Raw genomic sequence first — 101,795 nt, 5'->3', positions numbered from 1 at the left:
TCGTCGTCGACGCATCCGCTCCGTTCACCTCTACCGAACTGCGCTTCCTCACGACGATGGCCGACCGGGTGGAGACGGTCGTGTTCGCGCTCTCGAAGATCGACCAGTTCCGTGGCTGGCGGCAGGTACTCGACCTCGACCGGCAACTGCTGGCTGAGCACGCGCCCCGGTTCGCGGAGGCGCCCATCTACCCCGTCTCGGCCCGCATGTTCGAGCTGGCGGCAGGCGCGCCGAGCGAGCAGGCCGCCGCGATGCTGCGGGAGAAGTCAGGGGTGGCGCAGTTACAGGCAGCGGTGCAGGAACTGCTCGTCGGCCGCGCCGCGATGCTCGGCGAGGCCAACACGTTGCGCGCGCTTTCCAGTGCGCTTGGTGAGCGACAGGCCAGGCTCAACGCCGAACGCAGGGCGCTGTCGGCCGGGGAATCGGAGGCACAGCGGCTGCGGGAGCGCAGGGACCGGCTGACTGTCGAGCGCCGCTCCTCCACTCGCGGTTGGCAACTCAAACTGCGCGGAGAGGTACAGCGCACGCGCGTGGAGTTGGGACACGAGGCCAGCAGGCAGATGCGGGATGCGCAGGCCTACTTCCGGCAGCGCATAGACGCCGCGAGCCGCGAGGAGCTGGCGAATCTCCCGCAACAGGTGGACGCGGCGTTGCAGGCCATCTCGCAGCGCATCTCCGGCACGCTTGCTCAGCGGCTGAACCAGGTGACCGAGGTGGCACTCGCAGAGCTGTTCTCCACCGAGGAGCTGGCCATCATCCGTTCGCAGTTCGCGCGCGCGGGAGGCCCACCCGTCGTGTTGCGCCCTCCGGACAAGCGCCCGCCGACGGCCGAGGACAAGCTGCTCGTGTTCATGGGGGTTTCCGGTGGAGCGGGTGCCGCCAAACTCGCTGCCGCACCGCTCGCGGGCTTCGCGCTGTTCAACCCCCTCGTGCTGCCGGCGACGATCGTGATCGGGCTCGGGGCGGGCTGGTGGATGTCGCGTACCCGCAGGCACGCCGCCGACAAGCAGCACACCAAGCAGTGGCTCGTCGAGTCCATCGCCGACGCCCGCTCCACACTCGACCAGTTGGTCGCCGAGCAACTCATCGAGGCGGAGCAGCAGCTTTCTCTTGCTCTTGACGACGCGCTGAGCAGGCGGATCGAAGCGATCGAGGCGGAGCTGAAGGAGCTCGACAAGACCATCAAGATGGACGCGCAGGAGCGGTCGAAGAAGCTCGCGCTGGTGACAAGGCGGCTGAAGGACACATCGGAGGGCAGGCAGAAGGCCGAGAAGTTCCTCGTGCGCATCCGTGCGCTGCGGGACCGGCCTCGCGAAAGCTAGCGGTGCGCACGTGCTGGTGTACGGAACCGAACCGGAATAACGTGAGTCCTAACTACCGAACAAGCCGCGAATCCCCGACAAGAGGAGTTCCCAGTGTGGGTCGACGAGAGTGGTGCCACCGACGCCACTGACGCCACAGGCACCTCGGAAGAGTTGACCGTCACCGTCGAAGGCGAGGAGTACTCGGCCGACATCAACTTCGACATCGACGACGACGGGGTCAACGACACCGCCGTCATCGAGCACGCTGACGGCAGCGGGCAGGCCTTCGTCGACAACGATGGGGACGGCGCCGCGGACGAGTACATCGCGCTGGACGCCAATGGAGATCTCGTCGCGCACGCGACGTATGACGAGGCGAGCGGTGACTGGGTCTCGGTGGAACCTGGCGGCTCCGGTGACAGCGGCGAGTCGCAGACCGGCGCGGGTGGCACCATCACCGCCGACCTGCCGGAGGGCGACGTCGAGGTCGGCCCGGCGACCGTGGACACCGACCACGACGGCGTCAACGACACCGCCGTCGTTGAGGACTCCGACGGCACCACGATGGCGTTCACCGACGAGGACGGCGACGGGCAGGCCGACATCGCGGTCATGATCGACGCAGACGGCGGGTCAACGGTCTACGAGCACACCGGTGACGGCGAGTGGACCGAAACGGACGGCAGCGCCCCAGGCAGCGATGAGGCCTGGGGTGGGTTCGACACCGTCGAGGGCGTCGCCAAGATCGACTCCGGCACCGGTCAGTGGATCAGCCAGAACTGAGCGCCTCGGCCAGCGGTCGGCGCGGCCGAAACTCGGTCGGCGAGAACTGATACCCGCACTCGGACAATAACGACGTTTGGTGAAGACCCGGCACGGCGACCGTGCCGGGTCTTTGCATCGCGACAGGAAAGTCTTTGCCGCTTCCCCGCCTCGGCGAAAGCTGAATCGATTCCCTTATCGTTCTTGTGAGAGAACCGACAGGTCAGGGCTCGGTGAGGGGTGTGTCGGGCCGCTACTCTCAGGGAATCCCAAATTTCAGCACACCGCTCGGCGGTGCGCGCGAGCCATTCGGTCGCCGGCAACGGAGCCCGCATCCGGACGTCGCGGTCCGGGGTGTGGGCTCTTGTCGTCGAAGACAGGAGACGAGAGATGACTGCAGTAGCCATCCCCGGTCTGGACAAAGCGCCAACGACACACAGCGGCGTGCTGTCTTGGGTGCGGGAGGTCGCTGAGCTGACCACACCTGACCGAGTGGTGTGGGTGGACGGTTCCGACGAAGAGGCAGAGCGCATCAACAACGAACTCGTCGAGGCTGGCACCTTCGTGCCGCTGAAGGCCAAGCCGGACTCCTTCTGGGCGGCCTCCGACCCCAGCGACGTGGCACGTGTCGAGGAGCGCACGTTCATCTGCTCGGAGCGGGAGGAGGATGCCGGGCCCACCAACAACTGGGTGCATCCCGACGAGATGAAGGCGACCATGACGGAGCTCTACCGGGGCTGCATGCGTGGTCGCACGATGTACGTCATCCCGTTCTGCATGGGTCCGCTCGCCGACGAGAACCCCAAGCTCGGCGTCGAGATCACCGACTTCGCCTACGTGGTCGCGTCGATGCGGGTGATGACCCGGATGGGCAAGGCCGCGCTGGACAAGTTCGTCACCGAGGACGGCACCGAGCGCGAGTTCGTGCCAGCGCTGCACTCGGTGGGTGCTCCGCTCGAACCCGGGCAGCAGGACGTGCCGTGGCCGTGCAACGACACCAAGTACATCAGCCACTTCCCCGAGACCAGGACCATCTGGAGCTACGGTTCCGGGTACGGCGGAAACTCGCTGCTCGGCAAGAAGTGCTACTCGCTGCGCATCGCTTCGGTGATGGCGCGCGACGAGGGCTGGCTCGCCGAGCACATGCTGATCCTCAAGCTCATCTCCCCGGAGAACAAGGCGTACTACGTGGCGGCGGCGTTCCCCAGCGCCTGCGGCAAGACCAACCTCGCGATGCTGCAACCCACCATCTCCGGTTGGCGTGCCGAGACGCTCGGCGACGACATCGCCTGGATGCGCTTCGGTGAGGACGGCAGGTTGTACGCGATCAACCCCGAGTTCGGGTTCTTCGGCGTCGCGCCCGGCACCGACTACCACACCAACCCCAACGCCATGCGGACCATCGAGAAGGGCAACACGGTGTTCACCAACGTTGCCCTCACCGATGACGGCGACGTGTGGTGGGAAGGGATGGCGGATACGCCGCAGCACCTGACCTCCTGGAAGAAGCAGGACTGGACACCCGATTCGGACGAGCCCGCCGCCCACCCCAACTCCCGGTACTGCACGCCGATGTCGCAGTGCCCGACCCTGGCGCCGGAGTGGGACGACCCCAGGGGTGTGCCGATCTCGGCAATCCTGTTCGGCGGTCGCAGGGCGACCACGATCCCGCTGGTGTCGGAGTCGCGTGACTGGCAGCACGGCGTCTTCATGGGCGCCACGATGTCGTCGGAGAAAACGGCCGCCGCCGCGGGCAAGGTCGGCGAGGTTCGCCGCGACCCGATGGCGATGCTGCCCTTCCTCGGGTACCACGCCGGTGACTACTTCCAGCACTGGCTGGAGGTCGGCAAGGGCGCCGACGAGCTGAAGCTGCCGAAGATCTTCTACGTGAACTGGTTCCGCCGCGGCGACGACCGCCGGTTCCTGTGGCCCGGGTTCGGTGAGAACTCGCGGGTGTTGAAGTGGATCGTCGAGCGGATCGAGGGCAGGGCCTCTGCGGTGGAGACTCCCGCGGGATTCGTACCTCGCGCCGAGGACCTCGATCTGGACGGCCTCACGGAGCCGATCGAGGACATCAACGCCGCGCTCGACGTCGACCCCGACGAGTGGCGCCAGGAGATCCCGCTGATCGAGGAGTGGTTCGCCAAGATCGGCACTGACAAGATCCCCTCCGCGCTGCGCGACGAGCTGGAGGCACTGAAGCAGCGCCTCGGCTAGTCGACAGGGCCCGTGAAGGCCCCCGGGGCATCCGGTTCGCCCACCGCGAACCGGACCCGCTCCGGGGGCCCTTTCGATACCGTCGAACGGTGGATCTTGCGGCGAGGAAGCCCTTTCGGTTCGGCGTCAACCTGACCGCTCCCGCTGGGCGCCGGGAGTGGGTCGACAAGAGTCGCAAGGCCGAGGAGTTGGGCTACGACGTGGTGTGCGTGCCGGATCACCTCGGCGCGCCCGCGCCGTTTCCCGCGCTCGTGCTCGCCGCGGAGGCGACCAGCAGCGTGCGGCTGTGCCCGTTCGTGCTCAACACCAGCTTCTACAACCCCGCGTTGCTCGCCCGCGATGTCGCCTGCACCGACCAGTACGTCGAAGGCAGGCTGGAACTGGGTCTGGGCACCGGCTATGTCAAGGCGGAGTTCGACGCCGCCGGACTGCCGTTTCCCGGCCCCGGTGCCAGGATCGACCACCTGGAGCACACCGTGCGGCGGTTGCGCGTGCTGTTCGCCGAGGAAGAGCCCCGCCCGGCCCAGCACCCCGGCCCGCCACTGCTCATGGCGGGGCACCGAGACCGGATGCTCCGGCTCGCCGCCCGCGAGGCGGACATCGTGGGCTTCTCCGGCGCCACCTTCGACCACGCGGGCACCTCGGCCTCCGTGGCGACGGCCGAACAGCTCGGTGAGCGGGTGGATTTCGTGCGCAGGGAGGCGGGTGAGCGAGCCGACCGGATCGAACTGAACCTGCTGATCCAGAAGGTGGTGCTCACCGGTGACCGCGAGAGTGCCCTCCAGTCACTGCGGCGCTACGCTCCCGAACTGACCGACGAGCAGTTCAGTGACGTACCGATCCTGCTGGTGGGGACGGCGCGGCAGGTCGCGGACCAGCTGCGCGCCCAGCGTGAGCGGTTCGGGTTCACCTACCTCACCGTGCTGGCGCCGGATATGGAGACCTTCGCCGAAGTGATCGAGTTGCTGCGCTGATGTCCCCGCGCGGTAGCCCGAATCAGCCGAAGAACCCGATGATCTCGTCGATCGCGAGGTAGGTGAACAGCGCGAGGCACAGCGTGAGCAGGCCGTTGGACAGCCAGCGGGAGCGGCCCTCGCTCGGTACGCGACCGGAGTTGAGCATGATCAACAGCGTCGCGGCGAGGAACGGCATGAAAAGCGCACCGAGTACGCCATATGTGATGGTGAGCTGGAACGGCTTGTCGAGGAACAGCAGTGCCATCGGCGGGAACGTCAACCACAGCACGTAGCCGCGGAAGGGCGTGCTGCGCACGCCTGCCTTGCTTTCGTAGTCCTCGCCGGTGTCCTCGACGCCTGCGGGGATTCGCCAGGTGCGCCACCAGTCGGCGAACAGCAGACTCACGCCGTTCCACACGCCGACGAGCGAGCTGAACGAGACGGCGAAGAAGCCGATGAGGAACGGGATGCGGGCCCACTGTCCGTAGTCGGCGGCCAACGTGTCACCGAGCAGGAGCAGGCCTTCATCTCCGGAAACGATGTCGGTGTTCAGCAGCAGTTCCGAGCCGACGATGAGCATGGCGACGACGAAGATGCCAGTGGTGACGTATCCGGTGGTGTTGTCCAGCCGCATCATCGAAAGCCAGCGGGAGGACCGCCAACCCTTGGCCATCGTCCAGTAGCCGTAGGCGGCCATTGTGATGGTGCCGCCGACACCGCCGATAAGGCCGAGTACGTAGACGAGCGAGCCGCTCGGCAGCCTCGGCACGAACCCGTTCACCGCGTCAAGCAGGTTCGGCGTCACGAGAATCGCCGTGCCGACGACGGTGACGAACATGATGCCGACGAAGGCTGTCATGACCTTTTCGATCAACCGGTACCGGCCGAACCACACGAGCAGGAAGCCAAGCAGCCCACACGCGATCGCCCAGTAGCGCAGCGAAAGCCACGGGAACAGCGCGTTCAACGGCAGGCCGGATGCCGACATCGCCGTGGCACCGTAGACGAACCCCCACACCACGGCGTAGGCGCCGAAGTACACGAGCACCCACTTGCCGAGGTCGCGCCATCCCGCCAGCAGCGTCTGTCCGGAGGTCAGGTGCCAGCGGCCGACGGCCTCGGCGAGCGCGATCTTGAAGACGGTGCCGACGATCACCGCCCACAGCAAGGTATAGCCGAACTTCGACCCGGCGACCATCGTGGCGACCAGGTCACCGGCCCCCACTCCGGTCGCGGCGGCCATCATTCCTGGGCCGATCTGACGCAAGCGTGCTCGCCAACCGACCGGGACGTTGTCTGTCACCTCACTGTGACGGACCTCATTCGCCATGGCAGGAAAGGTTAATCGTTCACCGGATCGAGCGAAAGGACGAGATTTCCCAGGGCGTTCCCGGTGTGCGTCAGGAGACGTTCGGCAACGTCGCTGTGGATGTCGCTGTGGATGTTTCGGCAGTGACCGCGTCGCGCAACGAGTCGAGCGAGACGCCGACCGCGTCGGCCACGGCCACCACGGTGAAGAACGCGGGGGTGGGGATGCGGCCGGTCTCGATCTTGCGAAGGGTCTCGACAGAGATCCCTGCTTCCGCCGCGATCTGCACCATACTGCGGCTGCCTCGTGCATCTCGTAGCAGTGAACCGAGTCGTTCGCCGCGGGCGCGCTGGGATTTCGTGAGGGGCACTCGGACCACGGGTCGATAGTAGTACCCGAACCAGTTACACACAGCCTGTGGACAACTCTGTGCACAGGCTGTGGACGGTACGGATCGTGATCGGGGTGTGACTGAAACGCGAAACGCCTGACCGACTCCCCGCGTCAGAACTTCGATGGAGTCCATCCGAAACGACCGAGCGTGAGGGAGGTAGCCATGGTTTCGGCAGGTTTGGCGATGCTCGTGGTCGCGCTCGGCGCCTTGTGTTTCGCCGTGCTCAGCGGGGCGTTCGATTCCGGCTCCGACAACGATTCCGGCTCCGACAACGACTCCGACAACGACTCCGACGACTCGCGGAACCACCGCAGGGATGGTTCCGCGAGCCACCTTTGGGTTGGTCAGCCGCCTTCGGGAACCGGCAGCGGCTGTCCGGGGCACGTGCGGTCGCTCGGCACGATGCCGTCGACGAGGAAGTCCTCCACGACGTCGTCGGCACACGAGTTGCCGCCCGCGTAGATACCGTGGTCGCCCTCGTCGGTGATCGTCAGCATCCGCGAGCCCTCGAACGCCCGGTGTGCCCGCCTCGCTCCTTCGATCGGAGTGGCGGGGTCGTGTTCGGACTGCACGATCAACACCGGCGGAACACCCTGCCCGTCGAGCACCGGGAGGTCCCTCGGCTTGGTCTTCCAGAAGATGCACGGCTGCACCAGCCAGCCCCAGCCAAGCAGCGGGTACTGCCTTCCGAGTCGCTCCGACTGCCAGATGGCGGTGCCCCTTCCGCCGAACCACGGGCCCTCGTTGCACGGAATGGTCCAGAAGCTGGCGTCGTACGCGTCGTCGTACTCCACCGGCACCACCAGCGGCTGTGGCCCGATGGCCTTGGCCTCGCTCAGCCGTGCCTGCAGGCGTCGCAGTGCGGAAGCCTGCTCGTTCGCCGACTTGTCAGGTGTGGCCAGCGTGCGCACGCTCACCAGGAACTCGGCGAGTCCGGGGAAGGAACGCTTGCTGTACAGGTTCATTCCGATTGCGCTGTCGAACTCGTTGGGGCCGACGTGCTGCCCGTCGAGTTCGATGGGTTGTGTGGCGAGGCTTGCCCGCACCTGTTCGTAGGTCTGCCTGGCCCGCTCGGCGGTGGTGCCGAAGTGGTAAAGCGAGTCGTACCGCGCCAGCCACGGCAGGAAGTCCTGTCGCCACCTGCGCTCGAACCCGAGCGGTTGCCAGTCGAACGAGCGCTGCCAGGTGGTGGTGAACTCGGTCGCGGAGTCCAGCACGAACCGGCCGGTGTGCTCGGGGAACTGCTGCGCGTAGTGCGCGCCGAGCCAGGTGCCCGCCGAATAGCCGACCCAGTTGATCTTGTCGCGGCCGAGCAAGGTCCTGAGCAGGTCGATGTCGTGGACGGTCTGGAAGGTGTTGATGAGCGGGCCCAGCTCTCCCGACTTGAACTGGCAGGAGTCCGCGGCGTACTCGGTGGCGTCCAGGATCAGATTCAGGTTCTTCCTGTCCCGGTCCCGAGGATCAAGTGAGCCACCCGTGCCGATCGCGCCGCCACACGTGATGTTGGTGCTCTTGCCCGTGCCCCTGGGGTCGAAGCCGATGATCTCCTGCTGCCGCCGTACCCGGTCCTGGTCGCGCAGCCGGGCAGGGAATGCCCGCCCCGGCGCTCCGGGGCCTCCGGGGTTGGTCAGCACGCTCGCGGTCGCCTCGCCGCCGGTGGCTTTCAGCCTGCTGACCGCGATCGTCAGGTCCTCGCCGTGTCCCGGTTGTTCCCAGTCCCTCGGTGTGCGGAAGGTGGCGCACTCGATGTCCTCGGCGCCCTCGGGCGGGGTGGAAGGGAGTTCGTCGGCCTCGCAGCGGTGCCAGTTGAGCACCTGCCCGGTGTACCGATCGGGGATTTTGTCCGAATTGGACGTTTGTGCTGCCTGCGCGGTGGTCTGTACCGGGATCAGGAGTGTCCCCACCAGCGCGGGAACCAGCGCGGACAGGCGAAGTTTCCTCATGTGGTCTGTGCCCCTCGGTTGCGTTGTCCGGCCACATTGAACCGATACCTGACTCGCCGGACAACCCTGACCCCGGGGTCAGCTCGGCAGCGGCGCCGTGCCGATGCCTCGCAGTGTGGCGGTTACGGGCTGTTTCGTTTCCGCGTAGCAGGTCAGGTTGTTGAAACCATGGCGCCAGTTCAGCTTGTCGGGGCGATGCCACGCGACGGTGACGTCGTCGCGCGCGGCGCCGAGATAGCGGCGCAGCGCGTCACCGCACTCCGCACGCGCGGTGCGGTCGAACTTCTCGTCAGCGGGCAGCGGTTGTCTCGGATCTCCCATCGGGATGACCGCGACGGCTTCGCTGCGATGTGGTTGGTCGCACGCCACCGGGGCGGGCAGCGGCTGAGACGGCGGTTCCTTCGTGCAGAGCCGGAACTTGTTGCTGCCGTTGCCTGCGAGGGCGTCCTTCATCGACCCGGTGTGCGAAACGGCCCGGCCGTCCGGACCGAGCCGCGCGACCCCACAGCGGTACCAGCGGGCGCCTTCTCGCCAGTCGTCCGTGCCCGCCCACAGCAGCCAGGCCGCCAACGTAGTCATGTCGTAGCGCTCGTCACCGAGGTACTTGGCGGCCTCGGCACGGCAGGTGGGGAAGACCGCTTCGAATACGGCGTCACGGCTGGGAGGCTCGTCCGGCATGGCGCCGCCGAACGTGCCCGCCACCGTGATCTCGACCGTGTGTGGCTTCGCGCAGTCCACCGGAGCCGGATCGTTGCCCGCGACACACTCGCCACGCTGGGCGATCTGCTGATCGGGTGGGCCGCTCGCCGCGGGTTCGGTGGTGGTTGTGGCCGCGGCCTCGGTGTTCGCACCGGCAGCCGGCGTGCCCGTGACCTCGCTGGCGCATGCCGTCAGCGTCATGGCGGCCACCATCGTGGCCGCGGTAAGCACTAGCCCGTATCTCGACATCGCGCATGACCCTACCGAGCGACCCGCCGAACACTTAAGGTCAACGCCGCGTGACATCGTCGTTACGCGGAAGGGAGGCCAGGCGCATGTCGGCGCACAGGGTTGGCAAGGGTTCGGGGTTGCGGTTCAGCCCCTGGAATTTGCTGCTGCTCATCCCGTTCTGGGTCCTGTTCACTCCGCTGTTCAACCGGGAGACCCCCGAGTTGTTCGGGATGCCGTTCTTCTACTGGTTCCAGTTCGTCGGCATCGCCGTCGGGGTGCTGTGCACCTCGATCGTCTACCTCGCCACCCGAGGCAGAGGAGGCGACCGGTGAGCCAGGTGCAATGGACCGAACTGGTCGTCTTCACCGCGTTCTTCCTGCTGGTAACCGTGCTCGGGTTTCTGGCGGCACGCTGGCGGGCAGGCGACACGCTCGACCACCTCGACGAGTGGGGGCTGGGTGGCCGCAGGTTCGGTTCCTGGATCACCTGGTTCCTGATCGGCGGAGACCTCTACACCGCGTACACCTTCGTCGCGGTCCCCGCGCTGCTCTTCGGCGCCGGTGCGATGGGCTTCTTCGCGCTCCCCTACTCGGTCATCGCCTACCCGCTGGTGTTCCTGCCGCTGCTGCGGTTGTGGTCGGTGTCTCGGGCGCGCGGGTACGTCACGCCCGCCGACTTCGTGCGCGGCCGCTACGGCTCAACCACGCTGGCGACACTCGTGGCGATCACCGGGATCGTGGCGACCATGCCCTACATCGCGCTCCAGCTTGTCGGTCTGGAGTCGGTGCTGAGAACGATGGGTCTCAACGCGGGTGGGTTGCTCGGCCACCTGCCGCTGCTCATCGCGTTCGTCATCCTCGCCCTGTACACCTACCAGTCCGGTCTGCGGGCGCCCGCGCTGATCGCCTTCGTCAAGGACTTCCTGATCTACGTGGTCATCTTCGTCGCCGTGTTGTATCTACCCGCCAAACTCGGTGGCTGGGACACCATCTTCTCGGCGGCCGAGGCGAAGTTCGCGCAGACACCGTCCCCCAACGACGGCATCGTGCTGGGTGCGAACAACCAGTTGCAGTACGCCACGCTCGCGCTGGGCTCGGCGCTCGCGCTCTTTCTGTACCCGCATGCGGCCACGGGCGTGCTGGCATCCCGTAGCCGCGATGTGCTCAAGCGCAACATGTCGGCGTTGCCGGCGTACTCGGTGCTGCTAGGACTGCTGGCGCTGCTCGGCTTCGCCGCCGTGGCGGCGGGGACGCAGGCGCTGACCAACGAGGCCACCGGACGGGCCGACAGCAACACGATCGTGCCGAAGCTGTTCCTCGACCAGTTCCCGTCCTGGTTCACCGGCGTGGCATTCGCGGCCATCGGTATCGGCGCGCTCGTCCCGGCGGCGATCATGTCGATCGCGGCGGCGAACCTGTGGACGCGCAACATCTACCGGGAGTTCTTCAACCGTGCCGCCACCCCGGCACAGGAGGCACGGCAGGCGAGGATCACCTCGTTGGTCGTGAAGTTCGGTGCTGTCGCGTTCATCCTGTTCATCGACCCGCAGTTCTCCATCGACCTGCAACTGATCGGCGGAGTCATCATCCTGCAAACCCTGCCCGCGGTCGCGATCTCGCTGTACACGCGATGGTTCCATCGGTTCGGGCTGATCGCGGGCTGGTGCGTTGGCATGTTCTGGGGCTTGTTGCTGCTGTACGGCATCCCGAATCCGGCCACCGGCAAGGCCCACTTCGGCGGATCGGCGCTGCCGTTGGACAAGCTCAACCTGTTCGGTTGGCAGCCGTTCGCGGGCTCGCAGGTGCAGATCTACGTCGGCATCGTCGCGCTCGCGGCCAACCTGCTGGTCGCGGTTGTCGTCACCATGCTCGCCAGGTGGCTTCGCGCCTTCAACGGCATCGACTCCACCAACCCGGCCGACTACCACGTCGACGACGGTGACAAGGATCTGCGCCCGATCGCGGCACCGCATTGACAGGCGACAGGTGGGGCGGGCAGGGCTAGCGTGGCAGCCATGAGCGAGCAGGTGAGCAGGTTCGGCACGGTGGAGCCCGACGAGTTGCCGGAGGATCTGCGCGAGCGGATCGGGCAGATCGCGGAGAAGTCTGGGTTCGTTCCCAACATCTTCCGAGCGCTTGGGCGTCGGCCCGACGAGTTGCGGGCGTTCCTCGACTACCACGACGCGCTCATGAACTCCTCGGTCGGGCTGAGCAAGGCGGAACGCGAACTGGTGGTCGTGGCGACGTCCGGTGCGAACCACTGCACCTACTGCGTGGTCGCGCACGGCGCGATTCTGCGGATCAGGTCGAAGGACTCCGAGCTTGCCGACCAGGTTGCGAGTAACCCGTGGCAGGCGGAGCTTGACCAGCGGCAGCGGGCGATCGTCGATCTCGCGCTCGCGCTCGCGCACGACTCGGCGAAGTTCGGGGAACGGCATCTGGCGGCGGCACGCGAGGCCGGGCTGACCGAGGACGAGATCTGGGACGTCGGCTCGATCACCGCGCTGTTCGCCATGTCGAACCGGCTGGCTCACCTGACCGCGTTGCGTCCGAATCCGGAGTTCTACCGGATGGGACGCGACTGACGCGGGATGGGTCCATACAACTGGAAGCCCCGTGATGCTGCCAGGTCGGGGGTCCGCCAGCATCACGGGGTCATTCGGGGTATCGACACTGCCCTCCGCAGCGTTACACCCCGCGAGGAGTGTAACCTAGATCACAGATGTGCGCCCGAGTTGTTCCACTGGCGTGTCTGCAACTCTCTTCCGTTTTATAGGTTCAGCCCTATATATGGGAATAGACCTCAATCGTCGGATCGACCCAGCAGGTAGTTGCCGAAGTGGGGCACGGTGAAGGCGATGTGGCCTCGCTCGGCCGAGTACACCAGCCCCTTCTTCATCAGGCTGTCCCTCGCAGGTGACAGCGACGACGGCTTGCGGCCGAGATACACCGCCACGTCGGAGGTGCCCGCGCTCTCGTCGCGGCCTTGGGTCAACTCGGCGATCGCGCGCAGATACTCCCGTTCGGCAGGGGTCGCCCGCTCGTAGCGGGCCCCGAAGAAGCCGACAGCCAACTCGCTCTGCGCCTCCGGCGCGGCCAGGTTCACGTCGTCCTCCGTGATGGGGTTCGAGGGTGCGGCGTCCCACGCCGCCTTGCCGTACGCCTGGATGAAGTAGGGATATCCGCCGGAGGCCGCGAACAGCGCGTCTAGGGCGTTCGGGCTGATCTCGGCGTCCTCGCGCTCGACGGGTGTCACCACCGCACGGTCGGCGTCGGCCCGGTCGAGCCGGTCGATCCTGGTGTAGCGGAAGAGCCGCTCCGAGTACGACTTCGACGCCGACAGCACGGTCGGTACGTGTGGCAGACCCGCCCCGACGACGACGAGTGGTGCGCCGGACTGCGACAGTTCGTGGCACGCGGCGCACAGTGCCGACACGTCGGCGGGCATCAGGTCCTGGATCTCGTCGATCAGCACCGCCACGCCCGTGCCCACGTCGGCCGCCAGCTCCGCGACGTCGGTGAACAGCTCGACCAGGTCGATCTCGATGTCCCCGGAGTCGGCGCGGCCGGAGGCAGCTGGAACGTCGATACCCGGTTGCCAGCGATCGCGGAGTTTGGCGTCGGAGTGGTTGGCCTTGAGCGCGAACGCCTTGAGCACGGCGAGCACCTCGTCCACCCGGTCGGGCGCGCGGTGCTTGACCGCGAGATCACGGATCGCCCTGTGCAGGGCGGCGGACAACGGTCTGCGCAGCGCGGCGTCGGGGCGTGCCTCCACCTTGCCCGCGCCCCAACCGCGCCGCACCGCCATCGAACGCAACTCTCCCAGCAGCACGGTCTTGCCGACCCCGCGCAAGCCGGTGAGCACGAGGCTGCGCTCCGGCCTGCCACGGGCGACCCGCTCCAGCACCACCTCGAAGGCCTGCAACTCACGCTCCCGGCCTGCGAGTTCGGGAGGGCGCTGACCGGCGCCGGGGGCGAACGGGTTCCGAACGGGGTCCATCGCTAGAACACTATTGGCTTTTCTAGCTCCAAGCCGATATTGCCCCAGAAACCGCTACCGGCGTGTCCCGCCCGCTGCCGTTCGACCGTGGTTCGCCTTCCGGCCATCCTCCCGTGTCAGGGTCGGCCGGGAGGTTGATGATGACTGTGAAACGAGCATTCGGCTCCATCGCCGCCGTCCTGGTGGCCGTCCTTTTCGTGAACGGAACGGCGGCGGCGAAGCCGAACCACCGGGACTTCGACATCCAGGCTCACCGTGGTGGTATCGGGCTGACCGTCGAGGGCACCCTCGCCGCGTTCTCCCGTGCCATGGAGCTCGGCGTGACCACCCTGGAACTGGACATTCAGATCACCCGTGACGGTCGCGAGGTGATCACGCACGACCGCAAAATCAACCCGGCCAAGTGCGCGGATACCGCCCCGGCGTGGCCGCAAGACCCGCAGTACCCCTACGCGGGCAAGTACATCAAGGACCTGACGTTTGCCCAGGTGCGCACCCTTGACTGCGGCTCGCAACGGTTGCCGAACTACCCCGACCAGCAGCTCTCGCCCGGCGCGAGGATGCCCACCCTCGCGGAGTTGTTCGACCTCGCCAGGCAGCACAGGGCGTGGCGGCTGCGGTTCAACATCGAAACGAAGGTCGAGGCGGCCGCGCCGGAGGAAACCGCTCCCCGCGAGCAGTTCGTCGATCGGGTCATTCAAGAGGTCGCGAGGTCGGGTTTCGCGCGCAACGTCACCATCCAGAGCTTCGACTGGGGCGCGCTGATGCTTGTCCGCGAGCGCGCACCCTGGCTGCCCGTGGTCGCACTGACTCAGCCGGAGTTCCTCCAGGTAGGCCAGCCGGGTAAGTCGCCGTGGCTCGGTGGGCTCGACATCGACGACTTCGGCGGCAGTCCGGTGCGGGCGGTGCGCTCGTTCGGGGCAAGCGCACTGTCGCCGGTGCACGGCAACCCGCAGGGCGGAACCGTCAGCGACCCGGACTACGTGCCGTTCACCACGAAGCAACTGGTGGACGAGGCGCACCAGGCAGGCATCGCGGTGGTCCCGTGGACGATCAACGACGAGGCGACGATGCACAAGCTGATCGACGACGGTGTGGACGGCATCATCACCGACTACCCCGACAGGTTGCGCCGGGTGGCGGCGGAGCGCGGCTTCAAGCTGCCCAAGGCCTACCCGAACCGGTCGCCTTTCGCTAGCGGTCGCTAGCGCTTTATAGATCTGGCCCTAGAAACCAATAGACGAGTGAAGACGGGCGGGAGTGGGTAGCTTCCGGTGCGGAATACCAATCCACACAGAATGCCAATCCACACAGCAGGGAGGACACATGATTCTCCGCAGGGTGGCGCGCCCACTCCTCGCTTCGATCTTCATCTCGGGCGGCATCAACGCCCTGCGCATGAAGGAGCAGCACGCCGAGGTGGCCAAGCCACTGGTCGACCGCACCGTGCGCGAGAAGGCGGAGCAACTGCCTTCCTCAGTACCGACGGACCCTGAGACCCTGGTGCAGGTTGACGCGGCCGCCAAGATTCTGGGCGGGTCGCTGCTCGCCCTCGGTATCTTCCCGCGTGTGTCGGCGATGATCCTGCTCGGCAGTCTCGTGCCAACCACCGTTGCCGCGCACCCGTTCTGGGAGGAGAAGGACGAGCAGGCCAAGCAGCAGCAGCTGACCCAGTTCATCAAGAACGCGGGCCTGGCGGGTGGCCTGCTGCTGGCCGTGGCCGACACCGGGGGCAAGCCGTCGCTGGGGTGGCGCGCCAAGCACGCCGCTGCCGAGGTGAATCAGCAGGTGCAGGACAAGGCGACCACGGTGCAGCGCGGTGCGGGCAAGGTCGGCAAGAAGGCGGGCAAGGCCACCGGCATGGCGAAGCGGACAAAGGCCGGTAAGGGCCCAAAGGCCGCGAAGGCGGCAGCCAAGGTGGCCAAGCGCAACGCCAAGCGCAAGGCACCCGGCGCTGTCCGAGGTGTGCTGCGCTGAGGGTGCTCCGAGCTACCGGCTGGCAACCCGCCCGTAGCGCCATGCGGCCAGCGGCGCGAACACACCGATGATGACCACGCAACTGACTATCGCGTAGAGGGCGGCGTTCTCGGCGGGCCAACCGGACGGTTCCGGCCAGCCGGGAGGGCTCGGGTTGCCGAAGAGATCCCTCGTCGCGTTCACCGCCGCCGTGAACGGGTTCCAGTCGGCGATCGTGCCCAGCACACCCGGCAGGCTCTCCTGCGGGACGAACGCCGACGAGATGAACGTCAGCGGGAACATCCAGATCAACCCGGCGCTGTTGGCGACCTCCACGCTGCGGGAGATCAGTCCGATGTAGGCGCCCACCCAGGACATCGCCAGGGCGAAGAGCAGGATCAACAGGTAGCCGAGCACGGCGTCGCCGACGTTGGTGTTGATTCGCCAGCCGATGAGCAGCCCGGCCACCGTCATGATCACGAGCACCACGATGCTGAGCACCTGGTCGGCCGTGGTCCGGCCGACGATGACGGCCAGCCGGGACATCGGCAGCGACCGGAACCGGTCGATGATGCCCTTCTGCAGGTCGTTGGCGAAGCCGATGACCGTGTATGAGGAGTTGAACGCCACCGTCTGTGCGAAGATGCCCGCGATCAGGAACTCCCGGTAGGCGGCGCTGTCGCCACCGGGTCCGCCGATGGCTCCGCCGAACACGTAAGCGAACATCAGCACGAACATCAGCGGAAACGCCGTGGCGCCGAGCAGCCACTCCGGATTGCGGCGGACGTTCATCACGTTGCGCCAGGTGATGACCCCGCTGTCGGAGAAGATCTTCGCGACGCCGTTCACGCGGAATCTCCTTCCTTCTCGCCCGCTCCGTGCCCGGTCAGCGACAGGAACACGTCGTCGAGCGTTGGGCGGTGCAGTGCGACGTCGTGGACCGGGATGCTCTCGGCGTCGAGCCTGCGCAGCGCCTCCATGAGGGCCTTCGCCCCGGTGTTGACAACCACCCCGACCCTTCTTGCTTGTTCGTGCACCACGGGTTCACCCGCGCCGACCTCGCGAAGTGCCCGCACCGCGGTGTCGAGGTCGGAGGCCGATGCCACCACGAGTTCCACCCGCTCGCCGCCGACCTGCTCCTTGAGCTGGTCGGCGGTGCCGCGGGCGATCACCCTTCCCCTGTCGATCACCACGATGGAGTCGGCCAACCTGTCGGCCTCCTCCAGGTACTGCGTGGTGAGCAGCACCGTGGCGCCGGTGGCCCTCAGTTGCTCGATGACCTCCCACATCTCGAGGCGTCCGCGGGGGTCGAGTCCGGTGGTGGGCTCGTCGAGCACCACCACCCTCGGTTCGGCGACGAGGGCGCCCGCAAGGTCGAGCCTGCGTCGCATACCGCCGGAGTAGCCCTTGGCAGGGCGGTCGGCCGCCTCCTCGAGCTGGAACCGGCTCAGCAGCTCCCGTGCCCGTCCGCGCGCCTTCGCCTTTCCGCTGCCGTAGAGCCTGCCGACGAGGTAGAGGTTCTCGAAGCCGGTCAGGTTCTCGTCGACGGCGGCGTACTGCCCGGAAAGCCCGATGGAGCGGCGAACCGCGTCCGGTTCGGTGAGCACGTCGTGACCCGCGACCCACGCCTGACCGGAGTCGGGCCTGAGCAACGTGGTGAGAATCCGCACGGTGGTGGTCTTGCCCGCACCGTTGGGTCCGAGGAGCCCGAGGACCTGGCCTGCGGTGATGTCGAGGTCAACCCCGTCCAGCGCACGGGTAGTGCCGTAGGTCTTGACGAGACCGCGGGCACGCACCGCGATCGTTGGCTCGGCCTGTCTGTCGGATTCGGCCATGTCGCCAGCCTAGGACGGGCCACCGACAGAAGTCGTGCGGTTTTGCGACGAACCGGCGGCGGTTGCCCTGCCCGTGTGCCACTATCGAGAGCGCATGTAGCACGCTCGTCATCTGGGGGCATGATGTCGGTCGGCGATGTTGCCGCTTAGCTTGAGCGCGTGCTGGCGCTGTGGCCGCTGCCCGCCCTGCTTGACGCGAGCACGAAGCTCGACGATGCCCGTGCGACGCTCGGCTCGATCGCATACGGCACCACCGATGCCGATCTGCTGGCCGCGCTGGAAGGACTGGGGGCAGCGCGAGCGGACCTACGCTCTTGTTCGGACCGTTGACAGCGGAACGCGTCGACGAGCTGCTGCGTGTGCTATCCGATTGAAAAATTGGTGGCGCCTACTGGACTGGGCCGACCCGCGAATCCCAGCGGATAGGTCGGTGAAGGATAGGCGCCTTTCGTGCTGCCGCCGCTACTTCTCCAGGATCGCGGTCACACCCTGGCCGCCTGCCGCGCAGATGGAGATCAGGCCACGGCCGGAGCCCTTCTCGTTGAGCAGCTTCGCCAGCGTGCCCACGATGCGCCCGCCGGTTGCCGCGAACGGGTGGCCCGCCGCGAGCGAGGAGCCGTTGACGTTGAGCTTCTCGCGGTCGATGGAGCCGACCGGTTCGTCGAGGCCGAGCCGTTCCTTGGCGAACGTCGGGTCCTCCCACGCCTTCAGTGTCGCGAGCACCTGCGAGGCGAACGCCTCGTGGATCTCGTAGAAGTCGAAGTCGCCGAGTGACATGCCCGCCCTGGCCAGCATCCGGGGCACCGCGTAGGCGGGTGCCATCAGCAGGCCCTCCTCGCCGTGCACGTAGTCGACGGCGGCGGTCTGCGAGAACGGCGTCAGGTACGCGAGCACCGGCAGGTTGCGCTCCTTGGCCCACTGCTCGGTGGCCAGCAGCACGGTGGAGGCGCCGTCGGAGAGCGGGGTCGAGTTGCCCGCCGTCATCGTGCCCTCGGGCCCGCCGAACACGGGCTTCAGCTTCCCCAGCTTCTCGGGTGAGGAGTCGGCGCGCAGGTTCTGGTCGCGGGTGAGCCCGAGGTAGGACGTGAGCAGGTCGTCGAAGAACCCTCGGTCGTACGCGGCGGCGAGCTTGCGGTGACTGGCCGCGGCCAGTTCGTCCTGTTCGGCGCGCCCGATGTCCCACGCTTTCGCCGTCAGCGAGGCGTGCTCGCCCATGGAGAGCCCGGTCCTCGGCTCCGCGTTGCGCGGGATCTCGGGGACGATGTGCCCGGGGCGCAGCCGACCGAGCAGCCGCATGCGCTCGCCCATGGTCTTGGCGGCGTTAGACCGGACGAGCAGCCTTCGGAGGCTGTCGTTGACCGCGAGCGGCGCGTCGCTGGTGGTGTCGACGCCGCCAGCGATGGCAGAGTCGAGTTGCCCCAGCGCGATCTTGTTCGCCACGTTGATGATGGCCTGCAGCCCGGTGCCGCAGGCCATCTGCACGTCGGCGGCCGGTGTGGTCGGCGCCAGCTTGCTGCCGAGCACGCTCTCCCGTGCCAGGTTGAAGTCGCGTGCGTGTTTGAGTACCGCGCCCGCTGCCACCTCGCCGAGTTGCTCGCCTTGCAGTGAGAAGCGGCTGATCAGACCATCGATGGCAGCGGTGAGCATGTCCTGGTTGGAGGCGTCGGCGTAGGGACCGTTCGATCGGGCGAACGGGATCCGGTTGCCGCCGATAATCGCGACCCTGCGGACACTCGCGGCCTTGCTCCGGCTCGACCGGGTCCTGCGGGCGCCTGGCTTCTGCGCTGAGGTCATGGTTCCTCCTGATCAGCGTTCTCGCACCGTAGGAAGTGTAACCTACTGGCCAGTAAGTTATGCTGGCCACCGCACCACCGCCGACGGGAGGCATCCGATGGCTGACAAGTATCAGCAGTTCACCAAGACACCGCTCGGCAAGTTCCTCGTGCCGAAGCTCGGCCTGCCGAACCCGCCGACGCTGCGACGCTACCGCCCCGGGCAGCCTGCCCTCGATGGTCCCGCACTTGTGGGTGCCGCACCGGGTGGGCGAATGGAAAAGGTGCTCACCGCGCAGCTCGGCGCGGCAGGCATCGAGGTACTGCACACGCCCGAGGACGACACCCGCTACGGCGCGCTCGTCTTCGACGCCACCGGCGTCACCGAACCATCCCAGTTGCGTGAGCTGTATCGCTTCTACCACCCCGTCATACGCAAGGCCGCGAGTTGCGGCCGCGTCGTGGTCGTCGGCACGCCGCCGGAACGCGTCGAGGGCCGCGAGCGCATCGCCCAGCGCGCGCTGGAGGGGTTCACCCGCTCCGTCGGCAAGGAGCTCAAGCGCGGAGCCACCGCACAGCTGGTGTACGTGGCACAGGGCGCGGAGGAGGCCGCTGAATCGACCATACGGTTCCTGCTTTCGGCCAAGTCGGCGTTCGTTGACGGCCAGGTCATCCGCGTCGGCACGGCGGGGGCCACCACGGCCCAGCCGCCGCAGAGCTGGGAGCAGCCGCTGCGCGACAGGGTCGCCGTGGTCACCGGCGCGTCGAGGGGCATCGGCGCCGCCATCGCCGAGGTGCTGGCCCGCGACGGCGCCCACGTGGTCGCCCTTGACATTCCGGCACAGGGTGGGGAGCTGTCCGAGGTGGCCAACCGGATCGGTGGTTCGGCGCTGCAACTCGACATCACCGCGGCCGACGCGCCGGAGCGGCTCGCGGGCTACCTGACACAGCGCCACGGCGGCGTCGACGTTGTCGTGCACAACGCGGGTATCACCAGGGACAAGACGCTCGGCAACCTCAGTGACAGCGCGTGGGACTCGGTGTTGAGCGTCAACCTCGGCGCGGCGTTGGAGATCAACGACCGGCTGCTGTCCGGCCGGGTGTTGCGGGATAACGGTCGGATCATAGGCGTGTCGTCCATCGCGGGAATCGCGGGGAACGTCGGCCAGACCAACTACGCCACCAGCAAGGCAGGTGTCATCGGCATGGTGAACGAGGCCGCACCGAGGCTGGCCGAGCACGGGGGCACGATCAACGCCGTGGCGCCAGGGTTCATCGAAACGAAGATGACAGCCGCGGTTCCAGTGGTGATCAGGGAGTTCGGCAGGCGGCTTTCCAGCCTCGCGCAGGGCGGGCTTCCCGTCGACGTGGCAGAGACCATCGCCTGGTACGCCAACCCCGCCTCGTCCGCCGTCAACGGCAACTTCGTCCGCGTGTGCGGCCAGGCGTTCCTGGGAGCCTGAGATGACCGTCAAGGAACTGTCGGCAGCGCCGAGCCTGTCAACGCTGTACCCGAAGGCCGTGCTCGGCGGACTGCGCAAGCGTGGGGCCGCCGAGGTACTGCCGGATTCGGAGTACATGCGCCCCGGTGTCGTGGCCGACCCCGCGCACGTCGCCGAGTACAACCGGGTGTGCGGCTTCCGGCTCGGCGACGAACTGCCCGCCACCTACCCGCACGTGCTCGCCTTCCCGTTGCAGGTCGCGCTGATGACCGAGCCGGAGTTCCCGTTCCCGTTGCTGGGGATGGTGCACGTGGCAAACCGGATCACCCAGCGGCGCCCGGTTCGGGTCGGTGAGGAGTTCACCCTGCGGGTACGGGCCGAGAACCTGCGCCCGCACGAGAAGGGCACCCAGTTCGACATGGTGAGTGAGCTGGTAACCGGCGAGGGTGACGCGGGCTCGGCCGTGTGGACCGACGTGAGCACCTACCTGCGTCGTGGCGGCGGTTCTGGCGGCGAGCAGGGTGAGCGGCGACGGTCGACGGGCCTGGCCAAGCCGTCCGCGAGCGCGGTGTGGCAAGTGCCTTCCGACATCGGGCGGCGCTACGCCGAGGTGTCAGGGGACCGCAACCCCATCCACCTGTACTCGCTGACCGCGCGGTTGTTCGGCTTCCGCTCGGCCATCGCGCACGGGATGTGGACCAAGGCTCGCTGCCTCGCGGCGTTCGAGGGCAGGCTGCCGCAGGCCTACACGGTGGACGTGCGGTTCAAGCTGCCGGTGTTGCTGCCCGCCAAGGTGGCATTCACCTCGTGGTCCACCGAGCAGGGCTGGGCCTTCGAACTGTGGCACGCGCGCAAACCGAAGCCGCACCTGGAGGGGACCGTGGTGCGGGTAGATTCGCCGTCTTAGCAGCTTCGGCGCGCCGTCACGCCTGGTCGGCGCCGTGCTCGCCGTCGTGTTCCCTGGGCCGCCACAGCTGGCCCTCGACGAGGTCGTTGAAGCCGAGCCAAGCCAGGTTCATCAGCCACGAGGCGAGCACGCCGTCGGGAACGTCGGTGTGGTCGAGCCACCAGTCCGCGAGTGACTCCGCTGCGCCGACCAGTGCGGCGGCGAGGCCTTCGCCGGAGAACTCCACCTGTTCGGCAAGGCCCTTGCGGGCACCCGCGCTGACCACCAGCCCGCCGACCAGCTTGATCGCCTTGCCGCGCAGGTCGGTGATCTCGTCGGCGAACGGCCCGCCGACGGTGATCGCGTGCCGATGCAGCACCACCCACGACTCACGGTGCGAGGCGACGAATCCGTAGAAGGCACGCAGCCCGTGCCAGAGTTGCATGTCGGGGGGAACGTCGGGCCTTATCCCCGCCTGCACGGCTTCCAACATCCGGTTGGCCTCGCGGCGGATGCAGTGCAGGAACAGGTCCTCCTTCGCGCCAAGATAGCTGTAGATCATCGGCTTGGACACGCCCGCGACATCGGAGATCTCGTCCATCGAAGCCGAGTGGTAGCCATGGAGCGAGAACACCCGCACCGCGGCGTCAAGGATCTGCTTCTCGCGGACCGCCCTCGGCAATCGTTTGGCTCGTTCCGCCGGTCGCTGTGCGTCCTGCGCCACCTGATACCTCCTCCTACAGCGCAAACGCTACCCGTCGGTGTTGTGTCGCCCGCGGATTGCCGCGCTGTCTACCGCTGGGTAACCTTACGCCGGTGTCCGAATTCGGAGGCGCGCTGGACGAGTTCGCCGACGGACTCGACGTCGGCGCCCTGACACCTGAGCAGTTCTTACGGCTGCTCGACACCCTGCACATGCTGGAGGACAGCGGTGCGGGTGCCTCGTTGAGCGCGCTGTCCACCGAAGTGCTCGCCAGGGTGGTCGGCAGGACCTCGAAGCAACAGTTGCGCGTTGCCTGCGAGCATCCGAGGCTGCGTCCGGTGTTGTTGCGCGAGGTGTTCCGCCGGATGTCGGAGCAGCTGGTTCCGGAGCGAGTCAAGTACGTCACCCTCGTCGTGGCGTGGCGCTTTCCCGACGGTGAAGGCGACTACGAGCGCTTCTACACGCTCATCGAGGACGGCCGTTGCAGCTGGAGCACGCGGCCGTACGAGCACGTCGACACGACGATCACGGTGGAAGCCGACGATTTCCTTCGCATGGCCACCGGCAACGTCGGCGTGCCAGCCATGTTCATCACCGGCAAGATCAAGGTGAGGGGTGACTACACCCCCGCTCTGCGGCTGGTCGGCTACTTCGACCTGCCAAAACCGGCCTGACCCCTGCCGCCGGGTTCACTCGGAGTCAATCACCGGCCGCCTCGGCTGCGCCTGCGGCTCGCCTGGTTCCCGCACCACCTCACTGTCCACGACGATCACCCCGCCGTAGTGCCGGTGTGAGACCGGCACCTTGCGCTCGATTCGCCGTAGCCAAGCGCGCCGCGCGAAGCCACGGGTCGGCGGAAGCAGCAAGAGCAACCCGGCGAAGTCGGTCACGAAGCCTGGCAGCAGGATCAGCAGGCCGCCGAGCCCGACCAGCATGCCGTCGGTGACCTCGGCGTGCGGCGAGCGACCCGACCTGGCGGTGGCCATGAACGCCCGCGCTGCCTTGCCTCCCTCGCGGCGCGCGAGCCACGAGCCGACGATGGCGCCTGCCAGCAGCAGGCCCAGTGTGGGCAGCAGGCCGATGGCGGACGCGACCGCCCAGACGGCGGCCACCTCGGCAACCACGTAGAGCAGGAACACGACAGCCATACCCTTTCCAACGCGCGCGTGCCGGAATTTGCTCCCGCGGTGCTACCACCGCGACCCGCCGCACCTGGTGATCGTGACGGCGGGTCGCGGCGGGTGTCAGTACGTGATAGCCGTGGCCGGGTCGGACAGCAGCGCCCCGACATCGGCGAGGAACTGTGAACCCTGCTGGCCGTCCACCACCCTGTGGTCGAAGCTCAGCGACAGTTGCAGCACCTTGCGCACGGCCAGCTCACCTTCGACCACCCACGGCATGTCCTTGATCGCACCCAGCGCGAGGATCGCCGACTCACCAGGGTTGATGATCGGCGTACCGGTGTCCACACCGAACACGCCCACATTGGTGATGGTGAACGTGCCGCCGAGCATGTCCTCCGGTGGCGTCTTGCCCTCCTTCGCGGTGCTGGTCAGCCGCTCGATCGCGGCCGCGAGCTCGGCCAGTGACATCGCGTCGGCGTCGCGCACCTTGGGCACCACCAGGCCCCGTGGAGTCGCCGCCGCGATGCCGAGGTGGACGTATTCCTTGTAGACGATCTCGCCTGCCTGCTCGTCCCACACGGCGTTGACGTCCGGGGTTCGCCGCACCGCCAAGCAGACCGCCTTAGCCGCGAAGGCCAGCGGGGTCAGCTTGACGGCGGAGAACTCGGGTGTGGCCTTCAGCTTCTCCCGCAGCGTCATCATCGGGGTGACGTCGACGGTGAGGAACTCCGTCACGTGCGGGGCTGAGAACGCGCTGTCCACCATCGCCTGCGCGGTGGCCTTGCGGACACCCCTGATCGGCACCCGGCGTTCCCGAGCCCCCGCTGGTGCGGCGGCGGGCGTGGTCAGCGGTTGTGCTGCCCTTCGCACGTCCTCCCTCGTGATGACGCCGCCATCGGCGGAACCGGGGACGGTACGCAGGTCGACGCCCAACTCCTTGGCGAGCTTGCGCACCGGCGGCTTGGCCAGTGGCACATGTGTGTTCGCCGACGTGACGGTCGCGTCAGCCAGCCGTCCGGTGGCGACGTCCGCACCCTGCGAGGCAGCCGCCTTGCGAGGGCGGCGCTTCGCCGACACCGCCTTGGAGCCGTAGCCGACCAGCGGCTTCATCTCCTCGTCGGCGGGTGGAGCAGATGAAGCAGGCTCGGCGGGCGCGATGGCTTCGACGGATTCGACCTTCGCCGAGCCGTTGTTCGCCGGGTGGGCGCCGGGCGAACCGCCGCCGGGATCGACATCGACGGTCATGATCGGCGTGCCGACCTCCACCGTCTGTCCCGGTTCGACGAGCAACTCGGTGACTACGCCCGACCACGGGATCGGCAACTCCACCGCCGCCTTGGCCGTCTCGATCTCCACGACGATCTGGTTGACCCGCACCTCGTCGCCCGGCTTCACACGCCAGTTCAGGATCTCGGCCTCGGTGAGCCCTTCGGCGGTGTCGGCGAGTGGGAACTGCTTGTACTCAGGCATGTTCCTCCCCCTCACCAGGCCAGCGCTCGGTCGACGGCGTGCAGCACCCGATCGAGATCGGGAAGGAAATGCTCCTCCAGCTTCGCAGGCGGATACGGCGTGTCGAAACCCGTGACGCGCAGCACGGGGGCCTCCAGCGAGAAGAAGCACTCCTGCTGCACCCTGGCGGCGATCTCGGAGGTGATGGACGACTCCGGTTGCGCTTCCGAGACGGTGATCAGCCGTCCGGTTCGGCGCACGGACTCGAACACCGGCTCGAGGTCCAGCGGCGACAGCGTGCGCAGATCGATGACCTCGAGTGAGGTGCCCTCCTCCCGTGCCGCCGCCGCGGCATCAAGGCACACCTTCACCGAAGGCCCGTAGGCCACCAACGTGGCGGCCGAGCCTTCGCGAACGACGCGGGAGGCGAACAGCGGATCCGGGCTGGCCGCCGTGTCGACGTCGGCCTTGGCAGCCGCCGAGTGGTAGAGCCGTTTCGGCTCGAACAGCAGCACCGGGTCGTCGCACCGGATGGCCTGCTGGATCATCCAGTAGGCGTCAACGGCGTTGGAACACGAGACCACGCGAAGCCCCGCGATGTGCGCGAACAGCGACTCCGGCGACTCCGAGTGGTGCTCGACCGCGCCGATACCGCCGCCGAACGGCACCCGGATCACCACGGGCACCTTGATCTCGCCCTGCGTGCGGTAGTGCAGTTTCGCCAACTGGCTGGAGATCTGGTCGAAGCCGGGGAAGATGAACCCCTCGAACTGGATCTCGCACACCGGGCGGAAGCCGCGAACGGCGAGCCCCACCGCTGTGCCGATGATCCCGGACTCGGCCAGCGGCGTGTCCAGCACCCGCTGTTCACCGAAGTCCTTCTGCAATCCGTCGGTGATGCGGAAGACACCGCCGAGCTTGCCGACGTCCTCTCCCATGACGATGACCTTGTCGTCGGCCTCCATCGCGGCACGCAACCCGAGGTTGAGTGCCTTGCCGATGGTCAGGTTACGGACGGTCGAGGTTGGGTTGTCCACGGTGGTCTTGACGGGTGCGGCCATCACTGCTCACCTCCGTCGGCGAACCCGGAGAGGTAGGCCAGGTACTCCTCACGCTGGGCGTCGAGCGCCGAGGACGGTTCGGCGTACACCGCCGAGAAGATCCGCTCAGGCGGCGGGTCCGGCATGTTGAAGCAGTAGTCGCGCAACTCGGCCGCGAAGGCGTCGGCGTCCGCCTGCACCTGGTCGAAGAACTCCTGGTCGGCGGCGCCGGTGCGGGCCAGTTGCACGCGGACTCGCTCGATCGGGTCCTTGTGCTTCCAGACCTCGATCTCGTCGGACAGCCGGTACCGCGTCGGGTCGTCCGTGGTCGTGTGCGCGTCCATGCGGTAGGTGAACGCCTCGATCAGCACGGGGCCGTTACCGTGCCTGCACTCGTCAAGCGCCCACCTGGTCACGGCGAGGCAGGCGAGCACGTCGTTGCCGTCGACCCGGATGCCGGGGAAGCCGTAGCCGCGGGCCCGCTGGTAGAGCGGCAGCCGTGACTGCCGTTCGGTGGGTTCGGAGATGGCCCACTGATTGTTCTGGCAGAAGAACACCACCGGCGCGTCGTAGACCGCGGCCCACACGAAGCCCTCGTGTACGTCGCCCTGGCTGGTGGCGCCGTCGCCGAAGTAGACGATGGTGGCCTCGTCAGTGTCGGAGGGCTTGCCATCGGGATCGGTGTTGCCGACCTTGCCCTCGAACTTCTGCCCCATGGCGTAGCCGGTGGCGTTGAGCACCTGGTTGCCGATGACGATCGTGTACGGGTGGAAGCCGTGCTCGCGGAAATCCCACGCGCTGTGATCGGTGCAGCGGAAGATCCCGAGCAGTTCGCGGAAGTCGACACCGCGCGTGTAGGCGACGCCGTGCTCGCGGTAGCTGGGAAAAGCCATGTCCTGCGGTTTCAGAGCTCTGCCTGAACCGACCTGCGCGGCCTCCTGGCCGAGCAGCGGCACCCAGATGCCCAGCTGACCCTGCCGCTGCATCGCGTTGCATTCCCGGTCGGCGCGGCGCACCAGGACCATGTCCCGGTAAAGCCCGCGCAGTGCGGCGTCGTCGATGTCGGCAAGGTAGGGGTCGAATCGCGACGGTTGCCGCTCGCCTTCGGGCGTGAGCAGTTGGGTGAGCTCTGCCCCGCCCTCTGCTGTTGCTCGCAAGCCCGCTATCACCTGTTCTGGGGACGGTTGTGCCGCTGTCGCGGCCGGTCCGGCGCCAGGTTCTGGGCGCGTCCACTGTTCGGGGGACGACATGCGCTTCTCCTTGATGTCGTGCCACGAGGCCGCTTGTGGCGACCTCCGTGGCGCACCGGCGGTCACCTGGCGTGCATCGGTCCGAGCGCCCGGGTGCCCGTCGGCGGTGACGGTTCACGCGGTAATCCTGGCATGAACACCCGCACGCCGGTGAGTCCTCGAGTCCGATTCGTTGCTCGCATCGTGTCGCTGAGCAGCGGAAACGTTAGGACGGCCGAACGTGCGCCCGCCGAAAGTCGTACCTGCGAGCGCCGAGTTGACCAGTGCACGCGGGGGTTTCGCCCGGCAGGCAACGATGTTGCGGATCGCCGCTCTCCCGACCTGCTGCCCCTCAAGTGTGACATGCGACACGTCGATGTCGTGCCACGATCACGGCATGGACCTCCAAGCGGTGCGCGAGACGGTTGAAGCGTTGTGGGCGAGGGACGCGCTGGCAGGGCTGTCGGAGTTCGTGCGGATCCCCGCACTGTCCCCTGCGTTCGACTCGGAGTGGGCCAGGCGCGGTCAGTTGCACGCCGCCGTGGAACAGGTACGCGCCTGGCTGGCCGATCGCCCGATCGAGGGGGCGCGAACCGAGATCGTCGAGTTGCCAGGCCGCACGCCGGTGCTGCTGCTGGACGTACCTGCCAGTTCCGCCGCCACCGAGGAGACGGTCGTGGTCTACGGTCACCTTGACAAGCAGCCCGCCGCGGGTGAATGGTCACCGGGTCTCGACCCGTGGACGCCGGTGCTCAAGGACGACCGGCTCTACGGAAGGGGAGCCGGTGACGACGGCTACGCCGCCTTCGCCGCGGCGGTGGCACTCGAGGCCTTGCGGGCAGGGGGCGGCAGTCACGCGCGCACGGTGGTGTTGCTGGAGACCGGTGAGGAGTCGGGAAGCACCGACCTGCCCGCCTACCTGGCTCATCTCGAGCAGCGGCTGGGAAGGGTCGGCCTTGTCGTCTGCCTTGACACCGCGGGGGCGGACTACGAGCGGCTGTGGCTGGCCACGTCCCTGCGTGGGATCGCGTTCGCCGACCTCACGGTGCGCGTGCTGGACGCGGGTGTGCACTCCGGCCACGGCAGCGGCATCGTCGCCAGTTCGTTCCGCGTGATCAGGCAGTTGCTTGACCGCATCGAGGACTCCAGGACCGGCCGCACCCTGCTACCCGAATGCGAGGCCGAACCACCGGCCGATCGGCTGGCCGAGGTGCGCACCGCCGCCGCCGAAGGTTTCCTCACTCCCGCCCTTCCGCTCGCCGAAGGTGTGCACACCGTCACCGACGACCCGGTGGAGTTGGCGCTGAACAACACCTGGCGCACGACCCTGTCGGTCACCGGTGCCGAGGGACTCCCGCCGCTGCAGGACGCGGGCAACGTGCTTCGCCCCTACACCAGTCTCAAGCTCAGCTTCCGGCTGCCGCCCACCGTGGACGCGGCGGCGGCGCTACGCGCCATCACTCGCGTGCTCACCACCGACGTGCCCTACGGCGCGCGGGTGCGTATCGACAGAGCCGAGGCCGCCAGCGGCTGGAGTGCCCCACCGATGGCGGGCTGGTTGACCTCGGCGCTGGACACGGTGAGCGCCGAGGTGTTCGGCAAGCCGTGGCGTGCGCTCGGCCTGGGCGGCACGATCCCGTTCCTTGGCCAGTTCGGGCATGCCTACCCTCAGGCGCAGTTCGTTGTGACGGGACCCAGGGGTCCTGGCAACAACGCGCACGTGCCCGACGAGTGGCTGCATCTGCCGCAGACCGAGCGGGTCACCGAGTCCCTCGCCCGCATCCTGCACGCGCACGCCACGGCGGCCTGACCGCTGCCGCCGTGGCGTGTGTGTGAGGTGTCAGCTCAGCCGTCGGCCTTGGTGAACTCGAACTTCTTCGCCGCGTCGGAGGTGAAGTTGTACTTCGACACGACGAGCCCGAACGGCTTGTCCGGAGCCACGGTGAACACCGTCGAGGACCGTGGCGGGTTGCGCTTGTCCGCTGGGCCGTAGGTGTAGTCGTCGGTGAGCCCGTCGAAGGACACCACGCCGAGTTCCTCGCTGGCCGCCAGCAGCCCCTCGCGCGACAGATCGCCGCGCTCGACGGCCTTCTCCAGCAGCGCCGTCATCGCACGGCCCTGGTTGTAGCCGAACGCGAAGTAGTAGTCGGGCTCCTGCTGCGGGGCGTACTGCTTCACCCGGTCGATCATGTCCTTCATACCGGGCACCGACTCGTCGCCCCACTCGGTTCCCTCGGCCACGATCTTGACGTACTGCTTCATGTAGGGCGCCACGGCCGACTTCGCCAGCGCGCCGACCCAGCTCGGCGACTGCGCGTACCACTGCGGCATGAACTTCGCCTGCGCGGCGGTGCCCCAGATCTTGCCCGCGTCCGAAGGGGTCGCGGTGAGGAACACCATCTCGCAGCCCGCTCCCGCGAGCGCGCCGATCTGACCCGCGTAGTTCTCGGTGTTCACCTTGAACTTCTGCGTGTTGGCCACGGTGAAGCCCTGTTCCTTGGCCGCGAAGTCGATGCCCTGCTGGCCGGCCTCACCGTAGACGTCGTCCTGCACCATCGTGCAGATCTTGGAGTCGGTGGAACCGCCACCCTCGCTCAGATAGTGGTCCATCGCGTTGATGGCCTGGATCTGGTACGGCGCGCCCACCGGGAGCAAGTTGGGTTCGCGGACCCAGAACGCGTCGAGCGAGGCGGGAGCGGCGATCATCTTGTCGCTCTCCAGCAGCGGCTTCACCGCCAGGGTAGGCGCGGTGCCGAGGACCTGTGTGAACGCCACCACGTCATTCTTGATCTTGTTGTAGCGCTGGACCGTGATGTCCGGCTTGTACTGGGTGTCCTCCTGCACCAGCTCGACCTTGTACTTGCCCGCGATACCGCCCTGGGAGTTGATGTGGTCGAACCACACCTTGTTCCCGTTGGTGAGCGGTTGGCCGATCACCGCGGTCGGGCCGGACAGCGGGCTGAGCACACCCAGCTTGATGGTGGTGCCGTCGAAGCCCGCCGTGTTGCCCGGCTGGCCCGCCTGCCCACCCTGTGATCCACCTTCGTCTCCGGCGCCACCGCATGCCGCTACCAGCAGCGCGGTGGTGGCCAGCACGGCGAGCACTCCGTGTCGTTGCCGTCGATTCGTTCTCATGACGACGCCTCCTTGCGTCAGTAGGAGAAGGGCCAGGTCTTGAAGTAGGTCTTGACCCGTAGCCAGATCCCTGCGAGACCACGTGGCTCCAGGACCAGAAACAGCACTATGAGCACCCCGAACAGTGCCTGGTTGAGCGCGAAGACACTGATGAATCCGTCACCACCGACGCTGGTGCGTACGCCGGGGATCGCGTCGCTGTAGCGGTCGATCAGCGCGGGAAGTGCGCCGACGAACACCGCGCCGAGTACCGAGCCGAAGATGGTGCCGAGCCCTCCGACGATCACGATCGCGATGTATTGGATGGACAGCAGCAGGTTCCACTCGTCGGGGCTGACGAACTGCTGGTAGGAGCCGAACAGCGCGCCAGCCGCCGAGGCGATGGCACTGGAAAGCATGAACGCCCCGATCTTGTACCGGCCCGCGCGCACCCCGATCACCTCGGCGGCCTGGTCGCGGTCGCGCACGGCCTGCAACGCCCTGCCCGGCCTGGTGCGCACGAGGTTCTTCGCGAGCAACGCCACGATCGCGACCAGACCCCACACCAGCCAGAACCAGCCCTGGTTGCGGGAGTAGCTCTCGCCGAGCAACGTCAGCCCGTCGAAGTCGACCGGCCCGATCGCGGGTGAGGCCTGTACCGCGGTTCCGGAGTTCCCGCCGGTGATCGGTGTCAGGTTCCGCCACAGGTGCTCGCCGATGAAGACCAGCCCGAGCGTGACGATCGCGAGGTAGTGGCCGCGCAACCGCAGCGTGAACGGTCCGACAAGGCCACCGAGCACCGCGCCCGCGAGCGCGGCGCCCAACAGCCACACCGGCAGCGGCAGTTCGAGCGCGCCACCGACCTGCGCGGCGACGTAGGCGCCCGACCCGATGAAGAAGGCGTGCCCGAGTGAGATCTGCCCGCAGTAGCCGGTGAGCAGGTTCAACCCGATCGCACCGACGGCGGTGATGCCCACGTAGATCAGCACCGACAGCCAGAAGTCGTCGTGCACCACCGTGGGCAGCAGCAGGAACACCGCCACGAGCAGGCCGAGTCCCACCTTGGCCGCGGGCGTGCCGAACAGGCGTAGCTCGTCGGCGTAGCTACGGGTGAGGTTTCGATGTGCGCCCATCAGACCCGCCTCACTTCCTTGGTGCCAAGCAGGCCGTACGGCCGGATCAACAGGATCAGGATCATCAGCAGGTACGGGATGATCACCGAGACGTTGTCGCCTGCCCAGGAGAACAACTCGTCCTGGTAGCCGCGGGTCAGCGCCTCGGCAAGGCCGATGATGAGCCCGCCGAGCACGGCTCCCCCTGGCGAGTCCATGCCGCCGAGGATCATCGCGGGGAACGCGGCCAGTGCGATGAACCCGATCGACGGGCTGAGCCCGCCCGGTCCCGCGGCCATCAGGATGCCCGCAAGCGCGGCGAGCGCCGCCGCGATGGCCCACGACACCGCGTACACCCTGCGCGCGCTGATTCCCTGCGCGAGGGCTGCCTCGGGGTCGAACGCCGTGACCCGCATGGCCAGCCCGAGTGAGGAGAAGCGGAAGAACACGAAGAACGCGGCGACGGCGAGCGCGGTGAGCCCGATCGTCCACAGGTCGCGTACGCCGAGCACCAGTGAGCCGACCTCGATCGTGCGGATGTTCCACGGGTTGTTGACCTGCTTCTGGTCGAACCCCCAGATCGCCGTGATCAGCGGTTCCAGCACGAACAGCAAGCCGATCGTGATCATGATGACGGCGAACGGCGGCTGGCCCACCATTCGGCGCAGCACGATGCGTTCGAACGTCGCGCCAACCACCGCCGCCGAAACCAGGCTCAGCAGCACGGCGACACCGAAGGCCACCGCGAGGTTGTTGGAGAAGGTGAAACCGAGGTAGGCGCCGAGCGCCAGCAGCCCGCCCTGCGCGAAGTTGATCACACCGGTGGACTTGTAGATCACTACGAAGCCCAGCGCGACCAGCGCGTAGGTGGAGCCGAGCGACAGCCCGGCGAAGCAGTTCTGCAGGAAGGCCGTCATTGGTACATCGCCTCGATCTCGTCGGCGAATCGCTGCTCGATGGCTTTGCGCTTGACCTTCTGTGTCGCCGTCAATTCACCGTCCTCGTGGTCGAGTTCCTTGCCGATGAGCGTGAACCGCTTGAGTTGCTCCACCGCGGCGAGGTCGTGATTGGCTTCGGCGACGACGCTCTCGATCAACGCGTGCACCTCGGGTTTGGCCGAGAGGTCGGCGTAGGTGGTGTAGGCGATCCCTCGCCGCATCGCCCAGTCGCCGACGGTTTCGAGTTCGATGCCGATGAGCGCCGTCAGGTACTTGCGGCGATCGCCGACCACGATCGCCTCCCGCACGTACGGTGAGACCTTGATCCGGTTCTCGATCTCCGACGGCGACACGTTCTTGCCACCGGCGGTGATGATGATGTCCTTCTTGCGGTCGGTGATCCGCAGGAAGCCGTCCTCGTCCAGTTCGCCGACGTCGCCGGTGTGCAGCCAGCCGTCAGGGTCGATCGTCGCGGCCGTGGCCTCCTGATCGTCCAGGTAGCCGAGGAACACGCCCGCCGATCGCGTCAGGATCTCGCCGTCCTGTGCGATACGCAGTTCCACACCGTCGAGCGCGGTGCCGACCGAGCCCAACCTGATGTCGCTTCGTGGTGTGAGCGTGCACAGCGCCGTGTTCTCGGTCTGCCCGTAGCCCTCCCGCACCGGCACCCCGATGGCCCACAGGTACTCCAGCACCTGCGGGGCGATCGGCGCGGCGCCGCTGAGCGCGACCCGCACCCTGGCCAGTCCGAGCTTCTCGCGCAGCGGGCGCAGCATCAGCACTTCACACACCGCGAGGACGAGCCGCGCACGCAGCGGCAGCCGGCCACGCATCCGGTAGGGGGCAAGCCGCCTGCCCTGGCGCAGGCAGGTTCGATACAGCCAGCGTTTGAGCCGCGAGGCGTCGGCCATCCGGATCTCCACGCCCGCGAGCATCTTCTCCCACACCCTCGGCACGCCGAGGAACACGGTCGGCTGCACGTCGCGCAGGTCGTGGGTGAACGAGGCGCCGCCCTCACCGAAGTTGACCACCGAACCCGCCCAGACGGAGTCGATCACGGACGTGAGGCGTTCCGCGATGTGGCACAGCGGCAGGTAGCTCAGCACCTCGTCGGTGTCTGAGCCGCCGAGCGCCCGCACGAACGTGCGCGCGGAGGCGACCAGATTGGTGTGGGAGATCATCGCGCCCTTTGGAGGGCCGGTCGTGCCGGAGGTGTAGACGATGATCGCGGCGTCGCCAGGGTCGAGTGAGGCGACCGATTCGGCGTAGCGGGCCTGCGCGTCGCCCGCCCGTTCGCCGCTTTCCTCCAGCTCCGCGAAGGTCAGCAGGCCGTCGACCTGACCGACCCCGCGCGGGTCGATCACCACTACGTGCCGCAGCCGAGGTAGCGAGTCGCGCACGGCGAGCGCCTTGTCGAGTTGTTCCTCGTCCTCGGCGACAAGCACCGTCGCGCCGCAGTGTTTGAGCAGGTACTCGACCTCGGCAGCGGGCGAGGTCGGGTAGATCCCGACGCACTGCGCGCCGATGCCCTGAGCGGCGAGGTCGGCGATCACCCATTCCGGCCGGTTCTCGGCGTGCACGGCCACCCGGTCGCCCGGCTCTACGCCGAGTGAGCGCAGCCCGGCCGCCACGCACGCCACCCGGTGTGCGTACTGCGCCCAGGTCCACTCCCGCCAGTAGCCGCGGTGCTTCTCCCGCATGGCGACGGCCTTTCCGCGTCGCCGCGCGTTGTGCAGCAGGGCCGCGGGCAGTGTGGCCGGATCCTGCTGGTCGGCCGCGATGTGTTCGGTCGGCGCGGTGAGCGGATTCGAGGTCACGCGGCACCTCCCAGATACGCCTCGATCACCTTGGGGTCGCCCTGGATCTCGCTCGGTTCGCCGGTCGCGATCACGACACCGAAGTCCAGCGCCATCACCCGATCGGCGAGATCCATGACCAGGCTCATGTCGTGCTCCACCAGGATCATCGCCAGGCCCAGTTCCCTGCGGACCTCGAGCAGGTAGCGCGCGGTGTCCTCGGTCTCCTCCAGGTTCATGCCCGCCACCGGTTCGTCCAGCAGCAGCAGCGTCGGTTCCATCGCCAGGGCGCGGCCCAGTTCCGCTCGCTTGGCGACGCCGTAGGGCAGCAGCCCGGCCGGCATCCGCCGGTACGGCTCCAGCTCGAGCAGTTCGACGATCCGCTCCACCGCCGCGCGGTGGGCGATCTCCTCCCGCTTCGCCCTGCCCCACCACAACATCCCGGAGAAGAACCCGGTGCGCATGAGGTGGTGCCTGCCGAGCATCAGGTTCTCGACGAGGGTGAGGTGGGAGAACAGCCCGAGATTCTGGAACGTGCGCGCCACCCCGAGGGCGGCAACCGCCGCGGGCGGGCGGCCTAGCAGCGACTCACCGTTCAGCGTGATCGTGCCCTGCTGCGGCCGGTACACACTGTTGAGGCAGTTGAAGATCGAGGTCTTTCCCGCTCCGTTGGGACCGATGACCGCGAACAGTTCGCCCCTCCGCACGTCGAAGTTGACGCCGTTGAGTGCGGTAACGCCGCCGAACCGCAAGGTCAGGTCCTGCACCCGCAGCAACGGTTCGGGCTCGGTCGACGGCATGCTCGCAAGCTCGCTCACGCGCTCCATCGCTTCTTCCTCCGGTAGGTCTTGACGTCGGCGAACGAGCGGCGCTCGCCGGAGGTCGCACCGAGGTAGAACTCGCGGATGTCCTCGTCTGCGAGCAGCTGGTCGGCGGGGCCGTCCTTGACGACCTTGCCGGTCTCCAGCACGTAGCCGCTGCTCGCGATCGACAGCGCCATCACGGCGTTCTGCTCAACCAGCAGCACGCTGGTGCCCTGCTGGTTGATCTGAACCACGATGTCGCGGACCTGCTCGACCAGTTTTGGTGCGAGTCCGAGTGAGGGTTCGTCGAGAAACAACAGCTTCGGCCGCGCCATCAGCGCCCTGCCGATGGCGAGCATCTGCTGCTCGCCGCCGGACAGGTAGCCCGCCACGGCCTTGCGCCTGCGCGCGAGTACCGGAAACAGGTCGAGCACGCGGGCGTAGGACTCGCGGATCTCGCTGCGCGAGCGCCGGGTGTAGGCCCCCGAGCGCAGGTTCTCGTCGACGGTGATCTCGGCGAAGATCCGCCTGCCTTCCATCACCTGCGAGATGCCCTTGCGCACCACGTCCGCCGGGTCGGCACCGGTGATATCCACTCCGTCAAGGCTGACGGTGCCTTTGGTGATCCGGCCTCGGTGTGGCCCGAGTAGGCCGGTGACGGCTCGCAGCAGGGTGGTCTTGCCCGCGCCGTTCGCGCCGAGTAGCGCGACGACGCCCCCTTGGGGCACCTCCATGCTGACGCCCCGGAGGACCAGAACAACGTCGTCGTAGACGACTTCGAGGTTGTGGATAGACAGCATTGGCTACCTTGCGTGGTGTGGATCACAATAGCTAGCGACCGTATGTGCTGACTAAGCGCTTAGGCAAGAGGCGAACGGAACTGTGACCTTGGCCGCGATGGCAGGATGGCCTTGTGGAACAGCGAACCGTAGCCAGCACCGTCAGCAACCTGTGGGAACGCGAAGTCCTGCCCAGCCTCTCCGGACTGGTGGAGATTCCGGCTCTCTCGCCTGCCTTCGACAGCGACTGGCAGCGGTCCGGCCAACTCGACGCGGCGGTCGAGCACGTCCGTTCGTGGCTGGCGGACAGGAGCCTCCCCGGAGCCACCGTCGAGGTGGTGAGGCTGCCCGGCCGCAGCCCGGTGCTGCTGCTCGACGTGCCAGCGACACCGGGCCGCGAGGACGCGGGCACGGTGTTGCTGTACGGGCACCTGGACAAGCAGCCACCGGTGGGTGGGTGGTCGGAGGGGCTGGGGCCATGGACCCCTGTCGTGCGCGACGGTCGGCTCTACGGGAGGGGGTCCGCCGACGACGGGTACTCCGGCTACGCGGCCGCGGTGGCGTTGCAGGCGGTGCGGGACGCGGGCGGCGAGCACGCGCGGGCCGTCGTGTTGCTGGAGACCGGTGAGGAGTCGGGAAGCCCGGATCTGCCCGCGTACCTGGAGCGGTTGGCCGACCGGCTCGGCAGGGTCTCGCTGGTGGTGTGCCTGGACTCGGGTGGCAACGACTACGAGCGGCTGTGGCTAACCACCAGCCTGCGCGGTCTCGCGCAGGTGCACGTCACCGTGCGGGTGCTCGACTCCGCGCAGCACTCCGGACTCGCCAGCGGCGTCGTGCCGAGCTCCTTCCGGGTGCTGCGTGCTCTGCTCGACCGCATCGAGGACGCGGAGACGGGTGAGCTCAAGCTCGCCGAGTGCAACGTCGAGATCCCAGCCAACCGTGTCGAGGAGGCCAAGGCCACAGTCGAGACAGCGCCTGGCGCGGCGGCGGGGGCGTTCCCGCTGCACGACGAGACCCGACCGGTCACCGGCGACGAGGTCGAACTGGTGTTGAACAACAGCTGGCGGCCCACGCTGTCGGTGATCGGCGCCTCCGGGCTGCCCGAACCCGCCGATGCTGGCAACGTGCTTCGCCACGCCACCACGCTCGCGCTCAGCTTCCGGCTGCCACCGACGGCGGACTCGGCCGCCGCGCTGGCCGCTGTCGAGAAGGTACTGACCACCGACGTCCCCTACGGCGCGACCGTTGAGTTGGGGGGTGCGGAGTGCGCGGACGGCTGGAACGCACCGGAGCCGGCGCCGTGGCTGGAGGCGGTGCTGCGGCGCTGTAGCGACGAGGTGTTCGGCAAGCCGTGGCGCGGCATCGGGCTGGGTGGGTCGATCCCGTTCATGGCGCTCCTCGGCGAGAAGTACCCCGACGCGCAGTTCGTGGTGACCGGGGCACTCGGGCCTGACTCGAACGCGCACGTACCCGACGAGTGGTTGCACCTCGATCAGGCGCGCCGGGTCACCGAAGCGGTCGCCATGCTGCTCGACGCCCACGCCAAAGGCTGACCCCACCCGCGAGTCCCCCGCTCCTGCCCGCGAGTCCTGCGTTCGGCGGGGGTCACCAAACGTCGCAACCGGGCTGTAACGAAACGGAGGCTGCACTTTCCCGCTGGCGAGTGGCACGATACGTGAACTTGCCAGTATGAACTACTAGGAGTGACATCGTGGCGCGTCGACTCAGCCTGAGGGCGCTCGCTCTGCTCCCTGCCTTCGCACTCGCCGTTACCGCGGCTGGTTGTGCGGAGGAGGTGAACCCCGGCCAGGACACAGAGGCGGGGGGCGAGATCTCGTTGATCAACGAGGGCAAGCTGACCACCTGCACCCACCTGCCCTACCCACCGTTCCAGTTCACCGAGAGCGGCAAGACGGTCGGCTTCGACGTCGACCTCGTCGACCTCGTCGCCAAGGACCTCGGCGTCGAACAGGAAATCTTCGACACCTCCTTCGAGGGCATCGAGTCGGGCGCGTCGTTCGACACCGGCCAGTGTGACGTCGCCGCAGCAGCGATGACGATCACGGACACGCGGCAGAAGGTGATGGACTTCTCCGACGGCTACTTCGACGCCAACCAGGCGCTGCTGGTCAAGAAGGGCTCCGGCGTCACAGGGCTTGAACAGTTGAAGGGCAAGGTGCTCGGCGTCCAGCTCGGCACCACCGGCGAGAAGTACGCCGAGGACAACAAGGACAAGTTCGGCTACGACATCCGCCAGTACGAGGACCTGGCGCTGCTGCAGACGGCCGTGAAGACCGGCCAGATCGACGCGGGCATCAACGACAACTCGGTGCTCTACTACTTCGTCAAGGACAACCCGGACACCGAGGTGACCACGGAGTTCGAAACCGGCGAGGAGTACGGCATCGCGGTGCGAAAGGGCGACCGCGCGCTGCTGTCCAAGGTCAACGAGGTGCTGGCGGCCGCGAAGCAGGACGGCCGCTACGACTCGATCTACGAGAAGTGGTTCGGAACCAAGCCGCAGAGCAAGTAGCGCGAAGGCGGTCGCGGGTGTTCGGCCGGGCTCGCGTGGCGGGCTGAACACCCGACGAGCCGTCTCCCCGCCATTTCCGTAGGAGAGACCGACTCATGGCGATGTCGCGGCGCAAGCGCGCCCAGACCTTCCGCGCCGTCCAGTACGGCGTGCTCGTCGTGGCGGTGGTGCTGCTGGCGGTGCTGGCCGACTGGGGCACCATCACCCACGCGTTCTTCAACCTGGAAGCGGCTGCCACCCAGCTTCCGGAGATCTTCACCGACGCACTGGTCAACACCGTCGTCTACACCGCACTCGGCTTCGCGCTCGGGCTGGGCATCGGGCTCGTACTGGCGCTGATGAAGCTGTCGTCGGTGGGACCGTATCGATGGCTGGCCACCGGCTACATCGAGTTCTTCAGAGGTATTCCGGCGCTGCTCGTTTTCATCGCGCTCGGCTACGGGGTTCCACTGGCCTTCGGCATCCGCTTCGACATCTACTCCACCGCGGCCATAGCGCTCGGCCTCGTGGGCTCCGCCTATATCGCCGAGACACTGCGCGCGGGTATCCAAGCCGTCCCACCCGGGCAGGTGGAGGCGGCCCGCTCGCTTGGCATGTCGCAGGCACGTACCACCATGACGGTGGTGATCCCGCAGGCGTTCCGGATCATCCTCCCACCACTTACCAACGAGCTCATCCTGCTGACCAAGGACTCGTCCCTGATCTACCTCCTCGGCCTCGCCAGGGACGAGTACGAGCTGGCGAAGTTCGGCAGGGAAGGGCTCAACGCCACCGGATCACTGACCCCGATCCTGCTCGCCGGGTTGTGCTACCTGATCATCACGGTGCCGCTCGGCTACCTGTCGCGCTACCTGGAACGTGGCAGTGGCCGCAAGGAGGAACAAGGGTTGAAGGTGACGGCGTGATGAGCGACGTGATCGTCGAGGTCCGCGACCTGCACAAGTCGTTCGGTGCACTGCGGGTGCTCAAGGGCATCGACATGAGCGTGCGCAGGGGCGAGGTCGTGTGCGTCATCGGCCCGTCCGGTTCGGGAAAGTCGACTCTGCTGCGGTGCGTGAACCTGCTGGAGGAACCCAACTCCGGCACGGTCGTGGTGAACGGTTACGAGCTGACCGATCCCGACATCGACATCGACAGGGCCCGGCGTGGCATCGGGATGGTCTTCCAGGGCTTCAACCTGTTCGGGCACCTCTCGGTGTTGGAGAACCTGACGGTGGCGCAACGCAAGGTGCTGAAGCGGGACAAGGCGGAGGCCGACCGCATCGCGCGGGAGAACCTGGCCAAGGTGGGGTTGGCGGAGAAGGAGCGTTCGATGCCCGCGCAGCTTTCCGGCGGGCAGCAGCAGCGGGTGGCGATCGCGCGGGCGCTTTCCATGGACCCCGCCGTGATGTTGTTCGACGAACCGACCTCGGCACTCGACCCCGAACTGGTCGGCGACGTACTTGCCGTGATGCGGCAGTTGGCCGAGGAGGGCATGACCATGCTCGTGGTGACCCACGAGATGCAGTTCGCCCGCGAGGTGGCTGACAAGGTGCTGTTCATGGACGACGGAGCCGTCGTGGAGGAAGGACCTCCCGCGCAGGTGATCGGCGACCCGAGGGAGGAACGCACCAGGTCTTTCCTTTCCCGGGTGCTCAATCCGGTACACGTGAACGAGTAGCGGACGGAACCGGGGGGCGGTAGCGAACCGTCGTACTACCCGGGCTACTCCAGCAAGCACTTGGCCGGTATCTGACAGGATCGGCTTCGTGGGTGCAGGGGGAGCCCAGCACCGACGCCTAGGGGGAGGAGAAGCGGTGCCCACGTTTCGCCGGCCTGTTCGCGATGCGGGCGGCGGGAACGAGCTGCCTTCGGACGGTGAGGAGGGGCAGCAGCGCCCTCCGTTCGATCCGTTCGCGCCCGACCCGGACCGCGGTTACGAGGTCAAGGCCGCCGACCTGTTGCGCCCGTTCCTCGAACCGGGCAGCGGTGGCCTGTTGCGCTGGCGCAAGCAGGCGACCAACGCGCCGATCGTGCAGGTGGAGGACGCCTACATCACCGGCAAGCTCGACCTGCGCGCCGCTGAGCTGGGCTACCTGTTCCGGTTCGAGCGATGTCGGTTCGAGCAGCCGCCGGACGTGCGCGAGGCCAACCTGCTCGGCCTCGTCTTTCGAAAGTGCTGGCTTCCCGGCCTGAAGGCCCGCAACTTTCGCAGCCGCAACGACGTCCGTTTGATCCGCAGCGTCGTCGAGGTGGATTCGGGGCGCCCGGACAGCGAGACGACCGTGCGCAGGGCGGAGGACGCCGAGCGCGGGCTTCCGGACGCTGCGGTGAACCTCACCGATGCCGTCATCGAGGGTTCGGTGGTGCTTACCAGGAGCCGGATCGTGCATCCGCGAGGGAAGGCGGTGCAGGCCGATCGCCTGGTGATCACCGGGGCGCTGCTGGCCTACCGGTTGGAGGCAATTGGCGAGGTACGCATCCCCGGGCTGCGGTCGGGCGGCAACGTCAACTTCTCCGGCGCGACGCTGCGCAACAAGGACGGCTTCGCGCTCAACGGCAACGGGCTGCAGGTCGGCGGCAGCCTGCTGTGCGAAGTGGACAACTACGGTCCCCGCTCCGGCCGAAGGCGGTTCAGCGCCAAGGGCATGCTGTTCATGCCGAGCCTCAAGGTCGCCGGTGACATCGTGTTCCGTGGCGCCAAGCTGGAAGTCGACCAGACCGGCGACATCGTGGTGGACGCGTGGAAGACCGGCGACTGGTACGTCGACCCGCGCCCCGCACTCATCGCCGACCGGATGCAGGTGGAGGGCAACATCGAGTTGAGCGACCAGCTCGAGGTGACCGGCACGCTGCGGATGGTCAACGCACACCTCGGCGGCTCGTTGCGGCTCGCGGGCGCAAGCGTCCGCGTGCTCCGCGGCAAGACACCGCCCTACCACGACCGCGCCATCCACCTCGACGGCAGTGAGATCAACGGTGACATCGACGGCAGCGGGCTGCGTACCGAGGGCCAGTTCCGGCTCGCCGACGTGACCGTTCGCGGCAACCTGTTCATCAGGGGAGGCAAGTTCGCGCACCCGCAGCGGGATGCGATCTCCGCACGCCGCAGCAGCGTTTCGGGCAACCTGATGCTCACCGACTGCGAGATCGCAGGGACGGTGCGGCTGCAGGGCATGACCGTCGGCGGGAGCATCAACCTGCGTGGCTCGGCCGCGTCGCAACCGGAGTTCACCGAGCCAGGTAGCTGGTCGGTGGATCTGCGTTCGGTGCGGGTGGCAAGGAGCGTGCAGCTGATCGCCAACCGCGATCGGCCGTTCGTGGCGACGGGTGGTGTCACGCTGGACGGCGCGTCGGTGAGCAGGCGCATCGACCTGACCGGCGCTCACCTGCACAGCCTGCCGCAGCATCAGATCGCGCTCGATGCGAGCGACTGCGCCGTCGACGAGTTCGCGCTGCGACCTGCCATCCCGCCGCAGGGCAGTGTGCTGCTGCGGGGCGCGCGGTGTGCGACGTTGAGCGACACCGTCGAGTTGTGGCGGTCCACGGGCGGCATCGAGTTGGAGGACTTCCGCTACGACGCGCTCGGCACTCCCATCGGGCTTCGCGACGACCGAGCCGTCGACGAGCGGTTGACGCTGTTGCGCGACGCCATCCGCGGCTACCGGCCGGGGCCTTACGACCAGTTCGCCGCGATGCTGCGGGCCTGCGGCAACGAGGAACACGCGGACACGGTGCTGCTGAAGAAGCAGCAGTTTCGCTACGAGTCACTTGCGCGCGGCTACCGTTTTCTCGGCGGTGGGGTGCGGCTGTGGAGCTGGCTGCAACGCTGGATGGTCGGGTACGGCTACCGTCCTGTGCGCGCGCTGGCGTGGCTGTTCCTGCTTCTGGTCGCGGGGAGCGTGTGGTTCGGGCTGGGCGAAGACGACTGCACGCTCGACACCGAACGGTTCGCGGTCGCGGGTGACCGCTGTGCCGTGAACACCGACGACACCGGGCTGGAGTGGAACCCCGTGCTGTACACGGTGGACCTGCTCGTGCCGATCGCGGACTTCGGCAACAAGGGCCGCTGGTACATGGGCGGTGTGGACAAATGGGTGTCCACAGGGTTCACCGCCATGGGTTGGGTGCTGGCGACCACCGTTGCCGCGGGTATGACGAGAACCCTGCGACGAAACGGTAGTTAACGGCGATTAGCGGTGGTTAGGATCGCCGCCATGCCAGTCGAAAGCACCTCCCCCGACGCCACCGGCCAGATCGAGATCCAAGCTCCCGCCGAGAAGGTCTACGAACTACTCAACGATCCGGGTGTGCTTGCCGAACTGTCAGGCGAGTACTCCGGTTACAAGTGGCTCGGCCAGGTCCGGAGTGCGTGGCCGGGTGCCCGGTTCCGGGGTTACAACCGCAACGGGCCGCGCAGGTGGAGCACTGTCGCCACCATCACCGACGCCGAGGATGGCAAGCGATTCGCCTTCGACGTTTCGGCGGGTCCGCTGGCCATTTCCCGGTGGCAGTACGACATCGAGCAGACCGACAACGGTTGCCTGGTCACCGAGAGCACCTGGGATCGCAGGGCAGGCTGGTTGCGCACCCTCACCGGCCCGATCAGCGGCGTGCGGGACAGGGCGTCGGCCAACGAACGCAACATCGCCGCGACGCTGCGCGGGCTCAAGGAACGCGTCGAGTCGTAACGTGGCGACGCCGGGTGGCGATGGGGAGGTGTCGTGACAATCCCCTAGCCAGAGCACGGGCACCTCATGAGACTCGCCGCCTCGATCGTCGCCGCACTGCTCCTTGCCGGGTCGGCCAGCGCTTGCGCGGAAGAGAAGCAGCAGGCACCGGCCACGCTGAAGCTTTGGCAGACCGGTACAAGGGCTCCAACGGTCACCCTTACCGAGCCCGCGGGCGGGCCAACCCGGACAGCCGCTGACAAGTGACACCGGATCGCCCTTCCGGGTGGCATGACGGCCCCGCTAGGACGCAGCGTGGCAGGAGTCGCGTTCACTAGAACCGTGAGCGCACTGAATACACAATCGCGCGTACGCGCACCGGAGCTGACCGGTGACCGCTGGTTGAACACGGACGGTAAGGGCATCGAGCTGTCGTCGCTGCGCGGCCGAATCGTGTTGCTCGACTTCTTCACCTCCGGCTGCATCAACTGCCTGCATGTGCTCGATGAGCTGCGTCCGATCGAGGACGAGTTCCGCGACGTGCTCGTCACCATCGGTGTGCACTCGCCGAAGTTCTCCCACGAGGGCGAGCAGGATGCGATTCGCGCGGCCGTCGAGCGCTACGGCGTGCGGCATCCGGTTCTCAACGACCCGGACATGACGACGTGGCAGCAGTACGCCGTCAAGGCGTGGCCGACGCTCGTCGTGGTGGACCCGGAGGGTTACGTTGTGCACGTCGCCGCGGGCGAGGGCCACGCCGAGGCCCTGCGCCGGGTTCTCAACGACCTGGTCGGCATCCACGAGGCGAAGGGCACGCTGCGCCGAGACGGTGAGTCGGGCGCAGCAGAGGAGGGTGATGGTTCTGGCGACGGCGCCGTGAGCTCCGGGCAGCAGGCCGAGCCGACCGACGAAGCTGGGGACACCGGGCAGACCGAGCAGACCGAGCAGACCGGACAGCGGCCAGGCAGCGGGTTGCGCTTCCCCGCCAAGGCCGTCGTCACCGCCGAGGGCCGGGTGCTGGTGGCCGACACCGCCCAGCATTCGATCGCGGAATTCGCCTCGGACGCGGAAACACTGGTACGGCGCTTCGGCAGCGGGGTGCGTGGTCACGCCGACGGCGCGTTCGACGTGGCGGCCTTCGCCGAACCGTCGGGGCTGACGTTGCTGCCGACAGAGGTCGCCGAGCGGGTGGGCTACCACCTGGTGGTCGCTGACACGGGCAATCACCTGCTGCGCGGGGTCGATCTGCGCACCGGCGCCGTCACCACGATCGCGGGCACCGGTCAGCAGTGGCGCGACGGTGCGGACACCGGTACAGCGCTGGAAGTGGCGCTCACCAGCCCGTGGGACGTTCGGTGGTGGCAAGCGGCGGGCGGCGTCGCGGTCGCTATGGCGGGCAACCACACGCTGAGCCTGTTCGACCCGGTTGGGCGGAACGTGCGCCGCTTGGCTGGCACGACGGTGGAGGGGTTGCGGGACGGCCCCGCCGCCGAGGCGCTGCTCGCACAGCCGTCCGGGCTGGCGGCTCGTGGTGACCGGCTCTGGCTGGTCGACGCGGAGACCTCGGCGCTGCGCTGGCTGGAGCGGGACGGCGCTGGCGATGGTGAGGGCGAGTACACCGTGCACACCGCCGTGGGCAGTGACCTGTTCTCCTTCGGGCACCGGGATGGGCACGCCGGGCAGGCGCTGTTGCAGCATCCACTCGGCGTGGCCGTGTTGCCGGACGGCGCGGTGGCGGTTGCCGACACCTACAACGGAGCCGTGCGCCGGTACGACCCCGCCAGCGGCGAAGTGTCCACGCTCATGAGTGGTCTGGCCGAACCGTCCGGGTTCGCCAGCACCGACATCGGCATGCTGGTGGTCGAATCGGCGGCACACCGGCTACGACTGCTCGGGGTAGCCGAGCCGGGCCAGGTGGAAGGCGAGGAACTCCAGGTGCGCCGGCCTGCCACCGTGCTGGCACCGGGTGAACTCGACTTCTCCGTCGTCTTCGTGCCCGCGCCGGGCGAGAAGCTGGACGACCGATTCGGACCGGCCACTCGCCTCGAGGTCACCGCGTCGCCTCCCGACCTGATCGCCGACGGCGGTGGCAGCGGCACCGACCTCACGCGCACCATCACGCTTGCCCAGAAACCAAGGGAAGGCGTGCTGCACGTGGTGGCGCAGGCCGCGAGCTGCGACGAGGGCGCCGAGCACCCGGTGTGCCGGGTCACCAGGCAGGACTGGGGAGTGCCGGTGCGGCTCGATCCCGACGGTGACGACAACCTGCGGCTGATGCTGGCAGGTTCCCCCGAGCACTCGCGCGCGTAGCCGCGGTGGCCACCGCGCGATGTGCTCCAGTTCGCCGACGTAGCATGAATCGCGTGTCAGAACCCAACACCGCCGGCAACGCCGGTCCGCTGCAAACGGACGCGAAGCTCGAGATCCAGATGCTGCACGACCGGGTGCTCGTTCGCATCCCGCAGGACGACGGGGAGCGGCGCAGCACTGGCGGCATCGTGATTCCGGCGACGGCGCAGGTGGCGCGGCGCCTTTCGTGGGGCAACGTGCTTGGCGTGGGAAACAACGTGCGCAACGTCAAGGTCGGCGACCGAGTGCTGTTCAACGCGGAGGAGCAACTGGAGGTCGAGGTCCAGGGCACCTCCTACCTGGTGCTGCGCGAGCGCGACATCCACGCGGTCGCCAGCGAGCGAACGGAGCACGGCACGGGCCTGTACCTGTAACCCGAGGGTCCGCGCCGCCCGCGAGTCCCCCGCTCCCGCCCGCGAGTCCCCCGCTCCAGCCCCCGAGTTCTGCGTCCGTTGAGGTCCGAAAACGCGGTGGCGGAGGTGCGTGGGCACCTCCGCCACCGGTCTGTTCCAGCTACCTTCGGACGCTCTTCTTCGGGTAGACGCCAGCGGCTATCGACACCCCGATGGCCGCGACGACGAGTTGGGTCAGGAACTCCAACCAGTCCCAGCCGCTTGTGTCCGCGTAACCGAGTCCGCGAGCTATGGCGGTGCCGAGGAACGCCGCACCGATCCCCACAAGGATGGTCAGCCAGATAGGGATCCCTTGCTTGCCGGGGAGAACCAGCCGGGCGAGCGCGCCGATTATGAGCCCGATCAGGATCGCCGAAATTATCCCCGTGACAGCCATTGCTTCACTCCTGTTCGCCGGTAACGACCTGATCGGGTTACCCGGACGGCGGGGCCGTAATCACTCCCATAATGCCGAGGCCGCCGGGGTAGACCAACCCCGGCGGCCTCGGCATTCGGTTCGCGGACGTCAGAACGCCGCTTCGTCGATCTCCATCAGGTCGTTGTCGGCGGCCTCGACGATGGCCCTGCGGGCGGTGAGTTCGGGCAGCACGTTCTTGGCGAAGAACGTCGCCACGGCCACCTTGCCCTGGTAGAACGGCACATCCTTCGCGGCGGGGTCGGCGTCGAGCTTGGTCATCGCCACCTCGGCCTGCCGCAGCAGTTGCCACCCGACGAGCAGATCACCCGCGGACATGAGCAGCCTCACGGTGTGCTGCCCGACCTTGTAGACACTCTTCGGGTCGTCCTGCGACGCGGTCAGGTAGCCGATCATCGCGCCGAGCATGCCCTGCACGTCGTCGAGTGCCTGCTTGAGCAACGCGCGCTCGTTCTTCAGCCTGCCGTTACCCGCCTCGGACTCGATGAACTTCGTGATCTCACCGGCAAGGTAGGTGAGGGCCTTTCCCTTGTCGCGGACGATCTTGCGGAAGAAGAAGTCCATCGACTGGATGGCCGTGGTGCCCTCGTACAGCGAGTCGATCTTGGAGTCGCGGATGTACTGCTCGATCGGGTAGTCCTGCAGGAACCCGGAGCCGCCGAGCGTCTGCAGTGACTGCACGAGTTGTTCGGTGGCGCGCTCGGAGCCGACGCCCTTGACGATGGGCAGTAGCAGGTCGTTGACCCGCTCCGCCAGCTCCTGCGACTCCTCGTCACCCTCACCGGTCCAGATCTGGTCCTGCAACGACGCGGTGTAGAGGTACACCGCACGCAGGCCTTCCGCGTAGGCCTTCTGCGTCATCAGCGACCGGCGCACATCGGGGTGGTGGGTGATCGTCACGCGAGGCGCGGTCTTGTCCAGCATCTGCGTGAGGTCGGCGCCCTGTACCCGCTCCTTGGCGTACTCCAGCGCGTTGAGGTAGCCGGTGGACAGCGTCGCGATGGCCTTGGTACCGACCATCATCCTGGCGTACTCGATCACCTGGAACATCTGTGCGATGCCGTCATGCACCTCGCCCAGCAGCCAGCCCTTAGCGGGCGTTCCGTGCTGGCCGAAGGTCAGCTCGCAGGTGGTGGAGACCTTCAGGCCCATCTTGTGCTCGACGTTGGTGACGAAGGCGCCGTTGCGCTCACCGAGTTCGCCGGTCTCGGTGTCGAAGTGGAACTTCGGCACCAGGAACAGCGACAGCCCCTTGGTGCCGGGCTTCGGCTCGATGCCGGGACCCTCGGGGCGGGCGAGCGCCAGGTGCATGATGTTCTCGGTCATGTCCTGGTCGGCGGAGGTGATGAACCGCTTGACGCCGTCGAGGTGCCAGGAACCGTCCTCCTGCAACACCGCCTTGGTGCGGCCCGCGCCGACATCGGAGCCCGCGTCCGGCTCGGTCAGCACCATCGTCGCGCCCCACGCGCGCTCGATCATGATGCGGGCCCAGCGCTTCTGCTCCTCGGTGCCGTTCTTGTCGAGGATCATCGCGAAGTTCGGGCCCGCCATGTACATGAACAGCGCCGGGTTCGCGCCAAGGATCAGCTCGGAGGCGGCCCACTGCACGGTGGGAGGCAGGCCGAAGCCGCCGAGCTCGTTGGTGAGGCCGATCCGCCACCACTCGCCGTCCCACAGCGCCTGGTAGCTCTTCTTGAACGACTCCGGCAGGGTCGCGGAGAAGGTCTTCGGGTCGTAGACCGGTGGGTTGCGGTCGGCGTCGACGAACGACTCGGCCAGCGGGCCGACGGCCAGGTTGTTGAGCTCGGTCAGCACGCCGCGCGCGGTGTCGGCGTCCGACTCCGCCAGCACGCCCTTGCCGAGACGCTCCTGCACGCCGAGCACCTCGAAGAGGTTGAACTCCAGGTCTCGGACGTTGCTCTTGTAGTGGCCCATGTCGTCACTCCGTACGGGGTAGTTCGGCGGACATCACTGCCCTACTGGCCGGTAACATACAGCATATTACCTGCTAGTAACTGGCGGCAAGGTGACGGGCCGGTTTGTGACGAAGCGATCGCCATGGGTGAGTCAGGCGATCGTGTTACCCACCGCCGCGGGTGGCGCCTCGCCCTCGCCGGGAGGTGCTCCCTCGCCGGGCGGTGACCCCTCGGCACGCGCGACGAGAATGCCGGAGCGGAACGCCTTGCTCACCGCATGTGTACGGTCCCGCGCCGAGAGCTTGCGCAAGATGCTCTTCACGTGCGTGCGCACGGTTTCCACGGACAGGAAGAGCGTCTTCGCGATGGCCGCGTTCTCCAGTCCCTCCGCGACCAGTTGCAGCACCTGGTATTCACGCCGGGACAACGGCATCCTCGGCCGGTGCGTGTCGGCACCCACCCTGCCGTCGCCGCCAGTCGTGTGCCGCTGCCGGGCAAGCAACGGTGCGAGCGAAGGGTCGGTGTAGCGCCTGTCGACGAACGCCTTCCGCAGCGCCTCACCGAGGCGCCGAGGGTCGGCGTCTCTCGGCACGACCCCGTGTGCTCCCGCCGATAGCATCGCGGAGATAAAGGTCGCGCCGACATGTGCCTGCCGCAGCAGCACGACGATGATCATCATCGGGTGTCCGTCGCTGAGCAGCCGGATCAGGTGGCCCTGCGGGTCGAGGCCGGAGTCCACAGCGACGATATTCGGATGCAGTTGTTCGCACAGTTGCATGGATGCGTGCTGCGTTGCCGCGTGTCCGACCCAACGTAGCCCCGGGGTGCGGCTCACCACCGCGTTGAGTCCTTCCCGATAAACGGGAACCGAGTCCAGTGCCGCGACGGTCAACACGCGGCCGCCCGCCGTGCCGGGGCCGGTTCTGCCCCTTTCGATGCTGTGCGCCATCCGCTCTCCCTCTCCCGCACACTCTCCCCCGAGGTGTGCTCGCTCGCCGCCTTGGGCCTTGCTGTCGCGGTGGTCGGTCCGCCTCCCTCTGTCTGGACCGCTCGGTCTCAACCACCTGGCCGGTTGGCGACCTGCTCATTAATCCATGACGCCGAATTCGGGCCGCATCGGGTCGCGCTCGTCGGTCTGCACTTCTCCTTGCCGTGCGGCGTCGCGCGATCGAGCGTCACGACGCGGCGACCCGCAGCCGGGCGTACTCCTCGGCGAGACCGGCCGGGGTCCAGTGGGCGTTCAGCCCGCTCGGGTTGGGCAGTAGCCATACGGGCACACCGCTGACCTTCTCCGCCTGCGCTCCAACCACGGCGGACGGTCTCCCGAAGGCCGCACGGTACGCGGTGAGTCCGACCATCGCCAGCCAGCGCGGGCGATACCGCGCGACCTTGGCGGTCAGCCGTTCGCCACCCTGCTTCAACTCTTCCTTGGTCAGCTCGTTGGCACGGACGGTGACCCGGTCGACGAGGTTTGTGACGCCAAGGCCGTAGTCCAGCAGTGCGAACTGCTCGCTCGGCTGGAGCTTGCGCGGGGTGAAACCGCTGCGGTGCAGGGTCGACCAGAACCGGTTCGCCGGGTGGGCGAAGTGATGGCCGGTGGCGCCGGAGCGAACGCTGGGGTTGATACCGCAGAACAGCACCCGCAAGCCGTAGTCGATCACGTCGTCGAGTGCTTGCACGGCCATGCCAAGCAGTGTGCCCCCACCGGGCGCGGTAGGCAGCCGGGTGCGTGCGAAAACCGGTATCGCCGCGCCGACCAGCGACGGTGGCGTCGCCGTCCGACATTGCGTAGTATTTGTGATCTGCTACACAAGGACGGCATCAAGGGGGATGGCGTGTACCTCGTCGTTGTCATCTGCCTGGCGGGCCTGCTGCTCGTCGCCGCCGCGATCACCGTCGGGTACGAGGACCAGCGGGCAGCGCGCCGCCACGCCAAGCAACGCAGGGCACGGTTGGCCCGGCTCGGCGAGCCGGACCCGTTCGTGCCCGCCCGGCTGCACGCGAACCTCGACCGGTTTCCACCGAACTGATACCGCGGTCCGGCATTCCTGCAAGACCGGCGCGACAGCCTCTACGACAATGGACCCATGCCGACCTGGGACGATGTCGTGGCTATCGGGCGGACGCTGCCGCAGGTGCAGGAGTCGACCTGGTACGGAACGCCGGGATTGAAAGTAGCGGGCAAGGGCTTCGCGCGACTGCGCACCGAAGCGGAGGGCGGGCTCGTGCTGCTTTGCGGTCTCGACGAGAAGGCCGCTCTGCTCGCCTCCGGTGACCCGGCGTTCTACACCACGCCGCACTACGACGGATACGGCGTGATTCTGGTGGATCTGGATCGGGTCGATCACGAACAACTCGCCGAACTCGTCGAGCAGGCGTGGTTTGGCAGGGCCCCCGCGCGGCTGCGTAAGGCCAGAGACGGCTGAGCCGTTTTGGGCACTTTGTGGGCGCTTTCAACGGGCCGCACGGCTTCGCTTGGCGAACCAGTGAATCCACAGCCGTTGCCACGGCAGTTCGACCGCTCGCCGGTTGTAGTGCTCGCGGGCCCAGCGCGCCGCTGCGCCAGGAGTCAGCCCGCACAGAGTGACCAGGCATGCCACGGCGGTTCCCGTCCTCCCCAGACCCCCGTGGCAGGCGATCTCCACGGATTCGCCCGCCAGCGCCCGCTCGTGCAGCCGGACCAGGCTGTCCGCGGCGCTCTGCCAGTCGGTGGGCAGCCAGCCGTCCGGCCAGTGCACCCAGTCATGCGGCCAGTGCAGTGAATCCTCGTGCCTGCGACGTAGCCTCGTGCCGCCGAGGTACAACCCGTAGTCCGGTGTGGGTCCGCCCTGGACGGGCCTGCGTAGTCCGCGCCCGCGTACCCACGCGCCGTCAGGTAGTTGGACCGAGTTGGGCAACGTCGCTGCTTCCCCCATGGGTCGATTCTCCTTCAATCCGGCAGCAGCGGCATCGCTATGCCTTGAGCGCGACCGAGCAGTGCGGCACGGGTGACGGCGGCCGAGCCGAACCGGTCACGTACCGAGTCGAGCGTGGCGTCGAGAGTTCCGGCGGCGGCTTCGTCGAAGGGCAGCATGAGTTGCACGGCACCCTCGGTGTGCAGGTTCGTCAGCGCTACCCCGATGAGGGTGAGACCGTTCGCGTCGATCATCGGCATCGCCGAGGAAAGCAGTCCGCGTGCGGTGGCGAGGATCGGCTCGGTGTTCGCGGTGGGCTCCGCCATGGTGTGCGAGCGGGTCACCCGTGTGTAGTCGGCGAAGCGCAGCCGCAGTACAACGGTGCGACAGACCCGCGCCGCCGCACGCAACCGCCTGGTGAGACGGTCGACGAGCGCGGTCAGGTCGGCGTCCAGTTCTGCGGCCGACCGCGATCTTCGGCCGAGCGCGCGCTGCGCGCCCATCGAGCGCCTGCGGCGGCCGACGTGCACGGGCCGGGGGTCGCGGTTGTGCGCCAGCGCGTGCAGGTGGCGCCCGCTCGCGCGGCCGAGCATCGCGACCAGCGCGGGTTCGCCCAACTCGGCGACCTGCCCCACGGTGGTGATGCCCCGCTCCCTCAGCTTGCCAGCTGTGACCCGCCCGACTCCCCATAGTCGCTCGACCGGCAGTGGGTGTAAGAAGTCCAGTTCCGCATCGGGTGGCACGACCAGCAGGCCGTCCGGCTTGGCCACGCCGCTGGCGACCTTTGCCAGGAACTTGGTGCGTGCTACGCCGACGGTGATCGCCAGCCCCACCCGGTCGGCCACCTCGCGCCGCAGCCGCGCGGCGATCTGTGCCGGCGTGCCGGAGATCCGGGCGAGTCCGCCGACATCCAAGAACGCCTCGTCGATCGAGATGCCCTCGACGATCGGTGTGGTGTCCTTGAAGACCTCGAACACCGCCTTGCTCGCTTCGGAGTAGGCCGACATGCGAGGTGGCACCACAACGGCCGCCGGGCACAGCCGCATGGCCTGCCTGCCTCCCATGGCCGTGCGGATGCCGTATGCCTTCGCTTCGTAGCTGGCCGCGAGCACCACGCCGCCACCCACGATGACGGGCCGCCCGCGCAGGAGAGGATCATCACGCTGCTCGACCGACGCGTAGAACGCGTCGAGGTCCGCGTGCAGTATCGGCCCCTCGCTCAACACGAACATATGTTCGCATCGACGACCGACAGAAACCCCGGCCGCAGCAGTCGCGCTCGGTTCCTAGGCTGGGCTGCTGACTCCAAGGGAAAGTAGGGCGAAGTGCGATTCATGATCATCAGAAAGGCCGACGAGGAGACCGAGGCGGGGGTGCTCCCCAGCCAGGAGCTGCTCGAGGCGATGGGCGCCTACAACGCCGAACTCGCCGAGGCGGGAGTACTGCGCGCGGGTGAGGGGCTTCAGCCAAGTGCCAAGGGCGCGAAGGTCAAGTTCTCCGGTGGTAAGCCGCACGTGGTCGACGGGCCGTTCACCGAGACCAAAGAACTGATCGCGGGCTTCACGATCATCGAGGTCGAGTCCTACGAGGAAGCGCTCGAGTGGGTCAAGCGCTGGCCCTCCCTCGACGGCAACGGCGAGGTGGAACTGGAGCTGCGGCGGATCTTCGAGGCCGACGACTTCGGCGAGGAGTTCACCCCGGAGCTTCGGGAGCAGGAGGAGCGCCTGCGCGAGCAGATCGCGGAGTAGGCACCTGGCAGAGAGCCGATCGCGGGTGCCGCCATCCGGCGGGTACGCGGGAATTCCCGTTGTCGCGCCGCTACCGGGCTGCTAGACCCGGGGAATGGGTGAGTTTTCCTGGCTTGGCGATCCCATCGACGCCAGGACCGCGTTCGCGCCCGAACGCCAGGCGCTACTGACCGACCTGCGAGGCCTGGCCCCCGAGCAGTGGGAGCTGCCCGCCCTGCCGGGGTGGACGGTCAAGGATCTGGCCGCGCACCTGCTCGGCGACGACTACGGCCGCCTCGGTCGGACCAGGGACGGCTACGACGCGGGAGCGGGGCCACGCCAGGACGAGCCGTTCGCGACGTTCATTCACCGGCTGAACCAGGAGTGGGTGGACGCGTGCGTGCGGTTCAGTCCCCGGTGCCTGCTGGACAGCCTCGAGTTCACCGGTGAGCAGGTTGCGCGGCTGTGGTCGGTTGTCGAGCCCGGCGAGTACGGCACGCCGGTTTCGTGGGCCGGTGCGGACCCGGCCCCGATGTGGCTGGACCGGGCCAGGGACTTCACCGAGTACTGGGTTCACCGCCAGCAGATCCGTGAGGCGGTGGGGCAACCGGTATCGAACGAGGTGGAAGCGCTCAGCCTGGTGCTGGACACGTTCGCGCGGGCGTTGCCGTTCACGCTGCGTGGGGTGAGTCGGCCAGAGGGCACGCGGTTTCGGCTGACCATCGACGGCGCGGCCGGATCGACCTGGGTGGTCACGGAGACCGGCGAAGGGTGGTCGCTCGATGCCTCGTTGCCGGGACCGGTCGCGGCCGAGGTCGAGTTGGCTGCCGACACTGCGTGGCGGTTGTGCACGCGGACCATCGAGCCATCGACGGCGATCAGCCGTGGCAGGCTCGACGGTGACCGGGAACTGGCCGAGGCCGCGTGCGAAATCGTGTCGATCATTCGCTGAGCGGGCCCGGCCAGTTCCGGGAACAGGCGTCATTCGAGACTGACCGTCACGCCGTTGCTGAACGCGGAGTCGTGCAATTCCGCGCTGGTGAGTTCGGTGCCGGGTGGCACGTCGAACACCAGCTTGCCCGTCACGGAGTTGCCCGGGTTGATCGGGTTGAACAGCACGTCGTTACCCATGATCGACAGGGCCGCCATGCTGTCGGTCGAGTACTGGCGCCCCGAGGCGTCGTACACGTACTGGTCCGCGTCGGACAGCGGTTGTGCCTCGTTGCCGATGTTCTCGACGGTCACCGTCAGGATGGCGAACTCACCCTGAGCTTCCTCGGTCATGACGGCGTCGTCGCCGACGCTCGAGGCCCGCTCGATACCCTCGACGGTGAACTCGAACTTGCCGTCGCGAACCGGCTGGCCGATCCCGGCCTCCGCCTGCTCCTGCTCCGGTGGTGCCTGCTGCTGCGGTTGCTCGTTCTGAGCGGTCGTGTCAGAGCCGTTGTTGTTCGTGGCCGCCTGCTGATCGTCGGAACAACTGATCGTGACGGCGAAGATGATGGCTAGTCCTCCGAGAAGCCATGGCCACTTGCGACGGCCGTTGCTCTTGGGATTGTTCGCTGGTGTCTGGTTTTGCGCTTGATCGGACATCGTCTCGTCCCGTCTCGCCTGACTTGTCCTGTGCCACTTTCAACCTCGTTCGCTGTTGTGGGTGAAAGCAGAGGCGCGTGACAGCGTTTGGGTGGACCATCGGCCCCACTCGACCGTGTGATGGAGTGACAGATGTCAGGGGCACTCAACGACGACACACTGTCCGCCAAGCTCGTTCGCGGGCTCGTGCCCCACCCGCGTCACCATGGTCGACTACAACCCTGTCTGGCAGGAACGGTTCGAGCTGCGCGCTGCCGAGCTTCGCCGTGCCCTTGGCGACCGGGCGCGGCTTGTCGAGCACATCGGGTCCACGTCGGTACCGGGGTTGGTGGCGAAGCCGATCGTCGACATCGTGCTCGGCATCGACGACCCGGACGACGAGCGGGCGTACCTGCCCGACCTGGAGCGACTGGGTTACGACCTGCGGGTGCGCGAGCCGCGACACCGCTGCCTGCGCATCGGTGACCCGGAGGAGCCTGTGAACCTGCACTGCTACCCGCCCGACCGTGCCGAGGTGCATCGTTACCTCGCGTTTCGCGACCGGCTGCGGGCCAGCGAATCCGACCGCGAGCGCTATGCCGCCGTCAAACGCGAACTGGTGCGGCGGCAGTGGCGCGACATCAACTACTACGCCGAGGCGAAGAGCTCGGTGATCGATGAGATCATCGCCCGCTCGGATCGTGATGTGCCGCCGAGGATTGGCTGAGCGCGTGGACCGGCAACCCCACTTCGCCTCGCGTACCCGCGCGGCGTACGACGTTCTCGCGGCCGACTATGCCGATCGATTCGCCGACGAGTTGGCCGTCAAACCCTTCGATCGCGCGGTACTCGCGGTCTTCGCCGAACTGGTGCGGGCACAGCGAGCGGGCGCGGTCGTCGATGTCGGCTGCGGGCCAGGGCGGATCGCGGCGCACCTGCATGACCTGGGGCTGTCGGTGTCCGGGATCGATCTCTCGCCGGGGATGGTCGAGCAGGCTCGGCGCGGACACCCCCACCTGCGGTTTCGGGAAGGTTCGATGACCGCGCTGGACATCGAGGACGGCAGCCTCGGTGGCATCGTCGCGTGGTATTCGATCATTCACGTGCCAGACGAGCACCTGCCGGAGGTGCTCGCCGGGTTCAGCCGGGTGCTGGCGCCCGGCGGATACCTGCAACTCGCGTTCGCGGTGGGCGACGAGGTGGTGCACCGCACCGAGGTCGGTGGTCACCCGGTCCTACTCGACTTCCATCCCCGGCAACCCGATCACGTGGCCGAACTGCTGGGGCAAACCAGTTTGCGGGAACATGCCCGGCTGGTACGGCAACCCGACGAGGAAGGCGAGTTCAGGGAACTTTCCCCGCAGTGCTTCCTCCTGGCACGCAAGGCGAGGTGACCTATGGACAGTGTTCGAACCATACATTCGGCTCGACATAGACGCCGATGTCCTGTTCCACATTCGCCACGACGGGGACGAGCGCACCGTCGACGACGTTGGGACCGGGTCGAAGCACCTTCCCGGTCCATTCCTCCCACTGACGCAGGGTGCCGGTAATCGTCATCGCGAATGGTGCGACCTTGACGAACCTGCCTCCGACTCGCTCGTGCGTGCGCAACCAGGCGTCGGCGGAGTAGCCGTCCGCGCGGCGGCGAAGCAGGTAGTCCGCCATGGTTTCGTCGGGCCGGTCCTGCTTCTGCGTGGGCCGCACCGGAATCGCGAGACGAGCCAGTCCGTGCTCGCGAGCGTTGGTGCGAAGCGCCGCGAGCGCACGCGCGGCGATCCCCCGCCCCCGGTGCTCGGCCGCGACCTGGACGTCCAGCGCGACAAGTGTGGTGGGAGCACGTCCGTCGACGGCGTCCTCGAACGCCCACAGAATGGCGCCGTCCCACCCGTGGTCAGGCAACTCGCCTCGTTCGCCGGTGGGAAACGCCAGCGGGACACCGACGGCCCTGGCGACCGGCACGCCGTCGTCGAGCAGCACGAGGAAATACTCGGGCCATCGTGTTGCCAGCCTGGCGGCGCGGGTCAGGTCGGCGACCGGATCGTGCCGCATGAACTCGGCACCGATGTCGCCGAGTTCCAGGGCAGGGTCGAGCAGGTCGGGACGGGTCGCCAGGCTCTCGATGAGCATCCGCGCCTTTCGATTCGTTGTGTGCGAGGCACGACGTGGGTCCTTGGCGATCGCCGTGCTATGTTCCATTCTGTGCGTACATGTCCAAGCATGTGGTGGGCCGCCTCCCGGCGGCTCTGACCTTGCGCACCAGGTAACGAGAAGGCCGCCCACGAGGCGGCCTTTCTGATGTGGGCATGACCTCTCGGGCGGTTCGCTGACGAGAGGGATTCCATGACCACGCAACGCATGCTCACCGGCGACCGCCCGACCGGCAAGCTGCATCTCGGGCACTACGTCGGCAGCCTGGCGAATCGGGTGCGGCTACAGCATCGCTACGAGACGTTCCTGATCCTTGCCGACCTGCACATGCTGACCACCGCCAACCGCGCCGATGACATCGCGCGGGTAACGGGGAACGTACGCGAGCAGGTGCTCGACGCGCTGGCGGCCGGTATCGACCCGGCACGCGCGACCTTCTACCTGCAGTCGGCCATCGGGGAGGTCGCAGAGTTGAATACGTTGCTGCAAAGCCTGGTGACCGTGCCGCGGCTGCAACGTGTCCCCAGTCTCAAGGAGATGAGCCGCGCCGCGGGCGAGGCCGAAATGTCCTACGCACTGCTGGGGTACCCGGTCTTGCAAGCCGCCGACATCCTCTGCGTGAAAGCCCACGCCGTGCCCGTTGGGCAGGACAACCACGCACACGTCGAGGTGACACGGGAGATCGCGCGCCGGTTCAACCACCTCTACGGCGAGACCTTCCCGGTGCCGGAACTGGTGCGCAGCGACGTCACCAGTCTCATCGGCACCGACGGCCGAGCGAAGATGAGCAAATCGCTCGACAACGCGATCTACCTATCGGACAGTGCCGACGACGTCCGCCGCAAGGTCGCGGGCATGTTCACCGACCCCAACCGGATCCGCCCCGACGTGCCCGGCCGGGTGGAGGGCAACCCGGTGTTCGAGTACCACCGCGCCTTCAACGATGACCACGCCCAGGTCGCCGAGTTGGAGGCGCGCTACCGGGAAGGTCGGGTCGGCGACGTCGAGGTGAAGCAGGCGCTGGCGGCCGCGCTCAACCGGTTCCTCGACCCGATGCGGGAGCGCCGGAATCGCTACGAGCAGCAGTCGGGCCTGGTCGAAGAGATCGTCGTCACCGGCACCGAACGCACCCGCCAGGTTGTGCGGCAAGTGGTGTTCGAAGCGCGCAAGGCCATGGGACTGGCCGGCGCCTACAACAGGTTGCGCCGCACGGCCGAACGCCACGCCCGCCGCTGAGCCGGGAAGCCGCCGTGCCGGGCATGGCTTGTCCGGCACGGTGGGGGCGTGGCGGCCACGGCACTAACGGGAGCGATGGTTTTCCACCCGGGCAGCGCCGTGATCGACCGTGCCGACGTGCTTGTGCTCGACGCGCGGATCGCGGCTGTTGGGCCCGATGTGGAGCGCCCCGACCAGGTCGACTGTCGAGGCGGCCTGCTCGTTCCCGGGTTCATCGATTGCCACGCGTATGCCGCTGCCCATCGCCAGGAGTCGCTGCCGCAGCACCCGGATCCTGGAAGCGGTGCCGACACTTCGCCGGTTGCTGACCCGGGGTGTGACGACCGTCCGGGATCTGTGGGGCGCGGGCGCAGGCTTCACCCACGCTCTGCGCGAGGGGTGGGTAGCTGGGCCCGATCTGCTGATCAGCCTTCGGCAGTTGTCTCCGACGGGGTGGCCTCGGTGAGGTGTGGAGCTCGGATGTCGGTTCCGTGGACTCGCTCGGGTGCGTTGCCGGACCCGATTTTCGACGGCCTGATTCCGCGCGTGCGGCGATGCGGCGGATGGTTCATGCCACTTTGACGCGACAGTCACCTGGCGGGAGTGAACACCGCTACGTGATCGGCGGTGTCGACGTCCCCGTTCGCGACCGCTGCTTCGGCACGTGATTTCGAAAGGTCCAGCTCGAGCAGGTGGCGATCCGGGCGAGCAGGATCGTTCAGCAGCGCGTCCAGCTCGTTCACCGATGCGAGTTTCGCCTCCAATTCCCCGATCTCGGAGTCCTCAAGGCCGACGAGGTCTTTGTACCAGGGGTTGTTCTCCCTGGCGGCGGCCAGCTGAGTCTGGAGCTCTTGCTTGCTCTGCTCGAGCAGGTGGCGGTTGGCAAGGTCGCGATACTTCGCGGCACACCGTCGCGGTTGCCGACAGTTGCGGGTAGTCGTTGGTGAAGCGCTGCCGTTGCGCCTCGGACAGGCTGGCCCACCAAGCGGCGTTCTGGGCTGGGCTCGCGTTGGCGGGTGGTGGCGCCGGGATACTGAGCGAGCCAAGTGCGGCGCCCGCGTTGCCGGCGGCGGAGAGCGACGTCGACTCGTTGTCGTACGCACCGGCGTCGATCGTGTTTCGCGCCAGGACTCGCTTGAGGACCTTGCAGAAGTCCGAATCGACGTCGGTGGCGCTGCGCAGCACCTGCTCGACCCGGGCTTTCAGGTAGACCTTGTCACGCAACGCATGAAACCGTCTGACAGTGGCCAGTTGGAATTCCCCGCGGACGGCCAGTTCCGGGTTCACGGACAGTAGTCGGTGATGACGGCGGAAAACCGCTAGCCCTTCGTCTGGCATCCTGCCTAGTGTCTCGACATGTCACACGACAGTCGAGCCATCGTCCAGGCGGCATGGCAGGCGTTCGCAAGTCACGACGCCGACCGGATCGCCGCGGTCTTCACCGAGGACGCCGAGTGGCTGGCTCCGCCGGGGAACGCCACCGCGATCGCGCTGGACGGCCCGAGCCACATGGTCGGCAGGGAAGCCATCGCGCGCTTTCTTGCCGAGGACTTCCTCCGGTTGTTCGTGCGCGATGTCGCGGTCACATTCCACGGCCTCCACGCAGACGGCGACCGAGTGATCGTGGAGGAAACCATGACGGCGACGCTGGCCAACGGCAACCACTACACCAACGACTATTGCTTGGTCTTCGAGCTCCAAGACGGCCTCATCCACCGGGTCCGCGAATACATGGACACCGCCCGCGGACACCGCATGATCTTTGGGGAAGCCACGGCCGCCCCGGCAGACGGTCCGATCACCGGCATGTCGCAACGCTGAGTTACAGCTGGCGGCCAGTTACTCCGAGGCCACAGCACGACGCTCATCGGCTACCGCCTTCTGCTGCCCTGCCGATGTGCCGGGTGGCGGTCCGTTGTCGACGACCGATCCGTCCTCGCGGATGCCGAAGTGGTGTGCCCGTGCCAACTCCGCCTCGCGGACACCGTTCTTGATCCCGTTGATGGCGTCGCCAACGGCACCGGCCGCGCGCCGCGCTGCCGCGATTTCGGCTGCCCATTCCTCGAGAGCATCGATGATCTCGTTGCCCTGGCACTGGCACGATGATGGCCAGCGCCACGACCTGGAGCATTACGAATTGCTCCCACCTGGCGACGACTGGCGGGTCCAGGTCTGCCGTGCGCGCTACTGGGCGCTCACCCGGGACGCGCTGACCGACTACGTGGCCTCGGCGTCATTCCAGAACGTCAGGTGGTTGGGTCCGGAAGCCAGCGGCTTCTACCAGCCGTTGCTACTCGCGCGCCGCTCCCGAGGGACGAAACCCCTGGTCCCACAATGAACATTGTGGGACCAGGGGGTTTGACTGAGAGCGGATGACGGGAATCGAACCCGCGTTCTCAGCTTGGGAAGCTGATGTTCTACCATTGAACTACATCCGCGATGCACCGACAGCATACATGGTGCCGATCTCCACGCTGTAGACGCCTTCCCCTTGACGCGACTCACCGTAAGTGACAACACTTGTTGTCGAACTTGGGATACGGGCAGGTGAGACGCATGAAGGCCGACGACCGGCTGCCGGACCCGGAGTTGCTGCGCCAGGGCGGCCTCTGGCTAGCCACGAGGCTGTTCGCTCCTGGCGACATCCGTGGCACCGAGCCGCAACTGCGGCGGCTACGCGAGTTCGCGCAGGAGGAGGACCCGCTCGCCGACGCCGTCGTCGACATGTTCCGTGGCAGCCGGGACAACGGCCGCGCCCTGTTCGAACAGGCGCTGGAGCACGGGATCGACGCGGTCGACGACCCGCCCCCTGAACTCGAGGCGTTCTTCCGTGCGGTGGAGGCCACGCCGTACTGGGTGGACCCCGACCGTGTCGAACGCGGGGCCCGTGCCATCACCCGCACGGGTTTGTTGGGCCTGTTCCCGCTGGGGGACATGTCCCTGATGGGCGGCTACCTGGCAGCTCGCGCGACGAAGCCGCTGGTCGGTACGGGCAACATCGAGTACGCGGCGAGCAAGCGGCTGGTGGAGACGGGGATCTGGTGGATCGACGTCACCACCCCTGGCGCCCTTCGGGCAGGCGAGCGAGGCTATGTCTCCGCGCTGCGGGTTCGGTTGGTGCACGCCCACGTCCGCGCCGCGATGAACCGGCGCGAGGACTGGGACTACGAGGCGTGGGACCGCCCGGTCAACCAGGTGCAGACGGCTGGCACGCTGCTGCTGTTCTCGCTGGTCTACGTGTTGGGTATGCAACTGCTCGGCGTCCGCTACAGTGCGGCCGAACGCGCCGACATCCTGCACCTGTGGCGCTACGTCGGCTGGCTGATGGGTATCCGCGAAGAGCTGCTGCCCGCCACGGAAGAAGACTCCTGGCGCCTGCTCTGGCTGCTCGCGGCCACCGAGTTCATCCCCGATGAGGACTCCAAACGGCTCGCCGCCGCGCTGTTGCGTTCACACGCCGAGGTCGGAGCGGGCCGCGGCGCGATCGGCAAGGTGCTGGCCCACGTTTCCGTGCGCGTGCACTCCTCCATCAGCAGGCTCACGCTGGGCAGGGAGAACGCCGACTACCTCGGGTTGCCCAACGATCCCATCGCGCAGGGCGCCGTGCTCGCGGCGGCGGCGACCAACTTCGCCGCCGAGACCGTCCGCCGGTGGGTGCCGGGCGCCACCACGGTGCAGGAACGCATCGGGGCGATAGGGCGGCGCCGTTACGCTGAGCAGCTGGGCAAACTGTTTCGCGCCGACCGCAGCTACGCCAGGCACATGCGCACCGAGGGAAAGCCCGCCGCCTGAACACACTAGGGTGTTCTGGTGCTGCTGAGTGACCGCGACCTGCGCAAAGCGCTTGAAGCCGGACGGTTGGGGGTCGACCCGTTCGACCCCGCGATGGTGCAACCGTCCAGCATCGACGTGCGGCTGGATCGCTTCTTCCGCGTTTTCGACAACAGCAAGTACACCCACATCGACCCGAAACTGCGGCAGGACGAGCTCACGTCGCTGGTGGAGAAGGACGGCGAGGACGCTTTCGTGCTCCATCCTGGCGAGTTCGTACTCGCATCGACGTTCGAGATCGTCACCCTCCCCGACGACCTGGCGGGCAGGCTCGAAGGCAAGTCGTCGCTGGGTCGGCTCGGGTTGCTGACACACTCCACGGCAGGCTTCATCGATCCCGGCTTCACCGGGCACATCACCCTCGAGCTGTCGAACGTGGCGAACCTGCCCATCACACTTTGGCCGGGCATGAAGATCGGCCAACTCTGCCTGTTCCAGCTCTCCAGCGCCGCCGAGTTCCCCTACGGTTCGGCGCGGGTCGGGTCGCGTTACCAGGGGCAGCGTGGCCCAACGCCGAGCAGGGCGTACCGCAACTTCGACCGGGTCGACACCCGCAGGTAGCCGCCCTCCCCCCTGGCTGGTAGGGAAAGAATCACGGTTCAATAACCCACGCTTTGGTGGTAGCTTTCACGTTCGTGTCCGGCCCCAGTTCACGCCTGCAATCACTGCTGGTGATGGCGAGCGTGCTCGTGGGGGTCCTGGCAGCAGCGGGCAGTCACCTGCTGTGGTTGCGCCCCAGCGACGCCGCGACCGAGTCCGCACAGCCCGGCGATCGGGAACCCGGTGCCTACGACAGCGCGGCACGCAGGACGGCCGAGAGCCGACAGGCCACAACGCAGGCACCGACCACCGAACCAACCACCACGACCGATAGCAGCGTGCCGGGCACCACCCAGGCGGACCCGACCACCACCACGACCAGGCGATCGCCCCTCACGCCGCCGAGCACAACCAGCACACCCTCGCCCGAACCGACAACGGATCGACCTTCCGAGCCTGCCGACGCCGTCGCCGAGGTGGTGGCGCTGGTGAACCAGGAACGTGCGCGAGCAGGCTGTGCCGCAGTGCACGTCGACACCAGCTTGGCCAGCGCGGCCCAGCAACACAGCGACGACATGGCTCGCCGTGACTACCTTTCACACACCTCCCCGGAGGGCGAGCGGTTCGACGAGCGCATCGAGGACGCCGGGTACTCCAGCCCGGCCGCGGAGAACATCGCTATGGGCCTTTCCAGCGCGGAAGCGGTCATGGACGCCTGGATGGCCTCCGACGGTCACCGCAGCAACATCCTCAACTGCGACATCACCGCGATCGGTGTCGGGCTGAACGCCTCCGGCTGGTACTGGACGCAGACCTTCGGCTACTGAGCGCGCGGTCGCGAGCCGTAGTCGCCGAAGGGGTCGTCGCGCTCACGCACCGCCTGCCGGACGCCGGCCTCGCTCACTCGCCGGACGAAGTCGCGCCCCTCCTGGGTGTGCCGGGCGACGCCGTCGAACAGCGTGCCCAGCGTGCGCGAGGACGACAGTCCCATGTTCTCGGCCGTTTGGTTGCACAGCAGTTTGAGCATCTGCAGTTGGTTGGCGGGCACCATGGCCATGCGCTTGGCGAGCCCGAACGCGTGGTCGAGTAACTTCTCCTCCGGTACGGCCTCCAGCACAAGGCCGATGTCGGCCGCCGTGCGGGCCGGGATCTCGTCGCCGGTGAGCAGGTAACGCTTAGCCCGCTCGAAACCCAGCCGGTAGACCCACATGGCCGTGGTCGGTGTTCCCCACACCCGCGAGGGCGGGTAGCCGAACACCGCGTTGTCGGCCGCCACCACGATGTCGGCGCACAGCACCATGTCGGTGCCGCCCGCGATGCACCACCCGTGCACGGCGGCGATGGTGGGTTTGGCCGCGTACCACAGCTTCAGGTAGGTGTCGACGAACGTGGACAGCAGGCGCATGTCGGCCACCGAGTCCCAGCCGCGGTCGTTGCTCTGCTCCTGTGCCTGCAGCTCGGTCGACCAGCCCAGCCCGTACCCGGCGCAGAACGCGGGCCCTTCGGCGCGCAGCAGCATCACCCGCACCTCCGGGTCGGCGTCGGCCTCGTCGATCGCGGCGCTCAACGCGTCCCGCAACTGCGGGGTGATGGTGTTGTACTCGTCGGGCCTGCTGAGCACGATCGAGCGGACCCCGTCGGCGGTCTCCGTGCGCAGTGGGGCGCTCACCAGCGCACCCTGCTCACCACAGCGTGCGTGTCGGTACCGGTGGGCAGTGTGCCGAAAGCGACTCCCCAGTCGCCGCCCAACCGCGAGCCGCAGAACGCGTCCGCGACCGCCTTGTCGCCGTGGCGCACCAGCAACGATGCCTGCAACACCAACGCGAGTCGCTCCACCAACCTGCGCGCCCGGTACTCGATGTCGTCGAGGTTGGTCAACTCCCTGCCCACGTCGGTGACGGCGGCATCGAGCCGGGAGTCCGCCCCCGCCGCGAGTTCGACCTCGCCGAGGAACGCCTCGACCGATTCCGGCTCCCTGGCCATGGCGCGCAGCGCGTCCAGCGCCGCCACGTTGCCCGAGCCCTCCCAGATCGAGGAAAGCGGTGACTCCCGGAACAGCCGGGGCATACCGGACTCCTCCACGTAGCCGTTGCCGCCGAGGCATTCCAGCGCCTCCGCCGCGTGCGCGGGCGCTCGCTTGCACACCCAGTACTTGATCACCGGCAGCGCCAGTCTGCGCAGCGCGGCCTCCTGCGCGTCGCCCGCGATGGCGCGCTCGCTCGCGCCCGCGAGCCGCATGGCCACGGTGGTCGCCGCCTCGGCCTCCACGGCGAGGTCTGCGAGCACGTTCGTCATCAGCGGCTGTTCCACCAGCGGCTTGCCGAACGTGCTGCGATGCGTGGCGTGCTGGGTCGCGCGCACGGCGCCGTAGCGCATGCCCGCGGCGCTGCCGGTGATGCAGTCCAGGCGGGTGTTGTTGACCATCTCGATAATCGTGCGGACCCCGCGACCCTCCTCGCCGACGAGCCAGCCGACGGCGCCGTCGTACTCGATCTCGGCCGAGGCGTTGGACCGGTTGCCCAACTTGTCCTTCAGCCGCTGTAGGTGGATGCGGTTGCGGGTGCCGTCTGGCAGTACCCGGGGCAGCAGGAAGCACGACAACCCGCCAGGGGCTTGCGCGAGCGTGAGGAACACATCCGACATCGGGGCCGAGGTGAACCACTTGTGCCCGGTAAGCACGTAGCTGCCGTCGGCGGACGGCTGTGCCCGCGTGGTGTTGGCACGCACGTCGGAGCCGCCCTGCTTCTCGGTCATCGACATGCCCGCGATGAGGCCGCGTTTGCCGCTCGGTTCGCGCAGCCCGTAGTCGTAGCTGCTCGCCGCCAGCAGCGGCTCGTAAACCCGCGCGAGCGCTGGGTTGTGCCGCAGCGCCGGTACGGCGGAATAGGTCATGGAGATGGGGCAGGTGTGCCCGGCCTCAACCTGGCTCCACACGTAGAACTTCGCGGTGCGGGCGACGTGCGCGCCCTGCCGCTGCTGCTGCCAGGGTGCCGCGTGCAACCCGTGCGAGACGGCGACCTCCATCAGGTCGTGCCAGTGTGGGTGGAACTCGACCTCGTCGACTCGCCTGCCGACCCGGTCGTGAGTGCGCAGCTTCGGCGGGTGCTCGTTGGCGAGCCTGCCCCATTCCTGTGCGCGCTCACTGCCCGCCCGCAGTCCCAACTCCCTGACCTCGGGCTCAGCCCAGTCCGCGCCCTCTCTGCGCAGACCTTCGAGCAGGGCCGGGTCGTCGGCGACGTCGTAGTCGACGAGCGGGGGTACCTGGTTGGTCACTTCATGGGTGGGTGGCATCGCCTGCTCCTAGCGCGCGAAGGGTGAAGGTGGACAGTTCGCCGACGGCTTCGGCCTCGCCGGTGGTGAGTGGGCCGATGAGTACCTCGGCGGCGGCGCCGACCACCGCGGCCGCGGTGATCGCGGCGTCCTGAGGTGGCAGCATGCCCGCTTGGACTCCGGCGCGGACGCAGCGGGCGATGATGTCGCGGAAGGCGCGTCGAAACACCAGTCGCTGTTGCTCGACGGGGGCGTCCACGGGCTCGGCGAGTAGTGCGTACGCCAGCCGTGGTGCCTTCAGCGCTCGTAGCGCGAAGGTTCGCACGACGGCGAGCACGCGAGCGGCGGGCTCGCTCGGTTCCTCGGAGGCGCGCCGTACCGCCTCGACCTCTCGGGTCACCACCTGCTGGAAGAGTTCGGCCACCAGTTCCGCTTTGCCGGGGAAGTGCCGGTAGACACTGCCAGTGGCCACCCCTGCCCGCGAGGCCACCGCGGACACCGAGCATCCGGCGTAGCCGCGCTCTGCGAGCAGTTCGACGGCGGCGTCGAGGATCGCGGTCCGCTGTGCGTCGAGGCGGGCCTGGATCTCGGGAGTGCGGCGGTACACCACACCAAGAAGTGAACCACTGATTCAATACTTGAGGCAACCTCGGCCGTCACGAAGGGCACCGCGGTACCGGTGAGCCTCAAAGCTTCTGCAGGCCCTCGAGCACTCGCTGCATGAGGATCTGGTCGGGTCGGCCCGACGCGGTGAACTTGGTGGTGTGCACATGGACGAATCCGTCGTCCGCGAGGTCGCTCAGCAGCACGCGGGCGACGCCGAGCGGCACCGACAGGATCGCGGCGACTTCCGCGACAGACCGGGGCTGAATGCACAGTCGGCGAACGGCCAGATACTCTGAGCTGAGTTGCACGCTGTCCCAAGGTGCGTTGCCGATGGTGGAGATCAGCGTCTCCACTCCTAGATCGTCGCGTGCCCGGGTGCGTCCCTTCGTGAGGACGTAGGGGCGAACGCGCAACCGGTGTTCGGAGCTGTCGTCGGAATCGGCTGGAGCCGCGAGCACCCGTTCGGCTCTTGGCGGTTGCTGCCAGGGGTGTTGCGGAGGTGGTGTCGGGGGCGGTTTCCCGATTTGCGGGTCGACCTCGGCACGTTTGCCTCGCTGGTCGGCTTCCGATTCGTCCAGCGGTTCGGCGGGTGGGTAACGAGCCCCTGACCGGCGGGCCTTGGAGCCGCTGCTGGGTTTGGCGGTGCTGTCCCACCCCGGCTCGCCCGCAGGCGGTAGTGGCGGATCGGGCTCGGAGCCGAACCGCCTCCGCTGCTTGGCGCTGGGGAAGCGCGCACCAGAGCGGCCGACGGTCCGGTCGTCGGCCTGCTGGGAATCGTCGTCGCGGGTGCCCACGATTGTCCGCCTCGCATGCTGGTGCCTTGACCTCGCGGGCGACGGTGGCAGCGAGGAGGTCAGCCTACCTCGCCTGTCCACCGCGCCTCGCTGCGTGAGTGTTCAGCACGAGAAGCCTTCCCGGAACCCCCACCTGGCGGGGGTCCGTGTCGTCAGCTCTTGTCCTCCTCGGTCTGGGCTGTGCCGGATGGCGCCTGGTCGGTCGGCACGTCGGCGCGACCGTCGGCCTCCGCCTCGCCGCCGAAGGTCGAGGCCGACGCGGGCACGGGTACGCCCTGCTCACCGCGCTTCACCGCCGATAGCAGCAGTTGCGCGACGTCGACCACCTCGACGTTCTCGCCTGCCTTGCCGTCGTTCTGCCGTGAGGTCACGCCGTCGGTGAGCATCACCCGGCAGAACGGGCAGCCGGTGGCGATCTTCGAGGGCGCGGTGCCGAGCGCCTCGTCAACGCGCTCCACGTTGATCCGCTTGCCGATGCGCTCCTCCATCCACATCCGCGCACCACCGGCGCCGCAGCACATCGACCGCTCGGCGTGCCGGGGCATCTCGCGCAGGCTGGCCCCGGAGGCACCCACCAGTTCCCTCGGGGCTTCGTAGACCTTGTTGTGCCTGCCGAGGTAGCACGGGTCGTGGTAGGTCACGTCCTCCGCGATAGGCGCGACAGGCGTCAGCCGCTTCTCCCGCACCAGCCGGTTCAGCAGTTGCGTGTGGTGCACCACCTCGTAGTCGCCGCCGAGTTCGGGGTACTCGTTCGCCAGCGTGTTGAAGCAGTGCGCGCACGTCACGACTATCTTGCGGCGAGTCGGTTCCACGTCCTCGAACACCGAGTTCAGCACCTCGACGTTCTGCTGGGCCAGCATCTGGAACACGAACTCGTTACCAGCTCGCCTCGCCGGGTCGCCCGTGCAGGTCTCCTCCGGGCCGAGCACCACGTACTTGACGCCTGCGACGTGCAGCAGCTCGGCTACGGCTCGGGTGGTCTTCTTCGCCCTGTCCTCGAAAGCACCCGCGCAGCCGACCCAGAACACGTACTCGGTGTCGCCGAACTCGCCTTCGAAGACCGGCACCTCGAAGTCCAGGTCCTCGGTCCACGCCAGCCGATCCTTGGCGTTCTGCCCCCAGGGGTTGCCCTTGTTCTCCAGGTTCTTGAACATCCCGTTTAGTTCGGTCGGGAAGTTCGACTCGATCATCACCTGGTAGCGGCGCATGTCGACGATGTGGTCGACGTGCTCGATGTCCACGGGGCACTGCTCGACGCACGCCCCGCAGGTGGTGCACGACCACAGCACCTCGGGGTCGATGACTCCATCCGCGTCGGCCTCACCGACGAGCGGCCGCTCGGCCTCGGCGACAGCGAGCACGTCGATCCCGGCGTAGGGGTTGTCGCCGGTGAGCCCGACCTCGTCGCCGGTCATGTCCTTCTTGCCGCCCGCGAGCAGGTAGGGCGCCTTGGCGTAGGCGTGGTCGCGCAACTGCGTGATGACCAGCTTGGGCGAGAGCGGCTTGCCGGTGTTCCAGGCGGGGCACTGTGACTGGCAGCGACCGCACTCGGTGCACGTGGAGAAGTCCAGCCAGCCCTTCCAGGTGAAGTCCTCCACCTTGCCAGCGCCGAACACGTCCTTCTCGGGGTCGGCCTCCTCGAAGTCCAGCGGCTTGCCGTCGCTCATCATGGGCTTCAGCGCGCCAAGGGCCACTGTGCCGTCGGGCTCGCGCTTGAAGTAGATGTTGAAGAACGCGCTGAACCGGTGCCAGGCGACACCCATGGTGAGCGTGCGGCCGACAACGTACAGCCAGATCATCCCGGACAGCAGTTTGACCAGCGCCATCACCGAGACCGCCGCGGTGGAGGTCGGCAGCAGGGCGGCGAGTGGCTGGGTGACGAAGCTGCTCCACAGCGCGGGGTCCTCGATACCGCTGGAGATCTTGAACGCCTTGACGCCGAGGATGCCGAGCCCCTCGATGATCACCACTGCCTCGACGAAGTAGGCCTGCCCGAAGTTCGACCCCGCGAACCGCGACTGCCTTTCGGCCCGCCTCGGGTGGTTGAGCTGGCGAATCACCGCCAGCGCGATGCCGCCGAGCACAGTGCCGAGGCCGAGCAGTTCCAGCAGCAGCTGCCACGGGCCCCAATGGCCGATGATCGGCCACGCGAAGTGCGGGTCGAAGATCTCCCCGTAGGCTTCGAACAGCGCCGCCGAGCCGAGCAGGAAGCCCCACATCACCAGCCAGTGCCACGGCCCGACATGGCGAAACTTGTTCATCCGCGTGTGTGCGGCGAACTCCTTGATCAGCGTGCGCAGTCGCGGCCAGAACGGCCCGTTACGGGAGGAGTCCGGCTGGCCGAGACGGATGATCCGTACCTGGCGTAGTACGCCTTGGACGAAGACGAACCAGGCGACAACGCTGACGGCAACGCCGATCACGCCCATCGTGATCTGCAGTGCACCCATGTTCGGGGCCTTTCGGTCGGGTGGGACTTCGCGGTGGGTCTGGCGGAGCCTAACGCTTCTTACTGATGAGTAATCGAATGACGGGCGCCGCGTCCCGACGATGTGGTGCAAAACTCGCTACTACTGGGACGATCGTTCAACTAGCCTGCCGGTATGGGTGCCTATCTGTTGCTCGCCGCCGCGATCGCCGCCGAGGTGACCGGAACGGTCTCGCTCAAGCTCTCCGACGGCTTCAGCAAACTGGTGCCCTCCATTGTCGTCGTACTCGGCTACGGCGCCGCGTTCTACTTCCTGGCACGCGTGCTGAAGGCGGGGCTTCCGGTCGGCGTCGTCTACGCGATCTGGGCGGCTGCCGGGGTCGCGCTGGTGGCGCTGGTCGGCGCGGTCTTCCTCGGCGAACACCTGAACCTCACCATGATCGCTGGGCTTGTCCTCGTTATCGGCGGCGTCGTGCTGCTGGAACTGGGTGGTGAGCATTGAGACAACGGGTCGACGGCCGCAAGGTGCGTGGTGAGAAGCGGCGTGCCGAGATCATCGAGGCCACGCTTCGGGTGATCGAGCGAGATGGCGTCGCCGGGGTCACCCACCGCACCGTCGCCAAGGAGGCGGGTGTGCCCACGACGTCCACCACCTACCACTTCGCCGGCCTGGACGACCTGCTGATCGCCACACTCATCTCGTGCGCGAGAGACATGGCCACCGAGGTGTACTGGATGATCGACCGTGCCCGCTCACGCGGCAGCAGGGGTGCGGAAGAGGTCGCCAACCTGCTCGCCGAGGCGCTGGGCCCGCGCAGGGGCCGCACGGTGGCGGAGTACGAGTTGTACCTGCTTGCCGCAAGGCGCCCGGAGCTGCGACCGGCCGCCCGGCGCTGGCTCGACGTGCTGACCTCGATGGTGCGCCACGACGACGAGGTGGCGTTTCGAGTCTTCCTCGCGGGCATCGACGGGCTGCTGGTGCAGGGCCTCATCGACGACGAGCCGCCCACCGCCGAGGAGTTGCGGCCCGTCGTCGACTACCTGCTCAAGCCACGCTGAGGCGGTGGCTCACGTCGGCGAACGGGTACCTACCTCGGTGTTCGCGGCCAGCAGGCGGGAGAACCGGGCGGCACCCGCGCGCGCCGTGCGCTCCAAGTCCCAGCGCCGCCGCTCGAACTCGGCGGCGGGCACGGAGAACGCCACCGCACCCGCAACCCGCTCGCTCGCGTCGAGCACGGGAGCCGAGACACACGCCAGTTCGGGCTGGAACTCCTCGACCTCCAGCGCCATCCCGCTTCGGCGAACCTGCTCCAACTCCGACGCCAGCTCCGCTTCCTTGACGCGGGTGCGCTCCGTCAACCGCGGCATGCCCGCGCCAGCGAGGTACTCCCTTCGCTGCTTGGCGGGCAGTGCGGCCAGCAACACCTTCCCGAACGCGGTCGCGTGCGCGGCCTCGTGGAAACCGAAGTCGATCGGTTTCGCACGCGGGAATCTCGGGGAGTCGGCGACGGCGGCCACGACGACATCGGTGTCACGCAGCACCGTGTAGTACGCGGCCGCGCCCGCCTGCTTGTGCAGCAGGTTCAGCTCCTCGCGCAACTCCTCGCCCACATCGAGTTCGGCGCACAGCCGCTGATACAGCGCGCCGAGCTTGTAGCCGAGCCCGAAACCCCGCCCGTGGCCCAGCCGGATCAGGTAGCCCTCGTGGACGAGGGTGTTCAACAAGTGGTAGGTGGTCGACAGCTTGATACCCGCGCGCCTGGCGACGGCCTTCGCCGCGATGCCGTCGCCGGCGGAGGCCACCACCTCCAGCACCCGAAGCGCGCGCTGGGCCGAACCGATCAGTCCGTTCGGTTGCCTGTTGCCATCCATCGACCCGGCAGACCTCCCGTCCGGCGGTTCCCCGGCGAACCGCGTCGTCCGTGCGTGGTCCAGCATACGGCCGAATGGGGCAGTGGATTGGTAACAGCGCGAACACGAGGCGGCCGGAAGCGTTCGCCCGCTGACTCCTTCGGGCGAACGCCGCGCGGCCTCTTCGGGTCAGTTCTTGCCTGCCCCTTGCCTGTCCCGAGTCAGCCCTTGTTCTCGTAGACCGGGGTGAGGCTGGCCCTGGCGAGGGTGTGGCCGAACATGTTGAACCCGAGGAACGCGGGGGTGGCGTCCTCACCGACGTCGAGCGAGTCCACGTCGAGGGCGTGCACGGCGAAGATGTAGCGGTGCGGCCCGTGTCCGGGAGGCGGCGCCGCGCCAAGGTACTGCCGCACCCCGCCGTCCGTCCGCAACGTCCGCGCCGACTCGGGCAGGCCCGAACCCTGCGCGTCGCTCGCGCCGGAGGGCAGTTCGGTCACCGAGGCGGGAATGTTGAACACCGCCCAGTGCCAGAACCCGCTGCCGGTGGGTGCGTCCGGGTCGAAGCAGGTCACCGCGAAGCTCTTCGTCTCGGCGGGAAAGCCCTGCCACGCCAAATGCGGCGAACGGTCCTCGCCTCCCGCGCCGAAGATGCCGCTGCGGTGCGGTGAAGGCAGCGTCTCGCCCTCGGCGACGTCATCACTGCGCAGCGTGAACGACGGCACGGGGGGAAGCGAGTCGTACGGGTTCGGAGCTTGGCTCATCGATCCTCCTCTTACTGGGAAATCCCGCGAAATCCTGCGGACGCGCGGCCCGCCCTTGATCAGGCTAGTGACACCCGGGTAGGGCCTGCCTCAGGGCAGATCCGGGGGTTCACCCGGATGTCGCAGCTACCCGTCCGCTCATAGCGTTGACCCGGTGCAGCCAAACTGCGTGGGGAGGACTCAGGATGTCGCGTGGGGGACTCGCGGTCGGGGGCGTCGCTTTGATCGGGGTGGGGTTGGCCATCGGCTTCGGCTGGTTGTGGCCGTCGAGCGCCGAGCGCACCGACGAGGTGACTGGCCTGGTCACCGATGTCGCGTTCGACAACGACTCCGGTGACGTGATCGTGCTGGGGCGAGACGTTCGCACCACCGTGATCCGGCAGTCCTTCCGGTACCGAGGGGCAGGCACGGATGATCCTGCCTTCGCCATGGAGGGTTCGACGCTGAAGTTGCACGGCTGCGGCTCGCGGTGCTCGGTGCACTACGAGGTGATCGTCCCTCGCGGGACCCCGGTGAGCGGCGCAGTTGACTCCGGCGACCTGGAGCTCGACTCGGTCGGCGCTGTTCGAGTGACCGCCGACTCCGGCGACATCAGGCTGAGGCTGGACCGGGTGGCTGGGGTGTCGGCACACGCGGACAGTGGCGACATCGAGGTCACGGTTCCCAGCGGTAGCTACCGGATCGTGGGTGATACCGACAGCGGCGACCGCGAAATCGGCGTCGCCACCGACCCGGCCTCCGAGCGCGTGCTCGACCTCAGCACCGACAGCGGAGATGTGACGGTGCGGGGCCGCTGACCTGTGTGGGAACAATACGGCCAGGCCGCGCGTTAAGTCGGCAAGAAGATTGAGTAGAGTCCGCTCAAGTCCGGTTTTGACGACCGGTCAGGGTCGGGATAAAACTTGAGTGAGAGACACTCAAGATTGGCTCGACATCCAAGCTACAGCGCTGCTCGGACAGCGCGACAGGCAAGCAGGAGGGAAGACACATGGCGCGAGCGGTCGGCATCGACCTCGGCACGACCAACTCGGTCGTCGCTGTCCTTGAAGGCGGTGAGCCGACGGTCATCGCCAACTCGGAAGGTTCCCGGACCACCCCATCGGTCGTCGCGTTCGCCAAGAACGGCGAGGTGCTGACCGGGCAGCCGGCGAAGAACCAGGCCGTCACCAACGTGGACCGCACCATCAGGTCGGTCAAGCGGCACATGGGCACCGACTGGCAGACCGAGATCGACGACAAGAAGTACACGCCGCAGGAGATCAGCGCGCGCGTGCTGATGAAGCTCAAGCGTGACGCGGAGGCCTACCTCGGCGAGGAGATCACCGACGCGGTGATCACCGTGCCCGCGTACTTCGAGGACGCCCAGAGGCAGGCCACGAAGGAGGCCGGTCAGATCGCGGGCATGAACGTGCTGCGGATCGTCAACGAGCCCACCGCGGCCGCGCTCGCCTACGGGCTCGACAAGGGCGAGAAGGAGCAGACGATCCTGGTCTTCGACCTCGGTGGCGGCACGTTCGACGTGTCACTGCTGGAGATCGGCGAGGGCGTCGTGGAGGTCAGGGCCACCAGCGGTGACAACCACCTCGGCGGTGACGACTGGGACCAGCGCATCGTCGACTGGCTGGTCGACAAGTTCAAGGCCTCGCACGGTATCGACCTGACCAAGGACAGGATGGCGCTGCAGCGCATCAAGGAGGCCGCGGAGAAGGCCAAGATCGAGCTGTCCAGCTCCAGCAGCGCGAACATCAACCTGCCCTACATCACCGTCGACGCGGACAAGAACCCGTTGTTCCTCGACGAGAACCTTTCCCGGGCCGAGTTCCAGCGGATCACCTCCGACCTGCTCGACCGCACCAAGGCACCGTTCCACAACGTGATCCGCGACGCGAACATCTCGGTCGCCGACATCGACCACGTGGTGCTCGTCGGCGGTTCCACCCGGATGCCCGCCGTCAGTGACCTGGTCAAGGAGTTGACCGGCGGCAAGGAGCCCAACAAGGGCGTGAACCCCGACGAGGTCGTCGCCGTGGGCGCGGCGTTGCAGGCCGGTGTGCTGCGGGGTGAGGTCAAGGACGTCCTGCTGCTGGACGTCACCCCGCTGTCGCTGGGTATCGAGACCAAGGGTGGCGTGTTCACCAAGCTCATCGAGCGAAACACCACGATCCCGACCAAGCGCAGCGAGATCTTCTCCACCGCCGATGACAACCAGCCGTCGGTGCAGATCCAGGTCTTCCAGGGTGAGCGTGAGATCGCCGCGCACAACAAGAAGCTCGGCATGTTCGAGCTGACCGGTATCCCGCCCGCACCGCGTGGCGTGCCACAGATCGAGGTCACCTTCGACATCGACGCCAACGGCATCGTCCACGTGACCGCGAAGGACCTCGGCACCAACAAGGAACAGTCGATGACCATCACCGGTGGCTCCGCGCTGCCGCAGGAGGACATCGACCGCATGGTCAAGGACGCCGAGGCGCACGCGGAGGAGGACCGCAAGCGCCGCGAGGAGGCCGAGACCCGCAACCAGGCGGAGACGCTGGTCTACCAGACCGAGAAGTTCGTCAAGGACAACGACGAAAAGCTGCCCGAGGAGCTGAAGGGCAAGGTCAAGACCGCGATCGACGAGGCCAACGAGGCGCTCAAGGGCACTGACACCGGCAAGATCAAGGAGGCCATGGAGAAGCTCAACTCCGCCTCCCAGGAGCTGGCCACCGCCCTGTACGCCAACACGGGCGCCCAGGCAGGGGGTGCGGAAGGTGCCGAGGGCGCCGGTGCGGCCGGCGAAGCCGGTGGCTCTGCGAAGGCCGACGACGTGGTTGACGCCGAGATCGTCGACGAGGACGAGAAGAAGTGACAGAGCGCAACGAGGACACCGAGCGAGCGGACATACAGGAGCCAGTGGTCGTGCGGGATCGCCGGAAGATCGATCCGGAGACCGGTGAACTTCGCCAGCCGGTGCAGGAGGAGGCTCAGGAGGTGCCCGCCGCGGCGGGCGCTCCTGGGCCCTCCGCCGGGCAGGCCACCACCGATTCGGCGGTGGCACCGGCCTCGGAGCTGGAGAAGCAGCTCGAGGAGCGCACGACGGACCTGCAGCGGGTGCAGGCCGAGTACGCCAACTACCGCAGGCGGGTGGAGCGCGACCGGGAGCTGGCGACCTCGGCGGGCAAGGCTGCTGTGGTGGGCGACCTGCTCCCGTTGCTCGACGACCTGGAGCGGGCAGAGGCGCACGGTGACCTGACCGGTGCCTTCAAGGCGGTCGCCGACAAGCTGGTCGGGGTGCTTGAGAGGGCAGGCCTTGAGTCGTTCGGCAACGAGGGTGATGCCTTCGACCCGAGCGTGCACGAGGCGGTGCAGCACAGCACGTCACCGGAGGTGTCGGAGCCGACCGTCACCGCGGTACTACGCCGCGGCTACCGGTTCGGCGACCGGGTGCTGCGGGCCGCGCTGGTGGGCGTGACCGACCACGAGCCCGCCCCGGCCCAGCCGACGCAGGACGAGCAGCCGATCGACCCGCCGGTCGGTGGCGAGTTGCCCGTCGACGCCGATGAGAACGCACGCTGACGACACGCGGGAGGGAGGGGACGTCCGATGAGCGCGAGGGAATGGATCGGTAAGGACTTCTACGGCGAGTTGGGCGTCTCCTCCGACGCCTCCGCCGACGAGATCAAGAAGGCCTATCGAAAGCTCGCCAGGGAGAATCACCCGGACGCCAACCCGGGCAACGAGGAGGCCGAGCGCAAGTTCAAGGCCGTCTCAGAGGCCTACGGTGTGCTGTCCGACCCGGAGAAGCGCAAGGAGTACGACGAGGCCCGTAGGCTGTTCGGCTCCGGTGGCCCAGGTGGCTTCGGCTTTCCAGGGGGCACGGGAGCGGGCGGCCCCGGTGGGTTCGACCTCGGCGACATCTTCGGCCAGACAGGTGGCGGTGGCGGCTTCGGCGGGCTCGGCGACATGCTGGGCAACCTGTTCGGCAGGCGTGGCGGCGGCGCCACGACGGCGGCGCGCGGGCAGCGCGGCGCGGACGTGGAGACCGACGTTCGCATCGACTTCGCCGAGGCGGTTCGCGGTGCCACGCTGCCGCTGCGGTTGTCCAGTCCAGCGACCTGCGGCACCTGCGGTGGCAATGGAGCCAGGCCGGGCACCCAGCCACGTATCTGTCCCATCTGCGGGGGAAGCGGGCTGATCAGCAGGAGCCAGGGCGCGTTCGCGTTCTCCGAACCGTGCCGTGACTGCCGAGGCAGGGGCACGATCATCGATGACCCGTGCCCCGAGTGTCTTGGCGAGGGCGTCAGCACGAGGACGAGGACGCTGACGGTTCGTATCCCGCCTGGAGTCGACGACAACCAGCGGATCAGGCTCGCGGGCCAGGGTGAGCCGGGCAGGGGCGGTGCCCCCGCGGGTGACCTGTATGTCCGGGTGCACGTCAATCCGCATCCGGTGTTCGGGCGTTCCGGCAACGACCTCACCATCACCGTTCCGGTCGAGTTCACGGAACTGGTGCTCGGCGATACGATCACCGTGCCCACGCTGGACTCCAAGGTGTCGTTGAAGGTGCCTGCAGGCACCGCCAACGGACGGGTGCTGCGAGTGCGGGGTAAGGGCATCGCCAAGCGGGACGGCACGCAGGGCGATCTGCTCGTCACCCTGCAGGTGGTGATCCCGTCCAAGGTGGACGGGAAGGCGAAGGAAGCACTCGAGAAGTACGCCGAGACGGTCGCGAAGCACGATCCGCGCCCGGAGATCACCGCACTGCTGCGAGACAGGGGAGCGTGATGTTCGGTTCCGGCCTACCTGGCGGTCTGCCGCACGGTGCCGACGAGGACACTCCGGTGTTCGTGATCTCGGTTGCCGCGCAGTTGTCCGGGTTGCACGCGCAGACGCTACGTTCCTACGACCGGCTGGGGTTGGTGTGTCCCGGCCGCACTCCAGGCGGTGGCAGACGCTACTCGCTGCGCGACATCGCGCAACTGCGGGAGGTGCAGCGCCTCTCGCAGGAGGAGGGTGTCAATCTCGCGGGCATCAAGCGCATCATCGAGCTGGAGAACCACGTGGAGGCGCTGCAGCAGCGGGTGAGCGAGCTGAGCGAGGAACTGGCGCACGCCTACGCCGCCGCGGAGCAGGCCGCGGCGGCAGTGCACGCTTCCTACCGCAAGGACCTGGTACCCGTGCGGCGGCAGAACGCGTTGGTGGTGTGGCGCCCCCGGCGCCGCTGAGGCCAAACCAACCCGCGAGTCCCCCGCTCCAGCCCGCGAGTCCCCCGCTCCAGCCCGCGAGTTCTGCGTTCCGGTCCGCGAGTTCTGCGTGCGGCGTCCTCAGCGCAGGTGTTCGGTGAAGAACGCGAGCACCCGCCGCCAGGCGTCCTCACTGGACTCATGGTGGTAGCCGAACCCGGCGACACGCGCCAACACGTTCAACGGGCCGAACGGAAGCTCGTTGGCGAAGCTGTGCCCGGCGTCGGGGTACTCCTTCACATCGTGCGGAATTCCCCGGCGGTTCAACTCGCTCTCCAGCCTGGCCGCCTCCCCCTTCAGCGAAGGGTCCCTCCTGCCGTAGCTGGCGACGATCGGACAGGCATCGTCGAGGAAGGACACGTCGCGGGACATGCCGCCGTAATACGGTGCCGAGGCCTGAAAGCCCTTGCTCGCGGCGACCAGCGCGAAGCCTCCGCCGAGGCAGAAGCCGACCACGCCGACCTTTCCCGAGCAGTCTGCTCGATCGGCCAGCACACGGCGAGCGGCGTCCAGGTCGTCGAATGCTCGACCTTCTCCGGCCGCGAGCTGGCGAAACACCGACCGGACGCACCGTGGCAGCCCGCCTCGCGAGTACAGATCCGGCGCGAGCGCCACGAATCCGGCCGTCGCGAACCGGGCGGTGATGCGGCGGGTGTCCCGCGTCAGGCCCAGCGCGTCGTGCACTACGACAACCCCGGGCCACGGAGGCTTGCCGGAGATCTCCTCCTGCGGCACCGAAACATAGCCTCGGATGGTCCCGCCGGCCACGGCGATCGAGGTGTCCATGTGGTCACGGTAGTGCCGGAAGCGGTCGGGTTCAGTCGAATCCGAACGGGTCGTACCGGATCGCATGGAGTGGGGTACCGGCGGCGAGCATCCGTGACACCGTCGCGCGGATCATGTCTGGTGAGCCTGCCACGAGCACGTCGTGGTCGTACCACGCTCCCCATCGGGTCACGGCGTCGGCGAGCGTGCCGTGTTCGACACCCGGCTCTTCGGCCGCGTCCTCGACCACCGGACACACCCGCAGCCATGGGTTGGTCGCTGCCAACGTCCACAGTTGTTCGAGGTCGTAGAGGTCTTCCATGGTTCTGCCGCCGTAGAACAGCGTGACCGTGGGATTCTGCCCCCACTGCGCGAGATCGTCCAGGATCGCACGCAGCGGTGCGAGGCCGGTCCCGCCCGCGACCATGAGCACATCCCTGCCGGACTCCCGATCCACGCTCAACCTGCCGAGCGGTGCGCCGACCCGCCACACGTCCCCGCTCTGCGTGTGACCCACCAGCGACCGCGAGACCCAGCCGCCGTCGACGGCGCGGACGTGGAACTCCAGCGAGCAGTCAGGGCGTGGAGCGTTGGCGGGCGAGAGGTAGCGCCACAGCCTTGGCCGCTGCGGAACCTCCACGCTGACGTACTGGCCGGCCCGATACGGGATCGGTGATTCCGGCTCGACGCGGATCAGCGCCACGTCCCAGTTCAGCCTCCTGTGCTCGGCCACGGTGGCCTTCCAGAACGGCGGGTGGTGGTCGGCCTCGGCCGCCTCCTGCATGGAGCGCGCGACGATCGTGTACGCCTCGGCCCAGGCTCGTTCCACCTCCGGCGTCCATGCCGGGCCGAGGTGCCGCTTCAGCGCGGCGAGCAGTGCCGTACCCACCGCCTCGTAGTGCTGGTCGACCGTCCCGAACTTGCGATGATCGCGGCCGAGTTGGCGCAGGTAGGGTGCGAGGTCCTCGGGTCGGTCGACGAGCAGGATGAGGTGCCCGAGCGCGCGTACGTGTTTGCCCTCCGCTGCCTGCATGCCGATCGGGAAGACGTCCCTGGCAGTGGGCGCGAGGGCGAAAAGCATGTTGTAGAAGGAATGGGAGATCTCAGGCAGGTAGGGCTGAGCCAGCTGCCAGGTCTGCCTGATGAGGGTAATCATGGTGTGGACGGCAGGGGGTGGCTCGCGCGGCGGTGCCACCCGAGGGATGGGACTGATCACGTCCTCTGTCATCCGCCTGCCCTACCGTCCCCGCATTCGTGCACTCTCCGTAGCGCAGCTGTGCTCGCGATTATTCACGATCAGGTGATGCTTGCAGAAGTGGTCGCTTGTGCAGGTCGACGAATCGCCTCGTCAGCCAGGGGCTCATGGGCAATCCCGCCTTCCCGCCCAAGCGTTGTGGACAACACTAGGTCGCACTCCGCTCGCACGGTAGCCGGTACGACGGTTGCGGGCTCGCTGTTGCTCCATACGGGTGCAGGGGTGTTGGCCGCGCAGCGTGCCCGCCTGTCGAGACGTGGACCTGGTGCTGGTTTGCTCACCCACCGTCACGGTCAGCGGATACATGCAGGCCCGCCCGCCTCCCCATCACGAACGGTGACGGGACGGCGGGCGGGCCTCGTCGGCGAGCGATATCGCGGTTAGCTGGCGACCTTGTCGACGCGATGCACCTCGCCGGTGCGTCGCTTCTCGCGGAAGTCGCGGACCTCGCGCTTGACCACCGGCACCAGGATGTAGAGGCCGATGATGTTGAACAGGGCGAGCAGGAACAGCACCGCGTCGGCGAAGTCGAGCACGCTGCCCAGTGTCAGCACCGAGCCCGCGATGACGAACAGCAGGAAGATCACCTGATAGACGCGCTCACTGATCTGGGTCTTGCCGAACAGGAATGTCCAGGCCTTCTGCCCGTAGTAGCCCCAGGTGATCATCGTGGACAGCGCGAAGAGCGCGACCGCGACCGTGAGGACGTAGGGGAACCACGGCAGGACGGTGGCGAACGACTCCGAGGTCACCGTCACCCCGTCGGCGGTCTCGCCGGTCTCGACGTAGGCGGTCTTCGCGTTCTCCCAGAACTGCGTCTTCGCGATCACGATGGTCAGCGCCGTCATCGTGCAGACCACGACCGTGTCGATGAACGGCTCCAGCAAGGCGACGTAGCCCTCGGTGACGGGGTTCTTCGTGCGCACCGCGGAGTGAGCGATCGGGGCCGAGCCAAGGCCCGCTTCATTGGAGAATGCCGAGCGCTGGAAGCCGACGATCAGCGCGCCGATCGCGCCCCCGACCACGCCCTCGGCAGAGAACGCGCCGGAGATGATCTCACCGACGGCCGCGGGAACGCTGGTGACGTTCACCAGAATGACGATGAGGCAGGCCGCTATGTAAAGCACGGCCATGGCGGGGACCAGCCTGCTGGTCACCGCGCCGATCGACTTGATGCCGCCGATGATCACGGCGCCGACGAGTATGGCGAGCAACACGCCGAAGACGAAGGCGGCACCGTCACTACCGAGGAAGCCGTCCTCACCACCGGTGACGTCACGCAGCTGCGCGAACGTCTGGTTGGCCTGGAACATGTTGCCGCCCGCGAACGCGAAGAACAGCAGCATGATCGCGGCGAGCACGGCGAGCACCTTGCCAAGGCCCGCCCCGAAGCCTCCCTTGATGCGCTCGGCGAGACCCTTGCGCAGGTAGTGCATCGGGCCGCCGGACACGGTGCCGTCCTCGTGTGTCTCGCGGTATTTCACACCGAGCGTGCACTCGACGAACTTGGTGCACATGCCGAGCAGGCCCGCGAGAATCATCCAGAAGGTCGCACCTGCGCCACCGATGGTCACGGCGACACCGACACCTGCGATGTTGCCGAGGCCAACCGTGCCCGACACCGCCGAGCTGAGGGCCTGGAAGTGTGTGATCTCGCCGGGCTCGTCGGACCTGGTGTACTTGCCCCGCACGATCTCGGTGGCGAGCTTGAACCCGCGGAACTGGATGAACCCGAAGTAGATCGTGAACACCGTCGCCGCGATGACAAGCCACGCGACGATCCACGGGAAGGAAATGCTCCCGATGGTCAACTCGGCGAACACGAAGTCGGACAGCGCCGTCGTGACGGGGTCGAAGAAGCTGTTGATCCACTCCTCGATCGAGGCGAGTGTTCCCCCCTCGGCGGCGAGAACGTGTGTGGCTGAATCGGCCTGTGGGCTCGAGGTAGCCATGCTGGTGATGACAGACATGGTCCGGTAGTTGACCCCAAAGGGGCAGTGCATGACAAGAGGGGACCGGCATCTGTTACCCGTTGTTACCTATCCACTTCACACAATCGTTCTTCCTTGAGTGGAACACACTCAACTTTTTTGACGTTGACCTTGTTGCAGACTTCGTTGACCGTATGAGGTGAGGGGATGGACGCTTTCAACCCGACCACGAAAACCCAGCAGGCGATCTCCTCGGCGGCGCAGGCGGCCACCATGGCGGGCAACCCCGAGATCTCGCCCGCTCACCTGCTCGGCGCCCTGCTCGCGCAGAGCGATGGGCTCGCCGCTCCGTTGCTGACCGCGGTCGGGGCCGACCCTGAGCAGGTCCACAAGGAGCTCGAACCGATCACCGCCGGGTTGCCGTCCGCCACCGGCGCGACCGTCTCGACTCCGCAGTTCGACACCTACGCGGTCAAGTCGCTCACGCATGCGCAGAAGCTCGCCACCGAACTCGGTGACGAGTACGTCTCGACCGAGCACGTGCTCGTAGGGCTGGCCGCGGAGGGTGGTCCGGTGGCAGGCCTGCTCAACAAGCACGGCGCGACACCGGAATCGCTGCGTGAGGCGTTCACCAAGGTGCGCGGGTCGGCCAGGGTGACCAACCCCGATCCGGAGGGCACGTACCAGGCGCTGGAGAAGTACGGCGTCGACCTCACCGCACGGGCACGGGCAGGTGACCTCGACCCGGTGATCGGCAGGGACACCGAGATCCGGCGTGTGGTGCAGGTACTTTCGCGGCGGACCAAGAACAACCCCGTGCTGATCGGCGAACCCGGTGTAGGCAAGACGGCGATCGTCGAGGGCCTCGCTCAGCGCATCGTCGCGGGCGACGTGCCGGAGTCACTTCGTGGCAAGCGGGTCGTCGCGCTCGACCTTGGTTCCATGGTCGCGGGCGCGAAGTACCGCGGTGAGTTCGAGGAACGGCTGAAGGCCGTGCTCAAGGAGATCAAGGAGTCCGAGGGCCAGGTCGTCACCTTCATCGACGAGCTGCACACCATCGTCGGGGCGGGCGCCACCGGCGAGGGCGGCGCCATGGACGCGGGCAACATGATCAAGCCGATGCTCGCTCGCGGCGAGTTGCGCATGGTTGGCGCCACCACCCTCGACGAGTACCGCAAGCACATCGAGAAGGACGCGGCGCTCGAGCGTCGCTTCCAGCAGGTGCTGGTGGGTGAGCCCTCCGTGGAGGACACCGTCGGCATCCTGCGCGGGCTCAAGGAACGCTACGAGGTGCACCACGGCGTGCGGATCACCGACGCCGCACTGGTGGCCGCCGCGACCCTTTCCGATCGCTACATCACGGCCAGGTTCCTGCCGGACAAGGCCATCGACCTCGTCGACGAGGCCGCGTCCAGGCTGCGCATGGAGATCGACTCACGCCCTGTCGAGATCGACGAGGTGGAGCGAGCCGTGCGGCGCATGGAGATCGAGGAGATGGCGCTGTCGAAGGAGGACGACGCCGCCTCGCGGGAGCGGCTCGAGGCGCTGCGCGCGGAACTGGCCGAGAGGCGTGAACAGCTTTCGGCGCTCACCACACGCTGGCAGAACGAGAAGGGCTCCATCGAGAAGGTCCGTGAGCTGAAGGAACAACTCGAGCAACTGCGGGGCGAGGCGGACAGGGCCGAGCGTGACGCCGACCTCGGCAGGGCAGCCGAGCTGCGTTACGGCCGCATCCCCGCGCTCGAGAAGGAACTGGAGGCCGCCACCAGGGTCAGCGAGGCCACAGAGGCCAAGCCTGACGTGATGCTCAAGGAGGAGGTCGGGGCCGACGACGTGGCCGACGTTGTCAGCGCATGGACCGGCATCCCCGCGGGCAGGCTGCTCGAAGGCGAGACCGGCAAGTTGCTGCGCATGGAGGAGGAACTGACCAAGCGTGTCGTCGGGCAGGCCGACGCGGTGCAGGTGGTCTCCGACGCGGTGCGCAGGGCACGCGCGGGCGTGGCGGACCCGGACCGGCCAACGGGGTCGTTCCTGTTCCTCGGCCCGACCGGTGTCGGCAAGACGGAGCTGGCCAAGGGGCTTGCCGAGTTCCTGTTCGACGACGAGCGGGCGATGCTGCGTATCGACATGAGCGAGTACAGCGAGAAGCACTCGGTGGCGAGGCTTGTCGGCGCTCCCCCCGGCTACGTCGGCTACGACCAGGGCGGTCAGCTCACCGAGTCGGTGCGCAGGCGGCCGTACTCGGTGGTGTTGCTCGACGAGGTCGAGAAGGCCCACCCGGACGTGTTCGACGTACTGTTGCAGGTGCTCGACGACGGCAGGCTCACCGACGGGCAGGGCAGGACCGTCGATTTCCGCAACACCATCCTGGTGCTCACGTCGAACCTGGGCTCGCAGGCGATCGCCGATCCCGCGCTCGACGAGCAGCAGCGCAGGGAAGCCGTGATGGGCGTCGTGCAGCGCCACTTCAAGCCGGAGTTCCTCAACCGGCTTGACGACATCGTGGTGTTCCACGCACTCGGTACCGAGCAACTCGGGCAGATCGTGAACATCCAGGTGCGCAGGCTCGGACAGCGGCTGGCGCAGCGCAGGCTCACTCTGGACGTCACACCGGCCGCGCAGGAATGGTTGGCGCTCAACGGTTACGACCCGATCTACGGGGCGCGTCCGCTGCGCAGGCTTGTCCAGTCGGCGATCGGCGACCAGCTCGCTCGCAAGCTGCTGGCAGGCGAGATCCGCGACGGCGACACCGTGAAGGTGGATGTGCCGGAGCTGGACACCGGGGACGGCTCGCTTGTGGTGACGCGGGCGGACTAAAAGCCGAACGGGTACCTCCGACACGGCCTGCTGATCTTGGTCGGCGGGCCGTGGGGGATACCCTGTTCGCCGTGGGTATTCCAGCGTGGATCTGGTTCGTCATCGCCGCCGCTGCCGCGGTGGCCGGGCTTGTCCTGCTCGGCGTCGACCGGGCGAGGGAGACCTCGCGTAACAGGGAGCGCGCGCGCTGGGCGCAGCTACGTGGCTGGCAGTACGTCGAGGAGGACGACCGGCTTCCGCAGCAGTGGACGGGGGGCGCGATCGGCTACTTCGGCGCGCAGGCGGCGGTGAACGTGGTCGCGGGCTCTACGTTCACCTCCGACGGTCGGCGGCCGGTCTTCGTGTTCGACATCGAGGCCGACGGCGTGATCCCGGCGGTGATCGTGGCCGTACGCTGCAACCGCATCCACCCGGTGTTGCTCGAACTGTGGCTGGCGAGCGTGCCGTTCCAGCGGGCGGAGATGCCGGAGTTGCTCGGGCCCGTCGGTCAGCGCTACGCGTTCGCCGACGACCTCACCGCCGCCAGGACCATCATCACCGACGAACTGGTAGCGGCGGCCGACGCGCTCGGCGGCGATGTCGGGGTGGCCTGGCTGGAGAACGAGTGGGTCCTTGCCAGCGTGGCACCCAATGTGGGGCCGTCCCGACTTGAGCGGTTGCTGCGCGACCTCGGCGAGATCGCCGACATCGTGGACCCGTTCGACTCCGCCACCTCGGCGGCGACCGCGGAACCGGAGGCAGCCGCGACCACCGACGAGCGGGCACGGGAGCAGGGCTTCTGAAACGCGGGCCGCAGCCGGTTCAGCCCAGGTCGAGGGTGCCGGAAAGGACGGGTGGCGGCTCGTCGTGGTATTCGCGACCGTTGAGCACAGGCGGAGTCGGCGGCAGATCGAGCGTGCCGGAGAACCGCCCGTGCTCGGCCACGGAAAGCTCCCGGTAGTCCATGACGTACTCCACCGGCCCGCGGCCCGCGGCGTACCCCGCCGCGAAGGCCTCGGCGTCGGTGTCACCGTCCGGTTCCTCGGGCAGGGCATAGCCGCCGTGGTCCGTGGCGGCTATGTAGCCACGAACGAACGACAGGTAGTCGATGGCACCGTTCTCCACTGGAGTTCATTCCTCGATCGGGTGAGGCTCGCCGGTACTCCTAATGGCTACTGGAAGATACTGCCTGTCACCACGACGGTGCGAGTGAGGGCCGGTACTTTGGCCCGATGTCACTTGCACTGATCACCGGAGCGACCTCGGGAATCGGCGCGACGTTCGCGACCAGGTTGGCGTCGGAGGGCTACGACCTCGTGCTGGTCGCGCGCGACGAGGCACGGCTGCGGGAACGCGCGCAGGAGCTGTCGCGCCGCCACGGGATTTCGGTGGAGCCGCTGCCCGCCGACCTCGCCACCACGCAGGGCCGCGACGCCGCGGAGCGACTGCTCGAACAGCGGCCGGTGGAGCTGCTTGTCAACAACGCGGGGCTCGGCCTTGCGGGTGAGTTCTGGACCGCCTCGCCGGAACAGTTGCAGCGTCAGCTCGACGTGAACGTGACCGCGGTGCTGCGACTGACGAGGGCCGCGCTGCCCGCCATGCTGGAGCGCGGCAGCGGCGACATCGTGAACGTGTCCAGCGTCGCGGGCTTCTTCTCTGGTCGCGGCTCGACCTACACGGCCAGCAAAGCCTGGGTGACGTCGTTTTCCGACGGGCTCGCTTCGGCGTTGCGGGGTTCCGGGGTCCGGGTACTGGCGCTGTGTCCCGGTTTCACCCACACCGAGTTCCACGACCGTGCTGGGTTGGAGAAGTCGGGACCGGCGGCGTTTTGGCTCAGCGCGGAGCGGGTGGTGGACGAAGCGCTCGCGGACCTGCGCCGAGGCAGAGTGATCTCGGTCCCGAGCAGGCGCTACAAGCTGGTGGCCGCGATAGGCAGGCTGTTGCCACGTGAGCTGGTGCGGCGGCTCGGTGGCCGGTTCGCGGGTCGGGACCGGACGTGACGGCGCCGCGTGTCAGACTTGCTGCTCGTGGCGAACCCTTCCGTTGAACAACCGGCGAAGATCGAACTTGCGAGACTGGTCAATGAGCTGTGTGTGGTGCACGGCAAGGTGAAGTTGGCCTCCGGTAAGGAAGCTGACTACTACATCGACCTGCGCAGGGCCACGTTGCACCATGCGGCTGCCCCGCTCATCGGGAAGCTGTTGCGCCAGCTCACCTCGGACTGGGATTACGTGGCCGTCGGCGGGCTGACACTGGGCGCCGACCCGGTGGCGACGGCCATGCTGCACTCCGCCGCCGCCGACGGTGTCGTGCTCGACGCCTTCGTGGTGCGCAAGTCGATGAAGGAGCACGGCATGCAGCGGCGGATCGAGGGCATGGAGGTGGCGGGGCAGCGGGTGCTCGCCGTGGAGGACACCTCCACCACCGGCGGCAGTGTGCTCACCGCCGTGGCGGCGCTGCGGGAGGCCGGAGCCACCGTGGTGGGCGTGGCCACGGTGGTGGACCGTGATACCGGCGCCCGCGAGGCCATCGAAAAGGAAGGCCTGCCCTACCGTTACCTGCTCGATCTGAACGATCTGGGGTTGTCCTGATCCAGTTCGACGCCTGGTGTGCCGTGAAGGCTCGCGTCGGAGACGAGCGTTCTTCCAGGTTTTTACCGGACCCAAGCCGTACTCGAGAAGCGCGGGCCGGGTTATCCCCCTGGACCTGACGCTATGAGTGAGGGCGACGTTGGTCCGTTCGATGTCAATGATGCGGCAGCGGCGAACGCTATTTTCGGCCGTCCGGGAAGTACCGAGATCGGTCGAATTGAAGGGTGGGTATGACTGCGTTCAAGAAGTCGCATCGAGGAAAGCGCTGGGCTCGGCGAGTGCTGCCGGTCGTGGTGGCTACCACGGCGGTAGTCGGGGCGTCCGCCACACCGGCCTACGCCGACGCCTACGAAATGTCGACGGACTATTGTGCGTGGGGTCGCTTCGAGAGTTACGGAGAATGGTTCCATCTCATGGACCGCTGTCCCGACGGTCATTCCGCGGTTATGAAGGTCGATGTGGCGCCCCTTGAACCGGGTGACGACTGGGATTTCATGCTCTGGAATCCTCGGGGCTCCAATGAGGCGATATCCTGGAATTTCAGCTATCCAGAAGGCACTCGCGTTTGCATTCAGGTCGGTATCGGCGAGTACGGAGCAGGAACCAGTTGGGCATATGACGCCTGGGACTGCACGCTCGCGTAGTCGAGGCTCAGTTGCCGGGGCTGGGCCGGTGAGCGGTCTTGATCGCCTGCGACAGGGCATCCTTGCTTCGAGTGAAGCGGCGGCGGGATCCCCCGGTTGCCCAGCGTTCCGTGATTGCTGCTGGATTCTTCGGATTCAGTGCGCTGGGTTGCTGAGCCCAGGTTGTTAGCCAACCGGTATTCCTTCGCGATCCAGCGCCGGTATCGCAACCCCTACCCCTGGTCGCGGGGTCGTCAACAGAGCATTTTGTCGACGACTTCGCCACCGTTTCGGAGTAACGTTGTCCCTGATCAGGGGGACACGAGGGGCAGGTGGGGCGATGCTGGGGCTGACCGCGCTCACGGCGCTCACGACAGGGGTTCACTTTCTCGCACTGCTTTATATCGGGCTGGGTGGATTCCTCGCCTGGGTGTGGCCGAAAACGATCTTGGTGCACGTTCTGTTCGCTGTCTGGGGCCTTGCGGTGAACGTGTTGCCGCTGCCGTGCCCGCTGACCGTGCTTGAGGACTACCTGCGCGCTGAGCGCGGTCTCGGGCCGCTGCCTGGCGGGTTCAACGAGTACTACATTTACGACACGGTGTTTCCTCGCGAACTGCTGCCCGTGGTGGGCTTCGGCGCGTTGGCTCTCGTGCTGTTCTCCTACGTCGGGGCCTACCTGCACTGGCGTGGCCGCAAGCACCTGGCGACGTCCCTGGCCACGGGCACGGTATGCACTGAGCGACAATGAGGTCGTGATCGAAGCGGTGGGACCCACGGAGTGGCAGACACCCGACGAGGTGGGTGTCGGCCCGTGGCAGGGTCCGTGGCCCGGCGACGGCAGGTACGACCCGGAGCTGCTGGCCCACGGTGACCGCCGCAACGTCGTGGATGCCTACCGGTACTGGCGGCGGGAGGCGATCGTCGCGGACATCGACGCGCGCAGGCACCCGTTCCACGTCGCGATCGAGAACTTCAAGCACGACCACAACATCGGGACCGTGGTGCGCACTGCCAACGCGTTCGCCGCGGCGGCCGTGCACATCGTGGGCAGGCGACGCTGGAACAGGCGCGGCGCGATGGTCACCGACCGATACCAACATCTGCGCCACCACGACTCGGTCGCCGGGCTCGCCGAGTTCGCGGCAAGGGAGGGCCTGCCGATCGTGGGTGTCGACAACATGCCCGGCGCCGAACCCGTGGAGACGGCCGCGTTGCCGAGGGAGTGCGTGCTGCTGTTCGGCCAGGAGGGGCCCGGCCTTTCCCCGGACGCGCAGCGTGCGGCCACGCTGGTGGTGTCGATCGCCCAGTTCGGCAGCACCCGGTCGATCAACGCGGGCGTGGCCTCCGGCATCGTGATGCACACCTGGGTCCGCCAGCACGCCGATCTAGCGGCGGCATGGCGTCCCTAACCGGGTGTGACGTCCACCGGGATGCCGTTGAGTGCCGCGGTACCGGAAAGCACGTCAAGTAGCTGGTCGTCGGAAAGCAGGTTGGAGTTCACGCCCGCGTGGGCGGTCGCCACGGCGGTGCGCAGTCCCTCCACGTCGTGTCCCCAGCCGTGCGGGATGCTGACCACGCCGGGTCGGACGTCCTCGGTGAGCTCGACCGTGGCCGAGACCTTGCCGGTGCGGGTGGCGAACGTGGCGGCGCCGCCTTCGGTGAGACCGAGGCGCCGCGCGTCGTCGGGATGGAGCTGCGCGGTGCACCGATTGCTGCCGCGAACCAGTGGCTGCAGGTTGTGCATCCACGAGTTGTTGGAGTGCAGCTGCCGCCTGCCGATGAGCACCAGCCTGCCGTCTGGCTGCTTGTGGAGTTCGGCCACGAGCCTGCCGACGTCGGAGACGATCGGCTCGGCGGCGAGTTCGATCTTCTTGCTCGCGGTGCACAGGATGTCCGGCAGGCGTGGCCGCAGTGGCCCGAGATCCACGCCGTGCGGGGCCGCTTCCAGATCGGCGAGGGTCAGCTCGTACGGGCCGGCTCGCAGCATCAGATCGAGCAGCCGTTCGGGGCCCTTGCGCTCGCCCGCGACCGCGGGGTCGAGGCCTGCCCTTCGAGCGGTGTCGGCGGCGAGCAGTTCGTCCAGCGCCTCGATGTCGGCGTCGGGGCCCTGCCCGGTCACGATGCCGGTGAGCCGCAGCAGCGTCTGCCACTCCTGCGGCTGGTCACTGGGCAGCGCGGGCGAGGTCCAGTTCGCGATGTTGCGGACGGCGAGCTGGTAAAGGGCGACGTCGTAGTGCGGGCGCATCAGCGGGCTCGGGCCAGGAAGGATGACGTCGGCGTGCCGGGTGGTCTCGTTGACGTAGACGTCCACGCTGACCATGAAGTCCAGCTCTGCCAGCGCTGCGGAGAGCTTCGCGGCGTTGGGGCCGCTGAGACAAGGGTTGCCCGCGACGGTGAGGAGCGCGCGGATCTGGCCGTCACCGGGGGTGGTGATCTCCTCGGCAAGGGCGGCTATGGGCAGCTCGCCGAACACCTCCGGGTATCCGCGGACCCGGGACCGCCAGCGCCCGGCGGTGAACGGTTTGCTCCTGCCACCGCTGCTGTTCACCTGGCCCGCCGCCGCGAGCGGGAACATGGCGCCGCCCTCGGTGTCGAGGTTCCCTGTGAGCACGTTCAGCACGTCGACCAGCCAACTGGTGAGGGTGCCGAAGGCCTGCGCGGTGGTACCGATCCGGCCGTAGACGGCTGCGCGGTCGGCGCGGGCCAATTTCCGCGCCATACCCCGGATGGCGCCTGCGTCAATGCCGGACAGTGGTGCGACCACTTCCGGGGTGAACGGTTCGGCGAGTTCACGGAGCCGTTCCAGCCCGTTGACGTGTCCTTCGAGGCTGCCCAGCCGTACCAGGTTCTCGGCGAAGAGCACGTGGACGAGAGCGAACAGCAGTGCCGCGTCGGTGCCGGGCCGGATCCGGTGGTGTTCGTCGGCGAGCCGGGCCGTGCGGGTACGGCACGGGTCGACGACCACGATCTTGCCGCCGCGTCGCTGGATCGCCCGCAGCCTGCCGCGCACGTCGGCGGCCGTCATCAGGCTGCCGTTGGACACCAGCGGGTTCGCGCCAAGGATCAGCAGGTGCTGGGTGCGGTCGAGGTCGGGAACGGGGATGGAGAACGGGTCGCCGAACAGATAGCCACAGGAGAAGTGCTTGGGCATCTGGTCCACCGTGCTGGCGGTGTAGACGTTCCTTGTGCCGATGGCCTTGAACAGGACCCGGCTGTAGAGGGCGGAGGAAACGTTGTGCACAGAGGGGTTGCCCGCATACACCGCGACCGCGTCGCGGCCGTACTCGCTCAGCAGTGCGGGCAGGCGCGCGTCGATCTCGGCGAACGCCTCGTCCCAGCTCACCTCGGTGAACCTGCCAACTCGCTTCACCAGCGGGGTTCGCAGCCGGTCGGGATCGTGGTGCAGCGCGCCGAGGGAAGCGCCCTTGGGGCAGATGTAGCCGTGGGAGAACACGTCATCGGCATCGCCGCGGACGTCGGTGACCGTGTCGTTGTCGAACGTCACCGTCAACCCGCAGGTCGCCTCGCACAGTGGACAGGTGATGTGCGCCGTTTCCATGACCCCATCGTGGTACACGAATGGCCGCACGGGGAGGGGTCAGAAGAGGGCTGTGTCGCTGTGTCAACTATGGCTGAGGCAGTACGGGTTGGCAGCCGCAGGATTGCCTGCGCCGCAGCGTGGGAGACAGCCGCACGGTTTCCGGTCGCCGGTCGGGGTCGGCGATCCTGGCGAGCAGCATGCGTACCGCCTGCGTGCCGATCTCGGGGACCGGCTGCGCCATGGTGGTGAGCGGCGGTTGCACCAAATCCGCCCACTCGGTGTCGTCGTAGCCGACCACAGCGAGCTCCTCGCCGATGCGCACTCCCCGCCTGCGTGCCTCCTGCAACACGCCGACCATCATCGCGTCGTTGGCGACGACCACGGCGGTCACCGGTTGTGGCTTGTCGAGCAGTTCGGCGAGGGCACGGGCTCCGCGCTCACGTTCGGAGTGGCCGCACGCGACCAGGTCGGGGTTCCACGGCAGCCCTGCTCTGCCGAGACCGAGGCGGTAGCCGAGCACGCGTTCCTCGCTGGTCGCCAGACCGGGTGTACCGCTGACAAGCCCGATGCGGCGGTGGCCGTGGCCAGCCAGATGCTCGGTGAGTGCCGAGGTGGCGTGGATGTTCTCGGTGCCGACCTGGTCGATGTCGCTACGGGTGGTCAGCCGGTCAACCAGTACGGTCGGCGTGCCCAGTGACACCAGTTCGCTGATCACTCGGCCGTCACCGGGCACGGGGGTCAGCAGCAGCCCTTCCACGCGCCGGGCCCGCAGTGCGCGCACGATGTCCTGTTCGGTGTCCACGGTGTCGTGTGTGTCGGAAAGCAGCACCGTGTAGCCTGCGGCGGCGGCCTCGCGCTCGATCGTCTGCATGAGCACCGCGAAGTACGGGTTGGCCAGCAGCGATATGGCGACGCCGATGGTGCGGGTTCCGCCGGTGACGAGCGAGCGGGCGATGACGTCGCCGGTGTAGCCGGTGCTTTCGATCGCGTCGAGGATGGCGGCTCGGGTTTCCGGCGCGACGGCGCGGGTGCCGTTGACGACGTGAGAGACGGTTGTGATCGAGACACCGGCCAGTTCGGCGATGTCGCGCTGGGTCGGCCGCTGTGACCTCGGCGGCGGCATGTGCGTTCCTCCCAGTCGGCAAGGACTCCGGCAACCGTTTGCGCAAACGCTTGCGGGACAGCATAACCACTGCCTACTGTCCAGACATCTCTGGTAGGTGGCCGCAACCGCTCGCTGTCGAGGAGGTCCGGTGTCGTGACCGTGCTGCTGGCCGGCCTCTGCACCGTCGACATCGTGCAGCGGGTGGAGGAACTTCCCGCGCCGGGGCAGAAGGTGCAGTCGACGTCGGTGTCGGTAGCCGCGGGTGGACCGGCGACCAATGCGGCCGTGACCGTAGCCGCGCTCGGCGGGAGGGCGGTGCTGCTGACGGTTCTGGGTAGTCATCCGCTTGCCGAGTTGGCCAGGGCCGATCTTCGAGAATGCGACGTCGCGGTGAGCGATGCGCTCGCCTGGCATCCGGACCCACCCCCGGTGAGCGCGGTGGCGGTGCGTGAACGCGATGGCGAGCGGACGGTGGTGTCACACAACGCCGCAGCGGTGCCCGAGGCAACCGCGCCGCGGCTGCCTCCCGATGTGGAAGCCGTGCTCGTCGACGGCCACCATCCCGAACTCGCGTTGGCGGCGGCGCGCTGGGGGCGACGGTTGGGTCGCCCTGTAGTAGTCGACGCGGGAAGCTGGAAGCCGGTGTTCAGCGAACTGCTGCCGCTCGCCGACATCGTGGCGTGCTCCGCGCAGTTCCGCGCACCGGCTGGAGCGTTGCGCGGTGTTCCCACGGTGATCACCACGTCGGGTGCCGATCCGGTGAGGTGGTCCAGCGGCGGGGAGTCGGGTGAGGTCGCGGTGCCGGTCGTGGCCGCGCGCGACACCCTTGGCGCGGGCGATGTGTGGCACGGTGCCCTGCTGACCAAGGTGGGAGAGCTCGGTATCCCGCGACTGATCGAGTTCGCGAACGCGGTGGCCGCCGAGCGGGTGCGGCATGCCGGGCCGAGGAGCTGGCTCGGCCCGGTCAAGGCGAAGATGGGAGTGATATGACGACGTTCGACGAGCTGTTGATCAGGGCACAGGCTCTTGTCAACGGGGGTGAGCGCGCGGTGCTCGGTATCGCGGGCCCACCGGCGTCAGGGAAAACGACGCTGGCGTGGCGGTTGGCCGACACGCTGGGCTCCAGTGCCGCCGTGGTGGGAATGGACGGCTTTCATCTGGCGCAGGCGGAGCTGAACCGGCTGGGGAGGGCAGACCGCAAGGGCGCGCCCGACACCTTCGACGCGTATGGGTACGTGCACCTGATCCGCAGGCTGGCCGAGGGCAAGGAACTGGTCTACGCGCCCGAGTTCCGGCGGGAGATCGAGGAGCCGATCGCCTGCGCCGTTCCGGTTCCGCCGAGCGTGCGGTTGGTGCTGACGGAAGGCAACTATCTGTTGCTCGACACCGAGCCATGGAACGAGCTGCGTTCGCTGCTCGACGAGGTGTGGTTTCTCGCGCCCGACGAGGACGACCGGGTGGAGCGGCTGGTGACGCGGCATCGCAAATTCGGGCGCTCGCTGGTGGAGGCGCAGCAGCGAGCGCGTGGTTCCGATCAGCGCAACGCCGACCTGATCGCGCCGAGTGCGCGGCGCGCCGACCTCGTGGTGCGCGACATGGAGCTGCCGTACTTCGCCGTCTGACGCCGGAGTTATCCACAGCTGCTGGGGACAACTAGGAGTTATCCACAGATCTGCTGTGTACACCCGGTTCACCAAGGGGGACGGCTAGGCTGAGCTGGGGCCGCCCCCCAGGGAGCGGTGGGGGTTGCCAGTGCTGATCGCGTTGTGTCGTAACCGAACCCGGGGCTGCTGCGGCTCGGTACGGAAGGGTCACGGAGCTGTTCCATTACGGCCGTCATTGCACCGGCCGGATTCGCGTGGCCGTGCGTGGGCAACCCAGAATGGATCGAGGGGCGCCGGGCGAACGTCCACAAGACCGCGCCGGTCGCTCGACACACAGGGCACTGGAAGGACCGCTTGGCATGTCCAAGCTCGCTGGCATGCATCACCTCGCCCTCACGGTGACCGACATCGACCGCAGCGTGCCCTGGTATGTCCGGGTGCTCGGCCTCGAGGAGGTCACCCGCCGCGAGGACCCCGAACTGGGGTTGCGCAAGGTGGTGTTGTCCCCTCCGGGTGAGGGCTTCGCCGTGATGCTGGTGCAGCACACCCATGCCGCACGCCCGCCGTTCGACGAACGGCATACCGGGCTCGACCATGTCGCGTTCCGGGTTGCCTCCCGCGCCGACCTGGCCGCGTGGGAGCGGCGCCTCGCCGACTACGGCGTCACCTTCACCCCAGCCGAACCTTCGCGCACCTCACCGGGATGTGCGTTGGTCGCCTTCCGTGACCCGGACGGCATCCAGTTGGAGGTCTGGGCCGACCCCGAATGAGGCTTCAGGCGCGAGCCGCTTCCGGGTCGCTCTCGATCGGGCGCCGCATCTCCTGGCGGTACCGCCAGATGCCGTACACCGTGCCCACCAGGAAAAGCACCACACTCGCCCATACCAACGTGGTCTTCAGCCAGGGCAGCACGTCCAGCAGGCCCGCACCGTAGTAGCCGATGAGCACGAGCGTGGGCACCCACAGCACCGCGCCCACCGTGGTGGCCAGCATGAACCGGCGTGAGTTCATCCCGGCGGCTCCGGCGATCAGCGGGGCGAGAGTGCGGACCCACGGAATCCAGCGTGCCGCGACGATCGCGAGGAAACCTCTGCGGTTGAGGAAGGCACGCGCACGGTTCAGGTTGTGCTGGTTGAGCACCTTGCCGCCTCGCCGGGCAACGAACCGGGTTCCGGTCTGCCTGCCGACGTAGTACCCGACCTGGTTACCCACCACGGCGATCACGAGTGCGGCTGCGGAAAGGCCCCAGGCATGCGTGTCGGCTCCGTGCTGGGCCAGCACCACGCCGGCACCGAAAAGTAACGAGTCGCCCGGCAGGAAAAGTCCGATGATCAGCGCGCATTCGACGAACACGAAGCTGAGCACGATCACCCAGACGAGCAAGGGCCCGGCCGTGGCGAGCCAGTCCATTCCCACGCTCGCGGCTTCGGCGTGCACAACATTCACGTCGGCAGCGTACGTGCCCGTCCGAGCTCGCGTCCCGGCCCCGACCGGAAACGATGACCAGCGCTACGATTCCGGGACCAACTGCACACGCTGCGTATTGCCTACGGAACGAATCGGTGTTCGACATGCCCGAAATCCTGACGACCGTCGTATTCATCGCCGCATTCGTCATCGCGGCCCTGCTGTTGCGCGCCGCGCGAAGGCGCGCCTAGTACTCTGGCAGTCGCTCGCCCCGAACGGCTTCGATGTCCAGCTCCACCTCCACGGTCGTCCCGACTGCGGCGACACCCGCCCGCCCCATCGCGTTGTAGTTGATCGCGAAATCGTCGCGCCGAAGCTGGGTCTCGGCATGGAAGGCCGCTCGGCTGCCACCCCAAGGGTCGGGGCCGTAGCCGCCGTATCGCAGTTCGAGGTCCACCTCACGACACTGACCGTGCAGGGTCAACTCACCGCCCAGCAGCCACGTACGGGAGCCGCGCCTGGTGAGCCCGGTGCTGACGAACTCGATCGACGGGTATGCCGCGACGTCGAGGAAGTCCGGCGAACGCAGATGGTCGTCGCGCATCTTGTTGCCGGTGTCGATCGCGGCCGCTTCGATGTGTGCCCGCACAGACGAGCGCTCCACCGGCCGCGCCACGTGGATGCGCCCGGAAAGCTCGGTGAAGCGTGCCTTGACGCTGGCGATACCGAGGTGGCGAGCGGTGACGATCGGCGAGGAATGCGCGGGATCGATGGTCCACGGGCCTGCGGGAGGCAGTTCGACACCCGCCTCCTCCTCGGCAAGTGCCACCTCACCGATCGAGCCGGTGCCGTCGTGCGCCACCTGGGCGGTGCGGGCGATGGGCAGGTAGCCCGCCGCCGTCACCACCGTGGTGTAGCTGCCCTTCGGCAACGGGTCGGTCCTCACGCGGCCGGATTCGTCGGCTTCGGCGCGCGCGACCTGCAGGCCTTGCTGATCGGTGACCGTGAGCACCGCATGCCCCACCGGGAAGCCGTCGGCGGAGCGAACCGAGCCGGACAATCCGCGCATCAGCGACCGTCTCCCGCGAGGTCGTCGATCGTCTGCTCGTAGCCCAGCCGAACGTCGTGCTCCGCCTGTTCGCCGGACACCGTCACCTTGCTGGTGGCGGGCGGGTAGCCGCTGGCAACCACGGTGTAGTCGCCCTCAGGCAGGTCGCCGACCAGGTACCGCCCCGACTCGTCCGTCCTGGCCACCGCGGCGACGTTGCCGTCGATGTCCAGCACGGTGATGCGGGCGTCAGGGACCACCCGGTCGTCGTCGGTGCGCGCGGTGCCCTTCAGCTGCGTTGCCCGCTCCAGTTCGAGGTCGTGCCTGATTTCACCGCTGTCGGGAACGGTGAGCATGACCGCGGTGGGCCGCAGTCGTGGCCCACTGGCCACGAGCGTGTGGGCCCCCGCTCCGACGCCGTGGAAGGCGTAGCCGCCGTCGCTGCCGGTGACGCACGCGCCGGTCACCTCGCCGCGCGCGTCCGCCAGCGTGACGGTGACGTTCGGCAGCGCGGTGCCCTCGCCCGCGGCTCGCACCTGCCCTGACACCTCTCCGGAACCCGTCAGCGTGAGGTCCAGTCGGGTGGCCGCTTCTCCCACCACGAGGCTCGACGCCTGCGGCTGGTGGCCTCCCGCCGCCACGATCAGCACGTAACCACCGCTGCCAGGCGCGGTGATCGCGTAGCCGCCGTCCGGTCGGCCGGTGGCGCGGGCAACCTGCCTGCCGACCTGGTCGATCAAGGTCAGCGTGGCGCCTTCCACGGGGGTGCCGTCCGTTCGGCGGATGTGGCCGGTCACGCATGCCCGAACGGGCTCCTCAGCCGAGCCGTTGCCACCTATCCCTGCCGTTGGCACCGCGTCGGCGCGCAACTCCACCTGCCCGTTCCGCTGTGGCAGGGCGTGCCTGCCCGCCGTGACCAGTTCCGGTTCCCTCGTCCGGTCGGGGTCGCCTTCGTCAGCCGCGTCGACGAGGTCAGCAGGCTCGGCATCACCCGTCCCGCCCGCCGGTGCCTTCGTGTCGGTGGGAGCGGGCTTGCCGACGCTGTCGGCGAGTGGGATCTCTCGCATGAACAGCAGCACGAGGAACGCGACCGCCGCGACGCCCGCGCCGACGTAGAACACCGTGTTGATCGACTCGGTGAACCCGATGAAGAACGGGCGTGCCTGCTCGATCGGCAACTGCTGCAGGAACGAGGAGTCCTGCATGATGTCGCCGCCCACGGAGTTCATCGCGGCGGGTGAAACGCCCGCTGCTCGGAAGGCGCTTGCGATGTTGTCGGTCAGAGTGCTGAACAGGATCGAAAGGAACACCGCGACGCCGAGCGTGCCACCGATCTGCCGGAAGAACGTCGCCGCCGCCGTGGAGACTCCCATGTCCCTTCGCGGGCCCGCGTTCTGCACGGCGATGATCAGGGTCTGCATGCAGCCACCCAGCCCGAGCCCGATGACGGCCATGAACAGCATCGACTGCCAGATGGGTGTGTCCCACTCGACCTGCGCGAACAGCAGCATGCCTGCCGACATCAGCGCGGTGCCGATAACCGGGAAGATCTTGTACCGGCCGGTACGCGAGGTGAGCTGGCCCGACAGCACCGACGCAGACATGATGCCGAGCATCAACGGCAGCATCAGCAGGCCGGACTCCGTCGGGGAGTAGCCCTGCACGATCTGCAGGTACTGCGGGATCAGCATGATCGCGCCGAACATCGCGACGCCGACGATCACACCTCCCGCGATCGCGACGCTGAACGTCGGGTTGCGGAACAGCCGCAGCGGGATGAGTGCCTGGTCCTTCATGACGTGCTCGATGAACAGGAACAGCACGAGCCCTACGGCGCCGATGCCGTAGCAGACGACGGCTCGGGTGGAGTCCCAGCCCCATTCCCTGCCCTGCTCGGCGATCAGCAGCAGCGGCACCAGGGTGATCACGAGCGCGAGCCCGCCCCACCAGTCGATGCGGTGGTCGTGGCGCTGGTGCGGCACGTTGAGCACCTTGGCCACTACGAACAGCGCCACCGCGCCGAGCGGCACGTTGATCAGGAACACCCAGCGCCAACCCTCGATGTCGAGGAAGGAGTCCATGCCAGCGAAGAAGCCGCCCAGCACGGGGCCGAGCACGGTGGAGGTGCCGAACACGGCGAGGAAGAAGCCCTGGTACTTGGCCCGTCGCCGGGGTGGCACGATGTCGCCGAGGATGGTCAGCGCCAGCGACATCAGGCCGCCCGCGCCGAGTCCCTGCACCGCGCGGAACGCGGCGAGTTGGTACATGCTCTGCGCGAACGTCGCCGCGACCGACCCGAGCATGAAGATCGAGATCGCGGCCAGGAAGAACGGCTTGCGGCCGTAGATGTCGGACAGCTTGCCGTAGATCGGCGTCGCGATGGTCGCGGTGATCAGGTAGGCGGTGGTGATCCAGGCCTGCAGGCTGAGACCGTTGAGGTCATCGGCGATCGTGCGGATCGCCGTGCCGACGATCGTCTGGTCCAGCGCGGCCAGGAACATCCCCGTCATCAGGCCGATGAGGATCACGACGATCTGGCGGTGGGTGAGGTCGGGACCGGTATCGGCCTCCTCCGCGCCCGCGCCCACCGCGATCGTTCTGTCCCCTGTGGATGTCACTTGTCGTCCCCCTTGGTCGTGCAGTTCGCCGACGAGTCGGCACTGAGTGGGTCGCACTCCTCGATCCCGGTGTTGAGCCGGTCGAACAAGACGTTGAGCTTGATGCGGTCCTCCTCCGGCCAGTCCGAGAGCACCCTGGCCAGCCACCGGTTGCGGTGACGCCGGTTCTCCTCGAAGACCCGCATCCCCTCCTCGGTGGGAGCGAGCAACGAAGCGCGCCCGTCCTCCGGGTCGGCCTGCCGCTCCACCAGGCCGTGCTGCACCAGCGAGCTGCTCTGCCTGCTGATGGTGGAGATGTCCGAATGCAGAGCCTCGGCGAGATGGCTCGTGCGCTGCGGGCCCTCGTGCACGAGCCGGAACAGGATCGCGTAGGCCGCCCGCTCGATCCCGTCCGGTCCGTGCTTGGCCACCTGCGACTTGGCGCGCACCGACAGCCGCATGAACCGCACCATCTGCCTGCCGAGTTCGTCGGCGATGGCCAGCTCGGCTTCCGTGGGTTCGGGTACGCGCGGCTCGGCGTGCTCGGTGGATGCCATGGGAGGGTCTTTCGTGAGTAATGCCGGGTTTGACCGGCTTGTTTGACACATGCAACTAGTTGCCTGATACAAGAATGCTCTCACCCTCCTCTCGTCGGCAACTCGCCCTCGCCCGATGTGGGCGAGGACACGCCCGCGAGTCCCCCGCTCCTGCCCGCGAGTCCCCCGCTCCTGCCCGCGAGTCCCCCGCTCCTGCCCGCGAGTTCTGCACTCGTGTCCGCGCTGCGGGAATTCGACCACCGTTTGAGGATTTCCGAGACGGTAGCCCGCGATTACCTAGGGAGATCCACAAGAAGCCTCACCGGGAATCTCAATGAGAGCCTGGAGATGTCAGACGGTCCGGAGTCAGAGGGCGGGTTACCGACGTGGACGCTGCCGAGTTGAAGCGCTACATCGAAACGAACTTCGAAGGGGTCACATCGGTGGAAAGCTCCGGTGACACCTTCTTCACCTACGACCCGGACGGCGACCTGCCGGAGCAGGGATGGCTGCCGTTCGCCACGATCGTGACCGGCGATCACTACGACGAGGTCTCCGCACTGGAAGAGACGGGGTGCTACCGGTTGAACATCGGACTGCCGAAGGCCGCGTACCTCGCCAGGTTCGGTGCCGCGCCCACCGCGCGTGGCGAGCGGGGCGTACTGCGGACCGGGTTCGACTACGCCACCCGTGATCAACTGCTGCCGCACCCCCACTACGCGTCGCAGTACTGGGTGTGCGTGGTTTCGCCGAGTGCGCGCATGTTCGACGCGGTGGTCCGACCGTTGCTGGCCCAGTCGTACGAGTTCGCGGCACGCAAGCACGCCAATCGCCGCGCCAGGCGGGCAGGCGAGCCGTCGCAGGAAGGCTGACCGCGTGCGGGCACGCGGCCGACCGAGTGCCGACCCTGTCGCTTCGCATGGTGCGCGGCCTAGCGTTGACGGATGACCAACGACAGCCTGGTGGCCGAGCTGTGTTCCGTGCTCGGTGCTGAAGCCGTGCTCACCGACGCCGACGTGACCGCGGGTTACTCGCGCGACCAGATGCCGCTGGCACCCTCTGGAACCCCGCTGGCGGTGGTGTTCCCCACCGACGTGGACGGCGTGCGGGAGACCGTGCGGGCGTGTGCCGAGGCGGCGGTGCCGGTCGTCCCGCGGGGCGCGGGAAGCGGGATCTGCGGTGGCGCCAACGCGGTGGACGGTTGCGTCGTGCTGGTCACCACCAAACTGGATCGCATCGTCGAGATCGACCCGGACAACCGCCTCGCCGTGGTGCAGCCCGGTGTGGTGAACCTCGACCTACGCGAAGCGGCGGCCAAACACGGTCTGTTCTACCCGCCCGACCCATCCAGCTACGACTGGTGCACGATCGGTGGCAACCTCGCGACCAACGCGGGCGGGCTGTGCTGCGTGAAGTACGGCGTGACCACGGATTCCGTGCTGGGGCTGGAGGTGGTGCTCGCCGACGGCTCGCTGTTGCGAACCGGGCGACGCACAGTCAAGGGCGTCGCCGGCTACGACCTCACCAAGCTGTTCGTCGGCAGCGAGGGAACCCTCGGCGTGATCACGCAGGCCACGGTCGCGCTGCGTCCGCTGCCGCAGGCGCCTGCCACGCTGGTGGCGGCGTTCGCCTCGGCGGGTGCCGCGGGCGCCGCCGTGAGCGGGATCGTGCGCGAGGGGCTCGTACCGTCGCTGCTGGAAATCATGGACGCCACCACGGTAAAGGCGGTGGAGGCCTATCTCGGCACCGAGTTGGGTACCGGCTCCGACTCCGGGGCGTTGCTGCTGTGCCAGTCCGACGCCGGTGGCGCCCTCGCCAAGCGGGAACTCGCCGCGATCGAGCAGGTGTGTGCCGATGCCGGCGCTGAGCTCGTCCACTCCACCGACGACGTGGCCGAGGGCAACCTGCTGATGAAGGCGCGCAGGGTGGTCCACTACGCACTTGAGCAGCGTGGCGCCTGCATGACCGATGACGTCTGCGTGCCGCGCACGCGCATCGCTGAACTGATCGAGGGCTGCGAGCGCATCAGCGCCGAGGTGGGACTGACCATCGCTGTCTGCGGCCACGCCGGTGACGGCAACATGCACCCCACCGTGGTCTACGACGCCACCGCGGCGGGTGAGGCCGAGCGGGCGCGGCGTGGCTTCGACGCGATCCTCGAACTCGGCCTCTCGCTCGGCGGCACGGTGACCGGTGAACACGGCATCGGCAGGTTCAAGCAGGACTGGCTCGCCCGCGAGATCGGCCCGGTCGGGTTGGACGTGCACCGCAGGATCAAGCAGGCGCTGGACCCGGGGAACCTGTTCAACCCCGGCTCGATGTTCTCGCCGACGTAGGCCGGATCATCCTTCCGGGTCGGTGCCCGCCGAAGCGGCCGCTGACTTCTTGCCCCTGCGGCCCTTGAGGTACTCCAGCACGATGGGCACTACCGAGACCAGCACGATGAGGATGAAGATGGCGTCCACATTGTCCCTGATGAACGGGATGTTGCCGAGCAGCGAGCCCAGCACGATGAGCCCGGCTGCCCACAGGATTCCGCCGATCACCGTGTAGGTGAAGTACTTCTTGCGGCTCATCCTGCCGATGCCCGCGATCCAGGTGATGAACGTGCGCACGAACGGCACGAAGCGCGCGAGCACGATCGCCTTGGAACCGTGCCGCTCGAGGAAGGCGTGGGTCTTGTCGACGTACTCCTGCTTGAAGAAGCGGGAGTCGGGCCGGTTGAACAGCTTGGGGCCGACCTTCCAGCCGATGCCGTAACCGATCGCGTTGCCGAGGATGGCGGCGCTCGTGGCGAGCACGCACACCAGCCACAGCGGGGCTTCGATGCTTCCGTTCGCGATGAACAGGCCCGCCGTGAACAGCAGCGAATCGCCGGGCAACACGGGGAATACACTGCTTTCGGCGAACAGGATCAGGCACAGCAGCGCGATGACCGTCGGGGTGAGTCCGGAAAGCAAATGTTGTGGATCGAGCCATTCCGGCATGAGCGACATCTGTGCTGGTGTCTGCGAAAGCATCACCCTGCACAAAATACAGGTCCGCTCGGCGCCGCTTTGAGCCC

101 protein-coding genes and 1 tRNA gene are annotated in these 101,795 nt (G+C 67.7%); 53 read left to right on the top strand and 49 right to left on the bottom strand.

The window, feature by feature from the left end:
- The 4 genes from FHU38_RS26840 to FHU38_RS26825 form a co-directional block, all read left to right on the top strand.
- A partial coding sequence (locus tag FHU38_RS26840; protein WP_167177704.1) for a dynamin occupies nt 1–1,322 on the top strand: 1,322 nt, incomplete at its 5' end.
- A 93-nt stretch (nt 1,323–1,415) separates the two neighbouring features.
- The gene (locus FHU38_RS26835; protein WP_167177702.1) at nt 1,416–2,087 is read left to right on the top strand and encodes a DUF6802 family protein; all 672 of its coding nucleotides are present in this window, start codon (nt 1,416–1,418) and stop codon (nt 2,085–2,087) included.
- A 369-nt stretch (nt 2,088–2,456) separates the two neighbouring features.
- Complete coding sequence (locus FHU38_RS26830; protein WP_167177700.1) at nt 2,457–4,283, top strand: phosphoenolpyruvate carboxykinase (GTP); 1,827 nt, start codon at nt 2,457–2,459, stop codon at nt 4,281–4,283.
- Nucleotides 4,284–4,372: 89 nt separating this feature from the next.
- A complete protein-coding gene (locus tag FHU38_RS26825; protein ID WP_167177699.1) occupies nt 4,373–5,257 on the top strand; it encodes an LLM class F420-dependent oxidoreductase in 885 nt (294 codons plus the stop codon).
- Nucleotides 5,258–5,279: 22 nt separating this feature from the next.
- On the opposite strand, the gene FHU38_RS26820 is transcribed toward FHU38_RS26825, so the two are convergent.
- The 4 genes from FHU38_RS26820 to FHU38_RS26805 form a co-directional block, all read right to left on the bottom strand.
- Nucleotides 5,280–6,569 (bottom strand): Nramp family divalent metal transporter, encoded by a 1,290-nt coding sequence (locus FHU38_RS26820; protein ID WP_167177697.1) that lies wholly within the window; start codon nt 6,567–6,569, stop codon nt 5,280–5,282.
- Nucleotides 6,570–6,639: 70 nt separating this feature from the next.
- Nucleotides 6,640–6,927, bottom strand: coding sequence for a helix-turn-helix domain-containing protein (locus tag FHU38_RS26815; RefSeq protein ID WP_167177695.1), 288 nt, complete (start codon nt 6,925–6,927; stop codon nt 6,640–6,642).
- A 359-nt stretch (nt 6,928–7,286) separates the two neighbouring features.
- Entirely contained in the window at nt 7,287–8,885 is a 1,599-nt protein-coding gene (locus FHU38_RS26810) for an alpha/beta hydrolase (RefSeq protein WP_167177692.1), read from the bottom strand.
- Nucleotides 8,886–8,963: 78 nt separating this feature from the next.
- Nucleotides 8,964–9,785, bottom strand: a complete 822-nt coding sequence (locus FHU38_RS26805; RefSeq protein ID WP_313886920.1) for a septum formation family protein — start codon at nt 9,783–9,785, stop codon at nt 8,964–8,966.
- Nucleotides 9,786–9,919: 134 nt separating this feature from the next.
- Here FHU38_RS26805 and FHU38_RS26800 point away from each other — a divergent pair, with 134 nt between their 5' ends.
- The 3 genes from FHU38_RS26800 to FHU38_RS26790 are packed head-to-tail and all read left to right on the top strand — an operon-like array spanning nt 9,920 to nt 12,399.
- Nucleotides 9,920–10,147 carry a DUF3311 domain-containing protein gene (locus tag FHU38_RS26800; RefSeq protein WP_167177688.1) on the top strand — a complete coding sequence of 76 codons (228 nt, stop codon included), beginning with the start codon at nt 9,920–9,922 and terminating at the stop codon, nt 10,145–10,147.
- Nucleotides 10,144–11,790 carry a monocarboxylate uptake permease MctP gene (mctP, locus tag FHU38_RS26795; RefSeq protein WP_167177687.1) on the top strand — a complete coding sequence of 549 codons (1,647 nt, stop codon included), beginning with the start codon at nt 10,144–10,146 and terminating at the stop codon, nt 11,788–11,790. The genes FHU38_RS26800 and mctP overlap by 4 nt, the downstream gene beginning before the upstream one ends.
- A 39-nt stretch (nt 11,791–11,829) precedes the next feature.
- On the top strand, nt 11,830–12,399 hold the full coding sequence (locus FHU38_RS26790; RefSeq protein WP_167177685.1) for a peroxidase-related enzyme: 570 nt from the start codon (nt 11,830–11,832) through the stop codon (nt 12,397–12,399).
- A 218-nt stretch (nt 12,400–12,617) separates the two neighbouring features.
- On the opposite strand, the gene FHU38_RS26785 is transcribed toward FHU38_RS26790, so the two are convergent.
- Entirely contained in the window at nt 12,618–13,814 is a 1,197-nt protein-coding gene (locus tag FHU38_RS26785) for an AAA family ATPase (RefSeq protein ID WP_167177683.1), read from the bottom strand.
- A 140-nt stretch (nt 13,815–13,954) separates the two neighbouring features.
- Between FHU38_RS26785 and FHU38_RS26780 the strand changes: the two genes are divergently transcribed.
- Nucleotides 13,955–15,022 (top strand): glycerophosphodiester phosphodiesterase, encoded by a 1,068-nt coding sequence (locus FHU38_RS26780; RefSeq protein WP_167177756.1) that lies wholly within the window; start codon nt 13,955–13,957, stop codon nt 15,020–15,022.
- A gap of 118 nt (nt 15,023–15,140) precedes the next feature.
- Nucleotides 15,141–15,791, top strand: coding sequence for a DoxX family protein (locus FHU38_RS26775; protein WP_167177680.1), 651 nt, complete (start codon nt 15,141–15,143; stop codon nt 15,789–15,791).
- 12 nt (nt 15,792–15,803) lie between these two features.
- Here the strand turns inward: FHU38_RS26775 and FHU38_RS26770 are convergent, their stop codons facing one another.
- Nucleotides 15,804–16,619 (bottom strand): ABC transporter permease, encoded by an 816-nt coding sequence (locus FHU38_RS26770; protein WP_167177678.1) that lies wholly within the window; start codon nt 16,617–16,619, stop codon nt 15,804–15,806.
- Nucleotides 16,616–17,605: an ATP-binding cassette domain-containing protein gene (locus FHU38_RS26765; protein ID WP_167177676.1), complete on the bottom strand. Its 990-nt coding sequence runs from the start codon at nt 17,603–17,605 to the stop codon at nt 16,616–16,618. The genes FHU38_RS26770 and FHU38_RS26765 overlap by 4 nt, the downstream gene beginning before the upstream one ends.
- 159 nt (nt 17,606–17,764) lie before the next feature.
- On the opposite strand from FHU38_RS26765, the gene FHU38_RS26760 reads away from it, so the two are divergent.
- Nucleotides 17,765–17,935, top strand: coding sequence for a hypothetical protein (locus FHU38_RS26760; protein ID WP_167177673.1), 171 nt, complete (start codon nt 17,765–17,767; stop codon nt 17,933–17,935).
- Between the two features lie 132 nt (nt 17,936–18,067).
- On the opposite strand, the gene FHU38_RS26755 is transcribed toward FHU38_RS26760, so the two are convergent.
- Entirely contained in the window at nt 18,068–19,399 is a 1,332-nt protein-coding gene (locus tag FHU38_RS26755; protein ID WP_167177671.1) for an acetyl-CoA C-acetyltransferase, read from the bottom strand.
- Nucleotides 19,400–19,496: 97 nt separating this feature from the next.
- Here FHU38_RS26755 and FHU38_RS26750 point away from each other — a divergent pair, with 97 nt between their 5' ends.
- A complete protein-coding gene (locus tag FHU38_RS26750; protein WP_167177669.1) occupies nt 19,497–20,840 on the top strand; it encodes a 3-oxoacyl-ACP reductase in 1,344 nt (447 codons plus the stop codon).
- A 1-nt stretch (nt 20,841) separates the two neighbouring features.
- Complete coding sequence (locus tag FHU38_RS26745; protein ID WP_167177667.1) at nt 20,842–21,726, top strand: MaoC family dehydratase; 885 nt, start codon at nt 20,842–20,844, stop codon at nt 21,724–21,726.
- A gap of 16 nt (nt 21,727–21,742) precedes the next feature.
- On the opposite strand, the gene FHU38_RS26740 is transcribed toward FHU38_RS26745, so the two are convergent.
- Entirely contained in the window at nt 21,743–22,429 is a 687-nt protein-coding gene (locus FHU38_RS26740) for a TetR/AcrR family transcriptional regulator (protein ID WP_167177665.1), read from the bottom strand.
- Between the two features lie 92 nt (nt 22,430–22,521).
- Here FHU38_RS26740 and FHU38_RS26735 point away from each other — a divergent pair, with 92 nt between their 5' ends.
- A complete protein-coding gene (locus tag FHU38_RS26735) occupies nt 22,522–23,082 on the top strand; it encodes an SCP2 sterol-binding domain-containing protein (RefSeq protein ID WP_313886919.1) in 561 nt (186 codons plus the stop codon).
- Nucleotides 23,083–23,097: 15 nt separating this feature from the next.
- Here FHU38_RS26735 and FHU38_RS26730 read toward each other — a convergent pair whose 3' ends face one another.
- From FHU38_RS26730 to pdhA, 4 genes are all read right to left on the bottom strand, one after another.
- On the bottom strand, nt 23,098–23,556 hold the full coding sequence (locus FHU38_RS26730) for an FxsA family protein (protein ID WP_167177664.1): 459 nt from the start codon (nt 23,554–23,556) through the stop codon (nt 23,098–23,100).
- Nucleotides 23,557–23,652: 96 nt separating this feature from the next.
- Nucleotides 23,653–25,002, bottom strand: a complete 1,350-nt coding sequence (locus tag FHU38_RS26725; protein ID WP_167177662.1) for a dihydrolipoamide acetyltransferase family protein — start codon at nt 25,000–25,002, stop codon at nt 23,653–23,655.
- 11 nt (nt 25,003–25,013) lie between these two features.
- On the bottom strand, nt 25,014–26,042 hold the full coding sequence (locus FHU38_RS26720; RefSeq protein ID WP_167177660.1) for an alpha-ketoacid dehydrogenase subunit beta: 1,029 nt from the start codon (nt 26,040–26,042) through the stop codon (nt 25,014–25,016).
- The gene (gene pdhA / locus FHU38_RS26715; RefSeq protein WP_167177658.1) at nt 26,042–27,271 is read right to left on the bottom strand and encodes a pyruvate dehydrogenase (acetyl-transferring) E1 component subunit alpha; all 1,230 of its coding nucleotides are present in this window, start codon (nt 27,269–27,271) and stop codon (nt 26,042–26,044) included. The genes FHU38_RS26720 and pdhA overlap by 1 nt, the downstream gene beginning before the upstream one ends.
- Nucleotides 27,272–27,647: 376 nt before the next feature.
- Between pdhA and FHU38_RS26710 the strand changes: the two genes are divergently transcribed.
- Nucleotides 27,648–29,060: a M20/M25/M40 family metallo-hydrolase gene (locus tag FHU38_RS26710; protein WP_167177656.1), complete on the top strand. Its 1,413-nt coding sequence runs from the start codon at nt 27,648–27,650 to the stop codon at nt 29,058–29,060.
- A gap of 35 nt (nt 29,061–29,095) precedes the next feature.
- Here FHU38_RS26710 and FHU38_RS26705 read toward each other — a convergent pair whose 3' ends face one another.
- From FHU38_RS26705 to FHU38_RS26680, 6 genes are read right to left on the bottom strand one after another with little or no spacing between them, the layout of a single operon-like run.
- Nucleotides 29,096–30,385 carry an ABC transporter substrate-binding protein gene (locus FHU38_RS26705; protein ID WP_167177654.1) on the bottom strand — a complete coding sequence of 430 codons (1,290 nt, stop codon included), beginning with the start codon at nt 30,383–30,385 and terminating at the stop codon, nt 29,096–29,098.
- A 17-nt stretch (nt 30,386–30,402) separates the two neighbouring features.
- Entirely contained in the window at nt 30,403–31,497 is a 1,095-nt protein-coding gene (locus tag FHU38_RS26700; protein WP_243852814.1) for a branched-chain amino acid ABC transporter permease, read from the bottom strand.
- A complete protein-coding gene (locus FHU38_RS26695) occupies nt 31,497–32,393 on the bottom strand; it encodes a branched-chain amino acid ABC transporter permease (protein ID WP_167177652.1) in 897 nt (298 codons plus the stop codon). Before FHU38_RS26695 ends, FHU38_RS26700 begins: the two co-directional genes overlap by 1 nt.
- Nucleotides 32,390–34,231 carry an AMP-dependent synthetase/ligase gene (locus FHU38_RS26690; RefSeq protein WP_313886918.1) on the bottom strand — a complete coding sequence of 614 codons (1,842 nt, stop codon included), beginning with the start codon at nt 34,229–34,231 and terminating at the stop codon, nt 32,390–32,392. Before FHU38_RS26690 ends, FHU38_RS26695 begins: the two co-directional genes overlap by 4 nt.
- Nucleotides 34,228–35,037: an ABC transporter ATP-binding protein gene (locus FHU38_RS26685; protein WP_167177650.1), complete on the bottom strand. Its 810-nt coding sequence runs from the start codon at nt 35,035–35,037 to the stop codon at nt 34,228–34,230. The genes FHU38_RS26690 and FHU38_RS26685 overlap by 4 nt, the downstream gene beginning before the upstream one ends.
- Nucleotides 35,025–35,813, bottom strand: a complete 789-nt coding sequence (locus FHU38_RS26680) for an ABC transporter ATP-binding protein (protein WP_167177648.1) — start codon at nt 35,811–35,813, stop codon at nt 35,025–35,027. Before FHU38_RS26680 ends, FHU38_RS26685 begins: the two co-directional genes overlap by 13 nt.
- A 113-nt stretch (nt 35,814–35,926) precedes the next feature.
- Here FHU38_RS26680 and FHU38_RS26675 point away from each other — a divergent pair, with 113 nt between their 5' ends.
- The 8 genes from FHU38_RS26675 to FHU38_RS26640 all read left to right on the top strand — a co-directional run bounded on the left by FHU38_RS26675 (nt 35,927) and on the right by FHU38_RS26640 (nt 45,697).
- The gene (locus FHU38_RS26675) at nt 35,927–37,345 is read left to right on the top strand and encodes a M20/M25/M40 family metallo-hydrolase (RefSeq protein ID WP_167177646.1); all 1,419 of its coding nucleotides are present in this window, start codon (nt 35,927–35,929) and stop codon (nt 37,343–37,345) included.
- A 158-nt stretch (nt 37,346–37,503) separates the two neighbouring features.
- The gene (locus FHU38_RS26670) at nt 37,504–38,325 is read left to right on the top strand and encodes an ABC transporter substrate-binding protein (RefSeq protein WP_167177644.1); all 822 of its coding nucleotides are present in this window, start codon (nt 37,504–37,506) and stop codon (nt 38,323–38,325) included.
- Nucleotides 38,326–38,420: 95 nt separating this feature from the next.
- A complete protein-coding gene (locus FHU38_RS26665) occupies nt 38,421–39,230 on the top strand; it encodes an amino acid ABC transporter permease (RefSeq protein ID WP_167177642.1) in 810 nt (269 codons plus the stop codon).
- The gene (locus FHU38_RS26660; protein ID WP_167177640.1) at nt 39,230–39,985 is read left to right on the top strand and encodes an amino acid ABC transporter ATP-binding protein; all 756 of its coding nucleotides are present in this window, start codon (nt 39,230–39,232) and stop codon (nt 39,983–39,985) included. Before FHU38_RS26665 ends, FHU38_RS26660 begins: the two co-directional genes overlap by 1 nt.
- A gap of 136 nt (nt 39,986–40,121) precedes the next feature.
- Nucleotides 40,122–42,491, top strand: a complete 2,370-nt coding sequence (locus tag FHU38_RS26655; protein WP_390623349.1) for an oxidoreductase — start codon at nt 40,122–40,124, stop codon at nt 42,489–42,491.
- A 30-nt stretch (nt 42,492–42,521) separates the two neighbouring features.
- Nucleotides 42,522–42,995, top strand: a complete 474-nt coding sequence (locus tag FHU38_RS26650; protein ID WP_167177638.1) for an SRPBCC family protein — start codon at nt 42,522–42,524, stop codon at nt 42,993–42,995.
- Nucleotides 42,996–43,265: 270 nt separating this feature from the next.
- The gene (locus FHU38_RS26645; protein ID WP_243852813.1) at nt 43,266–45,284 is read left to right on the top strand and encodes an NHL domain-containing thioredoxin family protein; all 2,019 of its coding nucleotides are present in this window, start codon (nt 43,266–43,268) and stop codon (nt 45,282–45,284) included.
- 44 nt (nt 45,285–45,328) lie between these two features.
- The gene (locus tag FHU38_RS26640) at nt 45,329–45,697 is read left to right on the top strand and encodes a GroES family chaperonin (protein WP_167177636.1); all 369 of its coding nucleotides are present in this window, start codon (nt 45,329–45,331) and stop codon (nt 45,695–45,697) included.
- Nucleotides 45,698–45,836: 139 nt separating this feature from the next.
- Here FHU38_RS26640 and FHU38_RS26635 read toward each other — a convergent pair whose 3' ends face one another.
- The 4 genes from FHU38_RS26635 to mug all read right to left on the bottom strand — a co-directional run bounded on the left by FHU38_RS26635 (nt 45,837) and on the right by mug (nt 49,752).
- The gene (locus tag FHU38_RS26635) at nt 45,837–46,112 is read right to left on the bottom strand and encodes a GlsB/YeaQ/YmgE family stress response membrane protein (RefSeq protein WP_167177634.1); all 276 of its coding nucleotides are present in this window, start codon (nt 46,110–46,112) and stop codon (nt 45,837–45,839) included.
- Between the two features lie 129 nt (nt 46,113–46,241).
- Nucleotides 46,242–48,086: an acyl-CoA dehydrogenase gene (locus tag FHU38_RS26630; RefSeq protein ID WP_167177632.1), complete on the bottom strand. Its 1,845-nt coding sequence runs from the start codon at nt 48,084–48,086 to the stop codon at nt 46,242–46,244.
- A 132-nt stretch (nt 48,087–48,218) separates the two neighbouring features.
- A complete protein-coding gene (locus FHU38_RS26625) occupies nt 48,219–49,016 on the bottom strand; it encodes a LuxR C-terminal-related transcriptional regulator (protein WP_167177630.1) in 798 nt (265 codons plus the stop codon).
- Between the two features lie 226 nt (nt 49,017–49,242).
- On the bottom strand, nt 49,243–49,752 hold the full coding sequence (gene mug, locus FHU38_RS26620; protein ID WP_167177628.1) for a G/U mismatch-specific DNA glycosylase: 510 nt from the start codon (nt 49,750–49,752) through the stop codon (nt 49,243–49,245).
- A gap of 150 nt (nt 49,753–49,902) precedes the next feature.
- On the opposite strand from mug, the gene FHU38_RS26615 reads away from it, so the two are divergent.
- A complete protein-coding gene (locus tag FHU38_RS26615; RefSeq protein ID WP_167177626.1) occupies nt 49,903–50,097 on the top strand; it encodes a type II toxin-antitoxin system VapC family toxin in 195 nt (64 codons plus the stop codon).
- Nucleotides 50,098–50,154: 57 nt separating this feature from the next.
- Entirely contained in the window at nt 50,155–50,493 is a 339-nt protein-coding gene (locus tag FHU38_RS26610; protein ID WP_167177624.1) for an MmcQ/YjbR family DNA-binding protein, read from the top strand.
- Nucleotides 50,494–50,520: 27 nt separating this feature from the next.
- Here FHU38_RS26610 and FHU38_RS26605 read toward each other — a convergent pair whose 3' ends face one another.
- A complete protein-coding gene (locus tag FHU38_RS26605; protein WP_167177622.1) occupies nt 50,521–50,982 on the bottom strand; it encodes a protein-tyrosine phosphatase family protein in 462 nt (153 codons plus the stop codon).
- Between the two features lie 14 nt (nt 50,983–50,996).
- Nucleotides 50,997–52,193 (bottom strand): DNA polymerase IV, encoded by a 1,197-nt coding sequence (gene dinB / locus FHU38_RS26600; protein WP_167177620.1) that lies wholly within the window; start codon nt 52,191–52,193, stop codon nt 50,997–50,999.
- 93 nt (nt 52,194–52,286) lie between these two features.
- Between dinB and FHU38_RS26595 the strand changes: the two genes are divergently transcribed.
- A complete protein-coding gene (locus FHU38_RS26595) occupies nt 52,287–52,709 on the top strand; it encodes a YciI family protein (RefSeq protein ID WP_167177618.1) in 423 nt (140 codons plus the stop codon).
- Between the two features lie 94 nt (nt 52,710–52,803).
- Nucleotides 52,804–53,640 carry a maleylpyruvate isomerase family mycothiol-dependent enzyme gene (locus FHU38_RS26590; RefSeq protein WP_167177615.1) on the top strand — a complete coding sequence of 279 codons (837 nt, stop codon included), beginning with the start codon at nt 52,804–52,806 and terminating at the stop codon, nt 53,638–53,640.
- A gap of 29 nt (nt 53,641–53,669) precedes the next feature.
- Here FHU38_RS26590 and FHU38_RS26585 read toward each other — a convergent pair whose 3' ends face one another.
- Nucleotides 53,670–54,281, bottom strand: a complete 612-nt coding sequence (locus FHU38_RS26585; RefSeq protein ID WP_167177613.1) for a DUF4352 domain-containing protein — start codon at nt 54,279–54,281, stop codon at nt 53,670–53,672.
- 205 nt (nt 54,282–54,486) lie between these two features.
- Here FHU38_RS26585 and FHU38_RS26580 point away from each other — a divergent pair, with 205 nt between their 5' ends.
- Nucleotides 54,487–54,987: a GrpB family protein gene (locus FHU38_RS26580; RefSeq protein WP_167177611.1), complete on the top strand. Its 501-nt coding sequence runs from the start codon at nt 54,487–54,489 to the stop codon at nt 54,985–54,987.
- Nucleotides 54,965–55,654 carry a class I SAM-dependent DNA methyltransferase gene (locus FHU38_RS26575; protein ID WP_167177743.1) on the top strand — a complete coding sequence of 230 codons (690 nt, stop codon included), beginning with the start codon at nt 54,965–54,967 and terminating at the stop codon, nt 55,652–55,654. Before FHU38_RS26580 ends, FHU38_RS26575 begins: the two co-directional genes overlap by 23 nt.
- Before the next feature lies 1 nt (nt 55,655).
- Here the strand turns inward: FHU38_RS26575 and FHU38_RS26570 are convergent, their stop codons facing one another.
- A complete protein-coding gene (locus FHU38_RS26570; RefSeq protein ID WP_167177609.1) occupies nt 55,656–56,390 on the bottom strand; it encodes a GNAT family N-acetyltransferase in 735 nt (244 codons plus the stop codon).
- A gap of 213 nt (nt 56,391–56,603) precedes the next feature.
- Between FHU38_RS26570 and trpS the strand changes: the two genes are divergently transcribed.
- Nucleotides 56,604–57,647: a tryptophan--tRNA ligase gene (gene trpS / locus FHU38_RS26565; protein ID WP_167177607.1), complete on the top strand. Its 1,044-nt coding sequence runs from the start codon at nt 56,604–56,606 to the stop codon at nt 57,645–57,647.
- 63 nt (nt 57,648–57,710) lie between these two features.
- On the opposite strand, the gene FHU38_RS26560 is transcribed toward trpS, so the two are convergent.
- The 3 genes from FHU38_RS26560 to FHU38_RS26550 form a co-directional block, all read right to left on the bottom strand.
- A complete protein-coding gene (locus FHU38_RS26560; protein WP_167177604.1) occupies nt 57,711–57,914 on the bottom strand; it encodes a hypothetical protein in 204 nt (67 codons plus the stop codon).
- A gap of 302 nt (nt 57,915–58,216) precedes the next feature.
- Complete coding sequence (locus FHU38_RS26555; protein ID WP_167177602.1) at nt 58,217–58,369, bottom strand: hypothetical protein; 153 nt, start codon at nt 58,367–58,369, stop codon at nt 58,217–58,219.
- 40 nt (nt 58,370–58,409) lie between these two features.
- A complete protein-coding gene (locus tag FHU38_RS26550; protein ID WP_208417064.1) occupies nt 58,410–58,964 on the bottom strand; it encodes a hypothetical protein in 555 nt (184 codons plus the stop codon).
- Between the two features lie 18 nt (nt 58,965–58,982).
- Here FHU38_RS26550 and FHU38_RS26545 point away from each other — a divergent pair, with 18 nt between their 5' ends.
- Complete coding sequence (locus FHU38_RS26545) at nt 58,983–59,447, top strand: nuclear transport factor 2 family protein (RefSeq protein ID WP_167177598.1); 465 nt, start codon at nt 58,983–58,985, stop codon at nt 59,445–59,447.
- A 253-nt stretch (nt 59,448–59,700) separates the two neighbouring features.
- Entirely contained in the window at nt 59,701–59,964 is a 264-nt protein-coding gene (locus FHU38_RS26540; protein WP_167177596.1) for a hypothetical protein, read from the top strand.
- A gap of 29 nt (nt 59,965–59,993) precedes the next feature.
- On the opposite strand, the gene FHU38_RS26535 is transcribed toward FHU38_RS26540, so the two are convergent.
- Nucleotides 59,994–60,064: transfer RNA gene (locus tag FHU38_RS26535), tRNA-Gly, on the bottom strand.
- 118 nt (nt 60,065–60,182) lie between these two features.
- Between FHU38_RS26535 and FHU38_RS26530 the strand changes: the two genes are divergently transcribed.
- The 3 genes from FHU38_RS26530 to FHU38_RS26520 all read left to right on the top strand — a co-directional run bounded on the left by FHU38_RS26530 (nt 60,183) and on the right by FHU38_RS26520 (nt 62,824).
- Entirely contained in the window at nt 60,183–61,418 is a 1,236-nt protein-coding gene (locus tag FHU38_RS26530; protein WP_167177594.1) for an oxygenase MpaB family protein, read from the top strand.
- Between the two features lie 18 nt (nt 61,419–61,436).
- Nucleotides 61,437–62,018 carry a dCTP deaminase gene (gene dcd, locus FHU38_RS26525; protein ID WP_167177592.1) on the top strand — a complete coding sequence of 194 codons (582 nt, stop codon included), beginning with the start codon at nt 61,437–61,439 and terminating at the stop codon, nt 62,016–62,018.
- Nucleotides 62,019–62,092: 74 nt separating this feature from the next.
- Nucleotides 62,093–62,824, top strand: a complete 732-nt coding sequence (locus FHU38_RS26520) for a CAP domain-containing protein (RefSeq protein ID WP_390623348.1) — start codon at nt 62,093–62,095, stop codon at nt 62,822–62,824.
- On the opposite strand, the gene FHU38_RS26515 is transcribed toward FHU38_RS26520, so the two are convergent.
- From FHU38_RS26515 to FHU38_RS26495, 5 genes are all read right to left on the bottom strand, one after another.
- The gene (locus FHU38_RS26515; protein WP_167177590.1) at nt 62,818–63,666 is read right to left on the bottom strand and encodes a crotonase/enoyl-CoA hydratase family protein; all 849 of its coding nucleotides are present in this window, start codon (nt 63,664–63,666) and stop codon (nt 62,818–62,820) included. The two genes, FHU38_RS26520 and FHU38_RS26515, sit on opposite strands and share 7 nt — an antisense overlap.
- The gene (locus FHU38_RS26510; protein WP_167177588.1) at nt 63,663–65,288 is read right to left on the bottom strand and encodes an acyl-CoA dehydrogenase family protein; all 1,626 of its coding nucleotides are present in this window, start codon (nt 65,286–65,288) and stop codon (nt 63,663–63,665) included. The genes FHU38_RS26515 and FHU38_RS26510 overlap by 4 nt, the downstream gene beginning before the upstream one ends.
- A complete protein-coding gene (locus FHU38_RS26505) occupies nt 65,272–65,877 on the bottom strand; it encodes a TetR/AcrR family transcriptional regulator (protein ID WP_167177586.1) in 606 nt (201 codons plus the stop codon). The genes FHU38_RS26510 and FHU38_RS26505 overlap by 17 nt, the downstream gene beginning before the upstream one ends.
- 76 nt (nt 65,878–65,953) lie before the next feature.
- Nucleotides 65,954–66,667 (bottom strand): DUF742 domain-containing protein, encoded by a 714-nt coding sequence (locus tag FHU38_RS26500; RefSeq protein ID WP_167177584.1) that lies wholly within the window; start codon nt 66,665–66,667, stop codon nt 65,954–65,956.
- A 152-nt stretch (nt 66,668–66,819) separates the two neighbouring features.
- Entirely contained in the window at nt 66,820–69,117 is a 2,298-nt protein-coding gene (locus FHU38_RS26495; protein ID WP_167177582.1) for a (Fe-S)-binding protein, read from the bottom strand.
- Nucleotides 69,118–69,270: 153 nt separating this feature from the next.
- On the opposite strand from FHU38_RS26495, the gene FHU38_RS26490 reads away from it, so the two are divergent.
- Nucleotides 69,271–69,597 (top strand): DMT family transporter, encoded by a 327-nt coding sequence (locus FHU38_RS26490; RefSeq protein WP_167177580.1) that lies wholly within the window; start codon nt 69,271–69,273, stop codon nt 69,595–69,597.
- The gene (locus FHU38_RS26485; RefSeq protein ID WP_167177578.1) at nt 69,594–70,154 is read left to right on the top strand and encodes a TetR/AcrR family transcriptional regulator; all 561 of its coding nucleotides are present in this window, start codon (nt 69,594–69,596) and stop codon (nt 70,152–70,154) included. Before FHU38_RS26490 ends, FHU38_RS26485 begins: the two co-directional genes overlap by 4 nt.
- Before the next feature lie 9 nt (nt 70,155–70,163).
- Here FHU38_RS26485 and FHU38_RS26480 read toward each other — a convergent pair whose 3' ends face one another.
- Nucleotides 70,164–70,967: an IclR family transcriptional regulator gene (locus FHU38_RS26480; protein WP_167177576.1), complete on the bottom strand. Its 804-nt coding sequence runs from the start codon at nt 70,965–70,967 to the stop codon at nt 70,164–70,166.
- Nucleotides 70,968–71,167: 200 nt separating this feature from the next.
- A complete protein-coding gene (locus FHU38_RS26475) occupies nt 71,168–71,707 on the bottom strand; it encodes a YbhB/YbcL family Raf kinase inhibitor-like protein (protein ID WP_167177574.1) in 540 nt (179 codons plus the stop codon).
- Nucleotides 71,708–71,892: 185 nt separating this feature from the next.
- Here FHU38_RS26475 and FHU38_RS26470 point away from each other — a divergent pair, with 185 nt between their 5' ends.
- The 5 genes from FHU38_RS26470 to FHU38_RS26450 all read left to right on the top strand — a co-directional run bounded on the left by FHU38_RS26470 (nt 71,893) and on the right by FHU38_RS26450 (nt 76,914).
- A complete protein-coding gene (locus FHU38_RS26470; protein WP_167177572.1) occupies nt 71,893–72,504 on the top strand; it encodes a DUF4097 family beta strand repeat-containing protein in 612 nt (203 codons plus the stop codon).
- 191 nt (nt 72,505–72,695) lie between these two features.
- Complete coding sequence (gene dnaK, locus FHU38_RS26465) at nt 72,696–74,558, top strand: molecular chaperone DnaK (RefSeq protein ID WP_167177569.1); 1,863 nt, start codon at nt 72,696–72,698, stop codon at nt 74,556–74,558.
- Entirely contained in the window at nt 74,555–75,265 is a 711-nt protein-coding gene (gene grpE, locus FHU38_RS26460; RefSeq protein ID WP_167177567.1) for a nucleotide exchange factor GrpE, read from the top strand. The genes dnaK and grpE overlap by 4 nt, the downstream gene beginning before the upstream one ends.
- A 27-nt stretch (nt 75,266–75,292) precedes the next feature.
- Nucleotides 75,293–76,474, top strand: coding sequence for a molecular chaperone DnaJ (gene dnaJ, locus FHU38_RS26455; protein WP_167177565.1), 1,182 nt, complete (start codon nt 75,293–75,295; stop codon nt 76,472–76,474).
- On the top strand, nt 76,474–76,914 hold the full coding sequence (locus FHU38_RS26450) for a heat shock protein transcriptional repressor HspR (RefSeq protein WP_167177563.1): 441 nt from the start codon (nt 76,474–76,476) through the stop codon (nt 76,912–76,914). Before dnaJ ends, FHU38_RS26450 begins: the two co-directional genes overlap by 1 nt.
- A gap of 99 nt (nt 76,915–77,013) precedes the next feature.
- On the opposite strand, the gene FHU38_RS26445 is transcribed toward FHU38_RS26450, so the two are convergent.
- The 3 genes from FHU38_RS26445 to FHU38_RS26435 form a co-directional block, all read right to left on the bottom strand.
- Entirely contained in the window at nt 77,014–77,718 is a 705-nt protein-coding gene (locus tag FHU38_RS26445) for a dienelactone hydrolase family protein (RefSeq protein WP_167177561.1), read from the bottom strand.
- A gap of 31 nt (nt 77,719–77,749) precedes the next feature.
- The gene (locus FHU38_RS26440; RefSeq protein WP_167177559.1) at nt 77,750–78,925 is read right to left on the bottom strand and encodes a globin domain-containing protein; all 1,176 of its coding nucleotides are present in this window, start codon (nt 78,923–78,925) and stop codon (nt 77,750–77,752) included.
- A gap of 407 nt (nt 78,926–79,332) precedes the next feature.
- A complete protein-coding gene (locus tag FHU38_RS26435) occupies nt 79,333–80,922 on the bottom strand; it encodes an alanine/glycine:cation symporter family protein (RefSeq protein ID WP_167177557.1) in 1,590 nt (529 codons plus the stop codon).
- Between the two features lie 168 nt (nt 80,923–81,090).
- Between FHU38_RS26435 and clpB the strand changes: the two genes are divergently transcribed.
- Nucleotides 81,091–83,700, top strand: a complete 2,610-nt coding sequence (clpB, locus tag FHU38_RS26430; protein WP_167177555.1) for an ATP-dependent chaperone ClpB — start codon at nt 81,091–81,093, stop codon at nt 83,698–83,700.
- A gap of 71 nt (nt 83,701–83,771) precedes the next feature.
- On the top strand, nt 83,772–84,482 hold the full coding sequence (locus FHU38_RS26425) for a hypothetical protein (RefSeq protein WP_313886916.1): 711 nt from the start codon (nt 83,772–83,774) through the stop codon (nt 84,480–84,482).
- Nucleotides 84,483–84,501: 19 nt separating this feature from the next.
- Here the strand turns inward: FHU38_RS26425 and FHU38_RS26420 are convergent, their stop codons facing one another.
- Nucleotides 84,502–84,804 (bottom strand): hypothetical protein, encoded by a 303-nt coding sequence (locus FHU38_RS26420; RefSeq protein WP_167177550.1) that lies wholly within the window; start codon nt 84,802–84,804, stop codon nt 84,502–84,504.
- A 107-nt stretch (nt 84,805–84,911) separates the two neighbouring features.
- Between FHU38_RS26420 and FHU38_RS26415 the strand changes: the two genes are divergently transcribed.
- From FHU38_RS26415 to FHU38_RS26395, 5 genes are all read left to right on the top strand, one after another.
- Nucleotides 84,912–85,679, top strand: coding sequence for an SDR family NAD(P)-dependent oxidoreductase (locus tag FHU38_RS26415; RefSeq protein ID WP_167177548.1), 768 nt, complete (start codon nt 84,912–84,914; stop codon nt 85,677–85,679).
- A 27-nt stretch (nt 85,680–85,706) separates the two neighbouring features.
- The gene (pyrE, locus tag FHU38_RS26410) at nt 85,707–86,270 is read left to right on the top strand and encodes an orotate phosphoribosyltransferase (RefSeq protein ID WP_313886923.1); all 564 of its coding nucleotides are present in this window, start codon (nt 85,707–85,709) and stop codon (nt 86,268–86,270) included.
- 230 nt (nt 86,271–86,500) lie between these two features.
- On the top strand, nt 86,501–86,914 hold the full coding sequence (locus FHU38_RS26405; protein ID WP_167177545.1) for a hypothetical protein: 414 nt from the start codon (nt 86,501–86,503) through the stop codon (nt 86,912–86,914).
- Between the two features lie 319 nt (nt 86,915–87,233).
- Nucleotides 87,234–87,641, top strand: coding sequence for a DUF2784 domain-containing protein (locus FHU38_RS26400; protein WP_167177543.1), 408 nt, complete (start codon nt 87,234–87,236; stop codon nt 87,639–87,641).
- A gap of 4 nt (nt 87,642–87,645) precedes the next feature.
- Nucleotides 87,646–88,302, top strand: coding sequence for a TrmH family RNA methyltransferase (locus FHU38_RS26395; protein WP_167177541.1), 657 nt, complete (start codon nt 87,646–87,648; stop codon nt 88,300–88,302).
- Here the strand turns inward: FHU38_RS26395 and FHU38_RS26390 are convergent.
- Both FHU38_RS26390 and FHU38_RS26385 read right to left on the bottom strand, forming a co-directional pair.
- The gene (locus FHU38_RS26390; protein ID WP_167177539.1) at nt 88,299–90,452 is read right to left on the bottom strand and encodes a molybdopterin-dependent oxidoreductase; all 2,154 of its coding nucleotides are present in this window, start codon (nt 90,450–90,452) and stop codon (nt 88,299–88,301) included. The two genes, FHU38_RS26395 and FHU38_RS26390, sit on opposite strands and share 4 nt — an antisense overlap.
- Nucleotides 90,453–90,519: 67 nt before the next feature.
- Nucleotides 90,520–91,557 carry a LacI family DNA-binding transcriptional regulator gene (locus FHU38_RS26385; protein WP_167177537.1) on the bottom strand — a complete coding sequence of 346 codons (1,038 nt, stop codon included), beginning with the start codon at nt 91,555–91,557 and terminating at the stop codon, nt 90,520–90,522.
- 135 nt (nt 91,558–91,692) lie between these two features.
- On the opposite strand from FHU38_RS26385, the gene FHU38_RS26380 reads away from it, so the two are divergent.
- The 3 genes from FHU38_RS26380 (at nt 91,693) to FHU38_RS26370 (ending at nt 93,913) form a co-directional block, all read left to right on the top strand.
- Nucleotides 91,693–92,529 (top strand): PfkB family carbohydrate kinase, encoded by an 837-nt coding sequence (locus FHU38_RS26380; RefSeq protein WP_167177535.1) that lies wholly within the window; start codon nt 91,693–91,695, stop codon nt 92,527–92,529.
- Nucleotides 92,526–93,161, top strand: coding sequence for a nucleoside/nucleotide kinase family protein (locus tag FHU38_RS26375; protein WP_167177533.1), 636 nt, complete (start codon nt 92,526–92,528; stop codon nt 93,159–93,161). Before FHU38_RS26380 ends, FHU38_RS26375 begins: the two co-directional genes overlap by 4 nt.
- 341 nt (nt 93,162–93,502) lie before the next feature.
- Nucleotides 93,503–93,913 carry a VOC family protein gene (locus tag FHU38_RS26370; protein WP_167177531.1) on the top strand — a complete coding sequence of 137 codons (411 nt, stop codon included), beginning with the start codon at nt 93,503–93,505 and terminating at the stop codon, nt 93,911–93,913.
- Nucleotides 93,914–93,917: 4 nt separating this feature from the next.
- Here FHU38_RS26370 and FHU38_RS26365 read toward each other — a convergent pair whose 3' ends face one another.
- The 4 genes from FHU38_RS26365 to FHU38_RS26350 form a co-directional block, all read right to left on the bottom strand.
- Nucleotides 93,918–94,589: a DedA family protein gene (locus tag FHU38_RS26365; RefSeq protein WP_313886915.1), complete on the bottom strand. Its 672-nt coding sequence runs from the start codon at nt 94,587–94,589 to the stop codon at nt 93,918–93,920.
- A 208-nt stretch (nt 94,590–94,797) separates the two neighbouring features.
- Nucleotides 94,798–95,619: a YceI family protein gene (locus FHU38_RS26360; RefSeq protein WP_167177529.1), complete on the bottom strand. Its 822-nt coding sequence runs from the start codon at nt 95,617–95,619 to the stop codon at nt 94,798–94,800.
- Nucleotides 95,619–98,108: an MFS transporter gene (locus tag FHU38_RS26355; RefSeq protein ID WP_390623350.1), complete on the bottom strand. Its 2,490-nt coding sequence runs from the start codon at nt 98,106–98,108 to the stop codon at nt 95,619–95,621. The genes FHU38_RS26360 and FHU38_RS26355 overlap by 1 nt, the downstream gene beginning before the upstream one ends.
- Before the next feature lie 104 nt (nt 98,109–98,212).
- Nucleotides 98,213–98,752 carry a MarR family winged helix-turn-helix transcriptional regulator gene (locus tag FHU38_RS26350; RefSeq protein ID WP_167177527.1) on the bottom strand — a complete coding sequence of 180 codons (540 nt, stop codon included), beginning with the start codon at nt 98,750–98,752 and terminating at the stop codon, nt 98,213–98,215.
- Between the two features lie 365 nt (nt 98,753–99,117).
- On the opposite strand from FHU38_RS26350, the gene FHU38_RS26345 reads away from it, so the two are divergent.
- Both FHU38_RS26345 and FHU38_RS26340 read left to right on the top strand, forming a co-directional pair.
- Nucleotides 99,118–99,603, top strand: a complete 486-nt coding sequence (locus FHU38_RS26345) for a DUF6194 family protein (protein WP_167177525.1) — start codon at nt 99,118–99,120, stop codon at nt 99,601–99,603.
- 72 nt (nt 99,604–99,675) lie between these two features.
- Nucleotides 99,676–101,067: an FAD-binding oxidoreductase gene (locus tag FHU38_RS26340; protein ID WP_167177523.1), complete on the top strand. Its 1,392-nt coding sequence runs from the start codon at nt 99,676–99,678 to the stop codon at nt 101,065–101,067.
- 6 nt (nt 101,068–101,073) lie between these two features.
- Here the strand turns inward: FHU38_RS26340 and FHU38_RS26335 are convergent, their stop codons facing one another.
- Nucleotides 101,074–101,751 carry a DedA family protein gene (locus FHU38_RS26335; RefSeq protein ID WP_167177735.1) on the bottom strand — a complete coding sequence of 226 codons (678 nt, stop codon included), beginning with the start codon at nt 101,749–101,751 and terminating at the stop codon, nt 101,074–101,076.
- Nucleotides 101,752–101,795: the final 44 nt, after the last annotated feature.

The organism is Saccharomonospora amisosensis, assembly GCF_011761185.1.
Taxonomy (GTDB): domain Bacteria; phylum Actinomycetota; class Actinomycetes; order Mycobacteriales; family Pseudonocardiaceae; genus Saccharomonospora_A; species Saccharomonospora_A amisosensis.
This window is presented reverse-complemented; position numbering and strand designations above follow the sequence as displayed.

What these genes read in the sequence shown, in the direction of transcription:
- FHU38_RS26625 (WP_167177630.1), bottom strand. Translation starts at nt 49,016, where the DNA reads ATGGCGCACAGCATCGAAAGGGGCAGAACCGGCCCCGGCACGGCGGGC.
- FHU38_RS26695 (WP_167177652.1), bottom strand. Translation starts at nt 32,393, where the DNA reads ATGACGGCCTTCCTGCAGAACTGCTTCGCCGGGCTGTCGCTCGGCTCC.
- FHU38_RS26575 (WP_167177743.1), top strand. Translation starts at nt 54,965, where the DNA reads ATGTGCCGCCGAGGATTGGCTGAGCGCGTGGACCGGCAACCCCACTTC.
- FHU38_RS26610 (WP_167177624.1), top strand. Translation starts at nt 50,155, where the DNA reads ATGCCGACCTGGGACGATGTCGTGGCTATCGGGCGGACGCTGCCGCAG.
- FHU38_RS26470 (WP_167177572.1), top strand. Translation starts at nt 71,893, where the DNA reads ATGTCGCGTGGGGGACTCGCGGTCGGGGGCGTCGCTTTGATCGGGGTG.
- FHU38_RS26340 (WP_167177523.1), top strand. Translation starts at nt 99,676, where the DNA reads ATGACCAACGACAGCCTGGTGGCCGAGCTGTGTTCCGTGCTCGGTGCT.
- FHU38_RS26680 (WP_167177648.1), bottom strand. Translation starts at nt 35,813, where the DNA reads ATGCTGTCTATCCACAACCTCGAAGTCGTCTACGACGACGTTGTTCTG.
- FHU38_RS26665 (WP_167177642.1), top strand. Translation starts at nt 38,421, where the DNA reads ATGGCGATGTCGCGGCGCAAGCGCGCCCAGACCTTCCGCGCCGTCCAG.
- FHU38_RS26605 (WP_167177622.1), bottom strand. Translation starts at nt 50,982, where the DNA reads ATGGGGGAAGCAGCGACGTTGCCCAACTCGGTCCAACTACCTGACGGC.
- FHU38_RS26640 (WP_167177636.1), top strand. Translation starts at nt 45,329, where the DNA reads ATGAATCGCGTGTCAGAACCCAACACCGCCGGCAACGCCGGTCCGCTG.
- FHU38_RS26450 (WP_167177563.1), top strand. Translation starts at nt 76,474, where the DNA reads ATGTTCGGTTCCGGCCTACCTGGCGGTCTGCCGCACGGTGCCGACGAG.
- FHU38_RS26660 (WP_167177640.1), top strand. Translation starts at nt 39,230, where the DNA reads ATGAGCGACGTGATCGTCGAGGTCCGCGACCTGCACAAGTCGTTCGGT.
- trpS (WP_167177607.1), top strand. Translation starts at nt 56,604, where the DNA reads ATGACCACGCAACGCATGCTCACCGGCGACCGCCCGACCGGCAAGCTG.
- dinB (WP_167177620.1), bottom strand. Translation starts at nt 52,193, where the DNA reads ATGTTCGTGTTGAGCGAGGGGCCGATACTGCACGCGGACCTCGACGCG.
- FHU38_RS26405 (WP_167177545.1), top strand. Translation starts at nt 86,501, where the DNA reads ATGACTGCGTTCAAGAAGTCGCATCGAGGAAAGCGCTGGGCTCGGCGA.
- FHU38_RS26635 (WP_167177634.1), bottom strand. Translation starts at nt 46,112, where the DNA reads ATGGCTGTCACGGGGATAATTTCGGCGATCCTGATCGGGCTCATAATC.
- FHU38_RS26645 (WP_243852813.1), top strand. Translation starts at nt 43,266, where the DNA reads ATGACGGCCCCGCTAGGACGCAGCGTGGCAGGAGTCGCGTTCACTAGA.
- FHU38_RS26730 (WP_167177664.1), bottom strand. Translation starts at nt 23,556, where the DNA reads ATGGCTGTCGTGTTCCTGCTCTACGTGGTTGCCGAGGTGGCCGCCGTC.
- pdhA (WP_167177658.1), bottom strand. Translation starts at nt 27,271, where the DNA reads ATGTCGTCCCCCGAACAGTGGACGCGCCCAGAACCTGGCGCCGGACCG.
- FHU38_RS26590 (WP_167177615.1), top strand. Translation starts at nt 52,804, where the DNA reads ATGGGTGAGTTTTCCTGGCTTGGCGATCCCATCGACGCCAGGACCGCG.
- FHU38_RS26510 (WP_167177588.1), bottom strand. Translation starts at nt 65,288, where the DNA reads ATGCCACCCACCCATGAAGTGACCAACCAGGTACCCCCGCTCGTCGAC.
- FHU38_RS26580 (WP_167177611.1), top strand. Translation starts at nt 54,487, where the DNA reads ATGGTCGACTACAACCCTGTCTGGCAGGAACGGTTCGAGCTGCGCGCT.
- FHU38_RS26335 (WP_167177735.1), bottom strand. Translation starts at nt 101,751, where the DNA reads ATGCTTTCGCAGACACCAGCACAGATGTCGCTCATGCCGGAATGGCTC.
- FHU38_RS26705 (WP_167177654.1), bottom strand. Translation starts at nt 30,385, where the DNA reads ATGAGAACGAATCGACGGCAACGACACGGAGTGCTCGCCGTGCTGGCC.
- FHU38_RS26360 (WP_167177529.1), bottom strand. Translation starts at nt 95,619, where the DNA reads ATGCGCGGATTGTCCGGCTCGGTTCGCTCCGCCGACGGCTTCCCGGTG.
- FHU38_RS26750 (WP_167177669.1), top strand. Translation starts at nt 19,497, where the DNA reads ATGGCTGACAAGTATCAGCAGTTCACCAAGACACCGCTCGGCAAGTTC.
- FHU38_RS26790 (WP_167177685.1), top strand. Translation starts at nt 11,830, where the DNA reads ATGAGCGAGCAGGTGAGCAGGTTCGGCACGGTGGAGCCCGACGAGTTG.
- FHU38_RS26810 (WP_167177692.1), bottom strand. Translation starts at nt 8,885, where the DNA reads ATGAGGAAACTTCGCCTGTCCGCGCTGGTTCCCGCGCTGGTGGGGACA.
- FHU38_RS26805 (WP_313886920.1), bottom strand. Translation starts at nt 9,785, where the DNA reads ATGACGCTGACGGCATGCGCCAGCGAGGTCACGGGCACGCCGGCTGCC.
- FHU38_RS26725 (WP_167177662.1), bottom strand. Translation starts at nt 25,002, where the DNA reads ATGCCTGAGTACAAGCAGTTCCCACTCGCCGACACCGCCGAAGGGCTC.
- clpB (WP_167177555.1), top strand. Translation starts at nt 81,091, where the DNA reads ATGGACGCTTTCAACCCGACCACGAAAACCCAGCAGGCGATCTCCTCG.
- FHU38_RS26550 (WP_208417064.1), bottom strand. Translation starts at nt 58,964, where the DNA reads ATGCCAGACGAAGGGCTAGCGGTTTTCCGCCGTCATCACCGACTACTG.
- FHU38_RS26745 (WP_167177667.1), top strand. Translation starts at nt 20,842, where the DNA reads ATGACCGTCAAGGAACTGTCGGCAGCGCCGAGCCTGTCAACGCTGTAC.
- FHU38_RS26475 (WP_167177574.1), bottom strand. Translation starts at nt 71,707, where the DNA reads ATGAGCCAAGCTCCGAACCCGTACGACTCGCTTCCCCCCGTGCCGTCG.
- FHU38_RS26630 (WP_167177632.1), bottom strand. Translation starts at nt 48,086, where the DNA reads ATGGGCCACTACAAGAGCAACGTCCGAGACCTGGAGTTCAACCTCTTC.
- FHU38_RS26700 (WP_243852814.1), bottom strand. Translation starts at nt 31,497, where the DNA reads ATGGGCGCACATCGAAACCTCACCCGTAGCTACGCCGACGAGCTACGC.
- FHU38_RS26385 (WP_167177537.1), bottom strand. Translation starts at nt 91,557, where the DNA reads ATGCCGCCGCCGAGGTCACAGCGGCCGACCCAGCGCGACATCGCCGAA.
- FHU38_RS26375 (WP_167177533.1), top strand. Translation starts at nt 92,526, where the DNA reads ATGACGACGTTCGACGAGCTGTTGATCAGGGCACAGGCTCTTGTCAAC.
- FHU38_RS26685 (WP_167177650.1), bottom strand. Translation starts at nt 35,037, where the DNA reads ATGGAGCGCGTGAGCGAGCTTGCGAGCATGCCGTCGACCGAGCCCGAA.
- FHU38_RS26495 (WP_167177582.1), bottom strand. Translation starts at nt 69,117, where the DNA reads ATGGGTGCACTGCAGATCACGATGGGCGTGATCGGCGTTGCCGTCAGC.
- FHU38_RS26415 (WP_167177548.1), top strand. Translation starts at nt 84,912, where the DNA reads ATGTCACTTGCACTGATCACCGGAGCGACCTCGGGAATCGGCGCGACG.
- FHU38_RS26400 (WP_167177543.1), top strand. Translation starts at nt 87,234, where the DNA reads ATGCTGGGGCTGACCGCGCTCACGGCGCTCACGACAGGGGTTCACTTT.
- FHU38_RS26820 (WP_167177697.1), bottom strand. Translation starts at nt 6,569, where the DNA reads ATGGCGAATGAGGTCCGTCACAGTGAGGTGACAGACAACGTCCCGGTC.
- FHU38_RS26755 (WP_167177671.1), bottom strand. Translation starts at nt 19,399, where the DNA reads ATGACCTCAGCGCAGAAGCCAGGCGCCCGCAGGACCCGGTCGAGCCGG.
- FHU38_RS26480 (WP_167177576.1), bottom strand. Translation starts at nt 70,967, where the DNA reads ATGGATGGCAACAGGCAACCGAACGGACTGATCGGTTCGGCCCAGCGC.
- FHU38_RS26435 (WP_167177557.1), bottom strand. Translation starts at nt 80,922, where the DNA reads ATGTCTGTCATCACCAGCATGGCTACCTCGAGCCCACAGGCCGATTCA.
- FHU38_RS26530 (WP_167177594.1), top strand. Translation starts at nt 60,183, where the DNA reads ATGAAGGCCGACGACCGGCTGCCGGACCCGGAGTTGCTGCGCCAGGGC.
- mug (WP_167177628.1), bottom strand. Translation starts at nt 49,752, where the DNA reads ATGGCCGTGCAAGCACTCGACGACGTGATCGACTACGGCTTGCGGGTG.
- FHU38_RS26775 (WP_167177680.1), top strand. Translation starts at nt 15,141, where the DNA reads ATGATTCTCCGCAGGGTGGCGCGCCCACTCCTCGCTTCGATCTTCATC.
- FHU38_RS26570 (WP_167177609.1), bottom strand. Translation starts at nt 56,390, where the DNA reads ATGCTCATCGAGAGCCTGGCGACCCGTCCCGACCTGCTCGACCCTGCC.
- FHU38_RS26585 (WP_167177613.1), bottom strand. Translation starts at nt 54,281, where the DNA reads ATGTCCGATCAAGCGCAAAACCAGACACCAGCGAACAATCCCAAGAGC.
- FHU38_RS26540 (WP_167177596.1), top strand. Translation starts at nt 59,701, where the DNA reads ATGATCTCGTTGCCCTGGCACTGGCACGATGATGGCCAGCGCCACGAC.
- FHU38_RS26710 (WP_167177656.1), top strand. Translation starts at nt 27,648, where the DNA reads ATGGACCTCCAAGCGGTGCGCGAGACGGTTGAAGCGTTGTGGGCGAGG.
- FHU38_RS26355 (WP_390623350.1), bottom strand. Translation starts at nt 98,108, where the DNA reads ATGACGGGGATGTTCCTGGCCGCGCTGGACCAGACGATCGTCGGCACG.
- dnaJ (WP_167177565.1), top strand. Translation starts at nt 75,293, where the DNA reads ATGAGCGCGAGGGAATGGATCGGTAAGGACTTCTACGGCGAGTTGGGC.
- FHU38_RS26490 (WP_167177580.1), top strand. Translation starts at nt 69,271, where the DNA reads ATGGGTGCCTATCTGTTGCTCGCCGCCGCGATCGCCGCCGAGGTGACC.
- FHU38_RS26650 (WP_167177638.1), top strand. Translation starts at nt 42,522, where the DNA reads ATGCCAGTCGAAAGCACCTCCCCCGACGCCACCGGCCAGATCGAGATC.
- FHU38_RS26720 (WP_167177660.1), bottom strand. Translation starts at nt 26,042, where the DNA reads ATGGCCGCACCCGTCAAGACCACCGTGGACAACCCAACCTCGACCGTC.
- FHU38_RS26390 (WP_167177539.1), bottom strand. Translation starts at nt 90,452, where the DNA reads ATGGAAACGGCGCACATCACCTGTCCACTGTGCGAGGCGACCTGCGGG.
- FHU38_RS26350 (WP_167177527.1), bottom strand. Translation starts at nt 98,752, where the DNA reads ATGGCATCCACCGAGCACGCCGAGCCGCGCGTACCCGAACCCACGGAA.
- FHU38_RS26780 (WP_167177756.1), top strand. Translation starts at nt 13,955, where the DNA reads ATGACTGTGAAACGAGCATTCGGCTCCATCGCCGCCGTCCTGGTGGCC.
- FHU38_RS26765 (WP_167177676.1), bottom strand. Translation starts at nt 17,605, where the DNA reads ATGGCCGAATCCGACAGACAGGCCGAGCCAACGATCGCGGTGCGTGCC.
- FHU38_RS26545 (WP_167177598.1), top strand. Translation starts at nt 58,983, where the DNA reads ATGTCACACGACAGTCGAGCCATCGTCCAGGCGGCATGGCAGGCGTTC.
- FHU38_RS26445 (WP_167177561.1), bottom strand. Translation starts at nt 77,718, where the DNA reads ATGGACACCTCGATCGCCGTGGCCGGCGGGACCATCCGAGGCTATGTT.
- FHU38_RS26440 (WP_167177559.1), bottom strand. Translation starts at nt 78,925, where the DNA reads ATGACAGAGGACGTGATCAGTCCCATCCCTCGGGTGGCACCGCCGCGC.
- FHU38_RS26785 (WP_167177683.1), bottom strand. Translation starts at nt 13,814, where the DNA reads ATGGACCCCGTTCGGAACCCGTTCGCCCCCGGCGCCGGTCAGCGCCCT.
- FHU38_RS26800 (WP_167177688.1), top strand. Translation starts at nt 9,920, where the DNA reads ATGTCGGCGCACAGGGTTGGCAAGGGTTCGGGGTTGCGGTTCAGCCCC.
- FHU38_RS26830 (WP_167177700.1), top strand. Translation starts at nt 2,457, where the DNA reads ATGACTGCAGTAGCCATCCCCGGTCTGGACAAAGCGCCAACGACACAC.
- FHU38_RS26370 (WP_167177531.1), top strand. Translation starts at nt 93,503, where the DNA reads ATGTCCAAGCTCGCTGGCATGCATCACCTCGCCCTCACGGTGACCGAC.
- dnaK (WP_167177569.1), top strand. Translation starts at nt 72,696, where the DNA reads ATGGCGCGAGCGGTCGGCATCGACCTCGGCACGACCAACTCGGTCGTC.